Origin of the sequence: Delftia sp. RIT313 (genome assembly GCF_000632165.1) — a bacterium.
Taxonomy (GTDB): domain Bacteria; phylum Pseudomonadota; class Gammaproteobacteria; order Burkholderiales; family Burkholderiaceae_C; genus Comamonas; species Comamonas acidovorans.
Map to the genome: position 1 here is coordinate 168,902 of NZ_JFYT01000046.1, position 115,343 is coordinate 284,244.

98 protein-coding genes and 1 tRNA gene (2 of these 99 running past the window's edge) are annotated in these 115,343 nt (G+C 64.8%); 75 read left to right on the top strand and 24 right to left on the bottom strand.

Annotation, left to right across the window (positions count from 1 at the left end; genetic code table 11):
* The 6 genes from BW39_RS13265 to BW39_RS13290 all read left to right on the top strand — a co-directional run.
* Nucleotides 1-318, top strand: the end of a protein-coding gene (locus tag BW39_RS13265) for an AraC family transcriptional regulator (protein ID WP_016450966.1). It extends 615 nt beyond the left edge of the window; the window shows 318 of its 933 coding nt (coding positions 616-933); the start codon falls outside the window, past its left edge; its stop codon occupies nt 316-318.
* 276 nt (nt 319-594) lie between these two features.
* The gene (locus BW39_RS13270) at nt 595-1,245 is read left to right on the top strand and encodes a c-type cytochrome (RefSeq protein WP_034397008.1); all 651 of its coding nucleotides are present in this window, start codon (nt 595-597) and stop codon (nt 1,243-1,245) included.
* 139 nt (nt 1,246-1,384) lie between these two features.
* Nucleotides 1,385-3,568, top strand: coding sequence for a cytochrome c biogenesis protein ResB (locus BW39_RS13275; protein WP_043822215.1), 2,184 nt, complete (start codon nt 1,385-1,387; stop codon nt 3,566-3,568).
* Entirely contained in the window at nt 3,565-4,905 is a 1,341-nt protein-coding gene (ccsB, locus tag BW39_RS13280; protein ID WP_043822216.1) for a c-type cytochrome biogenesis protein CcsB, read from the top strand. Before BW39_RS13275 ends, ccsB begins: the two co-directional genes overlap by 4 nt.
* 182 nt (nt 4,906-5,087) lie before the next feature.
* Nucleotides 5,088-6,068 carry a protein-methionine-sulfoxide reductase catalytic subunit MsrP gene (gene msrP / locus BW39_RS13285; protein ID WP_043822218.1) on the top strand — a complete coding sequence of 327 codons (981 nt, stop codon included), beginning with the start codon at nt 5,088-5,090 and terminating at the stop codon, nt 6,066-6,068.
* A gap of 13 nt (nt 6,069-6,081) precedes the next feature.
* On the top strand, nt 6,082-6,702 hold the full coding sequence (locus BW39_RS13290) for a sulfite oxidase heme-binding subunit YedZ (protein ID WP_043822220.1): 621 nt from the start codon (nt 6,082-6,084) through the stop codon (nt 6,700-6,702).
* Here BW39_RS13290 and BW39_RS13295 read toward each other — a convergent pair.
* Complete coding sequence (locus tag BW39_RS13295; RefSeq protein WP_043822222.1) at nt 6,699-7,526, bottom strand: MBL fold metallo-hydrolase; 828 nt, start codon at nt 7,524-7,526, stop codon at nt 6,699-6,701. The genes BW39_RS13290 and BW39_RS13295 overlap by 4 nt on opposite strands.
* A gap of 91 nt (nt 7,527-7,617) precedes the next feature.
* Nucleotides 7,618-7,899 (bottom strand): LPS translocon maturation chaperone LptM, encoded by a 282-nt coding sequence (gene lptM, locus BW39_RS13300; protein ID WP_080518227.1) that lies wholly within the window; start codon nt 7,897-7,899, stop codon nt 7,618-7,620.
* 12 nt (nt 7,900-7,911) lie between these two features.
* Here lptM and cyaY point away from each other — a divergent pair, with 12 nt between their 5' ends.
* Nucleotides 7,912-8,250 (top strand): iron donor protein CyaY, encoded by a 339-nt coding sequence (cyaY, locus tag BW39_RS13305; RefSeq protein WP_012207381.1) that lies wholly within the window; start codon nt 7,912-7,914, stop codon nt 8,248-8,250.
* A 78-nt stretch (nt 8,251-8,328) separates the two neighbouring features.
* On the opposite strand, the gene BW39_RS13310 is transcribed toward cyaY, so the two are convergent.
* Nucleotides 8,329-10,653, bottom strand: coding sequence for a penicillin-binding protein 1A (locus tag BW39_RS13310; RefSeq protein WP_013800758.1), 2,325 nt, complete (start codon nt 10,651-10,653; stop codon nt 8,329-8,331).
* Between the two features lie 371 nt (nt 10,654-11,024).
* Between BW39_RS13310 and BW39_RS13315 the strand changes: the two genes are divergently transcribed.
* The 11 genes from BW39_RS13315 (at nt 11,025) to BW39_RS13365 (ending at nt 22,281) form a co-directional block, all read left to right on the top strand.
* Complete coding sequence (locus tag BW39_RS13315) at nt 11,025-12,104, top strand: pilus assembly protein PilM (protein WP_034347621.1); 1,080 nt, start codon at nt 11,025-11,027, stop codon at nt 12,102-12,104.
* Nucleotides 12,101-12,712 (top strand): PilN domain-containing protein, encoded by a 612-nt coding sequence (locus tag BW39_RS13320; protein ID WP_043822225.1) that lies wholly within the window; start codon nt 12,101-12,103, stop codon nt 12,710-12,712. Before BW39_RS13315 ends, BW39_RS13320 begins: the two co-directional genes overlap by 4 nt.
* The gene (locus BW39_RS13325) at nt 12,712-13,389 is read left to right on the top strand and encodes a type 4a pilus biogenesis protein PilO (protein WP_034397004.1); all 678 of its coding nucleotides are present in this window, start codon (nt 12,712-12,714) and stop codon (nt 13,387-13,389) included. The genes BW39_RS13320 and BW39_RS13325 overlap by 1 nt, the downstream gene beginning before the upstream one ends.
* A complete protein-coding gene (locus BW39_RS13330; protein ID WP_043822226.1) occupies nt 13,389-13,937 on the top strand; it encodes a pilus assembly protein PilP in 549 nt (182 codons plus the stop codon). Before BW39_RS13325 ends, BW39_RS13330 begins: the two co-directional genes overlap by 1 nt.
* Nucleotides 13,934-16,081, top strand: coding sequence for a type IV pilus secretin PilQ (gene pilQ, locus BW39_RS13335; RefSeq protein WP_081816201.1), 2,148 nt, complete (start codon nt 13,934-13,936; stop codon nt 16,079-16,081). The genes BW39_RS13330 and pilQ overlap by 4 nt, the downstream gene beginning before the upstream one ends.
* A 23-nt stretch (nt 16,082-16,104) precedes the next feature.
* Nucleotides 16,105-17,634, top strand: a complete 1,530-nt coding sequence (locus BW39_RS13340; RefSeq protein ID WP_141441561.1) for an Ig-like domain-containing protein — start codon at nt 16,105-16,107, stop codon at nt 17,632-17,634.
* The gene (locus BW39_RS13345; RefSeq protein WP_052155332.1) at nt 17,583-18,152 is read left to right on the top strand and encodes a shikimate kinase; all 570 of its coding nucleotides are present in this window, start codon (nt 17,583-17,585) and stop codon (nt 18,150-18,152) included. Before BW39_RS13340 ends, BW39_RS13345 begins: the two co-directional genes overlap by 52 nt.
* Nucleotides 18,153-18,282: 130 nt before the next feature.
* On the top strand, nt 18,283-19,401 hold the full coding sequence (gene aroB, locus BW39_RS13350) for a 3-dehydroquinate synthase (protein ID WP_043822230.1): 1,119 nt from the start codon (nt 18,283-18,285) through the stop codon (nt 19,399-19,401).
* 64 nt (nt 19,402-19,465) lie between these two features.
* Nucleotides 19,466-20,644, top strand: coding sequence for a deoxyguanosinetriphosphate triphosphohydrolase (locus BW39_RS13355; RefSeq protein ID WP_043822232.1), 1,179 nt, complete (start codon nt 19,466-19,468; stop codon nt 20,642-20,644).
* Nucleotides 20,645-20,782: 138 nt separating this feature from the next.
* On the top strand, nt 20,783-21,403 hold the full coding sequence (locus BW39_RS13360) for a DUF1415 domain-containing protein (RefSeq protein ID WP_012207370.1): 621 nt from the start codon (nt 20,783-20,785) through the stop codon (nt 21,401-21,403).
* Nucleotides 21,400-22,281 carry a class I SAM-dependent methyltransferase gene (locus BW39_RS13365; RefSeq protein WP_043822234.1) on the top strand — a complete coding sequence of 294 codons (882 nt, stop codon included), beginning with the start codon at nt 21,400-21,402 and terminating at the stop codon, nt 22,279-22,281. Before BW39_RS13360 ends, BW39_RS13365 begins: the two co-directional genes overlap by 4 nt.
* Before the next feature lie 20 nt (nt 22,282-22,301).
* On the opposite strand, the gene BW39_RS13370 is transcribed toward BW39_RS13365, so the two are convergent.
* On the bottom strand, nt 22,302-23,399 hold the full coding sequence (locus tag BW39_RS13370; RefSeq protein WP_043822236.1) for an MBL fold metallo-hydrolase: 1,098 nt from the start codon (nt 23,397-23,399) through the stop codon (nt 22,302-22,304).
* Between the two features lie 192 nt (nt 23,400-23,591).
* Here BW39_RS13370 and BW39_RS13375 point away from each other — a divergent pair, with 192 nt between their 5' ends.
* The 3 genes from BW39_RS13375 to BW39_RS13385 all read left to right on the top strand — a co-directional run bounded on the left by BW39_RS13375 (nt 23,592) and on the right by BW39_RS13385 (nt 27,453).
* Nucleotides 23,592-25,004 carry an alkaline phosphatase gene (locus tag BW39_RS13375; RefSeq protein WP_043822237.1) on the top strand — a complete coding sequence of 471 codons (1,413 nt, stop codon included), beginning with the start codon at nt 23,592-23,594 and terminating at the stop codon, nt 25,002-25,004.
* A 38-nt stretch (nt 25,005-25,042) separates the two neighbouring features.
* Nucleotides 25,043-26,560: an alkaline phosphatase gene (locus BW39_RS13380; RefSeq protein WP_043822351.1), complete on the top strand. Its 1,518-nt coding sequence runs from the start codon at nt 25,043-25,045 to the stop codon at nt 26,558-26,560.
* A gap of 95 nt (nt 26,561-26,655) precedes the next feature.
* Nucleotides 26,656-27,453: a hypothetical protein gene (locus BW39_RS13385; RefSeq protein WP_043822239.1), complete on the top strand. Its 798-nt coding sequence runs from the start codon at nt 26,656-26,658 to the stop codon at nt 27,451-27,453.
* 159 nt (nt 27,454-27,612) lie between these two features.
* Here the strand turns inward: BW39_RS13385 and BW39_RS13390 are convergent, their stop codons facing one another.
* From BW39_RS13390 to BW39_RS13410, 5 genes are all read right to left on the bottom strand, one after another.
* Complete coding sequence (locus tag BW39_RS13390; protein WP_043822241.1) at nt 27,613-28,620, bottom strand: Bug family tripartite tricarboxylate transporter substrate binding protein; 1,008 nt, start codon at nt 28,618-28,620, stop codon at nt 27,613-27,615.
* A 151-nt stretch (nt 28,621-28,771) separates the two neighbouring features.
* On the bottom strand, nt 28,772-29,512 hold the full coding sequence (locus BW39_RS13395) for an SDR family NAD(P)-dependent oxidoreductase (RefSeq protein WP_043822242.1): 741 nt from the start codon (nt 29,510-29,512) through the stop codon (nt 28,772-28,774).
* A 7-nt stretch (nt 29,513-29,519) separates the two neighbouring features.
* Nucleotides 29,520-30,731, bottom strand: a complete 1,212-nt coding sequence (gene pcaF / locus BW39_RS13400; RefSeq protein ID WP_043822244.1) for a 3-oxoadipyl-CoA thiolase — start codon at nt 30,729-30,731, stop codon at nt 29,520-29,522.
* Nucleotides 30,732-30,805: 74 nt separating this feature from the next.
* Nucleotides 30,806-31,465 (bottom strand): 3-oxoacid CoA-transferase subunit B, encoded by a 660-nt coding sequence (locus BW39_RS13405; RefSeq protein ID WP_026062883.1) that lies wholly within the window; start codon nt 31,463-31,465, stop codon nt 30,806-30,808.
* Between the two features lie 26 nt (nt 31,466-31,491).
* Entirely contained in the window at nt 31,492-32,193 is a 702-nt protein-coding gene (locus BW39_RS13410; protein WP_012207359.1) for a 3-oxoacid CoA-transferase subunit A, read from the bottom strand.
* An 86-nt stretch (nt 32,194-32,279) separates the two neighbouring features.
* Between BW39_RS13410 and BW39_RS13415 the strand changes: the two genes are divergently transcribed.
* From BW39_RS13415 to BW39_RS13430, 4 genes are all read left to right on the top strand, one after another.
* Nucleotides 32,280-33,119: an IclR family transcriptional regulator domain-containing protein gene (locus tag BW39_RS13415; protein WP_043822246.1), complete on the top strand. Its 840-nt coding sequence runs from the start codon at nt 32,280-32,282 to the stop codon at nt 33,117-33,119.
* A gap of 55 nt (nt 33,120-33,174) precedes the next feature.
* Nucleotides 33,175-33,885, top strand: a complete 711-nt coding sequence (locus BW39_RS13420; RefSeq protein ID WP_043822249.1) for a transposase — start codon at nt 33,175-33,177, stop codon at nt 33,883-33,885.
* A 188-nt stretch (nt 33,886-34,073) separates the two neighbouring features.
* A complete protein-coding gene (locus BW39_RS13425) occupies nt 34,074-38,804 on the top strand; it encodes a glutamate synthase-related protein (protein WP_013800777.1) in 4,731 nt (1,576 codons plus the stop codon).
* A gap of 69 nt (nt 38,805-38,873) precedes the next feature.
* Nucleotides 38,874-40,349 (top strand): glutamate synthase subunit beta, encoded by a 1,476-nt coding sequence (locus tag BW39_RS13430; protein ID WP_043822251.1) that lies wholly within the window; start codon nt 38,874-38,876, stop codon nt 40,347-40,349.
* Between the two features lie 210 nt (nt 40,350-40,559).
* Here BW39_RS13430 and tatC read toward each other — a convergent pair whose 3' ends face one another.
* The 10 genes from tatC to galE form a co-directional block, all read right to left on the bottom strand.
* On the bottom strand, nt 40,560-41,384 hold the full coding sequence (gene tatC / locus BW39_RS13435) for a twin-arginine translocase subunit TatC (protein WP_013800779.1): 825 nt from the start codon (nt 41,382-41,384) through the stop codon (nt 40,560-40,562).
* Between the two features lie 150 nt (nt 41,385-41,534).
* Nucleotides 41,535-42,032 carry a Sec-independent protein translocase protein TatB gene (tatB, locus tag BW39_RS13440; protein WP_012207353.1) on the bottom strand — a complete coding sequence of 166 codons (498 nt, stop codon included), beginning with the start codon at nt 42,030-42,032 and terminating at the stop codon, nt 41,535-41,537.
* Nucleotides 42,033-42,053: 21 nt separating this feature from the next.
* Entirely contained in the window at nt 42,054-42,293 is a 240-nt protein-coding gene (tatA, locus tag BW39_RS13445) for a Sec-independent protein translocase subunit TatA (RefSeq protein WP_013800780.1), read from the bottom strand.
* A 193-nt stretch (nt 42,294-42,486) separates the two neighbouring features.
* Entirely contained in the window at nt 42,487-42,849 is a 363-nt protein-coding gene (locus BW39_RS13450) for a histidine triad nucleotide-binding protein (protein WP_012207351.1), read from the bottom strand.
* 41 nt (nt 42,850-42,890) lie between these two features.
* Nucleotides 42,891-43,922, bottom strand: a complete 1,032-nt coding sequence (locus BW39_RS13455) for a patatin-like phospholipase family protein (protein WP_043822254.1) — start codon at nt 43,920-43,922, stop codon at nt 42,891-42,893.
* 19 nt (nt 43,923-43,941) lie between these two features.
* The gene (locus BW39_RS13460) at nt 43,942-44,334 is read right to left on the bottom strand and encodes a DUF4870 family protein (protein WP_013800783.1); all 393 of its coding nucleotides are present in this window, start codon (nt 44,332-44,334) and stop codon (nt 43,942-43,944) included.
* Nucleotides 44,331-44,744 (bottom strand): phosphoribosyl-ATP diphosphatase, encoded by a 414-nt coding sequence (locus BW39_RS13465; protein WP_043822256.1) that lies wholly within the window; start codon nt 44,742-44,744, stop codon nt 44,331-44,333. Before BW39_RS13465 ends, BW39_RS13460 begins: the two co-directional genes overlap by 4 nt.
* Nucleotides 44,741-45,139 (bottom strand): phosphoribosyl-AMP cyclohydrolase, encoded by a 399-nt coding sequence (gene hisI, locus BW39_RS13470; protein WP_013800785.1) that lies wholly within the window; start codon nt 45,137-45,139, stop codon nt 44,741-44,743. The genes BW39_RS13465 and hisI overlap by 4 nt, the downstream gene beginning before the upstream one ends.
* 244 nt (nt 45,140-45,383) lie before the next feature.
* Complete coding sequence (hisF, locus tag BW39_RS13475; protein WP_043822258.1) at nt 45,384-46,184, bottom strand: imidazole glycerol phosphate synthase subunit HisF; 801 nt, start codon at nt 46,182-46,184, stop codon at nt 45,384-45,386.
* Between the two features lie 76 nt (nt 46,185-46,260).
* Nucleotides 46,261-47,271, bottom strand: coding sequence for a UDP-glucose 4-epimerase GalE (galE, locus tag BW39_RS13480; protein WP_043822260.1), 1,011 nt, complete (start codon nt 47,269-47,271; stop codon nt 46,261-46,263).
* Nucleotides 47,272-47,506: 235 nt separating this feature from the next.
* On the opposite strand from galE, the gene BW39_RS13485 reads away from it, so the two are divergent.
* The 29 genes from BW39_RS13485 to hisA all read left to right on the top strand — a co-directional run bounded on the left by BW39_RS13485 (nt 47,507) and on the right by hisA (nt 77,138).
* Nucleotides 47,507-50,335, top strand: a complete 2,829-nt coding sequence (locus tag BW39_RS13485) for a bifunctional glycoside hydrolase 114/ polysaccharide deacetylase family protein (protein ID WP_043822261.1) — start codon at nt 47,507-47,509, stop codon at nt 50,333-50,335.
* Entirely contained in the window at nt 50,301-54,140 is a 3,840-nt protein-coding gene (locus BW39_RS13490; RefSeq protein ID WP_043822263.1) for a tetratricopeptide repeat protein, read from the top strand. Before BW39_RS13485 ends, BW39_RS13490 begins: the two co-directional genes overlap by 35 nt.
* A 25-nt stretch (nt 54,141-54,165) precedes the next feature.
* Nucleotides 54,166-54,717: a transporter gene (locus BW39_RS13495; RefSeq protein WP_043822266.1), complete on the top strand. Its 552-nt coding sequence runs from the start codon at nt 54,166-54,168 to the stop codon at nt 54,715-54,717.
* A gap of 23 nt (nt 54,718-54,740) precedes the next feature.
* On the top strand, nt 54,741-56,120 hold the full coding sequence (locus BW39_RS13500; RefSeq protein WP_012207341.1) for a PelD GGDEF domain-containing protein: 1,380 nt from the start codon (nt 54,741-54,743) through the stop codon (nt 56,118-56,120).
* On the top strand, nt 56,113-57,135 hold the full coding sequence (locus BW39_RS13505) for a hypothetical protein (RefSeq protein ID WP_043822268.1): 1,023 nt from the start codon (nt 56,113-56,115) through the stop codon (nt 57,133-57,135). Before BW39_RS13500 ends, BW39_RS13505 begins: the two co-directional genes overlap by 8 nt.
* Nucleotides 57,132-58,688 (top strand): GT4 family glycosyltransferase PelF, encoded by a 1,557-nt coding sequence (pelF, locus tag BW39_RS13510; RefSeq protein WP_043822270.1) that lies wholly within the window; start codon nt 57,132-57,134, stop codon nt 58,686-58,688. Before BW39_RS13505 ends, pelF begins: the two co-directional genes overlap by 4 nt.
* Complete coding sequence (gene pelG / locus BW39_RS13515) at nt 58,688-60,061, top strand: exopolysaccharide Pel transporter PelG (RefSeq protein WP_012207338.1); 1,374 nt, start codon at nt 58,688-58,690, stop codon at nt 60,059-60,061. The genes pelF and pelG overlap by 1 nt, the downstream gene beginning before the upstream one ends.
* 208 nt (nt 60,062-60,269) lie before the next feature.
* Complete coding sequence (locus BW39_RS13520) at nt 60,270-61,076, top strand: amino acid ABC transporter substrate-binding protein (RefSeq protein WP_043822271.1); 807 nt, start codon at nt 60,270-60,272, stop codon at nt 61,074-61,076.
* A 131-nt stretch (nt 61,077-61,207) separates the two neighbouring features.
* Nucleotides 61,208-61,861, top strand: coding sequence for an amino acid ABC transporter permease (locus tag BW39_RS13525; RefSeq protein WP_012207336.1), 654 nt, complete (start codon nt 61,208-61,210; stop codon nt 61,859-61,861).
* On the top strand, nt 61,842-62,630 hold the full coding sequence (locus tag BW39_RS13530; RefSeq protein WP_373681080.1) for an amino acid ABC transporter ATP-binding protein: 789 nt from the start codon (nt 61,842-61,844) through the stop codon (nt 62,628-62,630). The genes BW39_RS13525 and BW39_RS13530 overlap by 20 nt, the downstream gene beginning before the upstream one ends.
* Before the next feature lie 218 nt (nt 62,631-62,848).
* A complete protein-coding gene (locus BW39_RS13535; protein WP_043822273.1) occupies nt 62,849-63,688 on the top strand; it encodes an ABC transporter ATP-binding protein in 840 nt (279 codons plus the stop codon).
* Entirely contained in the window at nt 63,685-64,467 is a 783-nt protein-coding gene (mlaE, locus tag BW39_RS13540; RefSeq protein ID WP_012207333.1) for a lipid asymmetry maintenance ABC transporter permease subunit MlaE, read from the top strand. Before BW39_RS13535 ends, mlaE begins: the two co-directional genes overlap by 4 nt.
* Nucleotides 64,468-64,511: 44 nt before the next feature.
* Entirely contained in the window at nt 64,512-64,997 is a 486-nt protein-coding gene (gene mlaD, locus BW39_RS13545) for an outer membrane lipid asymmetry maintenance protein MlaD (RefSeq protein WP_012207332.1), read from the top strand.
* On the top strand, nt 64,994-65,797 hold the full coding sequence (locus BW39_RS13550; RefSeq protein WP_043822275.1) for an MlaA family lipoprotein: 804 nt from the start codon (nt 64,994-64,996) through the stop codon (nt 65,795-65,797). The genes mlaD and BW39_RS13550 overlap by 4 nt, the downstream gene beginning before the upstream one ends.
* Before the next feature lie 116 nt (nt 65,798-65,913).
* Nucleotides 65,914-66,555 carry an MlaC/ttg2D family ABC transporter substrate-binding protein gene (locus tag BW39_RS13555; protein ID WP_043822277.1) on the top strand — a complete coding sequence of 214 codons (642 nt, stop codon included), beginning with the start codon at nt 65,914-65,916 and terminating at the stop codon, nt 66,553-66,555.
* A gap of 20 nt (nt 66,556-66,575) precedes the next feature.
* On the top strand, nt 66,576-66,857 hold the full coding sequence (locus tag BW39_RS13560; RefSeq protein ID WP_043822279.1) for an STAS domain-containing protein: 282 nt from the start codon (nt 66,576-66,578) through the stop codon (nt 66,855-66,857).
* 73 nt (nt 66,858-66,930) lie between these two features.
* Nucleotides 66,931-67,860 carry an ABC transporter ATP-binding protein gene (locus tag BW39_RS13565; RefSeq protein WP_013800798.1) on the top strand — a complete coding sequence of 310 codons (930 nt, stop codon included), beginning with the start codon at nt 66,931-66,933 and terminating at the stop codon, nt 67,858-67,860.
* The gene (locus tag BW39_RS13570; protein ID WP_012207327.1) at nt 67,857-68,612 is read left to right on the top strand and encodes an ABC transporter permease; all 756 of its coding nucleotides are present in this window, start codon (nt 67,857-67,859) and stop codon (nt 68,610-68,612) included. Before BW39_RS13565 ends, BW39_RS13570 begins: the two co-directional genes overlap by 4 nt.
* Nucleotides 68,613-68,739: 127 nt before the next feature.
* Nucleotides 68,740-68,988: a BolA family protein gene (locus BW39_RS13575; RefSeq protein ID WP_012207326.1), complete on the top strand. Its 249-nt coding sequence runs from the start codon at nt 68,740-68,742 to the stop codon at nt 68,986-68,988.
* Between the two features lie 96 nt (nt 68,989-69,084).
* On the top strand, nt 69,085-70,353 hold the full coding sequence (gene murA, locus BW39_RS13580; RefSeq protein ID WP_012207325.1) for a UDP-N-acetylglucosamine 1-carboxyvinyltransferase: 1,269 nt from the start codon (nt 69,085-69,087) through the stop codon (nt 70,351-70,353).
* Entirely contained in the window at nt 70,350-71,000 is a 651-nt protein-coding gene (hisG, locus tag BW39_RS13585) for an ATP phosphoribosyltransferase (RefSeq protein WP_012207324.1), read from the top strand. Before murA ends, hisG begins: the two co-directional genes overlap by 4 nt.
* The gene (locus BW39_RS13590) at nt 70,984-71,655 is read left to right on the top strand and encodes a DUF6348 family protein (RefSeq protein WP_043822282.1); all 672 of its coding nucleotides are present in this window, start codon (nt 70,984-70,986) and stop codon (nt 71,653-71,655) included. The genes hisG and BW39_RS13590 overlap by 17 nt, the downstream gene beginning before the upstream one ends.
* 17 nt (nt 71,656-71,672) lie before the next feature.
* Nucleotides 71,673-72,989 carry a histidinol dehydrogenase gene (hisD, locus tag BW39_RS13595; protein WP_013800800.1) on the top strand — a complete coding sequence of 439 codons (1,317 nt, stop codon included), beginning with the start codon at nt 71,673-71,675 and terminating at the stop codon, nt 72,987-72,989.
* Between the two features lie 134 nt (nt 72,990-73,123).
* The gene (locus tag BW39_RS13600) at nt 73,124-73,372 is read left to right on the top strand and encodes a DUF6364 family protein (protein WP_043782827.1); all 249 of its coding nucleotides are present in this window, start codon (nt 73,124-73,126) and stop codon (nt 73,370-73,372) included.
* Nucleotides 73,369-73,806: a PIN domain-containing protein gene (locus BW39_RS13605; protein WP_012207320.1), complete on the top strand. Its 438-nt coding sequence runs from the start codon at nt 73,369-73,371 to the stop codon at nt 73,804-73,806. The genes BW39_RS13600 and BW39_RS13605 overlap by 4 nt, the downstream gene beginning before the upstream one ends.
* Nucleotides 73,807-73,859: 53 nt before the next feature.
* Nucleotides 73,860-74,984, top strand: coding sequence for a histidinol-phosphate transaminase (gene hisC / locus BW39_RS13610; RefSeq protein WP_043822285.1), 1,125 nt, complete (start codon nt 73,860-73,862; stop codon nt 74,982-74,984).
* Entirely contained in the window at nt 74,981-75,586 is a 606-nt protein-coding gene (gene hisB / locus BW39_RS13615) for an imidazoleglycerol-phosphate dehydratase HisB (RefSeq protein WP_043822288.1), read from the top strand. The genes hisC and hisB overlap by 4 nt, the downstream gene beginning before the upstream one ends.
* Before the next feature lie 81 nt (nt 75,587-75,667).
* The gene (hisH, locus tag BW39_RS13620) at nt 75,668-76,336 is read left to right on the top strand and encodes an imidazole glycerol phosphate synthase subunit HisH (protein ID WP_013800802.1); all 669 of its coding nucleotides are present in this window, start codon (nt 75,668-75,670) and stop codon (nt 76,334-76,336) included.
* Between the two features lie 61 nt (nt 76,337-76,397).
* On the top strand, nt 76,398-77,138 hold the full coding sequence (gene hisA, locus BW39_RS13625; RefSeq protein WP_012207316.1) for a 1-(5-phosphoribosyl)-5-[(5-phosphoribosylamino)methylideneamino]imidazole-4-carboxamide isomerase: 741 nt from the start codon (nt 76,398-76,400) through the stop codon (nt 77,136-77,138).
* Between the two features lie 85 nt (nt 77,139-77,223).
* Here the strand turns inward: hisA and BW39_RS13630 are convergent, their stop codons facing one another.
* The gene (locus BW39_RS13630) at nt 77,224-78,414 is read right to left on the bottom strand and encodes a spherulation-specific family 4 protein (protein WP_043822289.1); all 1,191 of its coding nucleotides are present in this window, start codon (nt 78,412-78,414) and stop codon (nt 77,224-77,226) included.
* Nucleotides 78,415-78,499: 85 nt separating this feature from the next.
* On the opposite strand from BW39_RS13630, the gene BW39_RS13635 reads away from it, so the two are divergent.
* The gene (locus BW39_RS13635; RefSeq protein WP_043822296.1) at nt 78,500-79,402 is read left to right on the top strand and encodes a D-hexose-6-phosphate mutarotase; all 903 of its coding nucleotides are present in this window, start codon (nt 78,500-78,502) and stop codon (nt 79,400-79,402) included.
* A 70-nt stretch (nt 79,403-79,472) separates the two neighbouring features.
* On the opposite strand, the gene BW39_RS13640 is transcribed toward BW39_RS13635, so the two are convergent.
* Complete coding sequence (locus BW39_RS13640; protein ID WP_013800805.1) at nt 79,473-80,624, bottom strand: S1C family serine protease; 1,152 nt, start codon at nt 80,622-80,624, stop codon at nt 79,473-79,475.
* Nucleotides 80,625-80,984: 360 nt separating this feature from the next.
* On the opposite strand from BW39_RS13640, the gene BW39_RS13645 reads away from it, so the two are divergent.
* From BW39_RS13645 to BW39_RS31530, 7 genes are all read left to right on the top strand, one after another.
* The gene (locus tag BW39_RS13645) at nt 80,985-85,457 is read left to right on the top strand and encodes an IPTL-CTERM sorting domain-containing protein (RefSeq protein WP_161786987.1); all 4,473 of its coding nucleotides are present in this window, start codon (nt 80,985-80,987) and stop codon (nt 85,455-85,457) included.
* A complete protein-coding gene (locus BW39_RS13650) occupies nt 85,454-86,398 on the top strand; it encodes a hypothetical protein (protein ID WP_152547232.1) in 945 nt (314 codons plus the stop codon). Before BW39_RS13645 ends, BW39_RS13650 begins: the two co-directional genes overlap by 4 nt.
* Nucleotides 86,399-86,522: 124 nt before the next feature.
* Nucleotides 86,523-90,242: a carboxypeptidase-like regulatory domain-containing protein gene (locus BW39_RS13655; protein ID WP_152547233.1), complete on the top strand. Its 3,720-nt coding sequence runs from the start codon at nt 86,523-86,525 to the stop codon at nt 90,240-90,242.
* A 130-nt stretch (nt 90,243-90,372) separates the two neighbouring features.
* A complete protein-coding gene (locus BW39_RS31025; protein ID WP_052155333.1) occupies nt 90,373-94,800 on the top strand; it encodes an Ig-like domain-containing protein in 4,428 nt (1,475 codons plus the stop codon).
* Between the two features lie 108 nt (nt 94,801-94,908).
* Nucleotides 94,909-98,967 carry an RHS repeat-associated core domain-containing protein gene (locus BW39_RS13665; protein ID WP_043822304.1) on the top strand — a complete coding sequence of 1,353 codons (4,059 nt, stop codon included), beginning with the start codon at nt 94,909-94,911 and terminating at the stop codon, nt 98,965-98,967.
* A 46-nt stretch (nt 98,968-99,013) separates the two neighbouring features.
* Entirely contained in the window at nt 99,014-99,472 is a 459-nt protein-coding gene (locus tag BW39_RS30380; RefSeq protein ID WP_081816203.1) for a tetratricopeptide repeat protein, read from the top strand.
* Between the two features lie 710 nt (nt 99,473-100,182).
* The gene (locus tag BW39_RS31530; protein ID WP_161786988.1) at nt 100,183-100,332 is read left to right on the top strand and encodes a hypothetical protein; all 150 of its coding nucleotides are present in this window, start codon (nt 100,183-100,185) and stop codon (nt 100,330-100,332) included.
* A gap of 33 nt (nt 100,333-100,365) precedes the next feature.
* On the opposite strand, the gene BW39_RS31030 is transcribed toward BW39_RS31530, so the two are convergent.
* The gene (locus BW39_RS31030) at nt 100,366-100,602 is read right to left on the bottom strand and encodes a hypothetical protein (protein WP_152547235.1); all 237 of its coding nucleotides are present in this window, start codon (nt 100,600-100,602) and stop codon (nt 100,366-100,368) included.
* A 241-nt stretch (nt 100,603-100,843) separates the two neighbouring features.
* On the opposite strand from BW39_RS31030, the gene BW39_RS13670 reads away from it, so the two are divergent.
* The 3 genes from BW39_RS13670 to pdxA all read left to right on the top strand — a co-directional run bounded on the left by BW39_RS13670 (nt 100,844) and on the right by pdxA (nt 104,168).
* Nucleotides 100,844-102,169, top strand: a complete 1,326-nt coding sequence (locus BW39_RS13670; RefSeq protein WP_043822305.1) for an MFS transporter — start codon at nt 100,844-100,846, stop codon at nt 102,167-102,169.
* A gap of 74 nt (nt 102,170-102,243) precedes the next feature.
* The gene (locus BW39_RS13675) at nt 102,244-103,005 is read left to right on the top strand and encodes a Nif3-like dinuclear metal center hexameric protein (protein ID WP_043822306.1); all 762 of its coding nucleotides are present in this window, start codon (nt 102,244-102,246) and stop codon (nt 103,003-103,005) included.
* A gap of 101 nt (nt 103,006-103,106) precedes the next feature.
* Nucleotides 103,107-104,168: a 4-hydroxythreonine-4-phosphate dehydrogenase PdxA gene (pdxA, locus tag BW39_RS13680; protein ID WP_043822308.1), complete on the top strand. Its 1,062-nt coding sequence runs from the start codon at nt 103,107-103,109 to the stop codon at nt 104,166-104,168.
* 92 nt (nt 104,169-104,260) lie between these two features.
* Here pdxA and mscL read toward each other — a convergent pair whose 3' ends face one another.
* Nucleotides 104,261-104,689, bottom strand: coding sequence for a large conductance mechanosensitive channel protein MscL (gene mscL, locus BW39_RS13685; protein ID WP_012207302.1), 429 nt, complete (start codon nt 104,687-104,689; stop codon nt 104,261-104,263).
* A gap of 149 nt (nt 104,690-104,838) precedes the next feature.
* On the opposite strand from mscL, the gene petA reads away from it, so the two are divergent.
* From petA to BW39_RS13715, 6 genes are all read left to right on the top strand, one after another.
* Nucleotides 104,839-105,435 (top strand): ubiquinol-cytochrome c reductase iron-sulfur subunit, encoded by a 597-nt coding sequence (gene petA / locus BW39_RS13690; RefSeq protein WP_012207301.1) that lies wholly within the window; start codon nt 104,839-104,841, stop codon nt 105,433-105,435.
* A 14-nt stretch (nt 105,436-105,449) separates the two neighbouring features.
* Entirely contained in the window at nt 105,450-106,865 is a 1,416-nt protein-coding gene (locus tag BW39_RS13695; protein ID WP_013800811.1) for a cytochrome b, read from the top strand.
* Nucleotides 106,866-106,882: 17 nt separating this feature from the next.
* A complete protein-coding gene (locus tag BW39_RS13700) occupies nt 106,883-107,638 on the top strand; it encodes a cytochrome c1 (protein WP_012207299.1) in 756 nt (251 codons plus the stop codon).
* Nucleotides 107,639-107,741: 103 nt separating this feature from the next.
* Nucleotides 107,742-108,353, top strand: a complete 612-nt coding sequence (locus tag BW39_RS13705) for a glutathione S-transferase N-terminal domain-containing protein (RefSeq protein ID WP_012207298.1) — start codon at nt 107,742-107,744, stop codon at nt 108,351-108,353.
* 103 nt (nt 108,354-108,456) lie between these two features.
* Nucleotides 108,457-108,987, top strand: a complete 531-nt coding sequence (locus tag BW39_RS13710; RefSeq protein WP_043822309.1) for a ClpXP protease specificity-enhancing factor — start codon at nt 108,457-108,459, stop codon at nt 108,985-108,987.
* Between the two features lie 98 nt (nt 108,988-109,085).
* Nucleotides 109,086-109,161, top strand: a tRNA-Thr gene (locus BW39_RS13715).
* A 69-nt stretch (nt 109,162-109,230) separates the two neighbouring features.
* Here the strand turns inward: BW39_RS13715 and BW39_RS13720 are convergent.
* Nucleotides 109,231-109,536, bottom strand: coding sequence for a hypothetical protein (locus BW39_RS13720; RefSeq protein ID WP_034396930.1), 306 nt, complete (start codon nt 109,534-109,536; stop codon nt 109,231-109,233).
* A gap of 311 nt (nt 109,537-109,847) precedes the next feature.
* Between BW39_RS13720 and secA the strand changes: the two genes are divergently transcribed.
* The 4 genes from secA to BW39_RS13740 form a co-directional block, all read left to right on the top strand.
* Nucleotides 109,848-112,595, top strand: a complete 2,748-nt coding sequence (gene secA / locus BW39_RS13725; protein ID WP_013800813.1) for a preprotein translocase subunit SecA — start codon at nt 109,848-109,850, stop codon at nt 112,593-112,595.
* Between the two features lie 150 nt (nt 112,596-112,745).
* Nucleotides 112,746-113,978 (top strand): bifunctional glutamate N-acetyltransferase/amino-acid acetyltransferase ArgJ, encoded by a 1,233-nt coding sequence (gene argJ, locus BW39_RS13730; RefSeq protein ID WP_043822311.1) that lies wholly within the window; start codon nt 112,746-112,748, stop codon nt 113,976-113,978.
* Between the two features lie 165 nt (nt 113,979-114,143).
* Nucleotides 114,144-115,100 carry an ATP-binding protein gene (locus BW39_RS13735; RefSeq protein ID WP_043822313.1) on the top strand — a complete coding sequence of 319 codons (957 nt, stop codon included), beginning with the start codon at nt 114,144-114,146 and terminating at the stop codon, nt 115,098-115,100.
* Nucleotides 115,101-115,150: 50 nt separating this feature from the next.
* Nucleotides 115,151-115,343, top strand: the 5' end (the start) of a protein-coding gene (locus tag BW39_RS13740; RefSeq protein WP_043822315.1) for a (deoxy)nucleoside triphosphate pyrophosphohydrolase. The gene runs 326 nt beyond the window's last position; the window shows 193 of its 519 coding nt (coding positions 1-193); it begins with the start codon at nt 115,151-115,153; its stop codon lies off the right edge, out of view.

Sequence of the window (115,343 nt, forward strand, 5' to 3'; positions counted from 1 at the left end):
GTGGTCAACCGCATCATGGCGCGCGTGAGCGAGCCGCTGAGCCTGGCCGACGTGGCGGCCGAGCTGGGCATGAGCGAGAGCCGCTTCAGCCGCTTCTTCCGCCGGGCCACGGGCAACAGCTTCACCGACTTCGTCAGCCGGGTACGCATCAACAGCGCATGCCACCTGCTCATGCAGACCGACAGCTTCATCGCCGACATCTGCTACCAGGTGGGCTTCAACAACGTGGCCAACTTCAACAGGCGCTTCCTGGAGATCAAGGGCATGACACCCTCGGAGTTCCGCCGCCAGGCGGACAGCCGCTTCGGCGCGGGTTGAAGCGACGGGGAAGCGGAATCTGGGGCGCAAGGGTGTGGTATTGCGCGCCACATGGGTAGAGCCCTTATTGCCGCGCTGGCACAGATCGATATGCTGGGCTGCGAAAAACATATGTTCAGTACCGAATCCGTGGCCAGTTTGTGACCACGATCAAGGAATATGTTTTCCTCTGTGCGCAGGGGCGAAACCAGGGTTCCTGACGATATCAATCACAGGGGACCCCATTGTAGAATCCGCCGAATTTTGCGCTTTCAACAACAGAACCACGCCCTCGATATGAAGTTGCTTGCCTCTTTGCTGACGGCTGCCATTCTTGCTGCAGCCCCCGCCTTTCCCGCTTTCTCCGCTGGCGAGGCACCTGCTGCCTCGGCACAGCCGAAGGCGGCCAAGGCCGACCTGGCGAAGGGCGAGGCCAGCTACACGGCTGTCTGCGCGGCATGCCATGCGGCCGACGGCAATTCCACCATCCCGCTGCAGCCCAAGCTGGCCGGCCAGCATCCCGAGTACCTGGTCAAGCAGTTGCTGGAGTTCAAGGGCGACAAGCGCAAGGACCCCGTGATGAAGGGCTTTGCCAGCATGCTCAGCGAGCCTGACATGAAGAACATCGCCGCCTGGCTGCACACGCAAAAGCCCAAGGACGGCTTTGCCAAGGACAAGGACCTGGTGGCCATGGGCGAGCGCATCTACCGCGGCGGCATCCAGGAGCGCAACATTGCTGCCTGCGCGGGCTGCCACAGCCCCAACGGCGCCGGCATTCCAGCCCAGTACCCGCGCCTGGCGGGCCAGCATGCCGACTACACCACGACCCAGCTCACCGCCTTCCGTGACGGCAAGCGCGGCAATAGCATTCAGATGACGCAGGTTGCTGCCAAGCTTAACGATCGCGAAATCAAGGCCGTGGCAGACTACATCGCTGGCCTGCGTTGATGCGATCCCGGGGCCGACGCGGTTCCCAGGGTAATCACCGGGAACCTATTGCTTTATAGACACCCCAAGCCAGGCGGGTCCATCGCATGAATGCAGATGGTCCCGCTTTTTTCATTCGGGTTTTGGCTTTTCGTTCTTCATGTCAGACAACTCTTCCGGTGCCGCTCTTGCTCCCTCCCGCCCGCAGGCCGCGCGCGCGACCCTGGAGCTGCTGGCATCGATGCGCTTCGCGATCTCGCTGCTGACGGTCATCTGCATTGCCTCGGTGATCGGCACCGTGCTCAAGCAGCATGAGCCGGTGGGCAACTACGTCAACCAGTTCGGGCCTTTCTGGGCCCAACTGTTCCTCGCGCTCAAGCTCAATGCGGTCTACAGCGCCTGGTGGTTCCTGCTGATCCTGGCCTTTCTGGTGATCAGCACCTCGCTGTGCGTGGCACGCCATGCGCCCAAGTATCTGGCCGATCTGCGCAGCTACAAGGAAAACGTTCGCGAACAAAGCCTCAAGGCCTTCGGCCACCGTGCGCAGAACGTGGTGCCCGGCAGCACCGAAGAGGCCGCCAGGCGCCTGGGCCAGCAGCTGGTATCGGGCGGCTGGAAGGTGCGGCTGCAACAGCGCGACACGGCGGCCGGTCCCGGCACGGGCTGGATGCTGGCGGCCAAGGCGGGCGCGGCCCACAAGCTGGGCTATATCGCGGCCCACAGCGCCATCGTGCTGATCTGCCTGGGGGGGCTGTTCGATGGCGACCTCATCGTGCGCGCGCAGATGTGGCTGGGAGGCAAAACACCTTATACCGGCGGTGGCCTGATCTCCGAGGTGTCCGAGCAGCACCGGCTGAGCGAGCGCAACCCCACCTTCCGAGGCAACCTGCTGGTGACCGAGGGCGGCACGGCAGGCACGGCCATCCTGTCGCAGTCCGACGGCGTGCTGCTGCAGGAGCTGCCCTTTGCGGTGGAACTCAAGAAATTCATCGTGGAGTACTACTCCACGGGCATGCCCAAGCTGTTCGCCAGCGAGGTCGTCATCCACGACAAGGCCACGGGCGAGAAGCTGGAAAAGCGCATCGAGGTCAACCACCCGGCCAGCTACCGTGGCATCGAGATCTACCAGTCCAGTTTTGACGACGGCGGCTCGTCGGTGAAGCTGCGCGCCGTGCCGCTGGAGGCGGGAGCCAAGCCCTTTGATGTCGAGGGCGTGATCGGCGGATCGGATCAGTTCGTGCGCAAGCTCCCGGACGGCAAGGACGAGACAGTGACGCTGGAGTTTGCCGAACTGCGCACCATCAACGTGGAGAACTTCGGCGGTGGCGGCGGGGCCAATGGCAGCGGCACCGATGTGCGCAAGGTGGACCTGAAGCAGGCCATCGACGAGCGCCTGGGCGCGGCCCACAAGACCGTGACCAAGAAGGAGCTGCGCAACATCGGCCCCAGCATCCGCTACAAGCTGCGCGATGCCTCGGGCCAGGCGCGCGAGTTCCAGAACTACATGCTGCCCGTGGACACGGGCGACGGCCAGCGCGTGTTCCTGCTGGGCGTGCGCGACAACCAGGCCGATGCCATGCGCTACCTGCGCATTCCCGCCGATCCCGAAAGCGAGATGGACACCTTCCTGCGTCTGCGCAGCGCGCTGCAGGACCCCCGGCTGCGCGAGCAGGCTGCCAAGGCCTATGTGGCCAAGGCCATCGATTCCTCGCGTGCCGAACTCAGTGGCGCGCTGGCGCAGTCGGCCACCAAGGCGCTGGAATTGTTCGCGGGCCAGACCGACAAGAAGGGGCCGGACGGCAAGCCGCTGGGCGGGCTGCAGGCCATCTCGGACTTCATGGAAAGCAATGTGCCTGCGGCCGAGCGCGAACGCGCGGGCGAGGTGCTGGTGCGCATTCTCAACGGCGTGCTGTTCGAGCTGGCCCAGATCGTGCGCACGCAGGCGGGCCAGGCGCCCCTGGAGCCCAGCGAGCAGACGCAGTCCTTCATGACCCAGGCCGTGTTCTCGCTCAGCGATGCGCAGTTCTACCCCATGCCCATGGTCTTCATGCTGCAGGACTTCAAGCAGGTGCAGGCCAGCGTCTTCCAGGTGGCGCGCGCCCCGGGCAAGAACGTGGTGTATCTGGGCTGCCTGTTCCTCATCATCGGCGTGTTCTGCATGCTGTACGTGCGCGACCGCCGCCTCTGGATCTGGCTCACGCCCCGCGATGGGGAAAGCCATGCCGAAATGGCCTTGTCCACCAATCGCAAGACACTCGATGGTGATAGAGAATTCGCCATGCTGGCCGGCAAGCTGATAGGCGCCGAGCCGATCCACAAGAAATCCCCCGGAGGTTCCGCATGAACACCGCCACTACCACGACGACTTTGACGCTCAACGAGGGCTTCTTCGCCCGCCGCAACTGGTTCGACTGGGTGTTCGCGGCCCTGGTGGGGGCGGGACTGCTGTATGCGCTGCAGCGCTATGGCGAGTACATGGATGTCTACGAAAAGTGCATCCTGGTCGGCACCATTCCCTCGGCCATATGGCTGGGCTGGTTCTGGCGCCCGCTGCGCGGGCTGATGCTGGTGGTGGCCGGGCTGTCGCTGCTGGCCATCGGGCTCTACCAGGGGCCTGAAGGGGCGCAACTGGCGCGCTCGGACACGGTGTTCGGCCTCAAGTACTTCCTGTCCAGCCAGTCGGCCATTCTCTGGATGAGCATGGTGTTCTTCATGAGCACCATCTTCTACTGGATCGGCATGTTTGCGCGGGGCGAGGGCACGGCGCTGTCGCTGCTGGGCTCGGGCCTGGCGTGGCTGGCCGTGACGCTGGCGCTGGTGGGCACCATGGTGCGCTGGTACGAGAGCTACCTGATCGGCCCCGATGTAGGCCACATCCCGGTCAGCAATCTCTATGAAGTGTTCGTCATGTTCTGCTGGATGACGGCGCTTTTCTATCTCTATTACGAACAGCACTACGACACGCGCGCCCTGGGTGGCTTCGTGATGCTGGTGGTCAGCGCGGCCGTGGGCTTTTTGCTGTGGTACACGCTGGTGCGCGAGGCGCACGAGATCCAGCCGCTGGTGCCGGCGCTCAAGAGCTGGTGGATGAAGCTGCACGTGCCGGCCAACTTCATCGGCTACGGCACCTTTGCGCTGGCAGCCATGGTCTCCTTTGCCTACCTGATCAAGCAGCAGGCGACAGAGACCCGCTGGTACAAGCTCGCGCCGCTGTGGATGCTGGGTGTGGTGCTGTGCTTCGAGCCCATCGTCTTCCGCCAGGGCGCAACCCAGAACGGCGGCAGCTACTGGATGGTCTACTTCGGCATCTCGGCGCTGATCGTGGCCGGCATCCTGCTGGCGCGCAAGCGCATCGCCGAGCGCCTGCCCAGCTTCGAGCTGCTTGACGATGTGATGTACAAATCCATCGCCGTGGGCTTTGCCTTCTTCACCATCGCCACCGTGCTGGGTGCGCTGTGGGCGGCCGAGGCCTGGGGCGGCTACTGGAGCTGGGACCCCAAGGAAACCTGGGCGCTGATCGTCTGGCTCAACTACGCGGCCTGGCTGCACATGCGCCTGGTCAAGGGCCTGCGCGGCACGGTGTCCGCCTGGTGGGCGCTGGGTGGACTGGCCATCACCACCTTCGCCTTCCTGGGGGTGAACATGTTCCTGTCGGGGCTGCACAGCTACGGCGAGCTTTGAGCCACGACAGTGGCAGAGTGACAGTGGCAAGATAAGGGCAGCGGCATGCGTTCAGGCGCATGCCGCTTTTTCGTGCACCATCGCATCGGTGCCGCAGGGAACTTGCGCGCGCCTGCGAGGCTCCCAATCGCCATATCGCCAGCAATAGCGCCCCGTGCCTGCCGGCACACCAGGAGATTCCCATGCTGATCCGCTCCCACGACAACGGCTTCCAACACCCGCAAGGCAGCGAGATCACGCCCCGGGCCGGCTACCTCAAGCGCCGTGCCTGGCTGCAGTACCTGGCCGCAGGCTCGGCGGGCGCGGCCTTGCCCGGCTGGGCGGCGGGCGTGCAGCGCCCCGGCAAGCTGGCGGCGCTGGCCTCCGTGCCTTCCCAGGTAGTGGGCGCAAACACCATGGACCGTGTCACGGCCTATGCCGATGTGTCCCAGTACAACAACTTCTACGAATTCGGGCTGGACAAGGACGATCCCGCCAAGAACGCCCACACGCTCAAGACCCGCCCCTGGACGGTGAAGATCGAGGGCCTGGTCCAGCAGCCGCAGACGCTGGACCTGGATGCGCTGCTCAAGCTCGCTCCACAGGAAGAGCGCGTCTACCGGCTGCGCTGCGTGGAGGGCTGGTCCATGGTGATTCCCTGGGTGGGCTATTCCCTGGCCGAGCTGCTGCGCAAGGTGCAGCCGCTGGGCAGTGCCAAGTACGTGGAATTCGTGACCCTGGCCGACAAGGCGCAGATGCCGGGCCTGCGCAGCGGCGTGCTGGACTGGCCTTACACCGAGGGGCTGCGCCTTGATGAAGCCATGCACCCGCTGACGCTGCTGGCCTTTGGCATGTATGGCGAGGTGCTGCCCAACCAGAATGGCGCGCCCGTGCGGCTGGTCGTGCCGTGGAAGTACGGCTTCAAGAGCGCCAAGAGCATCGTCGCCATCCGCCTGACCGACAAGGAGCCGGGCACGGCCTGGAACAAGGCGGCGCGCAACGAGTACGGCTTTTATTCCAATGTGAACCCCGACGTGCCGCACCCGCGCTGGAGCCAGGCCACGGAGCGGCGCATTGGCGAAGACGGCCTGTTCGCCAAGAAGCGCAAGACGCAGCTGTTCAATGGCTACGAAGCCCAGGTGGGCCAGCTCTACGCCGGCATGGACCTCAAGAAGTTCTATTGATGTGGCCCATGCAATGACGGCGGTGCAGCGTCTTTTGCTGCACCGGACGGCCAAGCCGCTGGTGTTCCTTGTGTGCCTGCTGCCTTTTGCGTGGCTGCTGGCTGGAGCCATCCTGAACACGCTTGGCGCCAATCCGGCCGAGGCCTTGCTGCGCTCCACCGGCGACTGGACCTTGCGCTTTCTGTGCGTGGTGCTGGCCGTGACACCGCTGCGCCAGGCGCTGGGACTGACGGCACTGGCGCGCTTCAGGCGCATGCTGGGTCTGTATGTGTTCTTCTACGCGCTGCTGCACCTGCTGTGCTATGCATGGTTCGACATGGGGCTGGACTGGGGCGAGATCGTGCTCGACATCCCGAAGCGCCCATTCATTCTGGTGGGCTTTGCGGCCCTGCTCTTGCTGACCGCTCTGGCGGTGACTTCACCGCACCGTGTCATGCGCGCCATGGGCGGCAGGCGCTGGCAGTGGCTGCACCGCTGTATCTATGCGGTCGCGGCGCTGGCCCTGTTGCATTTCTTCTGGATGCGCGCAGGCAAGAACAACTTCGCCGAGGTCGGCGTGTACGCCGCCATTCTTGCGCTGCTGCTGGCCTGGCGCGTGGTCCATGCACTGCGCCGCCGGCGCGCCAGGCGCTAGCCGGCCACGGCGCGCAGGGCAGGGCGCAGCTGGCGGGTCACGGGGTCGATGTCCGCCAAGGGCAACTGGTAGTTGCGCTGGTCGAACAGGTCGATGCCGCACTGCAGTCCTTCGAGCCAGTTGAACAGGTCGGCAATCGCCTTGGCGCCCATGATGGGCGCGCCGTGCTGGGGCACGATCATGTCGATGGGCAGCTGGCGCGCCATCTGCACCCACAGCCGCAGGATCTTGTTGGAGACCATGTATCGGCGGTGAAAACCTTCCATGCGCGCGATGTGCGGCACGAGGTCGGTCACGGGCACCTGCGCCTCGATGCCGTTCATCAGGGACACGCCCAGATCGCCCGTGAAGAGGATGCGGCTGACTGGGTCGTAGAAGTGGAAGTTGCCTTCGGCATGCAGGAAGTGGGCGGGCAGCAGGTGCAGCTCATGGCGGCCCAGCGGCAGCCGGCCACCGGCGTCCGGCACGCCGATCACGCGGTTTTCGGTCTTGCCGACCTTGGTGAAGTGGGGCGCGAAGCGCTCCCAGATGCGCGAGATCACCAGCTGTGCCTTGGTGCTGGTCATCCAGCGGTCCAGCGAGGCAATGATGTCTGGATCGGCGTGGGAAGCGATCAGATAGGACAGCTTGTGCGGCGCGAAATGCCGCGACATGCCCATGAACAGCTCGTTGAATGCGAGATTGCCGCCCGGGTCGATGATGGCGCCCGTGTCGTCATCGACGATGAGGAACTGATTGGCCTGTATGGCCTGTCCATCTTCCTCGATGAGGTCGGTGAACATCAGGCACGCGTGGTTTTTGTCTCGGTAGAGCTCTACGGGCATGGCGGGTTGTCGAGGGACAAGAGAAAGTCACTCTAAGCGCCATGCTTGGCAGCGGTGTTGATGTGCATCAAGCCGCAGCGCGGCTGCCGACTCAGTCGGCCTGCTGCTTGCGGGAGTCCGTGGTGCCGGTGGGGGTTGAGCTTTCTTCGACGGCGGCACTTGACGGGCCAGCGGGCAAGGTGGTGGGTGCAGGTGCGGGCGTTGCACGCTCGGCCGGGCTGGAAATGCCCAGGGTCTGCGGCAGTGTGGCGCGGTGGCTGGCCGCAGGCGAGCTGGGCAGAAACAGCGGGCCTTTCTGGCCGCAGGCGGCCAGGGACGCCGCACAGGCGCCAAGGGCAATGCACCTGACTAGAATTTGCGAGGCTTTCAACATAAGCGAATTGTAATGACCGACCAAGAATTTCTGGACCTTGCCGAACGACTGCTGTTGGCGGTGGAGCAAGACTGCGATCGCATCAACGATGAAACCGATGCCGACCTCGATGCCCAGCGCGTGGGTGGCATGGTGACCCTGGTCTTTGCCAACCGCAGCCAGATCGTGATCAACCAGCAAAAACCGCTGCACGAAATCTGGCTGGCGGCCAAGGCCGGCGGCTTTCACTACCGCTACGACGCGGCGCAGGGCGCCTGGCTCGATACCAAGGGCGCGGGCGAGTTCTTCGCCAACCTGAGCCGCTACGCCACCGAGCAGTCGGGCCTGGCGCTGCAGTTCTCGGCACGCTGATCCACTGTTATCGGCAGGCTCCATGAAGAAAGCCCGGCATGGCCGGGCTTTCTTGCGTGGTCAACCGCTTGTTGGCGGTCAGTTGCGGAAGAGGTCGAGGATGCGGTTGCGCTCCTCGGTGGCGGGCGGGGGCGTGGCGCCTGCAGCGCCGCCCGTGGAGGCGCTGTCCATGCCCAGGCTGCTGACGCCGCCGTTGCGCGCGTTTTCCTCGTAATACCACTCGCCGCCCATGTTCACGACGCCAGGGGGCACAGGCATCTCTGCCACCGGCACGCCCTTGAGGGCATGCTGCATGAAGCCGATCCAGATGGGCAGGCTCAGGCCGCCGCCCGTCTCGCGGCTGCCCAGGTTGCGCGGCGTGTCGTAGCCGATCCAGGACACGGCGGCCAGCGTGGGCTGGAAGCCTGCGAACCAGGCATCCACCGAGTCGTTGGTCGTGCCCGTCTTGCCGTACAGGTCGGGACGCTTGAGCGTGGACTGCGCGCGTGCTGCCGTGCCCACGCGCGCCACGTCCTGCAGCAGGCTGTCCATGATGAAGGCGTTGCGCGCGTCGATGGCCTGGGGCAGTTCCTGCACCGGGGGCGGCGTGAATTCGGACAGGATGCGGCCCTTGTGATCGGTGACACGGGCAATCAGCCAGGGGTTGACGCGGTGGCCGCCATTGGCGAACACGGAGTAGCCGGCAGCCAACTGCAGCGGCGTGACCGCTCCGGCACCCAGCGCCATGGTCAGGTAGGCCGGATGCTTGGCGGCGTCAAAGCCGAAGCGCGTGACCCACTCCTGTCCCTGCTTGGGTCCCACGGCCTGCAGCAGGCGGATGGAGATCATGTTCTTGGACTTGTTCAAGCCCGTGCGCATGGTCATCGGCCCGTCGTAGCGGCTGTCATAGTTCTTGGGCTCCCATGGCTGGCCACCCGTCACGCCGGCGCTGAAGAACAGCGGCGCGTCATTGATCATGGTGGAAGGCGAGAAGCCTTTTTCCAGTGCCGCAGAGTAGATGAAGGGCTTGAAGGCCGAGCCGGGCTGGCGCCAGGCCTGGGTCACGTGGTTGAACTTGTTCTTCTGGAAGTCGAAGCCGCCGATCAGGGCGCGCAAGGCGCCTGTCTGGGGGACCAGGGCCACGAAGGCGCCTTCCACTTCGGGCAGCTGCGTGATTTCCCAGGTGTTCTTGGGCGTCTTGACCACGCGGATCACGGCGCCGGGACGGATCTTGATGTTGGGCGGTGCCTTGGGGTTCAGGCCCGATTCGGCGGGCTTGAGGCCTTCACCCGTGATCTCGATCTGTTCGCCGTCGGCGCGTGCCGCCAGGATCTTGCGCGGATTGGCATCCAGCACCACGGCGGCGAGCACATCACCGTTGTCGGGGTGGTTGGCCAGGGTGTCGTCAATGGCGTCTTCACGGTCCTCGGCGTCGGCCGGCAGGGCCACGAACTTCTCGGGGCCGCGGTACTTCTGGCGGCGCTCGTAGTCCATGATGCCGCGGCGCAGCGAGGCGTAGGCGGCTTCCTGTTCGCCGGCATTGATGGTGGTGTAGACGTTCAGGCCGCGCGTATAGGCTTCGTTGCCGTACTGGGCAAAGATCAGCTGGCGTGCCATCTCGGCCACGTATTCGGCATGTACGCGGGTGTTGAAGGAGCCCGTGCGGATCTTCAGCGGCTCGGCCTTGGCTTCAGTGGCCTGGGCGGAGGTGATGAAGCCGTTTTCCTCCATGCGCTCGATGATGTAGAGCTGGCGCGAGCGGGCGCGCTTGGGGTTGCTGATCGGGTTGTAGGCCGAGGGTGCCTTGGGCAGGCCTGCCAGCATGGCCGCCTCGGCCACCGTGATGTCCTTCAGTGGCTTGCCGAAATAGGCTTCACAGGCGGCAGCAAAGCCATAGGCCCGATTTCCCAGATAAATCTGGTTCATGTAGATCTCGAGAATCTGGTTTTTGCTCAACAGATGCTCTAGCTTGAAAGTCAGTAAGACTTCGTAAATTTTGCGTGTAAAGGTTTTCTCGGAGGACAGATAGACGTTGCGCGCTACCTGCATGGTGATAGTCGATGCGCCCTGGCTTTTCACGCGGCCCAGATTGGCCAGCGCGGCGCGGGCCATTCCCTTGTAGTCCACGCCGCCATGCTCGAAAAAGCGCGTGTCTTCAATGGCCAGCACGGCGTCGGTCATCACCTTGGGGATGTCCTGGATGGGAGTCAGCGTGCGCCGCTCCTCGCCGAATTCACCCAGCAGGGCGCCTTCGCTGGAGTACACGCGCAGCGGCAGCTTGGGCCGGTAGTCGGCCAGCTCGGACACGTCGGGCAGGTTGGGGTAGGCCATGGCCAGGGCCACGGCCACGGTCAGCATCAAGGCCAGCGCGCCGGCGACGGCGATGCCCGCCAGCCATAGCAAGGCCTTGGGAAACCAGTGCATGGGCTTGGATGGGGCGGAGCGAGGCTTTGCAGCCTGGGGTTCTCGGGAGTCTGAAGACGGCATGTCGCAGGGAGTGCTGAGGAGTGCCGCATTATAAAAATGCGTGCCCCAGAAGGACGGTAGGAGACGGCTGCACACGGTTGCCAGCATGGCCGCAAGCCACGCATCCTAAGCCAGGCGTGCAGGCCGACATGCAAGCAGGGGTGCATTCATGTCGCATTTGATGGCCCGCAATAATGTCTGTTTTTGGCCACTACCGCCAAGCGTGCTCCGGCTGGCATGGTGAGATGCGCGCAGTCTTGCTGATAGCATTCAACCTATATGTGAAGGTTTGTTGCGTTCTTTACATACACAAGAAGAGGGAGGGCAAGTTGATTGCTATGGGATCCTTATTCAGTCGCCAGCCCGCACCTTTGCTAGGCATCGACATCAGTTCTTCGAGCGCCAAGCTCGTTGAGTTGTCTCGTGCCAAGTCGGGCGAACTGTTGCTGGAGCGCTGTGCCATCGAACCGCTGGAGCGGGGATGGATCACGGACGGCAACATCGAAAAGTTCGATGAAGTGGCAGAGGCTGTACGGCGACTGGTCAAAAAAAGCGGCACGCGGACCAAAAACGTGGCCATGGCCTTGCCGGCCTCGGCCGTGATCACCAAGAAGATTTCGCTGCCGGACGGCATGAGCGAGCAGGAACTGGAGGTCCAGGTCGAATCCGAGGCCAATCAGTACATTCCTTTCTCGCTCGATGAAGTGAGTCTGGACTTCTGTGTCATAGGCCCGTCATCGAATTCACCCGGCGACGTGGACGTGCTCATTGCCGCATCGCGCCGCGAGAAGGTGCAGGACCGCCAGGGCCTGGCCGAGGCGGCCGGCCTCAAGCCCATGGTCATCGACATCGAGCCCCACGCCTCCCGCATGGCGGCTGCACGGCTGATCGAGCGCCTGCCCAATCAGGGCAACAACGCCCTTGTGGCCTTGTTCGAGTTGGGCGCCATGACAACCAGCATGCAGATCCTGCGCGACGACGAGGTGCTGTATGACCGGGACCAGGCTTTTGGCGGCGCACAGCTGACGCAACTGATAGCGCGCCAATATGGTTTCTCGCTCGAAGAGGCCGAGTCCAAGAAGCGCAGCGGCGAACTTCCGGAGGACTACGCGTCCGCCGTGCTCAAGCCCTTTGTGCAAAGCATGACGCAGGAAGTGTCGCGCGCACTGCAGTTCTTTTTCACCAGTACGCCCCACAACCGCATAGACCACATCCTGCTGGCAGGCGGCTCGGCCCCACTTTCCGGCCTGTCCGAGGCCATCACGCAGCAGACCGGATTTGCCTGCAGCCTTGCCAATCCCTTTGATGGAATGGAAGTCGGCAGCGGCGTACGCCTCAAGCGCATGTCGCGCGAGGCCCCCGCCTACCTGACCGCCTGCGGACTGGCCATGCGGAGGTTTGTCTCGTGATTCTGATCAATCTGCTTCCTCACAGAGAAGCAACACGAAAGCGCCGCAAGGAAGCATTCCAGGCCACCATGGTTCTTTCGGCCCTGATAGGGCTTTTGATCATTGGTGCGGTGTACTGGTGGTACCAGATGATGATCGAGGACCAGCAGGCAAAGAACAGCATGCTGCGCGCCGAGATTACCGTGCTGGAGTCCCAGATCAAAGAAATTGCCGGGCTGGAGGATGAGATCACGGCCCTGCGTGCACGTCAGAAGGCCGTGGAGGATCTGCAGTCCGACCGCAATCTTCCGGTGCATATGCTCAACGAGCTGGTGGCGCAGTTGCCCGATGGCGTCTACATCACCAGCATCAGGCAGGAAGGTCTGTCTGTGACTATGCAGGGTACGGCGCAGTCCAATGAGCGGGTTTCCGAAATGCTGCGCAATCTGTCCGAAGGAACGCCCTGGATCTCCAAGCCTGATCTGGTGGAGATCGTGGCCAGGACGGTCAATGTCACGCCCAAGGACCAGCGCCGCGCTGCTGCGTTCAATCTGCGCTTTCAACTGACGCGCGCCAGTGTGGCGGAAAAGAGCCTTTCGACGCCGGCCAACCCAGGAAAGCTCCAGTGATGGCCAAGAAGAAAAAGAAAGACATCGACTTCTCCGCACTGCAGGAGAACATCCAGCGCCAGTTCCGTGGTCTTGATCCCAATGACCCGTCGCGGTGGCCTGTGTTGCCGCGGGCGCTTTTGTGTGTGGCCATCGCGCTGGCTGTGGCCGCCGTGCTCTGGTATGTGCTGATCAAGGACTACGAAGACACCCTGGAGCAGGAGCGCAATACCGAAGTCACGCTGCGCCAGGACTTCAGCCAGAAGCTGTCCAAGGCTGTCAGCCTGGATGGCCTGAAGAAGCAGCGTGAACAGGTACAGCAGTATGTGACGCAACTGGAAAAGCAATTGCCCAGCAAGGCGGAAATGGCGGCGCTGCTCTCGGATATCAATCAGGCAGGGCTGGGCCGCAGCCTGCAGTTTGAAACCTTCCGGCCTGGTGCGATGGTGGTCAAGGAATACTACGCTGAGCTGCCTATTGCTTTGAAGGTGACTGGTCGCTTTCACGACATCGGATCATTCGCCTCCGATGTGGCCTACCTGTCGCGCATCGTGACCTTGAACAATCTCTCGATCGTCCCCGTGGGCAAGGAAGGCAGCGAAGTCTTGAGCATGGAGGCGACGGCACGGACCTTCCGCTACCTGGATGCCGACGAGGTGCAGGCGCAACGCGCGGCTGCAGGGAAGGGCAAGAAATAATGAGACACATGCGTTTCAGCGGCTGGCTCACGCTGGCAGCCTGCTTGGCCGTCTCAGGCTGCTCTTCTTCTGATCAGGAGGAGCTGCAGACCTGGATGGCCCAGGAAAGAGCCAATGCCAGGCCCCGTGTCAAGCCTTTGGAGGAGCCCAAGATCTTCACGCCCCAGGCCTATCTTGGTTCTGATGGCATGGATCCTTTCAATCCCATGAAGCTGATGCAGGTGCTGCGCAGGGAGTCTGCACAGACTAGCGCCAATACCACCCTGATTGCTTCCGAGCTCAATCGCCGCAAGGAACCACTGGAGGCCGAGCCTCTGGATGCAATGACCATGGTCGGCAGTCTGGACAAAAAAGGCGTGCCTACGGCGCTTGTCAGGGTGGGGGCTTTGCTGTACCAGGTTCGGGCAGGAAATTACCTGGGGCAGAACTACGGCAAGGTTACCCGGATCACCGAGACGTCCATCCAGTTGCGGGAAATCGTCCAGGACGGCAGCGGCGACTGGATAGAGAGAAATAGCACACTGGAGTTGCAGGAGGGAAGAAAATGATGGGCACACATCGAAGCATGTTGCACAAGGCTCGCTGGGGAATCGCTGTAGGCGGTTGGCTGCTTGGCTCCTTGGCATGGGCGCAGTCCACGATAGAGTCGGTCTCCGGCTCGATTCAAGGGGGCACTGAGGTGGTGCGCATCGAGCTTTCCGAAGCGCTGGCTGCGGACCCGACCGGATTTGCAATCCAGTCGCCTGCACGAATCGCACTGGATTTCCCTGGCGCAACCAATGCCACGGGTAAATCGATGGTCGAGCTCAACCAGGGTAACCTGCGCTCCATCAATATCGTGGAGGCATCCGGCCGCTCCCGCCTAGTGCTGAATCTGAAGTCTGCGACGTCCTACCGCACTGAACGCCAAGGCAAGGCGCTGCTGATCCTGTTGGATCCGGTGGCAACGTCTGCCACAGTAAAGCCTTCTACGCAGCAGGGCGTGTTTGAAGCCAAGACAGCTGTTGGCAGTGATGTCCAACCCATTCGGGATGTTGATTTCCGTCGTGGCAGTGATGGTTCTGGCCGCATCGTCGTGGGGCTGAGCAATAGCCAGGTCGGCGTGGATCTGCGCCGCGAAGGCAAGGAGCTGGTGGTCGATTTTCTGCGCTCCTCCCTGCCTGAAGGATTGCGTCGTAAGCTGGATGTTGCGGATTTCGGAACGCCGGTGCAGACAATCTCTTCGGTGCAGCAGGGTGAGTCGGTGCGCATGCGCATTGCCCCCACAGGTGACTGGGAGCACAGTGCCTATCAAAGTGACAGCCAGTTTGTGATTGAAGTTCGCCAGAAAAAGGTGGACGTGAGCAAACTGACTCAGGGTCCTGGCTACAGCGGTGAGAAACTCTCCCTGAACTTCCAGAATATCGAAGTGCGATCCCTGCTTCAGGTGATTGCCGATTTCACGAACTTCAATATCGTGACTTCGGACACGGTTTCCGGGGCACTGACCCTGCGCCTGAAGGATGTTCCCTGGGATCAGGCGCTGCAAATCATCATGGATGCCAAGGGCCTGGGCATGCGCAAGTCGGGCTCGGTGCTCTGGATTGCGCCCAAGGATGAGATCGATGCGCGTACCAAGCGTGACTATGAAGCCGCGATGGAAATCCAGAAACTGGAGCCGCTGCGCACCCAGGGCTTTCAGCTGAACTATGCGAAGGCGGCCGATATTCTGTTGCAAATCACGACGAACACCAGTAGTGCGGGTGCTGCTGGAACTGCCACGAGATTTCTGTCCGAGCGTGGTTCTGCAATCTCCGAGCCTCGAACCAACCAACTCTTTGTGACGGACACCCCTGCCAAGCTTGAGGCCATGAAGGCATTGCTGGCGACGCTGGATGTGCCAGTGCGGCAAGTGCTCATTGAAGCGCGTATTGTGGAAGCCCGTGACACGTTCGGTCGTGCGCTGGGGGTGCGCCTCGGCGGCGGGGACTTGCGTGCCCAGCGTGGTGGTGATGGCGGCTATAGCATCGGCGGTGACAATCGTGTTGTGTTCGGTACGGGGTTCGATAACGCAAATGCTTCTGCGGGTGCTGGAGGTACGGTCAACACTTCGGGCAGCTTCGTGAATCTTCCTGCCTCCGTGGCAGGTGTTGCAGGGTCTGGCACGTTTGCCATGTCCATCTTCAATGCTGCAGCCAATCGCTTCCTTACGCTGGAGCTTTCGGCAATGGAGGCCGATGGGCAAGGCAAGATCATTTCAAGCCCTCGTCTCATGACCGCTGACCAGACCAAGGCGCTGATCGAGCAGGGTACTGAATACCCATATTCAGTCACTGCACCTAACGGAGCGACCACCATAGCCTTCAAGAAGGCAGTGTTGAAGCTGGAAGTGACGCCGCAAATAACTCCTGAAGGCGATATCATCCTGGATCTGGATATCAACAAGGATTCTCGCGGTGAAACAACGACCCAAGGTGTAGCTATTGATACCAAGCATATCAAGACGCAGATCCTGGTGCAAAACGGCGGCACCGTGGTGATTGGTGGCATCTTTGAACTGGAAGAAACCAGTCAGGAGAACAAGATTCCGTTGTTGGGTGATGTGCCTGTACTGGGTAATCTTTTCAAGAGCCGCTCCAGGGCCTCTTCCAAGAGAGAAATGCTGGTATTCATTACACCAAAAATGATTTCTGATAGCGCTGCAAAACGCTGAGTGAAAATTTAGGGAGATTTCTGATGAAAAAGTTGTGGCTGGCCGCTTTGACGGCCTTTACGCTGGTCGCATGTGGTGGCGGAGGGGGAAATCCGGGCACCGGTGGTGGCACGGGAGGAGGAACCGAAACTCCGGCAGGAACCATGACGATTCAGGTGATCACTGGCGCGTCCTCCAGCGCGCAAGGTGTCATTTCGATCACCGCCTCTGAGAGCACCGCCAGGGCGCGTGCGACCTTGCTGGATGCCAAAGGCGCTGCAGTTGCCAATGAAATCGTGACGTTTTCGGAAGATGGCGGGAGTTTGTTGAAATTCAGCCCTGAATCCAGGACTGCACTGACGGACAGCAAGGGCGTGGCTGAAGTGGAAATCTCAGCGGCCACCGCAACCTCGATCGGCGCGACCCGAGTCAAGGCCTCTGCCACAATTGCAACCAAGGAAGTGTCCGGCGGCCAGAATCTGGCCATTACGAGCGCACCTCCCACGGGCGATCCTCAGGCCTTGGTCCAGGCCATCAATTTCCTGGATGTGGTTCCGTCTGACAAATCCATCGTTATCAAAGGATCGGGTGGTAATGGGCGCTCTGAGACCGCCATCCTCCGTTTCAAGGTGGTTGATTCCAGCGGCAGCCCGATCAAAGACGTGGTTGTGGATTTCATGGAAGCCACAGGGGGTGTCCAGGTCAATATTGCCCAGGCTCGCTCGAACAATGATGGCATCGTGACCACGTCGGTATCATCCAAAAGCGCTCCCACTTCCGTTGTTGTGAGGGCAACGGTGAATGGTCGGAACGTGACGTCGCAATCAGATCTTTTGACCGTGACCACCGGTATTTCCACGCAGCGCGGCTTCGATCTTTCTGCCTCCAAGTTCAACCTGGACCTGGACCTTTCCGGTGATACATCCACACTGCGCATTGGCATTGTGGACAGCAATGGTAATCCGGTATCCGATGGCGTGCCTGTGGTCGCAACAGTGGACTTCGGCCGCGTTGGCTCTTCCAATCGTGGTGGCTGCCAGACAGTCAACGGACTGTGCACGGTGGACTACCAGGTGCAGAATCCGCGTCCTGCCGACGGTCAACTGATCAACGTGGCCATTTCGACTGTGCTGGGCACGGGCCAAGTCATCAGCGACAGCCTGTTCCTGAGGGCTACTTCGGTGGGCTGGCTGAGCCTGTACCAAAGCGGTGCGTTGGTCAATAAATTGACGGTGAGCAAGCTGGATGCGACTTGTAATGCGATCTGGACGGGTGAACTAGGAACTCCTAAGGGCTTTCCTGCACCGGCCGGGACGACCATCGAGGCCAAATCCCTGGACACTAATGTGACGGTTTCCGTGTTCAACGGATCCCCGGTGCTTGATCGTGTCTCAGGCCGCAGCGGAGTTGCTTTCCAGGTGACTTCGAAGATTGGTACTCCTGCGGGCTCGACTCAAGTGCAGTTCACCTTCAAATCCAATAATAATGTGAGCACCTTGACCCTGCCCGTGGACTATCCGGCATGCGCGACAGCCACCACTCCGACAACCCCCACCACTCCGACAGCCCCTTGACAGGTCAAAGGCCGATCGCCCTGATCGGCCTGCCCGGCTCCGGCAAATCGACCATAGGGCGCCAGCTGGCGCGCCTGTGGTCGATGCGTTTTGTGGATGCGGATCATGTGGTCGAGCAGCGCCTGGGCTGCAGCATCCGGGAGTTTTTCGAGCGCGAGGGCGAGCAGGCTTTTCGAGACATGGAGTCGCAGGTCATTGATGAGCTGTCGGCCTCCACATCCAGCCTGCTGCTGTCCACGGGAGGCGGCGTGGTGCTGCGCGAGCAAAACCGCCGCCATCTGCATGCGCGCACCCAGGTCTTCTATCTGGATTGCACGCCAGAGGCCATCGCCGCGCGGCTGCGCAACGATGTGACGCGGCCCTTGCTGCAGGTGGAAGACCCGGCGCTGCGCCTGCGGGAGCTGCTGCTGCAACGCGAGCCGCTTTATCTGGAGACGGCTCACTTCGTGATCCAGACATCCGGCCTGTCTGTGGCACAGGCTGCGCAGCGCATACGCATGCAGGCGGAACTGGCCTGAGCGGCAGCCCGCTGGAACACCAAAGGCCTCGGCACTTGCCGGGGCCTTTTTCTTTAAGATCGGCGGTTGCCGGGCGCGCTGCCGTGTCGCGCAATTCCTTTCACTCTTTCTGCCTTGGAGCGACACCATCTTGCCCACCGCTTCCTCCTTGCCTGCCGCCCAGGTCGTGACCATCGACCTGGGTGACCGTTCCTATCCGATCACCATCGGCACCGGCCTGCTGGACCAGGCCGCGACCTATGCCGCCCTGCCTTCTGCGGCCCAGGCCGTGATCGTCAGCAATGATGTGGTCGCGCCGCTCTACGAGCCCGCACTGCGTCGCGTGCTGGAACAACGCTACCGCAGCGTGCGTACCGTGGTGCTGCCCGATGGCGAGGCCCACAAGGACTGGCAGACGCTGAACCTGATCTTTGACGACCTGCTGTCCGGCGGCTGCGATCGCAAGACCGTGCTGTTCGCCCTGGGTGGCGGCGTCATCGGCGACATGACCGGCTTTGCCGCTGCCAGCTACATGCGTGGCGTGCCGTTCGTGCAGGTGCCCACCACGCTGCTGTCGCAGGTGGATTCGTCGGTGGGTGGCAAGACCGCCATCAACCATCCGCTGGGCAAGAACATGATCGGCGCCTTCTACCAGCCGCAGCTGGTGGTTTGCGACCTGGCCTCGCTGGACACGCTGCCCGTGCGCGAGCTGAGCGCCGGCCTGGCCGAGGTCATCAAGTACGGGCCGATCGCCGACATGGACTTCCTGGCCTGGCTGGAGGAGAACATGGATGCCTTGCTCGCCCGCGACCGCACTGCACTGGCACACGCGATCAAGCGCAGCGTGGAGATCAAGGCCTGGGTCGTGGGGCAGGACGAGAAAGAGGCTGGGCTGCGCGCCATTCTCAATTTCGGCCATACCTTCGGGCATGCGATCGAGGCCGGCATGGGCTATGGCAACTGGCTGCACGGCGAAGGCGTGGGCGCCGGCATGGTCATGGCGGCCGAGCTGTCGCAGCGCCTTGGCCTGGTGGATGCCGCCTTTGTGCAAAGGCTGCGCGTGCTGATCGAACGTGCGGGCCTGCCGGTGCGTGGCGCCGTACTGGATGCGCGTGACAACGCTGGCCGCTATCTGGAGCTGATGCGCGTGGACAAGAAGTCCGAGGCGGGCGAGATCCGCTTCGTGCTCATCGACGGCCCCGGCAAGGCCATCATGCGTTCGGCCCCCGACGCAATGGTGCGCGAGGTCATCAACGCCTGCTGCGCCTGACGCGCGGCGCTGGGGGCAAGCCGGAACTGCTAGAGTGCCCTTGTCAGCATGATGAGGCGATCGAATGCAGAAACAGGCCCTGGCCCCCTATGCCTGCAACCCGGCGTTCAGCCGTGGGCGGCGTTTCCCGGAGGCGCCTGCGCCCACGCGCAGCGATTACCAGCGCGACCGGGACCGCATTGTCCATTCCTCGGCGTTCCGGCGACTGGTCTACAAGACCCAGGTCTTCGTCAACCATGAAGGCGACCTGTTCCGCACACGGCTGACGCACTCGCTGGAGGTGGCACAACTGGGCCGCTCGGTCGCCCGGTCGCTGCAACTGGACGAGGATCTGGTCGAAGCCATCTGCCTGGCCCACGATCTGGGCCACACCCCCTTCGGCCATGCGGGCCAGGACGCGCTCAATGCCTGCATGCAGCCGCACGGCGGCTTTGAGCACAACCTGCAAAGCCTGCGCGTGGTGGACCGGCTGGAGGAGCGCTATCCGGCCTTTGACGGGCTCAACCTGAGCTTCGAGACGCGCGAGGGCATTCTCAAGCACTGTTCGCGCACCAATGCCGAGCACCTGGAAGCGCGGGAGCCCGGTGGCGTGGCCCACCGCTTTTTGCTGGGCCGGCAGCCTTCGCTGGAGGCCCAGCTGTGCAATCTGGCCGATGCCATTGCCTACAACGCCCATGACGTGGACGATGGCGTGCGCTCCGGCCTGATCACCATGGCCCAGCTGCGCGAGGCCGTTCCTTTGTTCGCGCGCTATCACGATGCAACGCTGGCCGAGCATCCCCAGCTGGGCATGCCTTTGGCCGAGCGGCGCCTGCTGTACGAAAGCATCCGCCGCATGCTCAGCGACCAGGTCTATGACGTGATCGCCGCCACGCAGCAACGCATTGCACAGGCACGGCCCTGTTCGGTCGATGAGGTGCGCGCACAGGCTGGCCCCCTGGTGGGCTTCAGCGATACCATGAGGCAGCAGTCGCTGCAGCTCAAGCAGTTCCTGTTCCGCAATCTCTATCGCCATGAACAGGTGATGAAGACCATGGACGGCGCGCAGCAGGTGGTGGCCGAGCTGTTTGCGGCCTACATGGTGGAGCCCGATCGCATGAAGCCGCGTTTCGTGCAGCGGGCCATGCTGGCCGAGGACGTATCGGCGCGTGCGCGGGTGGTGGCCGACTTCATCGCCGGGATGACGGATCGCTACGCGGCCCGGGAGCATGAGCTGCTGACAGGCCTGCGCCTGCTGGGCTGAGAAATCCGAGCACCGGCATCGCCCGGGCGGCGCGGCTAGAATGCGGACCCTGCGTGACAGGGCAGGGAAGGGTTCCTGGACGGTTTCGCAATGTCTGGGGGCGCAGTGCCCCCGTTCGCATTTTTGAAGGGCACAGCCATGACCGATACCAACCACGAGATTCGCGCGGCCGAGTTTCCGCCTGTCACCGTGATCGAGGATACGGTGCACTGGCTCGAAAAGGCCGTGATCGGCCTGAACCTGTGCCCCTTCGCCAAGGGCGTGCACATCAAGGGCCAGATCCACTACACGGTCAGCCAGGCCACCGACGCCGAGGGCGTGGCGGCGGATCTGCACCGCGAGCTGGAAGCGCTGGCCGAGGCCTCGCCCGAGAAGCGCGACACCACGCTGCTGATCCTGCCCCATGCGCTGCAGGAGTTCCTGGACTTCAACGACTTCCTCGAAGTGGCCGACGCCATGGTCGAGGAGCTGGACCTGGGAGGCATCCTGCAGGTGGCCTCGTTCCATCCGCAGTTCCAGTTCGAGGGCACCGAAGCCGACGACGTCACCAACTGCACCAACCGCTCGCCCTATCCCACGCTGCACCTGCTGCGCGAGGACAGCATAGACAAGGCGGTCGAAGCATTCCCCGAGGCGGAGTCCATCTACGAGCGCAACATGGAGACGCTGGAGAAGATCGGCATCGAAGGCTGGCTGGACATGGGCGTGGGCGCGCGCTGCCCCGTGGCGCATGCAGCCAAGCCGGGCGCAGCCGAATGAAGGCGCGCCAAGGCAAGCCTGCCGCGAAACCCGAGCAGGATGTGACCGAGCAGCTGGGCCTCAAGCCCGGCCAGTCCATCGAACTGCTCAAGGCGCTGCACATCCTCACGCGCGAAGGCAAGATCAACCAGGACTCGCGGCGCAAGCTCAAGCAGGTCTACCACCTGTACCAGTTCATCGCCCCCATCCTCGAAGAACTGTCGGCCGACGACCATGCGGTCACCCTGGCCGACCACGGTGCCGGCAAGTCCTACCTGGGCTTCATCCTCTACGACCTGTATTTCAAACCGCTGGGGCGCGGCCACATCTACGGCATAGAGACGCGCGCGCCGCTGGTGGAAGCCTCGCAGAAGCTGGCCGCCGAGCTGGGCTTCGACCGCATGGGCTTCCTCAACATGTCGGTGGCCGAATCCACGCATGCCGACTTCATGCCTGCGCAATTCGACGTGGTCACGGCCCTGCACGCCTGCGACACCGCCACCGACGATGCCATCGCCTTCGGCCTGGAGAAAAAGGCCAAGGCCATGGTGCTGGTGCCCTGCTGCCAGGCCGAGGTCGCTGCCTGCCTGCGCCAGACCAAGGCGCTGAGCCTGACGCGCACGCCGCTGGCCGAACTGTGGCGCCATCCCATACACACGCGCGAAATGGGCAGCCAGCTCACCAACGTGCTGCGCTGCCTGTACCTGGAAGCCTGCGGCTACCAGGTCACCGTGACCGAGCTGGTGGGCTGGGAGCACAGCATGAAGAACGAGCTGATCATTGCGCGTTACACGGGGCAGAAAAAGCGCAGTGCGGTCGAGCGCATGCGCGCCATCCTGGCGGAGTTCGGCCTGCAGGATGTGATGGCACAGCGCTATCCGCTGCTGCAGGCAGCCTGAGCCGGCTGCCTGCAGCAGTCTCAGGCCCCCGCCACGGCGTGGTACCAGGCGATGCCATCGGCATCGATGCTGCGCTCCACCTGCCCTGCATGCATCAGGTGGTTGAGGCAGGCCAGGCTCTCGCCCGTGGCCATGCCCAGCAGGGCGGGGCTGGATTCGCTGATGGGGCGTGAGAACAGGGCGCCGAAGACATCGACGGCGCGACGCGGTTCGGCCAGTGCGGCCAGCAAGCGGGCGTTGGCGCGTTCCTGGCCTGCGGCCAGTGAATCGATCCGTGCATGCAGTCCGCGAAAGCAATCGCCATGCGCGGGCAGTACGAGCACATCGTCGGGCACTTCGCGCCTGACCTTTTCCAGAGAATCCATCCAGTCGGCCATGGGGTTGGCGTCTGGCTCCATGGCATGGACCGAGACGTTGGACGAGATGCGCGGCAGCACCTGGTCGCCCGAGATCAGCAGCTTGAGATCGGGACAGTAGAGGCTGGCGTGCTCGGGCGAGTGGCCGCTGCCGACCACCACGCGCCACAGGTGCTTTCCTATGCGCAGTTCCTCGCCGTCGTGCAGGCGGCGGTAGCTGTCGGGCAGGGCGTGGATGTGCTTGCCGAAGTTGCCGAAGCGGGCGCGGTAGGACTCCAGGGCGCTGTCGCTCCAGCCTGCGCGGCGGTAGAAGGCGATGGCGTCGGGCGGCGCCTCACGGCTGCAGTCTGAGACCACGACGCGGCAGTTCAGATATTCCAGGCGCGTCATGTACAGCGGCACATGGAACTTGCGCGTCAGCCAGCCGGCCAGGCCCACATGGTCGGGGTGCATGTGGGTGACCAGCACGCGCGTCAGCGAGCGGCCGTCAGTGGATTGGGAGAACAGCGCGCGCCAGGTGGCCACGCCTTCGTCGGTGCGCGCACCGGTGTCGACGATGGCCCAGCCCTGGCCATCATCGATGGCCCAGAGATTGATGTGATCCAACGCATAGGGCAGGGGCATGCGTATCCAGAGCACGCCGGGTGCGACCTCCAGCGTCTGCCCGCGCTGCGGTGGCGCCTCGAACGGGTAGTCGAGCACCGGCTTGGGCGGCGCATCCGTGGCGTGCGAGGCGTTCGGGGCTTGGGCTTTCTGGTCCATGGGGTTCCTTGTTCAGTCGCGGGGGTGGCCGGGTGCTCCCCGGCTGGCAGCGCATCCCCGCAACGATACGCCTGCCGCTGCTGCCTTGCTGTCACGGGCTCGTCACAGGCCGCTCCTACAGTGCACGGGTCAATCAACAGGGGGAGGGCGCGGCCGTGCTGCGGGGTCCCCTGCCTACAGAGGGATATCCGCATGAAATTGAAGATGTTGTGCAGCGCGCTGGCTGGTGCCTCGCTGCTGTTGAGCGCCTGTGGCGGCAGCGACGGTTCGTCCGCAGCCGCTCCGACCAAGAACGTGCTGTTCTTCCTGGGCGATGGCATGGGCATCACCACCATGACCGCCGCACGCATCTACAGCGTGGGCGAAGACGGTGAGCTGACCATGGACAAGCTGCCCGAGACGGCCTTCGTCCACACCTTCTCGAACGATGCCCAGGTGACGGACAGCGCGCCCTCGATGGCCGCCTACATGACCGGCGTGAAGATGAACAACGAAGTCATCTCCATGACGCCCGACACCAAGGCCACGGACGCTGCGGGCAAGGCCTATCACACCAACTACGACAGCACCTGCCCCAGCGGCAACGGCCAGGCCGTTCCCACGCTGCTCGAGCAGATGAAGTCCGCCGGCTACGGCACGGGCGTGGTCTCCACCGCGCGCATCACGCATGCCACGCCGGCAACCACCTATTCGCACGTCTGCCACCGCGATGCGGAAAACACCATCGCCGCGGCCCTGGTGCCCGGCGGCTCCGGCTACAACAGCAAGCTCGGTGACGGCGTGGACGTGATCCTGGGTGGCGGCTCCTACTACTTCACGCCCAAGGCCGACGGCGGCCGCCGCAACGACAGCCGCAACCTGGTCGCCGAGTTCAAGACGCAGAAGTACAGCTACGCCGCCAACAAGAGCGAGTTCGACAAGCTGCCCGTGGACGGCAGCAAGATCGCCGGCCTGTTCACCAAGGACCACATGGCCTATGACCTGGACCGCGATGCGACCAAGGAACCGAGCCTGGCCGAGATGACGGGCAAGGCCATCGACGCACTGTCGGCCAAGAAGAAGGGCTTCTTCCTGATGGTGGAAGGCGGCCGCATCGACCATGCGCTGCACGCCACCAACGCGCGTCGCGCGCTGCAGGACACCGTGGCCTTCGACAACGCCATCCAGACCGCGCTGGACAAGATGGCCAAGCTCGATCCGGGCCTGAAGAACACGCTGATCGTCGTCACCGCCGACCATGACCACACGCTGCACCTGAACGGTTATGCCGCGCGCACCGGCAAGACCGAGGCCGGCAAGCCCGGCGTGCTGGGCCTGGTCAAGAACTACGTGGACGGCAAGGCCTCCACCGATGTGGATGGCAATCCCTACACCATCCTGGGCTTCGGTAACGGTCCCAAGCGTCTGGCCACGCGGGGTCCCATCGACGCGGCCTCGCTGGAAAGCCCCGACTACCTGCAGGAGGCCGTGGTGCCCCTGGCCTCCGAAACCCACGGCGGCGGCGACGTGTTCCTGGGCGCGCAAGGCATGGGTGCCGATACGTTCTCGGGCGTGATCGACAACACCACCGTCTTCACGCTGATCAAGAAGAGCATCGGCTTGTGATGCCGCACGCTGCAATCAAGGCACTCAAGGAATTCCACATGCATCCGATCCTCCAAAAGACCTCCCTCGCCCTGGCTGCGGCCGGCGCGCTGGCGCTGCTGGCACCGGCCGCCCATGCGGCTGGCGAGGCCAAGAACGTCATCTTCTTCCTCGGCGACGGCATGGGCCCGGTCACCGTGACCGCCGCGCGCATCTACAAGGGTGAGAAGCAGCTGGCTGCCAATCCCACGGCACTGACCAGCAGCGAGCGCGCCACGCTGACCATGCAGTCCCTGCCTTACGCCAGCCGCGTCAAGACCTTCTCGCGCGATGGCCAGACCACGGACAGCGCGCCTTCGATGGCGGCCTACATGACCGGCGTGAAGATGAACAATGAAGTCATCTCCATGTCGGCCGATACTCTGGCCTATGCGGCCAACGGACAGCAGTACATCAACGGCGAGGACACCACCTGCCCGGCCGGCAACGGCCAGCCCGCGCAGACCCTGCTGGAACTGTCCAAGGCCAAGGGCCGTGCCGTGGGCGCCATCTCCACCACGCGCGTGGGCCATGCGACGCCTGCGGCCACCTACGCCCACATCTGCAACCGCAATGGCTACAACAGCATTGCCGAGCAGTCCGTGCCCGGCCATGCCAACTACAACGCCAAGCTGGGCGACGGCATCGACGTGCTCATGGGCGGTGGCCAGCGCAACTACCTGCCCAAGTCGGTCAACCCCAGCAGCAAGCGCACGGACACGGCCAACCTCGTGGACATGATGAAGGCCAAGGGCTACGCCTATGTCGCCAAGGGCAGCGAGCTGTCGGCCCTGGACGCGACCAAGGCCCCCAAGCTGCTGGGCCTGTTCACGCAAAGCGAAATGGCCTACGAGCTGGACCGCGTCAAGCAGAAGCTGGACGAGCCCAGCCTGGCCGACATGACCGGCAAGGCGCTGGACGTGCTCAGCCGCAATGACAAGGGCTTCTTCCTGATGGTGGAAGGCGGCCGCATCGACCACGCACTGCACGGCACCAATGCCAAGCGCGCGCTGGAAGACACGCTGGCCTTCGACCGCGCGATCGAGACCGCCATGGCCTACATGGAAAAGAAGGACCCGGGCCTGAAGAACACGCTGATCGTGGTCACGGCCGATCACGACCACAACATGGTGTTCAACGGCTACTCCAAGATCGGCAACCCCATCCTGGGCAAGGTGCAGGACTACCAGACTGGCCAGATGGCCAAGGCCCAGGACGGCAAGCCCTACACCACGCTGGCCTTCGGCAACGGCGGACGTCCCAACGCCACGGCCTCCAGCCAGGTCAATGCCGAAGATGGCAACAAGCCCTGGATCGCTCCCACGCGCGGCGCCTCGCGCGACGACGTGACGGCCGTGGACACCACGGACGACAACTACCTGCAGGAAGTCGGCCTGAACCTGGGCACGCCGGGCTCCGAGACCCATGGCGGCGGCGACGTGATGCTGTTCGCCGGCGGCGCCGGAGCCAAGATCTTCAAGGGCACGATGGACAACACCAAGGTGTTCTCCAAGGTCCGCGAAGCCGCTGGCCTGTAATTGTTTCTTCCTTCGTTGGCTGCTTGCCAACCCCTGGCCGGAGCCGTGGCACATGCGTGTGCCCGGCCCCGGTTTTTTCGCATTGGCTGGATTCCATGACGCTTTCCCTTCCGGCGCCGCGTGCGGCGCGCCACATCTACGCGGCCGCGCTGCTGGCCTGTTCCGTCTCCGCTGCATGGGCCGCCGAGCCGGCCAAGGCGGCGGCATCCGCACCCACGGCCGCAGTCCCTGCGGATTCCGTGGCCCGCACCACGGCCGCCGTGCAGGCCACGCCCGAAGCCGACCTACGCATCACCTACGAAGCCATGAGCGTGGGCAGCGACGGCGTGCAGCGCAGCAGCGTCTATACCAACCGCGTCTACCGCCGCAAGGCCCAGCTGTGGATAGAGCGGGAAATGCCCTCCGCCCTGCGCCAGAGCCAGGACCACGGCCATGACCATGCCCACGGCCCGCACGCCGGCCACGCCCATGACGAAGCCCGCGCCGCACCCCTGTCCATCCGCCGCGCCGATGACGGCAAGGTCGGCGTGGAAGTCATCCTGGCCAAGCTGCGCCGCGTCATCAGCGTGGACCTGGCCCACCACGGCAACGTCGGCTACGGCGGCTCCTTCGACAACGTGTACTGGATCGTGCCTCCCACCGCGCTGCAGGGCATGGAACGCGTGGGCAAGCCGCACAACGGCGTGCAGCGCTACCGCGGCACGGCAGGCGAGCAGACCACCGTCATCGACTGGGACGTGGCCAACCAGTTCGCCCGCCGCGTGGAACGCAGCGACTCCCACGGCACCGAGCGCATCGTGGTCACCGCCACCAAGCTGCCCGCCCCGCTGGCCCAGCCCTGGAAGGCCATCGAAGGCTATGACAAGGGCGACTACTCCGACTTGCTGGATTGAGCACCTGACACCCCAATGCAAAGAGCTGCCCGGAGGCAGCTCTTTTTTATTCCCCATTTCAATGCTCAAACGCATGGCGCTGGAAACCGGCGCAGCCTAACACCAGGGGCGCCGTCCCCCTTCAAGGGGAAGCCGCGCAGCGGCTCAGGGGGAGGCCAGTTACACCTGCGCTCCAGAGTCTTTTACGACCTTGCTCCACTTCGTCGATTCGGCCTTGATGTAGGCGAGGAATTCGGCCGGCGTGTCGATCACGACATCACCTCCCTGGTCGTTGATCTTCTTGACCACGGCCGGGTCCTTGAGCACCTTGGCAATGGCCGTGTACAGGCGCTGCTGCACGGCGGCGGGTGTCTTGGCCTGGGTCCACAGGCCGAACCACGAAGTGGCCTCGTAGCCGGGCACGCCGGATTCGGCCACGGTGGGCACATCGGGCAGTTCGGGCGAGCGCTTGGCCGTGGTCACGGCGATGGGACGCAGCTTGCCCGAGCGCACATGCTGGATGGCCGAGGGCATGTTGTCGAACATGATGGCGATCTGGTTGCCCAGCAGGTCGGTGATGGCCGGGGCGCTGCCCTTGTAGGGCACGTGCACCATGTCCAGGCCCGTCATGGAGCGGAACAGCTCGCCCGACAGGTGGATGGAGCTGCCGCTGCCCGAGGAGCCGTAGTTCAGCTTGCCGGGATTGGCGCGCGCGTAGGCGATCATTTCCTTGACGGTCTTGAACGGCTGGCTGGGGTGGGCCACCAGCAGGTTGGGCACGTTGGCCACGCGCGTCAGGGGCGAGAAGTCCTTGATGGGGTCGAAGCCGGGCTTGGCGTAGAGCGCGGCATTGATGGCATGCGTGCCCACGGTGCCCATGAACAGCGTGTAGCCGTCGGCCGGTGCACGTGCGGCGGCCACGGCGCCGATGTTGCCGCCAGCGCCGGGCTTGTTGTCCACGATCACGGTCTGGCCCAGCTCCTGCTGCAGCGCCTGGGCGACGATGCGCGCCAGGATGTCGGTGGTGCCGCCAGCGGCAAAGGGCACGAGGATGGTGATGGGCTTGCTGGGGAAGCCTTCCTGGGCCAGGGCGGCGGTGCCGGACAGGGCGCCGAGGGCGGTCAGGGATGCGGCGGCCAGCGCCTGCAGGCCACGGCGGCGGGTGAAGTGGGTGGTTTGATCGGACATCGAGAGGTCTCCTGATTCGGCAATAAGGTGGATGGCCGGGCCCGGCAAGGTCGGGCTGGGCCAGGGCAGGGCCCTGTGTGGCGCCCGCCTGTGCAGGCGGGCGCTTCCAGTGGTTCTTCTTGAAGGGTGTTGTGCCTGGGAAGGCGCTCGGTCAGACGGGCGCCACGCCCAGCGTGGTGCCGCCGCAGATGTAGAGCACCTGGCCGGTGACGAAGCCGTTGTCGGGCGACAGGAAGAACAGCGCGGCACGGGCCACGTCTTCCGGTGTGCCCATGCGGCCCACGGCAATGCTGTTGAGGATGCGCTGGGTCTGCGGCGCGCCTTCGGGGTTGCTCTTGGTGAACAGCTCGGTGGCGATGGGGCCGGGGCCCAGGGCGTTGACCGTGATGCGGTCGCGGCCCAGTTCCATGGCCAGGGTGCGCGTCAGGCCGATCAGGCCCGCCTTGGTCGCCGAGTAGACGATGCGGTCGGGCTTGCCCAGCGCGGCGCGCGAGGACATGTTCACGATGCGCCCCTCGCCGCAGGCACGCAGTGTGGCCAGGAAGGCCTGCACCAGCAGCATGGGCGCGCGCAGGTGCAGTCCCACCACGTCGTCGAGATGCTGGGTGCTGGCGTTGTCGATGGTGCCGGGGCGCGTGGCGCCCGCGTTGTTGACCAGGGCCACCACGTTGTGCGCGGCGGCAATGCGGGCTGCCGCCTCGGCGGTGGCCTGCTCGCTGGTCAGGTCGGCCTGGTAGCTCACCAGCAGAGGGTGGCTCCATTCGGGCAGCACGTAGTCGAGGTTGACCACGGCGCGGCCCTGGGCCAGCAGGGCATCGGCGATGGCACGGCCGATGCCGTTGCTGGCGCCGCTGACCACGGTGACGGGTGTCTTGTTATCCACGGTGCTCATCGCAGTCTCAGACCTTTTCCAGGATCACGGCAATGCCCTGGCCCACGCCGATGCACATGGTGCACAGCGCGTAGCGGCCGCCCAGCGTGTGCAGTTGGTTCACGGCGGTGGTGGCCAGGCGCGCGCCGGAGGCGCCCAGCGGATGGCCCAGCGCAATGGCGCCGCCCCATTGGTTGACGCGGCGGTCGTCGTCGGCAATGCCCAGATCGCGCAGCACGGCCAGGCCCTGCGCGGCGAAGGCTTCGTTCAGCTCGATCACGTCCATCTGCTCCAGCGTCAGGCCGGTCAGGGCCAGCACCTTGCGCACGGCGGGCGCGGGGCCGAAGCCCATGATGCGCGGCGCCACGCCGGCCACGGCCATGCCGACCACGCGGGCGCGGGGCACCAGGTTGTATTGCTGGGCGGCTTCCTTGTTGGCCAGCAGCAGGGCGCAGGCGCCGTCGTTCACGCCGCTGGCATTGCCGGCCGTCACCGTGCCATCCGGGCGCACCACGCCCTTGAGCTTGGCCAGCGCCTCGATCGTGGTGGCGCGCGGATGCTCGTCCTGGCTCACCACGATGGCGTCGCCCTTTTTCTGGGCAATGGACACGGACACGATTTCCTTGGCCAGGTAGCCGGCCGCGATGGCGGCGGCGGCCTTTTGCTGGCTGGCCAGGGCCATGCGGTCCTGGGCTTCGCGCTCGATCTTGAAGTCGTCGGCCACGTTCTCTGCCGTCTCGGGCATGGAGTCCACGCCGTACTGCTGCTTCATCAGCTTGTTGACGAAGCGCCAGCCGATGGTGGTGTCGTACACGGCGTTGCTGCGGCTGAAGGCGCTTTCGGCCTTGGGCATGACGAAGGGCGCACGGCTCATGCTTTCCACGCCGCCTGCGATCATCAGGCGGGCCTCGCCCGCCTTGATGGCGCGCGCGGCCGTGCCCACGGCGTCCAGGCCCGAACCGCACAGGCGGTTGATGGTGGCGCCCGGAACATCGATGGGCAGGCCTGCCAGCAGGGCGGACATGCGCGCCACGTTGCGGTTGTCTTCGCCGGCCTGGTTGGCGCAGCCGTAGAGCACGTCGGCCACGGCCGTCCAGTCCACGCCGGGGTTGCGCTCCATCAGCGCCTTGATCGGCACGGCGCCGAGGTCATCGGCACGCACCGGGGACAGGGCGCCGCCGTAGCGGCCGAAGGGGGTGCGGATGGCGTCGCAGATGAAGGCCTGGTTGGACTGGCTCATGGTGTCTCCTGGAAAAAGAATGAAGAGGTGCCGGGGTGCGCCGCAGCGCACCCACTGGGTGGGGAGCTGAGGGATCAGGCCGTGGCCGTCGCGTCCTTGATGGGCAGGCCCACGATGGACTGCAGCTCGGCGTGCGAGAGGCCGGGCACGGTGTCGATCAGGCGCAGGCCCTCGGGCGTGCATTCCAGCGTGCACAGGTCGGTGTAGATGCGCTTGACGCAGGACAGGCCCGTGAGCGGATAGCTGCAGGCCTCGACGACCTTGCATTCGCCGGTCTTGGTCAGCAGGTCCATCATCACCCAGGTCTGGCGTGCACCCACGGCCAGGTCCATGGCGCCGCCCACGGCGGGAATGGCACCGGCCTCGCCCGTGCTCCAGTTGGCCAGGTCGCCCGTGGCCGAGACCTGGAAGGCGCCCAGCACGCAGATGTCCAGGTGGCCGCCGCGCATCATGGCGAAGCTGTCGGCATGGTGGAAATAGCAGCCGCCCGGCAGCAGGGTGACGGGCTGCTTGCCGGCATTGGTCAGGTCATAGTCCTCCTGGCCTTCGGCGGGCGCCGGGCCCATGCCCAGGATGCCGTTCTCGCTTTGCAGGATGACCTCGCGGCCGGCCGGGATGTGGTTGGCCACCTGGGTGGGCATGCCGATGCCCAGGTTGACGTAGGCGCCGTCGAAGATGTCTTCGGCCACGCGCCGGGCCAGCTCTTGCTTGCTGCGTTTCTGGTAGCTGCTCATGCTCTTGCTTTCGGCGGTTGGGGCGCTCATGCGGTTTTCTTGAAGCCGCCGGCCTGGGTGGCCACGCGGTCGATCTTCACGATCTGGCTCACGTAGATGCCGGGCGTGACCACGGCCTCGGGGTCCAGCGCGCCCAGCTCCACGATCTCGTGCACGGTGGCGATCGTGTGCTTGGCCGCCGTGGCCATCACGGGCCCGAAGTTGCGGGCCGACATGCGGTAGGTGAGGTTGCCCCAGCGGTCGCCCTTCTCGGCCTTGACCAGTGCCACGTCGCCGTGGATGGGATGCTCCAGCACATAGTGCTTGCCGTTGATCTCGCGCGTTTCCTTGCCGTTGGCCAGCTCCGTGCCATAGGCCGTGGGGCAGAAGAAGCCGCCGATGCCGGCGCCGGCGGCGCGCAGGCGCTCGGCCAGATTGCCCTGGGGCACGAGTTCCAGCTCGATCTTGCCGCTGCGGTACAGGTCGTCGAACACCCAGCTGTCCACCTGGCGGGGGAAGCTGCAGATGATCTTGCGCACCTGGCCGCTCTTGAGCAGGGCGGCTAGGCCCTGGTCTCCGTTGCCCGCGTTGTTGTTGACCACGGTCAGCTCGCGTGCGCCCTGGGCGATCAGGCCGTCGATGAGTTCGGTGGGATTGCCTGAGGTGCCGAAGCCCCCGATCAGCACGGTGGAGCCGTCCTGGACGCCCGACAACGCCTCGGCGATGGTGTCGGTGATTTTGTTGATCACTTGCTTGTCTCCGGTATGCAGGCCGCTGGCGCTGCGCTAAAATGTTCGTATGTAGAACAAAAGTTCGCAGAAAGAATTATAGAGCCATGGAAAAAAATGCCGCTTCCGTAATTTCCACAGGTGGGGTTGAAGAAGAGGGCGGCACGCCGCGCCCCGGCGACAGCTATGTGCAGTCCTTCGCGCGCGGCCTGGGCGTGATCCGCTCGTTCAGCGCCGAGGCGCCTGCGCAGACGCTCAGCGAGGTGGCGGCGCGCACGGGGCTCACGCGTGCCGGGGCTCGGCGCATCCTGCTGACGCTGCAGACGCTGGGCTATGTGAAGAGCGACGGCAAGCTGTTCCAGCTCACGCCGCGCATCATGGAACTGGGCTTTGCCTACCTCAGCTCCACCCCGGTCTGGAACCTGGCCGAGCCCGTGATGGAAAACCTGGTCGACGAGGTCAAGGAGTCCTGCTCGGCCGCCGTGCTCGATGGGGGCGACATCGTCTATGTGCTGCGCGTGCACACCCACAAGATCATGAGCACCAACCTCGGCGTTGGCTCGCGCCTGCCGGCCTGCTGGACCTCGATGGGTCGCGTGCTGCTGGCCGGCGAGAGCGATGAATCCCTGCAGGCCCTGCTGGATGCGCGCGAGCGCCGGCAGTTCACGGCCCTGACCGAGCAGGATGATGACCGCCTTCGCCAGCGCATTCTGGAGGTGCGCGCCCAGGGCTGGGCCCTGGTGGACCAGGAACTGGCCGAAGGCCTGATCTCCATCGCGGCGCCCGTGAAGAACGCGGCCGGGCGCACCGTGGCTGCGCTCAACATCAGTGGCCAGGCCAACCGCAACAGCGCCGAGATGATGCGCGGGCAACTGCTGCCCCGGCTGCTGGCCGCCACGCAGCTGGTGAGCCAGCTGCTGCGGGCCTCATCGCGGCTTTCCCTGTAGGGCGGCGGGCGGCGCAGCGCTCCATAATTGCCGATCCACGCCCCGCACTCGCACCATGGCCCGCCTGCCCCGACTCACCCTTGCGGATCTGCCGCACCACATCATCCAGCTCGGCAACAACGGCGGGGACATCTTCATCGATGCCCAGGACCGGGAAACCATGCTGGGGCTGCTGCGCGAGATGGCGCGCAGCTGCGAGCTGGCCGTGCATGCCTACGTGCTGCTGCCCAGCCAGTTCCACCTGCTGGCCACGCCCCGCACCAGCGATGGCCTGCCCAAGTTCATGCAGGCCGTGGGCCGGCGCTATGTGCGCTACTTCAACGACCGACACGGCCGCAGCGGCACGCTGTGGGAAGGCCGCTATCGCGGCACGGTGCTGCAGCCCAGCTGGCTGCTGCCCACCATGGTCTTCATGGACGACAGCCCCGTGCGCGCCGGCCTGGTCCAGCGGCCGGCCGACTGGCCCTGGTCCAGCTACGCGCACAACGCCGGCCTGCGCAGCGACGCGCTGATCCAGCCGCATGCCGTGTTCTGGGAGCTGGGCAACACCCCGTTTGCGCGGGATGCAGCCTATGTGGAAGCCGTGGAAGAGGGGGTTGGCGCCGACGACGCCGAACGCATCAGCCAGTCGGCGCTGCGAGGCTGGGCGCTGGGCGATGAGCAATTCATTGCCGATTTACAACAGCGCACCGAGCGCCGTGTGACCCGCCAGCGCGCCGGCCGTCCGCCCGGACGGACCAATGAGCGCACCACAACAGTGCGTTAGTACCCACTGATAGCTTGCAAGTGCTTGATTCCTCACTGCAGGCCTTTGTGAAATAAATATGTCCCTTATTAATTTCCGATTTTTTTGTTCTGGAATTAATTGGGATCTGACCCTTATATAAATTTATTGCATGAGGTGATGCCTTGCCTTAATCTTGCGTTCCCTGCGAAAAATTTGAGGATTCCGCCATGACGACGGCTGCCGAGATCAAGCATCTCCAAGACCACGGTCTGTACTCCAAGAGCAACGAGCACGACGCCTGCGGCCTCGGCTTTGTTGCACATATCAAGGGCGTCAAGCGCCATGACATCGTCACCGGCGCGCTCAAGATCCTCGAAAACATCGACCATCGCGGCGCCGTGGGTGCCGACAAGCTCATGGGCGATGGCGCGGGCATTCTGATCCAGATTCCCGACCAGCTCTACCGCGAAGAGATGGCAAAGCAGGGCGTGGCCCTGCCGCCCGCGGGCGAGTACGGCGTGGGCATGATCTTCCTGCCCAAGGAGCATGCCTCGCGCCTGGCCTGCGAGCAGGAGATGGAGCGCGCCATCAAGGCCGAAGGCCAGGTCCTGCTGGGCTGGCGCGATGTGCCCGTGAACCGCGATATGCCCATGTCGCCCACGGTCCAGGAAAAGGAACCCATCCTGCGCCAGGTCTTCATCGGCCGCGGCGCGGACGTGATCGTGCAGGACGCGCTGGAGCGCAAGCTGTACGTGATCCGCAAGACGGCCAGCGCCGCCATCCAGAACCTCAAGCTCAAGCACAGCAAGGAATACTACGTTCCCAGCATGAGCAGCCGCACCGTGGTCTACAAGGGCCTGCTGCTGGCCGACCAGGTGGGCGTGTACTACAACGACCTGTCCGACGAGCGCTGCGTCTCGGCCATCGGCCTGGTGCACCAGCGCTTCTCGACCAACACCTTCCCCGAGTGGCCGCTGGCCCACCCCTACCGCTACGTGGCCCACAACGGTGAAATCAACACCGTGCGCGGCAACTACAACTGGATGCTGGCCCGCGAGGGCGTGATGGCCTCGCCCGTGCTGGCCGAGGACCTCAAGAAGCTCTATCCCATCAGCTTCGCTGGCCAGTCCGACACGGCAACGTTCGACAACTGCCTGGAACTGCTGACCATGGCCGGCTACCCCATCAGCCAGGCCGTGATGATGATGATTCCCGAGCCCTGGGAACAGCACGAGTCCATGGACGAGCGCCGCCGCGCCTTCTATGAATACCACGCCGCCATGATGGAGCCCTGGGACGGCCCGGCCTCCATCGTGTTCACCGACGGCCGCCAGATCGGCGCCACGCTGGACCGCAACGGCCTGCGCCCCTCGCGCTACGTGATCACCGATGACGACCTGGTCATCCTGGCGTCCGAGGCCGGCGTGCTGCCCGTGCCCGACAGCTCCATCGTGCGCAAGTGGCGCCTGCAGCCCGGCAAGATGCTGCTGATCGACCTGGAGCAGGGCCGCCTGATCGAGGACGACGAGCTCAAGGCCAACATCGTCAACACCAAGCCCTACAAGCAGTGGATCGAGAACCTGCGCATCAAGCTGGGCAGCGTGGGCGGTGACACCCATGCCGGCCCTGAGGCCGCCAGCCTGCCGCTGCTCGAGCGCCAGCAGGCCTTCGGCTTCACGCAGGAAGACATCAAGTTCCTGCTGGCCCCCATGGCCAAGAACGGCGAGGAAGGCATCGGCTCCATGGGCAACGACAGCCCGCTGGCCGTGCTGTCGGACAAGAACAAGCCGCTGTACAACTACTTCCGCCAGATGTTCGCGCAGGTGACCAACCCGCCGATCGACCCCATCCGCGAAGCCATCGTGATGTCGCTGGTGTCCTTCATCGGACCCAAGCCCAACTTGCTGGACATCAACCAGGTCAACCCGCCCATGCGTCTCGAAGTGCACCAGCCCGTGCTGGACTTCGCCGACATGGCCAAGCTGCGCGACATCGAACGCCACACGCAGGGCAAGTTCAAGAGCGCAACGATCGACATCACCTACCCGCTGTCCTGGGGCAAGCAGGGCGTGGAAGCCAAGCTGGCATCGCTGTGCGCGCAGGCCGTGGACGCCATCAAGGGCGGCGCCAACATCCTGATCATCAGCGACCGCCATGTGAGCGCCACCCAGGTGGCCATCCCCGCGCTGCTGGCGCTGTCGGCCATCCACCAGCACCTGGTGCGCGAGGGCCTGCGCACCACGGCCGGCCTGGTCGTGGAAACGGGCACGGCGCGCGAGGTGCACCACTTCGCCGTGCTGGCAGGCTACGGCGCCGAGGCCGTGCATCCCTACCTGGCCATGGAAACCCTGGCCGACATGCACAAGGAGCTGGGCGGCGACCTGTCGGCCGACAAGGCCATCTACAACTACGTCAAGGCCATCGGCAAGGGCCTGTCCAAGATCATGTCCAAGATGGGCGTGTCCACCTACATGTCCTATTGCGGCGCCCAGCTGTTCGAGGTGATCGGCCTGAACAGCGACACCGTGGACAAGTACTTCACGGGCACGGCCAGCCGCGTCGAGGGCATCGGCGTCTTCGAGATCGCCGAGGAAACCATCCGCAACCACCGCGCGGCCTTCGGTGACGATCCCGTGCTGGAGACCATGCTGGACGCCGGCGGCGAATACGCCTGGCGCGCCCGTGGCGAAGAGCACATGTGGTCGCCCGACGCCATCGCCAAGCTGCAGCATTCCACGCGCTCCAACAACTGGAGCACGTACAAGGAATACGCCCAGCTGATCAACGACCAGAGCAAGCGCCACATGACGCTGCGCGGCCTGTTCGAGTTCAAGTTCGACCCGGCCAAGGCCATTGCGCTGGACCAGGTCGAGTCGGCCAAGGACATCGTCAAGCGCTTTGCCACGGGCGCCATGTCGCTGGGCTCGATCAGCACCGAGGCCCATGCCACGCTGGCCGTGGCCATGAACCGCATCGGCGGCAAGAGCAACACCGGCGAAGGCGGGGAAGATCCCCAGCGCTACCGCAACGAGCTCAAGGGCATCCCGATCAAGAAGGGCGAGACCCTGGGCTCCATCATCGGCGCCGACAAGGTCGAGGCCGACATCGAGCTGCAGGACGGCGACTCGCTGCGCTCCAGGATCAAGCAGGTGGCATCGGGCCGCTTCGGCGTCACGGCCGAATACCTGTCGTCCTCGGACCAGGTGCAGATCAAGATGGCCCAGGGCGCCAAGCCCGGCGAAGGCGGCCAGCTGCCCGGCGGCAAGGTGTCCGACTACATCGGCAAGCTGCGCCACTCCGTGCCCGGCGTCGGCCTGATCTCGCCCCCGCCCCACCACGACATCTACTCCATCGAGGATCTGGCCCAGCTGATCCACGACCTGAAGAACGTGGCACCGCATGCCGACATCTCGGTCAAGCTCGTGTCCGAAGTGGGCGTGGGCACCATCGCGGCCGGCGTGGCCAAGTGCAAGAGCGACCACGTGGTCATCGCAGGCCATGACGGCGGCACGGGCGCATCGCCCTGGTCGTCCATCAAGCATGCGGGCTCGCCCTGGGAAATCGGCCTGGCCGAGACCCAGCAGACCCTGGTGCTCAACCGCCTGCGCGGCCGTATCCGCGTTCAGGCCGACGGCCAGATGAAGACCGGCCGTGACGTCGTCATCGGCGCGCTGCTGGGCGCCGACGAGTTCGGCTTCGCCACGGCGCCCCTGGTCGTCGAGGGCTGCATCATGATGCGCAAGTGCCACCTGAACACCTGCCCCGTGGGCGTGGCCACGCAGGACCCGGTGCTGCGCGCCAAGTTCTCGGGCAAGCCCGAGCATGTGGTGAACTACTTCTTCTTCATCGCCGAGGAAGTGCGCCAGATCATGGCCCAGCTGGGCGTTGCCAAGTTCGACGACCTGATCGGCCGTGCCGACCTGCTGGACACCCGCAAGGGCCTGCAGCACTGGAAGGCCCAGGGCCTGGACTTCTCGCGCCTGTTCGCCCAGCCCGAAGTGCCCGCCGACGTGGCGCGCTTCCATGTCGAAAAGCAGGACCACCTGCTGGACAAGGCGCTGGACGTGAAGCTCATCGAGCGCTGCAAGCCCGCCATCGAGAACGGCGAGCGCGTGCGCATCATGGAAGTGGCGCGCAACGTGAACCGCTCCGTGGGCGCCATGCTCTCCGGTGCCGTGACGCGCGTGCATCCCGAAGGCCTGCCGGATGACACCATCCGCATCCACTTCGAGGGAACGGGCGGCCAGTCCTTCGGCGCCTTCCTGTGCAACGGCATCACGCTGAACCTGCGCGGCGATGCCAACGACTACACGGGCAAGGGCCTGTCCGGCGGCCGCGTGGTGGTGCATGCCAGCCATGAATTCCGCGGCGACACGACGACCAACACCATCGTCGGCAACACCGTGATGTTCGGCGCCACCAGCGGCGAGGCCTTCTTCGGCGGCGTGGCCGGCGAGCGTTTCGCAGTGCGCCTGTCGGGCGCCACGGCCGTGGTCGAGGGCGTTGGCGACCACGGCTGCGAATACATGACCGGCGGCACGGTGGTGGTGCTGGGCAAGACGGGCCGCAACTTCGCGGCTGGCATGAGCGGCGGCGTGGCCTATGTGTATGACGAGGATGGCCGTTTCGCCGAGCGCTGCAACAAGGCGTCCGTCTCGCTGGACCAGGTGCTGCCCCACGACGAGCACCTGGCCCAGGTCTCGCCCGCCGTCTGGCACCGCCGCGAAACCGACGAACGCCAGCTGCGCGCACTGATCGAGGCGCACAGCCGCTGGACCGGCTCCAAGCGCGCCCGCGACCTGCTGGACAACTGGGCAGCGGCACGCTCCAAGTTCGTCAAGGTCTTCCCCAGCGAGTACAAGCGCGCCCTGTCCGAGATGTACGAGCGCCAGGTGATGGAAGAGCCCGCCACGCCCGAGGTCGAGGAACACGCCAAGGAAGCCGTGGCCGCCAAATAACAAGGAAGCGAAGGATGCGGGCAGCGGCCCGCATCCATCCCTGCACCCCACACATCAGGACAACGAATCATGGGAAAGACCACCGGCTTCATGGAATATGAGCGCCTCGAGGAGGGCTACGCGCCCGTCGTCGAGCGCGTGAAGCACTACAAGGAATTCGTCATCGGCCTCGATGACAGCCAGGCCAAGATCCAGGGCGCGCGCTGCATGGACTGCGGCACGCCGTTCTGCAACAGCGGCTGCCCGGTCAACAACATCATTCCGGACTTCAACGACCTGGTCTTCCACGGCGGCTGGAAGAGCGCCAGCGCCGTGCTGCACAGCACCAACAACTTCCCCGAGTTCACGGGCCGCATCTGCCCCGCGCCCTGCGAGGCCGCCTGCACGCTGAACATCAACGACGACGCCGTGGGCATCAAGTCCATCGAGCACGCCATCATCGACCGTGCCTGGGCCGAAGGCTGGGTCAAGCCCCTGCCCAGCAGCCGCAAGACCGGCAAGAAGGTCGCCGTGGTCGGCGCAGGCCCCGCAGGCCTGGCCGCATCGCAGCAACTGGCGCGCGCCGGCCACGATGTCACGCTGTTCGAGAAGAACGACCGCGTGGGCGGCCTGCTGCGCTACGGCATTCCCGACTTCAAGATGGAGAAGTCGCACATCGACCGCCGCGTCGAGCAGCTCGTGGCCGAAGGCGTCAAGATCCGCACCGGCGTGCTGGTGGCGGGCAAGGACGGCCTGGGCGAAGACTCCAAGGTCACCAACTGGGCCAAGGAAACCGTCAGCCCCGAGCAGCTCATGGCCGAGTTCGACGCCGTGCTGCTGACCGGTGGTGCCGAGCAGTCGCGCGACCTGCCCGTGCCGGGGCGCGAACTCAAGGGCATCCATTTCGCCATGGAGTTCCTGCCGCAGCAAAACAAGGTCAACGCCGGCGACAAGCTCAAGGGCCAGCTGCGGGCCGATGGCAAGCACGTCATCGTCATCGGTGGCGGCGACACCGGCTCCGACTGCGTGGGCACCAGCAACCGCCATGGCGCCGTCAGCGTGACCCAGTTCGAGCTGATGCCCATGCCGCCCGAGCAGGAGAACAAGCCCCTGGTCTGGCCCTACTGGCCGATCAAGCTGCGCACCAGCTCCAGCCACGAGGAAGGCTGCGAGCGCGAGTTCGCCATCGCCACCAAGGAATTCATCGGCGAGAAGGGCCAGGTCACGGCCGTCAAGACCGTGCGCATCGAGATGAAGGACGGCAAGATGGTCGAGGTGCCCGGCAGCGAGCAGGTGCTCAAGGCCGACCTGGTGCTGCTGGCCATGGGCTTCGTCAGCCCCGTGCAGGCTGTGCTCGACGCCTTTGGCGTGGACAAGGACACCCGCGGCAACGCCAAGGCCACCACCGACTTCACGGGCGGCTACGCCACCAGCGTGCCCAAGCTCTTCGCCGCCGGCGACGTGCGCCGCGGCCAGTCCCTGGTGGTCTGGGCCATCCGCGAAGGCCGCCAGGCCGCTCGCTCCATCGATGAATTCTTGATGGGCGCGTCCGACCTGCCTCGGTGAGATGCCAACCCCGGAAGGGGCTTGGCCATAGACAAAGAAAAAGCCCTTGGTGATGAACCAAGGGCTTTTTATTACAGATTCCTCGTGTTTCAGCATAGGCCCTTGAAACTGGCGCGCCCTAAAGCGAGGGACACCGAGGAAGGGCCTGGGCCGGCCGCGCCGCCCCGCACCGAGGGTGTCGTCCCCCTCTGGGGGAAGGCGCGAAGCGACTCAGGGGGAGGGCTTATCCTCTGCGGGCTTGTCCACTGCGGTGCCGGGTTCGGCTTCTTCTTCCGGCGCCTTGGAGACGCGGCTGAACCAGCCGGCGCCCAGGATGCCTATTTCGTAAAGAATGCACATCGGAATGGCCAGGGCCAGTTGGGAGATCACGTCGGGCGGCGTGACCACGGCGGCGATGATGAAGGCCACCACGATGAAGTAGCCGCGGAAGGACTTGAGCTTGGCGATGTCCACCAGGCCGAAGCGCACCAGCAGCATGACCACGATGGGCACCTGGAAGGCCAGGCCAAAGGCTAGGTACAGCGACAGGATGGCCTCTACATACGAGGCGATGTCCGGCGTGGCCGCCACGCTGTCCGGGGTGAAGCCCTGGATGAAGGCGAACATCTTGTCGAGCACGAAGAACTGCACGAAGGCGATGCCGATATAGGCCAGTAGGCTGCCGAAGATGATCAGCGGCAGCGCAAAGCGCTTTTCATGGCTGTACAGGCCGGGCGCCACGAAGGCCCACATCTGGTACATGATCCAGGGCAGCACGGCCAGCACGCCCACCATCATCAGCACCTTGAGCGGTACGAAGAAGGGCGTGAACACGCCCACCGCGATGAGCTTGGCATCGGGCGGCATGTGGGCCTTGATCGGGTGGGCGATGAAGTCGATCAGCCCGTTGGGGCCGGGCCACACGGCCAGCACGGCGATCGCCAGACCGATGCCGTAGATGCAATAGAGCAGGCGGTCGCGCAGCTCCATCAGGTGCTGGACGAAAGGCTGCTCGGTGCCTGCCAGCTCGTCGTCTTTAGGTGGAATGTCGGACATGGTGCGAAACCGCGGCGGGCCGCAAGGGCATCCACGGACCTGGGGTGAAAAGCAGAAAGCCCGACGGATCGGGCAGGATTCGGCAATGGCGGGTGCCCGGGTGGCAGAGGCTGGGCTGGTTGCCTCGTGGCCCGCGGCGCGCCGGCATCTTCAGCGGGACTTCTGGGGGCGAAAGCGCGCCACGCGCGCCGCGCCCGACTGCGCCTTGGTGCGCACGCCGGCGCGGGCCTTGTACCACTGGGGCACGGCGGCACGCTTGAGGCGCCAGTTCTTGCCCGGGTGGCGGTAGGCCGGCGCCACGGCGCTGTACGTATCGCTGTCGGAGCCGTAGGAAGAGGAGTCGTACGAGGAAGACGTGCCGTTGAGCGATGCCGTGGACTCGTTCCAGTCCTTCTCGAAGTTGGCGGCCGAAGTGTGGATGGATTGCTCGACGTCTCGCGCCGCACCCTCCACGGTGTCCTTCATCTTGCGCAACTCGTCGAGTTCCATCGAACGGTTGACCTCGGCCTTCACATCGGAGACATAGCGCTGGGCCTTGCCCAGCAGGGTGCCGACGGTACGCGCCACGCGCGGCAGCTTCTCGGGACCGATGACCACGAGGGCCACGGCACCGATGAGCGCCATCTTGGAAAGGCCAATATCAAACATGGAAGCTTGGCGTGCGGGCCATCAGCTCTTTTGCTTGGCTTCGACGTCGATGGTGGTCTTGTCGGCAGCCGTCTGGCCGGCGACCTGGCCGGGAGCGGCTGCGGGAGTGTCGGTGGAGGTCGAGCCGTCCTTCACGCCGTCCTTGAAGCCCTTGACGGCGCCGCCGAGGTCGGAACCGATGTTCTTCAACTTCTTGGTGCCGAACACCAGAACCACGATGGCCAGGACGATCAGCCAATGCCAGATGGAAAACGAGCCCATGAGAATCTCTCCTAAGAATTGCAGGTCATTTTAGACGCCGGGCCATGGCGGCAGTTCGCAAGGCCCCACAAAAGCCGTTTGGCCGACGCAAGAAACAGGGGGTGCCTCAAGCAAGAGACGGGCCACCTTGTGCCGGGCGTCAGCCGTCTGCCGCAGGCAGCATGGCCGCTGCGGCGTTTTCAGCCCTTGAGTTTCAGCCCTTGAGCCAGGGGCGGGGGCCGCCCATGACGTGGATGTGCAGGTGGTGGACTTCCTGGCCGCCTTCGGTGCCCGTGTTGACCACCAGGCGAAAGCCGCCGTCGGGATACGGGTTGCAGCCTTGCTCGGCGGCCAGGCGGGGCGCCAGCGCCATCAGGCGGCCCAGCAGCGGGGCGTCCTCGGCCTGGACCTGGGCCATGGAGGGGATGTGCTTCTTGGGCACCATCAGGAAGTGGATGGGCGCGCCGGGATGGATGTCGTGGAAGGCGAAGACGTCCTCGTCCTCATAGACCTTGCGGGAAGGGATCTCGCCCTTGGTGATGCGGCAAAACAGGCAGTTCGGGTCGTGGTCGTGCATGGCGCTACAGGAATCCTGGGAAGCTGGCGGTAGGTTGGAAATCAGGCCGGATTGTCGTTGATGCGCAGCGTCTGGCGCACGCCGACGTCGCTGCGGTGCTGCTGGAGCCACTGCTGGCCCTGCTCGCGTCCGAGCTCGAACAGCTCGCGCACGAAGCGCATGTCGGAGCGCGTCTTGGTCGAGGCGCCATAGCCCTTGAGCACGGAGCCGCCGTCCACGCGGTGCAGCAGCACCTTTTTGTAGCGTGTCGGGTCCAGCTTGCCCTGCTCGAGCAGGCGCTTGACGAACTCAATGGCGCGCAACTCGGCCAGCAGGCCGGCGTTGAAGGTGACCTCGTTCATGCGGTCCATGATGTCGGCCGCCGTGTTGGGCAGATCGGTGTGCTCGATGGGGTTGATCTGCACCAGCAGGATGTCGCTGGACGCAGTGCCGTAGATCAGCGGATACAGCGCCGGGTTGCCCGAAAAGCCGCCATCCCAGTACGGCTCGCCATCGATTTCCACGGCCTTGAACAGCTGCGGCAGGCAGGCCGAGGCCATGACCGCGTCGGCACTGAGTTTTCTGCCCGAAAAGATGCAGCCTCGGCCCGTGCGCACATTGGTGGCGCAGACAAAGACCTTGGGCACCACGCCTTCCACGGGAGGATGCGTCAGCGCCTCGAAATCCACGACCCGTTCGAGCAGCTTGCGCAGCGGGTTGATGTCCAGCGGGTTGGTCTGGTAGGGCGAGAAGAACTGGTTGAGCACGCCCATGAAGGGGCTGCCCGGCAGGGGCGCGCCCCACATCAGGCTGCCCATCGTGCCCACGCCTTCCCAGAGCTCGGTCAGCGTGGCGCGGGCCAGCTCGGCCCCCAGCGCCTGGGCGGCCGCCGGATCGCTTTCCTGGCGTGCAGCCTTGGCAAAGCCCTGGGCCAGCGCCACTGCATTCATGGCGCCGGCGCTGGTGCCGCTGATGCCGTCGAAGACAAGGCTGCCGTCTTCCAGCAGCGCATCGAGCACGCCCCAGGTCAAGGCGCCGTGCGAGCCCCCGCCCTGCAGGGCGAGGTTGATCTTGCAGGTCGGGGTCGGAGTCATGGCGGTGTGCCCGGGACCTTCAGCGGTCCACGGCCTGGTTGCGGTTCATGGCGACCATGCCGCGCACGATGCGGTAGAGGAACCAGATGGAGATGACGGTCCAGGCGATCCAGCCGGGCACGAAAAACAGCAGCCACAGCGGCGCCGTGACCAGGTACAGGATGCCGGCCCAGATCACGCTGCGGATGCGCCACGAGAAGTGGTTGGCCATCCAGCTGCCTTCGGCGTCGCCGCGCTTGACCAGATCGATGATCAGGGCGATCACCAGCAGCGCAATGCTGGGCTGTGCGCCCGGCACGACGGCGGCCACGGCCACCACCAGGTGCAGCAGGTAGCTGACCCAGCCCCAGGCCTTGAGGCCTTCGATGCGGGACTGGTCCAGGGCACGGACTTCGATGTAATCGTCATTCATGGCAGCGGTCCTTTCTCGTTCACATCACGTTCCTGGGCCTTGCGCAGCGCCTTTTCCTCGATGCCGCTGGTGCCTTCGCGGCGCTCCAGCTCGGCAACGACCTGGGCGGGCGTCAGGCCATAGTGGGCCAGGGCGATCATGCTATGGAACCACAGATCGGCCACTTCGTAGAGGATTTTGCCGGCGTCTCCGCCATGGTCTGCGTCCTTGGCGGCCATGACCACTTCGGTGGCCTCTTCGCCGATCTTCTTCAGAAAGGCATCCGGGCCCTTGTGCAGCAGGCGGGCGACGTAGCTCTTGTCGGGGTCGCCGCCGTTGGCGGGCTTGCGGCTTTCGATGACGGCGGCCAGGCGCGCCAGGGCGTCCAGCGAGGAAGTGCTTGCGGTGTCGTTCATGTTCGTGGAATTCATTTGTAGATCGATTCGGGGTCTTTCAAGACCGGATCGACGGCCTGCCACTGGCCGTTCTGCAGCACGCTGTAGAAGCAGCTGTGGCGCCCCGTGTGGCAGGCAATGCCGGGCTCGTGGCCGGTCTGGGTGATCTTGAGCAGGACCACGTCGTTGTCGCAGTCGATGCGCACCTCGTGCACGGTCTGCACGTGGCCCGATTCCTCGCCCTTGAACCACAGCTTGTTGCGCGAGCGGCTGAAGTAGACGGCGCGGCCGAGCTCGGCCGTCTTGGCCAGGGCCTCGCGGTTCATCCAGGCGAACATCATCACGTCGCCCGTGTCCTTTTCCTGCGCAATCACGGGCACCAGGCCCTGCGCATCCCATTTGACTTGATCTAGCCAGTTCATTGCCTGCATTGTGAATATCCTGGGTGGGCATCCCTGTGACAGGATTGTCAGGAATTGCCTGGATTGAAAATACACCCCCTGAGTCGCTTCGCGCCTTCCCCCTCTCTCGCTGCGCGGGAGGGAGACGACAGCCTTGCTGCGGGGCGGCCCTTGCTCGCTGTCCCTGGTCCCTTGGGCCGCGCCGGTTTCATGGGTTGTGGGTGGCGCGAGCGCCATGGAAAACTGAAATGAAGGAGTCCGCCGACGCGCCGTATCAGAGGCGCACGGGCACGCCGCGCTCGGCCATGCGCCGCTTGGCCTGGCCCACGGTGAATTCACCGTAGTGGAAGATGCTGGCGGCCAGCACAGCGTCGGCGCCGCCCAGCGTCACGCCATCGGCCAGGTCGTCCAGCGAGCCCACGCCGCCCGAGGCGATCACGGGCACGGGCACGGCGTCGCTGACGGCCCGCGTGAGCTTCAGGTCGAACCCGGACTTGGTGCCGTCGCGGTCCATGCTGGTCAGCAGGATCTCGCCCGCGCCGCGGCGCGCCATTTCGGCGGCCCACTGCACGGCGTCCAGGCCGGTGTTCTTGCGTCCGCCGTGGCTGTACACGTCCCAGCCGGGGCCGGCAGCGCGGCCATCGGCGCCGATGCGCTGCTCGTCCTCGGCGGTGCGCCGCTTGGCATCGATGGCCACGACGATGCATTGCGCGCCGTACTTGTCCGAGGCCGCATTGATCACATCGGGATTGGCGATGGCGGCCGAGTTGAAGCTGGTCTTGTCGGCGCCCGCGTTGAGCAGGCGGCGCACGTCCTCGACGGTGCGCACACCGCCGCCCACGGTCAGGGGAATGAAGACCTGGCTGGCCACGGATTCGATGATGGGCAGGATCAGGTCGCGCCCGTCGCTGGTGGCCGTGATGTCCAGGAAGGTCAGCTCGTCCGCGCCCTGGGCGTTGTAGCGCGCGGCGATCTCCACCGGGTCGCCCGCATCGCGCAGTTCCACGAAGTTCACGCCTTTGACGACGCGCCCTCCCGTGACGTCAAGACAGGGGATGATGCGTTTGGCAAGCATGGGCAGACTCGTGGCTAGGGCGTGAAACAAGGGCGAAAAGATACCACGCCCTCGGCGCCCGCAGGCGCTGCGGGGTTCAGCGCTTGAGGCCTGCGGCCTGGCTTTGCCAGCGCCATGCGTCTTCGCACATGCGATCGATATCCAGCGCAGCCTTCCAGCCCAGCAGGCGCTCGGCCTCGGCGGGGTCGGCCCAGCACTGGGCCACGTCGCCGGGACGGCGCGCCACGATCTGGTAGGGCACGGGGCGGCCGCTGGCGCGCTCGAAGGCCTTGACCATCTCCAGCACCGAGACTGGGCGCCCCGTGCCCAGGTTCACGGTCAGCAGGCCCTGCTGCTCGCGCAGATAGCGCAGCGCCGCCAGGTGGCCGCGCGCCAGGTCGGTGACGTGGATGTAGTCGCGCACGCCCGTGCCGTCCGGCGTCGCATAGTCATCGCCATAGACACTGAGCTGCTGGCGCTGGCCGATGGCGACCTGCGACACATAGGGCATGAGGTTGTTGGGGATGTCGCGCGGGTCCTCGCCGATCAGGCCGCTTTCATGGGCGCCCACGGGGTTGAAGTAGCGCAGCCGTGCCAGGCTCCACTGGCCGGGCTCGGCGCGGTCCAGGTCGGCCAGCATTTCCTCGATCCACAGCTTGCTGCGGCCGTAGGGGTTGGTGGCGGACAGCGGAAAGTCTTCGCGGATCGGCAGGCTGGCCGGATCGCCGTAGACCGTGGCCGAGGAGGAGAACACCAGGCTGCGCACGCCCGCCGTCCGCATGGCCTGCAGCAGGGCCACCGTGCCGCCCACGTTGTGTTCGTAGTAGCGCAGCGGCTGGGCCACGGACTCGCCCACGGCCTTGAGCGCGGCGAAGTGGATCACCTCGCGGATGGAGTGCTCGGCAAACAGCCGCTCCAGCGCGGCGCGGTCGCGCACGTCGCCCTCGACGCACAGCGGGCGCCGGCCCGTGATGCGTTCCATGCGTTCGAGCACATCGGGGCTGCTGTTGCTGAAGTTGTCGTAGATCAGGTAGGGCTCGCCCGCAGCGGCGAGTTCCACGCAGGTATGCGAGCCGATGAAGCCGGCGCCGCCTGTGACCAGAATCATGAATACCTTTCATTGGTGATTTTTCTGCCTGCCTAGTATCGCCATAACCCAGCTTCCCCCGTGCTTCAAGGGCGCCGAGCACAAAAGTAGGGAGAAGACACGTTTGCAGACAAAAACCGGTATGCTCGCGCCCGCATTTCGTCGGACTGACGATAGCTTTTATCAAATCGACTAGAAATTTGATGTACAAAAACTATGAATTGACCGTGCGTGGCCACACCCCGAGGAGAAGGCCGTGAACGCTTTCCTGCGAACCTGCCTGTTTTGCTGGGGGGTGCTGTGCGGCTGGGCGGTGCAGGCCGCCGAGCCTGCGGTTGCCGTCTATTACGGGAACAAGGCCTCGCTCAGTGAACTGAGCCTCTACGACATCGCTGTCGTGGAGCCGGGCCACGGCTACGACCCCGTTCAATTCCGCAAGCAGGCTCCGGGCAGCGAACTCTACGCATATGCCTCCGTGGCCGAGGTGCTGCCCGAGCGCGCCTACTTCAGCAAGATTCCCGAGGCCTGGAAGATGGCGCGCAACGGCGCCTGGCAGTCCATCGTCCTGGACCAGACGCCTGCGCAGTGGCCCGCCTTCTTTGCCGACGAGGTGATCGCGCCGCTGTGGAAGCAGGGTTTTCGGGGCTTCTTCCTGGACACGCTGGACTCCTACCGCCTGGCCGCGAATTTCGACGAAAAGGCCCAGCAGGACGGCCTGGTGCGCGTCATCGAGACGCTGCACCAGCGCTATCCCGGCATCCGCCTGATCCTGAACCGGGGTTTCGAGATCGTGCCGCGCGTGAGGGACAAGGTACAGATGGTGGCGGCGGAGTCGCTGTTGCGGGGCTGGGATGCCAGCCTCAAGCGCTATGTGAACGTGCCCGAGAAAGACCGCGAATGGCTGCTGCAGCAACTGCAGACCATCCGTGAGCGTGACCGCCTGCCGGTGCTGTCCATCGACTACGTGGCTCCGCACGACCGCGATGCCACGCGCGAGACGGCCCGCCGCATTGCGCAGCTGGGCGTCATTCCGTGGGTTTCCGATGCCGGGCTGCAGACCCTGGGCATAGGCCAGGTGGAGGCAGTGGCGCGCAGGGTGTTGATTCTCTACAACGGTGCCGACTATCCGTCCATCAACGGCGCATCGGCGCACCGCTTTCTGGAAATGCCCATCAACTACATGGGCTATGTCGCCGACTACGCCGATGTGCGCGAGCCCCTGCCCGAAGGCGTGGCGCGCGACCGCTATGCCGGCGTGGTGAGCTGGTTCGGCGGCGCGGTGCCCGAGATGCGGGCCAAAAGCGTGCGGCAGTGGCTGGCCAACCAGGTGCAGCAGGGCATGCCGCTGCTGGTGCTCAATACGCTGGGCCTGTCCCAGGACCGCACCATGTCGGCCGCCCTGGGCACGCGCAGCACGGAAGCGGCACCCGTGTTCCCGCTGCGGCGCGCCGAGCAGGCGCCGCTCATGGGTTTCGAGATACAGCCGGCCGAGCCAGCGCACGATTACGAAGGCTGGGAGTTCACTCCACAGATGGCCAGGGGCAGCCGTGAGCTGCTGTCCTTCGATGACAAGCGGGGGCGCCGCTTCGTCTCTGCCGCCATCACGCCCTGGGGCGGCTTTGCGCTCATGCCCTATGTGGTGGTGAGCATGCCGGGCACCGACCAGTCGCGCTGGGTGATCGATCCCTTCGCGCTGCTGCGCGAGGCGCTGCGCCTGAAGGATTTCCCCGCGCCCGATGTCTCCACGGAGAACGGCCGCCGCCTGTTGCTGGCCCATGTGGATGGTGACGGCTTTCCCTCCAAGGCCGAGCTGCCGGGAACGCCCTTCGCGGGCGAAGTGCTGCGCCGCGAGATCCTGGAGCGCTACAAGATCCCGCACACCATCTCGGTCATCGAGGCCGAGGTCTCGCCGCAGGGCCTGTATCCGCAGTGGGCCGAGCAGCTGGAGGGCATTGCCAAGCGCATCTTCGCCATGCCCCATGTCGAGATCGCCAGCCATTCCTACTCGCACCCCTTCTTCTGGGAGCCCGGGGCAGCGCCCGACGGGGATGACAGCAAGGAGGTGAATCTCAACCTCCACATCCCCGGCTACCAGATGGACATGAACCGGGAGATCAATGGCTCGGTCGACTACATCCGCAAGCGCCTGGCGCCGCCCGGCAAGCCGGTGGACGTGTTCCTGTGGACCGGCAACACGGCGCCCAGCGCCGAGGCCCTGGCCATCTCCGACGCGGCGGGACTGCTCAACATGAATGGCGGCGACACGGCCATCACGCGCAGCAATCCCTCGCTCACCGAGGTGCGCAGCTGGGGTCTGCGCAAGGGCGGCCACCTGCAGATCTATGCGCCTGTCACCAACGAGAACATCTACACCAACCTCTGGCACGGGCCGTTCTACGGCTTCGAGCGCGTCATCGAGACCTTCGAGATGACCGAGGCTCCCCGGCGCCTGAAGGCCGTGGACATCTACTACCACTCCTACTCCGCCAGCAAGCAGGCCAGCATCAAAGCGCTGCACAGGATCTACCAGTGGGCGCTGGCGCAGCGGCTGAACCCGGTCTACAGCTCCGAGTACATCCGCAAGGTGCAGGATTTCTACGAATTCGCCATCGGCCGCGACGCGCAGGGCTGGCGCCTGCGGGGTCCGGGCCAGCTGCGCACGCTGCGCATGCCGCCCGGCATGGCCCTGCCTTCCATGGCTGCCAGCAGCGGCATTGCCGGCTATGCCAAGGGGGCAGACGGCAGCTACCTGCATCTGGCCGGCAGCGCCGGATACCTGGTGCAACAGACGCAACAGGACGCCGCAGGCGCGGCCGCCCACGCGGCGCGCCCCTATCTGGTGGATGCCAATGCCCGGCTCACGCAATGGCAGCCCCAGGCCGACGGCGGCGTGCGCTTCGCCCTGCAGGGCCATGTGCCGCTGGAGCTGCGCATGTACCTGCCTGCCGGCTGTTCGCTGAGTTCTGCGAACGCCGCCACGCCCCTCCTTGCCGTGGCGGGTGCCGATACCGGCAACGCCAACCTCCGTTCCTTCAGAAGTACCCAAAACAGTGTCGAACTCCAAGCGCAATGCCGGGGGCTCTGAGCGCCCCATCACGGTTCCCTTCTGGCTGATCGCGCTGCTGGCGGTACTGATCGGTGGCGCCCTGTGGATGCTGTTTCCCAAGCAGGATCTGGAGCGCCGGCTCTCCGTTACCGGAGATGACTCCGAGCTGTCCTACAACTACCTGAGCAACCTGCTCAAGAGCGATCCCGGCAACGAGAACCTGCGCGCCCTGCTCAAGGCCAAGGAAGAGCGCCTGCAGGCCATCAAGCTGGCGCGGGAAGAGGCGGCCAAGCAGGCACTGCCCAGCGCAGCCGTCCAGGCCTGGGACCACTGGCAGGCCGCCTACCAGGGCTATCTGGAGGCGCAAAAGCAGGACCACCGCGCGGGCGGCCAGGCCGAGGCGCTGGCGCCGCAGGTGATGCAGGCGTTGAAGGACGTGCCGCTGCAGGGGCTGACCCAGGAGCAGGCGCTGTACCTGGCCTCGTCGGCGCTGGTGCTCAAGGACGCACCGCTGGCCCTGGACATCTACGACGACGTGGCAGGTCGCCAGGCCGATCCCGCGCGCAAGGCGCAGGTCTATGAATCCGCAGCGCGGCAGGCGCTGGGCATGTCCCTGTACGAGGAATCGGCCCGGCTGCTGCGCCAGGCCAGCGCCACGACCGAAGACGTCCAGCAGTCGCGCGCCTACCTCTGGCAGGCCCTGCAGGTGCTGCAGTCAGGCAACCGTGCCAACGAAGCGCTGGCGCTGGCGCGCCAGCAGGAAGAGCTGCTGGGCAGCGACCCCGAGACGCTGCGAAAGCTCATCGGCCTGGCGCGTGCGGCCGGCAACCGGGCCGAGGCCGAGCGCTATGCCAAGCGGCTGCTGCAGCTGTCCCTGCTGCAGCAGTGGCAGACGCAGGTGGCCGGGGCTTCGGGCGCCGCTCCGGACCCGGTTGCCGACGACGGCGCCTGGGCGCTGCAGCCCGTGGGCTGGACCGCGCCAGGCTGGCGCATGCTGCGCACCGCCGATCCCGTGCGCAAGCCGCCGCCGGGCCTGCCCTTTGACGACAAGACCTACCTGCTGGGCTACGAGGTATTCCTCGAAAACCGCAACCTGGAAGATGCCTGGCGCGTGGCCACGGCTGCCGTGCGCCAGGCGCCGCAGGACATGGCCTGGCGCGAACGCCTGGCCCAGGTGTCCGAATGGATGGGACAGCAGCAGCAGGCCCTGGACAGCTGGCTGGTCATTGCGCAGAACACGGGGCGCGAGGATGCCTGGAAGACGGTGATGCGCCTGGCGCCGGGCCTGTTCGACGACCGCGCCCTGATTGCCGGCCTGCGCCACCAGTTGAGCCGCCGTCCCCAGGATGCCGCGCTGCAGCAGGCGCTGGTCCAGGCCTACGAGCGCCAGGCCGAGCCAGGCGAGGCCATCGACTATCTGCAAAAGCACGGCAGCACGCCGCAGTCGCAGATTCTGCTGGCCCAGCTGGCCGAGCGCGCAGGCCGTTCGCCGCTGGCGCTGCAGGCATGGAAACGCGTGCTCAGCGATCCCGAGCAGCGCACGCCGGCCCATGCCATGCCCGCTGCTGTGCTCGCGCTGCTGCAGGGCGAGCCGGCCCTGGGCCTGCGCTGGCTGGAGGATGCGCAGACGCGCATTCCCGCCGGCATGCAGGACGAGGGCGAGTACTGGCGCCTGCTGGGCGATCTGGCCCAGGACCAGCGCCAGGAAGCACTGACGCTGAAGGCCTACCGCCGCCTGCTGCAGACGCCGCACGCCGGCATCAGCGACTACGACGAGGTGATACGCCTGCTGCAGCGCGCCGACCGGCGCGAGGCGGCCCGGATGTCCCTGCACGCCTGGGAGCAGTTCCATGACGTGCGCCATCTGACGCAGGCCTTCTACCTGCTGGAGGACCTGGAGGACTGGACCCAGATCGGCAGCCAGGTCGAACGCATCTTGGCCGACCCGGCCCTGGTCAAGCGCCTGCAGGGCCAGCCCACCTTCTTCCAGATACTGGGCGCCTACTACCAGCGCACGGCGCAATCGAAAAAGGCCATGGAGGCCTTCGAGAAGGGCCTGGCGCTGGACCCCGGCTCCACGCCGCTGCGCCAGGGCCTGATGTGGCTGCTGATCGACACGCAGAATGCGGCGGCCCTCAAGCTGCTGCTGGCGGCGGCCGAGCCTGTCTGGGCGCGCGATGCCGACATGCACGGCGCCCTGGCGGCGGCCTACATGACGCTGTCGCGTCCGGCCGTTGCGCTGGAACGCTATCTGAAGCCGCACCGCGCCGAGCATGCCGACGACTTCCTGTGGATGATGCAGTACGCCGACGCGCTGGAGCAGAACCAGCAGGCCGATCGGGCCTGGAGCCTGAGGCAGCAGCTGTGGACGCGCGAGAAGGTGCGGGCACGCGCCCAGGACGGCGCAGCGGCCCTGGCCGCCCGCAAATGGCTGACGGCCGAGGGGCTGGACGAGGTTCAGCGCCAGGCCCGCAGCCGGCTCATGCTCTTTCACACGCAGGGCGATGCCGAATTCGCCCTGATGCGCGAGCTGCTGCGCATGGACCTGGAAGGCGGGCGCCGCGAGCATTCCGCCGCTGCGGCCGAGCTGGCCATTGCCTGGCTGCAGGAGCGCGGCGAGTACCAGGCCGAGCGTGGCTACCTGTGGCAGCAGTACGCGCGCAGCCGCAGCAAGAGCACCAGCTCGCCGCTGTGGGCCGAGATCACGGTGGCCCTGGCGGAAAAGGATGTGGCCCAGGCCGGGCAGCTGCTGCAGCGCCATGACGAGGCGCTGCCGCGCTATGACCGCATCAACGCGGCGGCCATGGTCGGCGATGTGCGGCTGGCGCAGACGGCGGCCTTCGAGAACATGGCCGACCAGCCCGACGACGATCCCCTGCACCTGGCGCTGACCGAGCAGCTGCTGGCCTTCAGTGACTACGGCGGCCTGCAACTGCGCAACCGCCGCATGGACGCCATCGACGAGCAGGTCTCCCGGCTGCGCTGGCATGTGGGCCTGAACCCCCGCTGGGCGCTGGACCTGGATGCCGAGGACGTGCGCCGCACGGTCAACAAAAACACCCTGGTGCGCGGCCCCTCGCAGGAGCGGGGCATCGGCCTGCGCCTGACGCGCAAGACGCAGTCGGCCTCCAGCGAATTCATGCTGGGCCGGCGCGAAAGCCTGGAGGGCTACACGCCCATGCAGTTCACGCAGACCTACAACGTGGACAGCCGCTGGAGCCTGCAGGCATCACTGGGCCGGCACCTGGCCACGCAGGAAACGCTGGCCATGCGCATGGGCGGCATGAAGGACCGCGTGTCGCTGGGCAGCAGCTACCAGCTCTCGCGTCTGGACCAGATCACGCTGGAGCTGGCATCGGAGCGCTACCGCGTGCAAAGCGGCGCACGCGTGGGCTCCGGCAACCATGCGACGCTGCAATACCTGCACACCTACCGCAGCGAGGCGCCCACCCTGCAGTTCGGCGCCTTCACCTCCTGGCACCGCTACAGCCGCAGCGACCCGGCGCTGCTGCAGGGCCGGGATGCGGCCATCCTGGGTTACCTGCCGCCGTTCAACGATCCCACCATCGACTATCTGCTGCCGCGCAGTTTCCGCTTCTCGGGCCTGCAGATGATGTTCAACACGGGCTACGAGCAGCAGTACACGCGCGCGCTGCGGCCCTACGCCAGCCTGGCCCTGACGCACCACAGCGTCAACGGCGCGGGCTACGAGCTGGGCATGGGCCTGGCCACCAGCCTGTTCGGCGCGGACCACCTCGCGCTGGGCCTGAATCTGTCCAAGTCGGGCATCAACACCGTGGGCAATACCCGCGAGCTGTTGCTGACCTACCGCCTCCACTACTGATCCGAAGACTTCAAGGAGCCTCTCCATGACACACCGCACCACTTTCGCCTCCCGCCTTCGCGTGCTCACGGGTATTGCCCTTGTCGGCCTGCTGTCTGCCTGCTCGACCATCGACCGGGGCACGGCGCCCGCGCTGGAGACGAATGCCAGCTGGGCGGTGCTGCCCTTCGAGAACCACACCGAAACGCCCATGGCTGGCAACCGCGCCGCCGCCATTGCCACGGCGCTGATCAATGCGCGTGGCGTGGGCCAGGTCAAGCGCTACACGGGCGATGCACTGCAGGAAACCCTGTTCGACGGCCGCGAAGCCAAGCGCCGCGACGACGCCCTGGCCTGGGCGCGCGGCGAAGGCGTGCGCTATGCGCTGACGGGCGCGGTGGACGAATGGCGCTACAAGGTGGGCGTGGACGGCGAGCCGGCCGTGGGCGTGACCTTGGAGATCGTGGACGTGGGCACCGGCGCCACCGTGTGGAGCGGCGCGGGCGCGCAAAGCGGCTGGAGCCGCGAGGCCCTGGCCGCCGTGGGGCAGAAGCTGATCCGCAACCTGCTGGGCACAGGCCTGGCCAACGCCCGATAAGCGCATCCAGGGAACGACTCTTCATGCCAGACCAAGCCAGCACGCCCAAGGCGGCACCGCATTCCGCCGCACCGCGCCGCGCCGGCATTGCCGCGGAATTCAGAGGCTCGCCGCTGGGCCTGCTTGTGCAGACGAGCGCCAAGCCCTGGGTGGTGGTGGGCGAGACGCTGCTGCTGCCGGTGCTGGCCCTTTTGATCGGCATGTGGGCCAACCCGGACAATCCCCTGTGGGTGGAGTCCGAGTTCCCCTGGGCCTGGCTGGCGCCCGTGGTGGTGGCCCTGCGCTACGGGCCGGTGGCCGGCCTGTCGGCGGCCGGCGTGCTGCTGCTGGCCTGGCTGGGCGTCAACCAGCGCGATCTGTCGCTGTTCCCGGAACAGTACTTTCTGGGCGGCCTGATCCTGGTCATGGTCGTGGGCGAGATCTCCAGCCTCTGGCGCGCACGCATACGCCGCGCGCGCACGGCGCAGAACTACATGGACCAGCGCACCGAGCAGCTGATCCGCCAGCATTACCTGCTGCGCCTGTCGCATGACCGGCTGGAGCAGGAGCTCATAGGCCGCCCCGTGTCCATGCGCGATGCCATCAACGTACTCAGCGGCCTCAGTGGCGCCGAGGGCGATGCGCAAAGCCTGCTCAACCTGCTGTCGCGCTTCAGCCAGATCAGCGTGGCCAGCCTGGTGCCCGTGCGCAATGAGGTGCTGGACCCCACGCCCATTGCCCAGCTGGGGGGCGAGCGGCCCATCCATGTCCACGATCCGCTGGTGCGCCAGGCGCTGGACAGCCATGTGCTGTGCCATGTCTCGCAAAGCATGGCGGAGGGCCAGCAGACGCAGTACATCGTCGTGGCGCCCATGCTGGACCTGGAGGGCGAGATCTACGGCCTGCTGCTGGTCGAGGAAATGCCTTTCTTCGCATTGCAGGAAGAGGCGCTGCAGACCATCAACCTGCTGCTGGGCTACTACACGGACAGCGTGGCCGCCAACAGCCTGGCTGCGCCGCTGCTGCAGGCCTATCCCGATTGCCCGCCGCATTTCGCGTTCGAGCTGCAGCGCATGGAGCATGTGAACCGCAGCGCGCGCCTGAGCAGCGTGGTGGTGGCGCTGGAGCTGTCGCCCTCGGCTGTGCAGGCCCAGATGGCCCAGCAGATCATGCGGCTGGAGCGCATGCTGGACCGCTCCTGGCTGCAGGAAAGCGATGGCCGGCAGCTGCTGGCCATCTTCATGCCGTTGGGCACCAACGCCACGGCCGAGGGCTACCTGAACCGCATCGAGGGCTGGCTGGCCCAGCGCGGCGTGGCCTCGCTGGCCGATGCGGGCATCTTCCCGCGCACCATCTTGCTGGACCGCTGCTCGGCCAGCAGCGTGCTGGAGCGGCTCCATCAGATGGGGCAGGGCCATGCTTAACCTCAAGCTGGCATTGGGCGCGCTGGCCGCGGAAATCGCCTCATGGAGCAGCCTGTGGCTGCTGCGCAGCCAGTCGGACGCGGCCCTGCTGGGCTATCTCACGGCCCACGGGCTGGCCAGCGGCCTGCTGGCGCTGTGCCTGGCGCCCTTCCTGGCCACCTCGGCCAAGTCGGTGCGCCAGCGGCTGGCGTTGGTGGTGCTGATGGGTTTGTTTGCCTATGCCGTGCCGGTGGCCGGCATTTTGGGCGCCGTGGTCGCCACCATTGCGCTGCACACCCAGCGCGGCCCGCGCGGCGGCCCGCGTTTCCCGGTGATGCCCCTGCCTGATTTCGACCCGCACCAGCAGGCCAGCACCAGCCGCCGCCAGGCGGGCCTGCAGTCCTTCCTGGCCAATCCCAATGTGCCGGTCGCCTCGCGCATGCGGGCGATGGTGGCGCTGGGCAGCGTGCCGGGGCGCATTGCCTCGCCCATGCTGCGCACGGCGCTGGGCGATTCCAGCGAAGACCTGCGCCTGCTGGCCTACAGCATGCTGGACGCCAAGGAGCGCGAGATCAGCAAGACCATCCACCAGGAGCTGCAGCTGTTCGAGCATGCCCGCCAGTCCGAGGGCGATGAGCCCTACGGGCCGCGTGGCCTGCAGGCGGCGCGGGCGCTGACCGACCTCTACGCGGAGCTGGTCTACCAGGGCGTGGCGCAGGGCGATGTGCGCGACCACGCCATCAAGCAATCCCTGCACTACTGCGACCTGGTGCTCGCACAGCGGCCCGACAACGCCTTGCTGCTGCTGCGCCGTGGCCGGCTGCTGCACATGCAGGGCAGGGCGGTGGAGTCGCTGGCCTGCTATGAGCGCTCGCTGGCGCTGGGCATGGAGCCGGCACGCGTCGTGCCCTACCAGGCCGAGCTGCTGTTCGATCGGCGCGAATTCGCCAAGGCGCAGGCCCTGATGCGTTCGCTGGACTTGGAGCAAGCCCTGCCGCGCCTGAAGCCCAGCATCCGCTACTGGAGTGCCTCATGAGCCGTGCGAGCCAGTTCCCCACGGCGGCCAATGCGGACATCGCGCTGCTGCTGGAAGGCACTTTTCCCTATGTCAGCGGGGGTGTGTCCAGCTGGGTCAACCAGATCCTGCAGGCCTATCCCGAGCACCGCTTTGCCATCGTCTTCCTGGGCAGCCGGCGCGAGGACTATGGCGATTTCCGCTACGCACTGCCGCCCAACGTGGTGCACTTCGAGCAGCACTACCTGTTTGACGCGCTGCACTCCAATATCCAGCCCGCCCCTTCGCGCGGCCATCCCGAAGCCCTGGCCAAGGCCCAGGAATTCCTGGGCGCCCTGGAGGCGCATGACGGCAGTGCCGAAAGCCGGGCCAAGGTGCTGGCGGCCATGCGCTCCATTGCGCTGGAGCTGCAGCCCGGCGGCAGCCTGCCGCTGGAGGATTTCCTGCACAGCGAATTCGCCTGGGACCTGATCCGCGACAGCTACCGGCGCCACTGCACCGACCCGTCGTTCGTGGACTTCTTCTGGACCGTGCGCATCATGCTGCAGCCGCTGTGGCTGATGGCGCGCATCGCCCATGGGCTGATCCCGGTGCGCGTGCTGCATACCGTCTCGACCGGCTATGCGGGATTTCTGGGCGGCCTGCTGCACCATGCACGCGGCCTGCCGCTGGTGCTGTCCGAGCATGGCATCTACACGAAAGAGCGCCAGATCGACCTGCTGCAAAGCTCCTGGATCCGCGACAACCGCAACATCTTCCAGCGCGACCCCATGGAGGTGTCGTTCTTCCGGCAGATGTGGATACGGTTTTTCGACTGGATGGGGCGCTTTTGCTATGGCGCGGCCGATCCCATCATTGCGCTGTACGAGAACAACCGCCTGCGCCAGGTGGCCGATGGCGCGGCCGCCGAGCGCACGGTCAGCATCCCCAACGGCATCCGCATAGAACGCTTTGCGCCGCTGCGCACCCAGCGGCCCGCCGAGGTGCCGCCCGTGCTGTGCCTGATCGGTCGCGTGGTGCCCATCAAGGACATCAAGACCTTCATCCGCGCCATGCGCCGCGTGGTCAACCGGATGCCCCAGGCCCAGGCCTGGGTGGCCGGCCCCACGGCCGAGGACCCGGCCTATGCCGAGGAATGCCAGAACCTCGTGGACAGCCTGGGCCTGCAGGCCAACATCCGCTTTCTGGGCATGCAGAAGGTGGAGGAGCTGCTGCCCAAGGTGGGCGTGGTCGTGCTGTCTTCCATCAGCGAGGCGCTGCCCCTGGTGATTCTCGAAGCCCAGGCCGCAGGCGTGCCCGTGGTCAGCACCGACGTGGGCTCGTGCCGCCAGCTCATCGACGGGCTGGAGCCGCAAGACCAGGCCCTGGGCTCGTGCGGGCGCGTGGTCGGCATTGCCAACCCCGAGGCGCTGGCCGACGCCTGCCTGGAGCTGCTGAGCTCGCCCGCGCAGTGGCAGGCCGCCAGCGCGGCCGGGATTGCGCGCGTGGAGCGCTACTACTCCGACCGGCTGCTGTTCGAGCGCTACAGGCAGGTCTACGACAGGGCGCTGCAACAGTCCGAGGAAAAACACTGATGGCCGGCATTGGATTCGAACTGCGCCACCTGCTGCGCAAGAACACGCTGACCAGCGTGCTCCAGGCCTACGCCTATGCGGGCGTCATCGGCTCGGGGCCGTGGGTGTTCTCCATCATCGGCATCCTGCTGGTGGGGGTGTTCAGCGTCAGCGTGGTGGCGCCGCCGCTGCTGGTCACGCAGTTCCAGACCTCGGTGACCTATCTGGTGGCCAGCAGCCTGATCCTGACCGGGGCGGCGCAACTGGCCTTCACGCGCTTTGTGTCGGACCAACTGTTCCTCAAGAAGGACGAGAGCATCCTGCCCAACCTGCATGGCCTGCTGCTGGTGGTCGTGGCCACGGCCAGCGCGCTGGGCACGCTGGCGCTGTTCGTGGTGCTGCCGGGCCAGGGCCTGCTGTACCGCGTGCTGATGCTGGCCGGCTTCACGCTGATGTGCGTGGTCTGGGTCATGACCGTGCTGCTGTCGGGCCTCAAGCACTACCGGGCCATTGCCGGGCTGTTCGGCGCCACCTACCTGCTCATCGTGCTGCTGGCGCTGCCGCTGCGCTACTGGGGGCTGGAAGGGCTGCTGGCCAGCTTCGTGATCGGCCATGTGCTGCTGCTGGCCGGCATGTGGATGATCGTGCTGCGCAGCTTTCCGCTGCAGCAGCGCTGGATCGCCTTCGACTTCACGCAGCGCTCGCTGATCTTTCCGGCGCTGATCGGCATCGGCGTGCTCTACAACCTGGGCATCTGGATCGACAAGTTCATGTTCTGGTACTACCCGCCGACCTCGCAGCAGATCATCGGCGGACTCAGGGCCTCGCTGATCTACGACCTGCCGGTGTTCCTGTCGTACCTGTCCATCATTCCGGGCATGGCGGTCTTCCTGGTGCGCATCGAGACCGACTTCGTCGAGTACTACGACAAGTTCTTCGACGCCGTGCGCGGCGGTGGATCGCTGGAATACATCGAGTCCATGCGCAACGAGATGGTCTACGCCATCCAGGCGGGCCTGGGCGAGATCGCCAAGGTGCAGACGCTGGCCGTCCTCGTCACCCTGGTGGCCGGGCCGGCCATCCTGCAGTTGCTGGGCATCTCCCAGCTGTACCTGCCGCTGCTGCACGTGCAGGTGGTGGGCGCCGGCTTGCAGGTGGGTGTGATGGCCGTGCTCAACGTGTTCTTCTACCTGGACGAGCGGCGCATCGTGTTCATGCTCTGCCTGCTGCTGGTGGCGCTGAACATCGCCTTCACGGGCATCTCGCTGGCGCTGGGCGCCGCGTTCTATGGCTACGGCTTTTGCCTGGCCATGCTGGTGACGCTGTGCGTGGGGCTGTACCTGCTCTCGCGCGAGCTCAACCGGCTCGAATACAAGACCTTCATGCTGCAGTGACCGGCAGGCATCTCTCGCCATTTGCCGATTTGCACGGTCTTGATCCAGCGTGTTGGCGGGGGGCGCCGGTCTGCGCGACAATACGGGATTCGGCGCCGGCACCCAACCGAGACAAAGGTTCCGCCAAGGAACCATTCATTACAACGATTGCGCACCTTGCGTGCAGCGGCCGCCGCCTTTCGCTTTTTCCACTCCAAAGCTTTAAGCCATGAAAAAACGCACCCTCTTGGCCATGGTGGCCCTGTCTGCACTGCTGGCAGCCTGCGGCAAGAACGAGTCCGCATCGACCGCCACCGCGCCGGTTGCCGCCCCCGTGCCGGCAGCCATGACCAAGTTGGTGATCGGCCTGGACGACAACTTCCCGCCCATGGGCTTTCGTGACGACAAGAACGAGATCGTCGGCTTCGACATCGACATGGCGCGTGAAGCCGCCAAGCGCATGAACGTGGAAGTGGACTTCAAGCCCATCGACTGGAGCGCCAAGGAAGCCGAGCTGGTCGGCAAGCGCGTCGACGCGCTGTGGAACGGCCTGACCATCACCGAAGAGCGCAAGAAGAACATCGCCTTCACCGCGCCCTACATGGAGAACCACCAGATCATCATCGTGCGCGCCAACTCCGACATCAAGGACAAGGCCGGCCTTGCAGGCAAGGTCGTGGGCGCGCAGGATGGCAGCTCGGCCGTGGACGCCATCAAGAAGGACGCCGCCGTGGCCGCCAGCTTCAAGGACCTGAAGACCTTCGGCGACAACATCACCGCGCTGATGGACCTGTCGGCCGGCCGCCTGGACGCCGTCGTGGTCGACGAGGTCGTGGGCCGCTTCCACGTGGCCAAGAAGGCTGGCGAGTACCTGGTGCTCGAGGACAACTTCGGCACCGAGGACTACGGCGTGGGCCTGCGCAAGGAAGACACCGAAGTTCTGGGCAAGCTCGAAGCCGCGCTGGCCGAGATGAAGAAGGACGGCAAGGCCGCCGAAATCGCCTCCAAGTGGTTCGGCAAGGACATCATCAAGTAAATCCGGCACACCATGCGACCGGCAAGGCCAGCCTGGCATTGCCGGTCTTTTGCGTTCTGGGACGCACGCGCCCGTGGCTGCCCGGATCCTGCCGATGCCGGCGGGGCCGCGCACCGCACTGAGGCCATTCGATGGAATATGTAATCTCGCTCATGGGGCCGCTGTCCGCCGGCGCCCTGGTCACCCTCAAGCTCTTCGTCATCACCCTGGCGCTGTCCATCCCCCTGGGACTGTCGCTGGCGCTGATGCGCATCTCCCGCTTTCCCGCCCTGAGCCGGCTGGTAGGCGGCTACATCTGGCTGATGCGCGGCACGCCGCTGATGCTGCAGATGCTGTTCATCTACTTCGCGCTGCCCTTCGTGCCCGTGATCGGCGTGCGCCTGCCCGATTTCCCTGCAGCCGTCGTCGCCTTCGCGCTGAACTACGCCGCCTACTTCGCCGAAATCTTCCGCGCGGGCATCCAGTCCGTGGACCGCGGCCAGTACGAGGGTGCCAAGGTGCTGGGCATGAGCTACGGCCAGACCATGCGCCGCATCATCCTGCCGCAGATGTGGGCGCGCATCATCCCGCCTGTGAGCAACGAGACCATCACCCTGGTCAAGGACACCTCGCTCATCTACGTGCTGGCCCTGAACGACCTGCTGCGCGCCGCGCGCGGCATCGTGCAGCGCGACTTCACCATCACGCCCTTCGTGGTGGCCGCAGGCTTCTATCTGGTCATGACTCTCGTGTTGACCTGGATCTTTCAATACCTAGAAAAACGCCATGCCAAATACGACGCGTGATAACGCGCCCGAGACCATGATCTCGGCGCAGAACATCTGCAAGGGCTTTGGCGGCGTGCCGGTGCTGCGCGGCGTTTCGCTGGAGCTGGCGCGCGGCGAGGTGGTGGCCGTCATCGGTCCTTCGGGATCGGGCAAAAGCACGTTCCTGCGCTGCCTCAACCACCTGGAAACCATTGACAGCGGCCGTGTCGCCGTCGAGGGCGAGGTGCTGGTGGACAGCGGCGCGGACGGCCGCGCCCACTACGTGCCCGAGGCGCAGATCCGCCAGATCGGCCGCAAGATGGGCATGGTGTTCCAGTCCTTCAACCTGTTCCCGCACCTCACGGTGCTGGAGAACATCATCGAGGCGCCGATCGTCGTCAAGGGCCTCAAGCGCGAGCAGATCGTGCCCAAGGCCGAGGCGCTGCTCCACAAGGTGGGCCTGCTGGAAAAGCGCGATGCCTATCCCAACCGCCTGTCGGGCGGGCAAAAGCAGCGCGTGGCCATCGCCCGGGCACTGGCCATGGAGCCGGACATCCTGCTGTTCGACGAGCCCACCTCCGCGTTGGACCCGGAGCTGACCGGCGAAGTGCTGCGCACCATGCGCGAGCTGGCCCAGGAGCACATGACCATGCTGGTCGTGACCCACGAGATGGGCTTTGCCCGCGAGGTGGCCAATCGCGTGATCTTCATGGACAAGGGCGAGATCGTCGAGCAAGGCCCGGCGGAAGCCTTTTTTGCAGCGCCGCAGCACGCCCGGACCCAGGCATTTCTGCAGAACATGTTGTAAAAAAACATCTGTCCAGTCCGGACTTTCCCCAGGTCCAGAGGGCGTGCAACGCTTGTGTAGCAAGCGAAGCATGCTCTTTTTTTTATGGCGTTTTCTGCCATGACTTTTTGAGAAACATACACGGATGTATGTTTATCTCGGGGGGTGATGAGCAGGCATCGGCACCTGTCTGCACAATAGCGGGCTTGCCTGCGAACATTTATCGACCGCACCACAGCATGATCCCAACCGCCTCTTTCGTGGAGTTGCGCAACGTCACCTTCGGCTATGGCGAACGTGTGATCCTGCGCGACCTGTCGCTGCAGGTGCCGCGCGGCAAGGTCACGGCCCTGATGGGGGCATCGGGCGGCGGCAAGACCACGGTGCTTCGCCTGATCGGCGGCCAGCAGCATGCCCAGCAGGGGCAGGTATTGTTCGATGGCAAGGACGTCACCACCATGGACGCCGCAGGCCTGTACGCCGCGCGCCGGCGCATGGGCATGCTGTTCCAGTTCGGAGCGCTGTTCACCGACATGAGCGTGTTCGACAACGTGGCCTTCCCGCTGCGCGAGCACACCGATCTCCCCGACGAACTGGTCCGCGACATCGTGCTCATGAAGCTGCATGCCGTGGGCCTGCGCGGTGCGCGCGACCTCATGCCCAGCGAGATCTCTGGCGGCATGGCCCGCCGCGTGGCGCTGGCGCGGGCCATTGCGCTGGACCCCGAACTGATCATGTACGACGAGCCCTTCGCCGGGCTGGACCCCATCTCCCTGGGCACGGCCGCCCAGCTGATCCGCGAACTCAACGACGCCATGGGCCTGACTTCCATCCTGGTGTCCCATGACGTGGAGGAAACCTTCCACGTGGCCGACCATGTGGTCATCCTGGGCAACGGCGGCGTCGCCGCCCAGGGCTCGCCAGATGAGGTGCGGGCCAATCCCGACCCGCTGGTGCAGCAGTTCATCCACGCACGGGCCACCGGTCCCGTGCCTTTCCACTACCCCGGCGTGAGCGCCGAGGAAGATTTCGGCAACCCCGCAAGCTCCGGCAAGAGCCACGGCAGGAGGCACGCATGAACCGGCTGCATCCCGCACGCATTGGCGCGGCGGTACGCCAACAGCTGACGCAGCTGGGCATGGGCACGCGCCTGTTCGGCCGCCTGCTCGCCCTCATGGGGCCTGCGCTGGGCCGCCCGCGGCTGATCGGCGACCAGATCCATTTCCTGGGCAACTATTCGCTGGCCATCATTGGCGTGTCCGGCCTGTTCGTCGGTTTCGTGCTGGGCCTGCAGGGCTACTACACGCTGCAGCGCTATGGCTCGGCCGAGGCGCTGGGCCTGCTGGTGGCGCTGTCGCTGGTGCGCGAACTCGGCCCCGTCGTCACGGCGCTGCTGTTTGCCGGGCGTGCCGGCACGGCGCTGACGGCCGAGATCGGCTTGATGAAGGCCGGCGAGCAGTTGTCGGCCATGGAGATGATGGCCGTGGACCCGGTGCGCCGCATCCTGGCGCCGCGCTTCGTGGCGGGCCTGATCGCCATGCCGCTGCTGGCGGCCGTTTTCAGTGCCGTCGGCGTGATCGGCGGCTGGCTGGTGGGCGTGGTCATGATCGGCGTCGATGGCGGCGCCTTCTGGGGCCAGATGCAAAACGGCGTGGACTGGTGGTATGACCTGGGCAACGGTGTTCTCAAGAGCCTGGTGTTCGGCGTGGCGGTGACCTTCATCGCGCTGCTGCAGGGCTATGCAGCCAAGCCCACGCCCGAAGGCGTGTCCCGCGCGACCACGCGCACGGTGGTGATGGCCTCGCTGGCCGTGCTGGGGCTGGACTTCCTGCTCACGGCAACGATGTTCAGCCTTTGACCCGGCACCGGTGCCACCTCTCGCAAATCAAGGAAAAACAAACCATGCAGCAATCCAAGAGTGATGTCTGGGTCGGACTGTTCGTGCTGATCGGCGCTGCGGCGCTGGTGTTCCTGGCGCTGCAGTCGGCCAACCTGCTGAGCCTGAACTTCCAGAAGACCTATACGCTGACCGCGCGCTTCGACAACATCGGCGGACTCAAGCCCAAGGCAGCCGTGCGCAGCGCGGGCGTTGTCGTGGGCCGCGTGGAATCCATCACCTTCGACGACAAGGTCTTTCAGGCCAGCGTGACCATGGCCCTGGAAAACCGCTATGCGTTTCCCAAGGACAGCTCCCTGAAGATCCTGACCAGCGGCCTGCTCGGCGACCAGTACATCGGCATCGAAGCCGGTGCAGATGACCACAATCTCAAGGATGGCGACCGCGTCGTCGCAACCCAGTCGGCCGTTGTGCTGGAAAATCTGATCGGACAGTTCCTCTACGGCAAGGCCGAGCAGGGTGGCAGCTCCGGTGCAGGAGGCAAAGAATGACAACCAACCACCATGAACAGGCGACCGCGGGTCGCCCTGCCGCCCAGGCAGCCTCCTGGCAGCGCGCCGCCATGCTCGGCACGCTGGCCGCCGCTTCGCTGCTCGCCGGCTGCGCCACCGCCCCGGGCGAGGCACGCAACCCCCAGGATCCGTTCGAGCCGTTCAACCGCAGCATGTACTCGTTCAATGACGGGCTGGACCGCGCCGTCCTGAAGCCGGTGGCCACGGCCTACCGCGATGTCACGCCGCGCCTGGCGCGCGATGGGGTGAGCAACTTCTTCTCCAACCTGAGCGATGCCTGGTCGTTCGTGAACAACGCGCTGCAGGGCCAGGCCGAAGGCGCCTACAACTCCGTCGTGCGGTTCTCGGTCAATACGGTCTTCGGCCTGGGCGGCTTGCTCGACATCGCCAGCGAGGCCGGCATCGAGCGCCAAAAGCAGGACTTCGGCCAGACCCTGGGTCGCTGGGGCGTGCCCACCGGGCCGTACCTGGTGCTGCCGCTGCTCGGCCCGTCCACGGTGCGTGACACGGCTGCTCTGCCTGTGGATGCCTGGGGCAACCCCCTGACGGCGATCAACGACATCCCCGTGCGCAACAGCCTGTATGTGCTGCGACTGGTGGATACGCGTGCACGCCTGCTCAATGCCTCGGACACGCTGGACTCCGTCGCCCTTGACCGCTATAGCCTGACGCGTGACGTCTACCTGAACCTGCGGCGTGGCAAGTCCGGCGATGACGGCCGCATCGAGGACTACGACGAAGATGCCGGCAAACTGCCGCCCGAAGACGGCGCAAAGTAAGCAGTTCGTAACATCCCGAGATGAAAAACGGTCCGCGCCTGACACGGCGCGGCCGGAAAAATGTGCAATATCAACCCGGTCCGGGGCATTGAGGCCCTGCTGGGAAAGGAAAAGTGATGATCAATCGACGTGCCTGGAGCGCTGCTGCGGCAGCCGTGCTGGCCATGGGAACCTGGGGCGCTGCGCTGCCCGTCCACGCGGCCGACGAAACCCCTGATGCGCTGATCAAGCGTGTCTCCACCGACGTGCTGGAAACCATCAAGAAGGACCCCTCGCTGCGCGAGGGCGATGTCTCCAAGGTCAATGCGCTGGTCAATGACAAGGTCATGCCTTATGTGAATTTCCGCCGCATGACCTCGGCTTCGGTGGGCCCGGCCTGGCGCCAGGCCACGCCTGCACAGCGCGAGAAGCTGGAGACCGAGTTCAAGGCCCTGCTGATCCGCACCTATTCGGGCGCGCTGACCCAGGTCAGCAACCAGACCATCAATGTCAAGCCGGTGCGTGCTGCGCCCGGCGACATCGATGTGCTGGTACGCACCGAAGTGCTGGGCCGCGGCGAGCCCGTGCAGCTGGACTACCGCCTTGAAAAGTCCGGCGACGGCTGGAAGATCTACAACCTGAACGTGCTGGGCGTGTGGCTGGTGGAAACCTACCGCAACCAGTTCAGCCAGGAAATCAATGCCCGTGGCATCGACGGCCTGATCGAGACCCTTGCCACGCGCGGCAAGATGCCTGCCACGCCGCCCTCCAAGGGCTGACAGCCGCTGACGCACGCGCCATGTTGCAGCTCCCCCGTGAACTGACCTACCGCCAGGCGCGCAGCTGCCTTGTGCAGCTGCAGCCCCAGGTGCAGGCCTTCGATGGCGCCCAGGTGCGCGTCGATGCCAGTGGCATCGAGGTCTTCGACTCGGCCGCCCTGGCCGTGCTGCTGGCCTGCCGCCGCACCGCGAAGGCGGCCGACAAGCAATTGGTGGTCGTGGGCCTGCCGCAGGGCCTGCAGTCCATGGCGGCGCTGTACGGCGTCGACGGGCTGCTGACCGACGCATCCTCCCCCTCCTGAGCCGGCGCAGCGCGCCGCTGCAAAGAGCCCTGCAAGGCAGGTTTGGCTGCAAGGGCCTAGAATCGCGCCTCGCATGTCTGCCGTCTCATTCCAATCCATCTCCAAGACCTACCAGACCCCCAAGGGGGCCTTCCAGGCGCTCAACCACGTGAGTCTGGACATCGAGGAGGGCGAGTTCTTCGGCCTGCTCGGTCCCAATGGCGCTGGCAAGACCACGATGATCAGCATCCTGGCCGGCCTGTCGCGCGCCACCAGCGGCCGCGTGCTGGTCCAGGGCAGCGACGTGCATGCCGACTACTCGGCTGCCCGGCGCAAGCTGGGCATCGTGCCGCAGGAGCTGGTCTTCGATCCCTTCTTCAACGTGCGCGAGGCGCTGCGCTTTCAGTCCGGCTATTTCGGTGTCAGGAACAATGACGACTGGATCGACGAGCTGCTGCACAGCCTGGGGCTGACCGACAAGGCCAACTCCAACATGCGCCAGCTGTCCGGCGGCATGAAGCGCCGCGTGCTGGTGGCCCAGGCCCTGGTGCACAAGCCGCCCATCATCGTGCTGGACGAGCCCACGGCCGGCGTGGACGTGGAGCTGCGCCAGACGCTGTGGCATTTCATCGCGCGCCTGAACCGCGAAGGCCATACCGTGCTGCTCACCACCCATTACCTGGAAGAGGCCGAGGCGCTGTGCAGCCGCGTGGCCATGCTCAAGCAGGGCAACATCGTCAAGCTCTCGACCATGTCGGATCTGCTCAAGTCCGCCTCCTCCAACGTGCTGCAGTTCAAGACCGATACCGCCTTGCCGCCGGCCCTGGCCGCGCGGGCACGTGTGACCGGCCGCATCGTGCAGATACCTGCCAACGACGCCAGCGATGTGGAGCGCCTGCTCGCCGCACTGCGCGAGGGCTCCGTCGTCCCCGAGGACGTGGAAATCCGCCGTGCCGATCTGGAGGATGTCTTCATCCACGTGATGAACGAGCAAGGCCAGACCTCGCAGGGAGCTTCGGCATGAACGGCTGGCAGACCCTGCTCAAGAAGGAAGTGCTGCGTTTCTGGAAGGTCAGCTTCCAGACCGTGGCCGCACCCGTGCTCACGGCTGTGCTCTATCTGCTGATCTTCGGCCATGTGCTCGAAGGCCGGGTGCTGGTCTACGACCGCATCAGCTACACGGCCTTCCTGATCCCCGGCCTGGTGATGATGAGCGTGTTGCAGAACGCCTTCGCCAACAGCTCATCGAGCCTGGTGCAGAGCAAGATCATGGGCTCCATGGTCTTCGTGCTGCTCACGCCGCTGTCGCACTGGGCGTGGTTTGGCGCCTACGTGGGCGCTTCGGTGCTGCGCGGGCTGCTGGTGGGCGTGGGCGTTTTCATCGTCACGCTGTACTTCGCCATTCCCGAATTCACGGCGCCGCTGTGGATTCTGGTCTTCGGCCTGCTGGGCGCGGCGCTGCTGGGCACGTTGGGCGTGATCGCCGGCCTGTGGGCGGACAAGTTCGACCAGATGGCGGCCTTCCAGAACTTCCTGATCATGCCCATGACGTTCCTGTCGGGCGTGTTCTATTCCATCCAGTCGCTGCCGCCTTTTTGGCAAAAAGTCAGCCATCTGAACCCGTTTTTCTACATGATTGACGGCTTTCGCTACGGCTTCTTCGGCCAGAGCGACGTGTCGCCCTGGGTCAGCCTGGCCATCGTCGGCTCGGCCTGGCTGGCGGTGAGCGCCCTGGCCGTGCACCTGCTGCGCATCGGCTACAAGATCCGCGGCTGAGGTTTTTCCACAGGCTGCGGCGGGCGCTGTGCCCGCATTGTTGAATCCACCCATGAACAGGCGGCCGGCGCCCGGCGCCGCCGCCAACCAAGGCCATGCCACGATGCATGGCAGGAAAGCTTCCCCCATGACTGCAGACCAACTCAAGGAACTGATCGCCACCGGCCTGCCTTGCGAACACATTGCGCTGGAAGGTGATGGACGGCACTGGTTTGCCACCATCGTCTCGGCCCAATTCGAGGGCCAGCGACTGCTGCAGCGCCAGCGCCTGGTCTACGCCACGCTGGGCCAGCGCATGCACACCGACGAGGTCCACGCTCTGTCCATGAAGACCTATACGCCCGCCGAGTGGGCTGCCCAGGCCGGCCAGGCCTGAGCCGGCGGTCAGGCACTTCAGACTCCTGCTGCACCGGTCGCCACGGCCCGTGCAGCATCTTCTTTTCCCCGATTTCCAGATTCAAGGCTGTCAGCCATGGACAAACTCCTGATTCGCGGTGGCCGAGCGCTGCATGGCGAGGTGACGGTCTCCGGCGCCAAGAATGCCGCCTTGCCCGAGCTGTGCGCCGCGCTGCTGTCGTCCGAGCCCGTCACCCTGCGCAACGTGCCGCGCCTGCAGGACGTGGCCACCATGCTCAAGCTCATCCGCAACATGGGTGTCAGCGCCGAGCACGATGACAGCGGCACCGTGCGCATCAACGCCGGCTCTCTGTCCAACCCCGAGGCACCCTACGAACTGGTCAAGACCATGCGCGCCTCGGTCCTGGCCCTGGGCCCGCTGCTGGCACGATTCGGCCAGGCCCGCGTGTCGTTGCCCGGCGGTTGCGCCATCGGTTCGCGGCCCGTGGACCAGCACATCAAGGGCCTGCAGGCCATGGGCGCCGAGATCGTGGTCGAGAACGGCTACATGAACGCGTGCCTGCCCGGGCATCTCAAGCGCCTGCAGGGCGCCCGCATCACCACCGACATGGTGACCGTCACGGGCACCGAGAACTTCCTGATGGCCGCCGTGCTGGCCGAAGGCGAGACCGTGCTGGAAAACGCCGCCATGGAGCCAGAGATCGGCGACCTGGCCGAAATGCTCATCAAGATGGGCGCAAGAATCGAAGGCCATGGCACCGGCCGCATCGTCATCCAGGGCGTGGAACGCCTGGGCGGCTGCGAGCACCAGGTGGTGGCCGACCGCATCGAGGCCGGCACCTTTTTGTGCGCCGTGGCCGCAACGGGCGGCAATGCGCTGCTGCGCAATGGCCGCGCCGACCATCTGGGCGCCGTCATCGACAAGCTCAAGGATGCGGGCGCCGAGGTGTCCGCCGAGGACGGCGGCATCCGTGTGCGCGCGGCCGGCAAGCTCAAGGCCCAGAGTTTTCGCACCACCGAATACCCGGGCTTTCCCACCGACATGCAGGCGCAGTTCATGGCGCTGAACCTGGTGGCCGAAGGCTGCAGCATGGTCACCGAGACCATCTTCGAGAACCGCTTCATGCACGTGGACGAAATGCTGCGCCTGGGCGCGCAGATCACCACCGACGGGCGCGTTGCCACCATCACCGGCAGCCAGTCGCTGTCGGGCGCGGCCGTCATGGCCACCGACCTGCGCGCTTCGGCCAGCCTGGTCATCGCCGGCCTCGTGGCCAAGGGCGAGACCCTGGTCGATCGCATCTATCATCTGGACCGCGGCTACGATCGCATGGAAGACAAGCTGCGCGGCCTGGGTGCCGACATCGAAAGAGTTTCCCAATGACCATCACGATTGCCCTGTCCAAGGGCCGCATCTACGACGAAACCGTGCCGCTGCTGGCCGCTGCTGGCATCTCGGTCAGCGAAGACATTGAAAAGTCGCGCAAGCTGATCTTCGAGACCAACAAAAGCGACGTGCGCGTGGTGCTGGTGCGCGCCTCCGACGTGCCGGTCTATGTGCAGTACGGCGGCGCCGATCTCGGCGTGGCCGGCCTGGACTCGCTGATCGAGCATGGCGCCCAGGGCCTGTACCAGCCCCTGGACCTGAAGATCGCGCGTTGCCGCGTCAGCGTGGCCGTGCGCAACGGCTTCGACTATGCGCTGGCCGTCAAGCAGGGCGCCCGCCTGCGCATCGCCACCAAGTACCCCGAGATCGCGCGCAACTTCTTTGCCACCAAGGGCGTGCACGTGGACATGGTCAAGCTCTACGGCTCCATGGAACTGGCCCCGCTGACCGGCATGGCCGATGCCATCGTCGACTTGGTGTCCACCGGCAACACGCTCAAGGCCAATGACCTGGTCGAGGTCGAGCCCATCATGGAGATCAGCTCGCGCCTGGTGGTCAACCAGGCGGCGCTCAAGCTCAAGCGCGAGCCGCTGCGCCACATCATCGATGCCTTCGCCGAGGCGGTAAATGGCCCCAGGGGCTGAGCCCGGAGATCCGGCGAAGGAGGCGCTTGCGCTGTGTTTCGCCGCGCATGGCCTGCCCTGCGAGGAATACAACGGCTGGCTGCTGCCTGGCGGCCAGGCACCAGGCGTGCTGGCCGATTGGCGCGGTGCCTACCCCAGCCATCCCCTGGTCGGTTCCCTGGCCGTGGTGGTTCGCCTGCCGGACCGGCGCGAGATCATCGAGAATTTCACTGGCCTGGGTGAAGGCCTGCAGGGAATGCACGACGCATTCGGCCACTTCGCTGTCAGCGACCTGCATGTGATGCTCTCCGCCCTGTGGACGGCGCGCGATGAGGATGCCGTGCCAGCCGAGGCCTGGCAGGCCCATGGCCGACAATGGCAGGCCTATCCGGGCCCTTGGCATCTTCGCAACGATGCCCCGCTGCCCGAAGGCATCACTGAGCGCCTGCGCGCCTTGATCGAGGCCGAGGCGCTGGACAAGGACGAGGACCTGCACTGGTTTCGCTTCTTTGTCGGGCAGAACAATGGTGATTTCACCATTGAAGCGCTCAAGGACAATCAGAAGTGGCCCAGCGCTGAGGCCCTGCTGCGCGACCAGGACTGGCCCCTGCGCGACGGCTACTACGGCGCGCGCCTGTTCTTGATACTGAAGCACGGCTGCGAGACGGCCTGCTAGACCCCAAGGAAACCACAATGGAATATGTAGCTGCCCCTGCCCGCCTGTCGACTGCGGACGCCAACTTCGAACACGATTTTGCGCAGCGCCTGCATTGGTCGGCAGACACGGACGCGGCCATTGAGCAGCGCGTGGCCGACATCCTGGCCGATGTGCAAAAGCGTGGCGATGCGGCCGTGCTGGAGTACACGGCGCGTTTTGACGGATTGCAGGTGGACGGCATGGCAGCGCTGGAGCTGACGCAGGCCGAGCTCAAGGCCGCCTTCGACAGCCTGGGCGACGAGCAGCGCGATGCGCTGACGGCAGCCGCCCAGCGTGTGCGCACCTACCACGAGGCACAAAAGCGCGCCAGCGGCGAGAGCTGGAGCTACCGCGACGCCGATGGCACCCTGCTGGGCCAGAAGGTCACGCCGCTGGATCGCGTGGGCATTTATGTGCCCGGTGGCAAGGCCGCCTATCCGTCCAGCGTGCTGATGAATGCCATTCCCGCCCACGTGGCTGGCGTGCAGGAAATCATCATGGTCGTGCCCACGCCACGCGGCGAGAAGAACGCCCTGGTGCTGGCTGCCGCCTATGTGGCGGGCGTCACGCGCGGCTTCACCATCGGCGGTGCCCAGGCCGTGGCGGCCCTGGCCTACGGCACGGCCACCATCCCGAAGGTGGACAAGATCACCGGCCCCGGCAATGCCTATGTGGCCAGCGCCAAGAAGCGTGTGTTCGGTACCGTGGGCATCGACATGATTGCCGGCCCCAGCGAAATCCTGGTGCTGGCCGACGGCAGCACGCCGCCCGACTGGGTGGCCATGGACCTGTTCAGCCAGGCCGAGCATGACGAGCTGGCGCAAAGCATCCTGCTGTGCCCGGATGCCGACTACATCGCCGCCGTTCAGCGCGAGATCGATCGCCTGCTGCCCGAGATGCCGCGGCGCGCCATCATCGCCAAGAGCCTGAGCGACCGGGGTGCCCTCATCCTCACGCGCGACATGCAGGAGGCCTGCGCCATCAGCAACCGCATCGCGCCCGAGCACCTGGAAGTCTCCAGCAACGATCCCCACCAGTGGGAGCCGCTGCTGCGCCATGCAGGCGCCATCTTCCTGGGGGCCTACACCAGCGAGAGCCTGGGCGACTACTGCGCCGGCCCCAACCATGTGCTGCCCACCAGCGGCACGGCGCGCTTTTCCTCGCCGCTGGGGGTCTATGACTTCCAGAAGCGGTCCAGCCTCATCGAGGTCAGCGAGCAGGGTGCCCAGACCCTGGGCCGCATCGCCTCGGTGCTGGCGCATGGCGAAGGCCTGCAAGGCCATGCGCGTGCGGCTGAAATGCGTTTGAAGTAGACGCTCGCTTCCTGTTGGACGAAGGCGCCGTCACCGAAAGGGGCGGCGCTTTTTGCTGCCTGAACGCTGGAGCAAGCGTGTCAAGAATTGACACGAAATCAGTGGAGCACGAATTTCGTGTAGACTTGCGCCCTGTGAAGAACCTCACCATCACCGTCGAAGACAGCGTGCTCGAATGGGCCCGCATCGAGGCCGCGCGCCGCGGCACCAGCGTCTCGCGCATGGTGGGCGACTTCATGGCAGAGATGCAGCGCCGCGAGGACGCCTACGAGCGCGCCTACCTGGCCTGGCGCACCGACGAGCGCGGCTGGGACGGCGGCCAGCCGTCATCCGCACAGCCCGCCCAGCGCAGTGCCGCGCTGCGCCGCGAGGGCCAGGCATGAACACCGTCTTCGTCGATACCTCCGTGCTGGTCGCTGCCGAAGACACGGGGCAGGGCGCCTTGCATGCCGCCGTGCTGCAGTGGCTGGACCTGCTGTGGCGCACGCGCAGCGGGCGCACCGGCAGCCAGTCGCTGTGCGAGTTCTATGAACAGGTCACCACGGCCGCCCAGCCTTTGCCGCAGGGCGATGCGCGCGCCGCCATCCGCCGCTACCAGACCTGGACGCCCTGGAAGACCGATGCCGCCACGCTGGAGACCGCCTGGGCCGTGCAATCTCGCCACCAACTGGCTTTTGGCGACTGCCTGGCCGTGGCCTGCGCCCAGCACAGCGGCTGCGAGCAGATGCTGACCCTGCACCTGCCGCACGGCACCCAGTTTGGCGGCGTCGCCATGGTGCACCCGCTGCACCAGGCGCCGCCGCAGCAGCAGGCCTGAGCGGCTTCGTTGATGGATTTCTTCCCCCACTGACTCGTGAAAGTGTGCATGCCATGACAGCTTCCATTCCGCAGGTTCAGGCCCTGGCCCTGGAGCGCATCCGCGCCGATGTCCGCTCCATGCATGCCTACCATGTGCAGCCCTCGCAAGGCCTGCTCAAGATGGACACGATGGAGAACCCCTTCCGCCTGCCCCCTGAATTGCAGGCCGCGCTGGGCGAGCGCCTGGGCCGGCTGGAGATCAACCGCTACCCTGGCGAGCGCCAGGAAGTGCTCAAGGACATGCTGGCCCGCTACGCGCAGGCGCCGGCCGGCAGCGCCGTGCTGCTGGGCAATGGCTCGGACGAGATCATCACGCTGCTGGCCCTGGCCTGTGCCCAGCCCCACGCCGAGGGCCGCGCCACCATGCTGGCGCCCATGCCGGGCTTCGTCATGTACCCCATGAGCGCCAGGCTGCAGGGCCTGGACTTTGTGGGCGTCAATCTGACGGCCGACTTCGAGCTGGACGTGCCCGCCATGCGCGCCGCCATTGCCGAGCACCGCCCCGCCATCACCTATATCGCCTACCCCAACAATCCCACGGCCACGCTCTGGGCCGAGGCCGATGTGCAGGCCGTGATCGACGCGGTCGGAGCCATCGGCGGCCTGGTCGTCATGGACGAGGCCTACCAGCCCTTCGCCCGCCGCAGCTGGGCAGAGAACATGCGCGCCGACCCGGCCCGCAACGCCCATGTGCTGCTGATGCGCACGCTCAGCAAGTTCGGCCTGGCAGGCGCGCGCCTGGGCTACCTGATCGGCCCGGCCGCCATCGTCGGCGAGATCGACAAGGTGCGCCCGCCCTACAACATCAGCGTGCTCAACTGCGAGACGGCCATCTTCGCGCTGGAGCACGAGGCGCTGTATGCGCAGCAGGCCGTGGCCATCCGCGCCGAGCGCCAGCCGCTGATCGATGCGCTGGCCACGCTGCCGGGTGTGGAAAAGATCTGGCCGTCCGAGGCCAACATGGTCTTGCTGCGCGTGCGCGATGCCGCGCGCGCCCAGGCCGAGATGAAGGCCCGGGGCGTGCTGGTGAAGAATGTCTCTGCCATGCACCCGCTGCTGGCCAACTGCCTGCGACTGACCGTGGGCACCCACGAAGAAAACGCCCAGATGCTGGCGGCCCTGAAGGAATCCCTATGAGCAATGCAGTTCCCGCACGCACCGCCGAAGTGCAGCGCAATACCGCCGAGACCCGGATCAAGGTCGCCATCAACCTGGACGGCACGGGCAAGGCCAGCCTGCGCTCGGGCATCGGTTTTCTGGACCACATGCTCGACCAGATCGCGCGCCATGGCCTGATCGACCTCGATATCGACTGCGAGGGTGACCTGCACATCGACGGCCACCACACGGTGGAGGACATCGGCATCACCCTGGGCCAGGCCTTTGCCAAGGCCGTGGGCGACAAGAAGGGCATCCGCCGCTACGGCCATGCCTATGTGCCGCTGGACGAGGCCCTGAGCCGCGTGGTCATCGATTTCTCGGGCCGCCCGGGCCTGCACATGGACGTGAAATTCACGGCCGGCAGCATCGGCCAGCTCGACACCCAGCTGGTCTACGAGTTCTTCCAGGGCTTCGTCAACCACGCGGGCGTGACCATGCACATCGACAATCTCAAGGGCTTCAACGCCCACCACCAGTGCGAGACCATCTTCAAGGCCTTCGCACGCGCCCTGCGCTTTGCGCTGGAGCATGACGAGCGCATGGCCGGTGTCATCCCCTCGACCAAGGGCGCTCTGTAAAGAGAAGCGATTGACTCCGGTCAAAGCTTGATCTGACCGGGCAATCCCGCCGAAAATCCGACAGAACACGCGCCACACGCTATGAGTTTGACTGACAACACCGTCGCCGTCGTCGATTACGGCATGGGCAATCTGCGCTCGGTTTCCCAGGCCGTGCGCACGGCCGCCGCCGACTCCGGCTGGCAGGTCGTGGTGACCGCCGATCCCGAGGTGGTGCTGGCCGCCAACCGGGTCGTGCTGCCGGGCCAGGGTGCCATGCCCGACTGCATGCGCGAACTGCGCGAATCCGGCCTGCAGGACGCCGTGCTGCATGCCGCTGCCAACAAGCCCCTGTTCGGCGTCTGCGTGGGCATGCAGATGCTGCTGGACCACAGCGACGAGGGCGATGTGCCTGGCCTGGGCCTGATCCCCGGCAATGTGCGCAAGTTCGATCTGGCGGGCCGCGTCCAGGCCGACGGCAGCCGCTTCAAGGTGCCGCAAATGGGCTGGAACCGCGTGCACCGCAAGCACAATGCCGGGCAGTCCCACCCGCTGTGGCGTGGAATTCCCGAAGACAGCTTCTACTACTTCGTGCACAGTTTCTACGCCGTGGTGCAGCAGCCCCAGCATTGCGCTGCAGAGGCCGACTACGGCGGGCGCTTTGCCTGCGCCATCGCACGCGATAATATTTTCGCCACCCAGTTTCACCCCGAAAAGAGCGCGGACCAGGGCCTGGCCCTGTTCCGCAACTTTCTGGGCTGGAAGCCCTGAACCCTCTTTCCTTCCCCGCACCGGCCGCTGCATCCCAGGCCTTCATTGCTCGCAAACCATCATGCTGCTCATTCCTGCCATCGACCTCAAGGACGGCCACTGCGTACGCCTCATCCAGGGTGATATGGACCAGTCGACCACGTTCGGCGAAGACCCGGCCATCATCGCCCGCCGCTGGCTCGACGCCGGCGCACGCCGCCTGCATCTGGTGGACCTCAATGGCGCGTTTGCGGGCCAGCCCAAGAACCTGGTGGCCATCAAGGCCATCCTCAAAGAGGTGGATGGCCGGATTCCGGTGCAGCTCGGCGGCGGCATCCGTGACCTGGACACCATCGAGAAATACATAGACGCCGGCATCAGCTACGTGATCATCGGCACCGCTGCCGTGAAGAACCCCGGCTTTCTGCAGGACGCCTGCAGCGCCTTCGGCGGCCATGTGATCGTCGGGCTCGATGCCAAGGACGGCAAGGTGGCCATCGACGGCTGGAGCAAGCTCACGGGCCAGGACGTGCACTCGGTGGCCAAGCGCTTCGAGGACTGGGGCGTGGAGTCCATCATCTACACCGACATCGGCCGCGACGGCATGCTCACGGGCATCAACATCGACGCCACCGTCAATCTCGCGCAATCGCTGAAGATTCCCGTCATCGCCTCGGGCGGCCTGGCGGGCATGGCCGACATCGAAGCGCTGTGCAAGGTCGAGGACGAAGGCATCGAAGGCGTGATCTGCGGCCGCGCCATCTACTCGGGCGACCTTGACTTCGCCGCGGCGCAGGCCCGCGCCGACGAGCTCAGGGCCTGAACGGCCTGCGCCTTCCCTGTATTCGCGGGCGCCTGTGCTTCACAGGCGCCCGCGCTGCATTCAGCGCCAGGGATTTAGGCTTTCTTTACGAGCAGGCGGGCATGGCCTGCCCGGCATTGGTGGCGCGCACGGTCTGCACAAAGGCATCCCAGTAATTCGGCAGCCCGGCCCAGGGGTTGCCCACGCCGGTGCTGGGCTCGAACTCCAGCTGGGTCACATAGATCCATCCCGCCTGGTAGCGGGCCGAGGCGGCCGACTGCACAGCCGTCTGCATGGCCGCGCAGCCCGACACGTTGTGCACCAGCGAGGCCTGGTGGCTGTTGGGCAGCCCGTACAGCCAGTCAAAACTCGTCGTGCGCGGATCGTAGGTGGCGTAGGTGGAGCCCTTGCCCTCGAACGTGGTCAGCACATCGGCCACATCGGCATAACCGGCCACGGGAACGAGGCCCGGGTTGCCGATCACGATCAGGTTGGGATTCTTGGCCTTGATGTACTGGTAGATGGTGCGGTAGAAGTCCAGCCGGTTGGTGGTGGCCGCCATCTCGTCAATGAAGAAGCCCTTGACCAGGCCCGCGCCGTAGTGCGTGAAATAGTTGTCGATATTGGCTTGGATGCTGGCCAGCGATCGCGTGCCCGTGCCATAGCTGGAGCTCACATAGCCCACCAGCTGCCCGCCCGCGTTGGCAAAAGCGGTGGCGGCGCGCGTGATGTTCGCGTCTGGGCCACTGAAAATGCCGTTGGCCGGATTCAGGATGGCCGTCATCTGCACGGTCGGATTCGCCTGTGCGCTGGCCGTCAGCGCATTCCAGGCCGTGGCTCCCGAGCCGGTGGGATAGAAATACGTGGGCACCAGCACCCGCAGCGGTGCAGGTGCAGGACGCAGATAGAAGGTCTGGGAAGCGCTGCCCGTGCGGCCTGCCACGGTGGCGCTGGCCTGAACCTGCTGGCGGCCCGGCGTGGCGCCGGTCAGCGAAGCCGTTGCCACGCCGGAGCTGGTCAGCGCCGAGGTGCTGACGCCTGTGGCTGCGCTGAAGCTCACCACGGTTCCATCGGCGGCATTCACGCCATCGGCCAGAACACCTGCGCGCAGGGTCAGTGCCGAGCCTGCAGTCACCACATCCCTGGCGGCCGGGGCCGTCCATTGCACGGTGACCGAGGTCACTCCGGGCTGGCCGGTGCCGCCGTCACCCCCATTACCGCCATTGCCACCGCCAGCGTTGCTGTCACCACCGCCGCCTCCGCCGCAGGAGGCCACCGAGGCGGCCAGGGCGAGCATGCCGAGTCGCAGGACAAGAGGAGAGGGAGCGGGGGAGCGTTGCATGACAGAGGAGGGCTGAGCGGGGAAAAGGCTATATTCAAGCATGAAAGTTACATCTTCCTTTCCCGCAGTAACAGCTTTACCTGCGGCCGCGCAAGCTCCCGACGCCTGTGCTGATGCATGGCAGGGCCTGCCCGCCATCCGCCTGCGCCTGGCGTGCGGCGATACCGCCCTGGTGGCCTTGCAGGGTGCGCAGTTGCTGTCCTGGCAGGCCGGTGGCGAGGAGCAACTGTTCCTGAGCCCTCATGCCGCCCATGACGGCCACACACCCATACGCGGCGGTATTCCGGTCTGCTTTCCCCAATTCAACCAACGCGGCCCGCTGGTCAAGCACGGCTTTGCGCGCACCCTGACGTGGCAGGCCGATGCAGCACAGGCCGAGGTTCTTGCCGGCGATGGCTTGTTCCTGCGGCTCAAGCTTGCCGATACGCCGCAGACGCGCGCCGTCTGGCCGCATTCCTTCGAGACCTGGCTGGAGGTGACGCTGTTGCCCGGCCGGCTTGACGTGGAGCTGGTGGTGCACAACCGGGGCGACACGCCTTTGGCCTTCACTGCCGCATTGCACAGCTACCTGCGTGTGGCGGACGTGGAGCAATGCCGGCTGCAAGGCCTTGACGGCCTGCCCTACTGGGATGCCGTGGCCGACACCCATCCCATGCAGCAAGGCGACGTGCGCTTTGGCGAAGAGCTCGATCGCGTCTACCCCCGGCCCGGGAAGACCATGGAGCTGGCCGCTCCTGCCGGAGGCTTGCGCATCTCGCAGGATGCCGCCTGGAGCGAGACCGTGGTCTGGAACCCAGGCCCCGCGCTGTGTGCCCGCCTGGCCGACATGCCGCCACAAGGGTGGCGGCAGATGCTGTGCGTGGAGGCCGCCGCCATCGATGCGCCCGTGCATGTGGCGCCCGGCGCGCATTGGCGCGCCGCGCAGCGCCTGCACAAGCTGTAGTTCAGCGCCGGCCCTGCAATAGAAAAAGCGCCTGTGAACAGGCGCTTTTTTCGTTGGGGCGGGAGCCGGGTCAGCGGCGCTGCATGCGTTGTGCCGACTGCGCAGGGCGCAGGCCCGGGGTGATCTGCAGCTCCACGGGACCTTCGCCACGGCGCACATCGAATTTCGCAGCCTCGCCGGGCTTGAGCGCGGCCACCGCGGTCAGCAGTTCCGACACATTGCGGATGGGCTTGTCGCCCACCTGCACGATCACATCGCCCGGGCGCATGCCGGCCTGGGCAGCGGGGCCTGCCTGCAGCACGCCGGTGATGATCACGCCGGAGTCGGCCTTCACGCCAAAGGTCTCGGCCAGTTCCGGTGACAGTTCATTGGGCTCCACGCCGATCCAGCCGCGCACCACGCGGCCGTCCTTGACGATGCCGTCCAGCACCAGCTTGGCCGTGGATACGGGAATCGCAAAGCCGATGCCCATGCTGCCGCCCGAGCGCGAATAGATGGCGGTATTGATGCCCAGCAGATTGCCGCTGGCATCCACCAGTGCGCCGCCCGAATTGCCAGGGTTGATGGCGGCGTCGGTCTGGATGAAGTTCTCGAAGGTATTGATGCCCAGCTGACTGCGGCCCAGTGCGCTGACGATGCCGCTGGTCACCGTCTGGCCCACGCCGAAGGGGTTGCCGATGGCCAGCACGCGGTCGCCCACATCGATCTGGTCGGAATTGCCCAGAACGATGACGGGCAGCTTGTCCAGGGCGATCTTGAGCACGGCCAGGTCGGTCTCGGGATCGGTGCCGATCACCTGGGCCTTGGCCTGGCGGCTGTCGGTCAGCGTGACCTCGATGTCGTCCGCACCCTCGACCACGTGGTTGTTGGTCAGGATGTAGCCGTCGGTGCTGATGATCACGCCGCTGCCCAGGCCTGCCTGCTCCTGCGTGCCCTGGTCGCCGAAGAAGAACTGGAACCACGGATCGTTGCTGCGCGGATGGCGCACTGCCTTGCTGGTGTTGATGCTCACCACGGCCGGCGCTGCCTTCTTGGCCGCAGGTGCAAAGCTGCCGGGGCTGACCTCTCCGACGGGCGTGGCCGGCGCCTCCAGCAACGCGATGCCGGCATTGCTGCGCACGGCTCCACGGCGCAGCCAGTCCGGCTGCAGGGTGGCGACGACAAAGTAGGCAGCCACCAAGATGGTGACCACCTGCGAAAACAGCAGCCAGGTGCGTTTCATGAAGTGTGGTGTTCTGTGCGGGAGTACAAGGCCTCATTGTGAGGCATGTCGTACACAGGGCGGTGGTGGGCGCGTTCGCTGGGGCGCTGGGTGATCGATGAATCACCGGACAACCGACATTGCTATATCGGGATGTGCCGATTTTTGCCTTTTTCTGAAGCGCTGAAGAACGAGTCATTTTTTTTTGTTGCGCCATTTGAAATGGGACAAGTCTTATTTAAATTGGCTTGCTAATTATTTTTTCAAGTCACGATTTGATACGGAAGAGGAATTTCAATACAATCGCGGCCCAATGAATAGAGTGGGGACGGAGGGGCTATGGAGTGGAAAGACTCGGGGAGGATTGCGCCCAGATGGCTGATGCTATTGGTTGGCGCGGTGTTTGCCATTGCAGGAACCATCGGCATTGCCTTTGCACAGGCCGCCGATGCGGTATGTGCCGAAGTCAAGATTGTCATAGAGCAAAAACTCTCGCTGGAGCGCCAGGCATTTGACGCCAGGATGGTGATCACCAATGGCCTGGCGGACCAAAAGCTGGAGAACGTCAGCATCACGCTGCAGTTCCTGGATGCGAACAACCAGACGGTGATCGCCACCACGGATCCCGCAGCCTCCGGAGCCCGCTTTTTCTACCGCACGGATGGGGTCGAGGGCATCACTTCCCTGCAGGGCGGCACGATTGCTCCCAAGGCCGTCGCCAATGTCCGATGGCTGATCATTCCCGCAGCCGGCACGGGCGGCCGCGATCCCCAGGGTGCGGTCTACTACATAGGCGCCAAGGTCACCTACACGCTGGATGGCAAGACCGACACCGTGGAGGTGGCGCCAGAGTCCATCGTCGTGCGGCCCCAGCCTGAACTGGTGCTTGACTACTTCCTGCCCCGTGACGTTCCGGGTGACGATGCCTTCACCCCCGAGGTCGAGCCTTCCGACCCCTTCACGCTGGGCGTGCGCATCAAGAACAGTGGTGGCGGCACTTCGTACAAGACAAAGATCGATACCGCGCAGCCCCGCATTGTCGAAAACCGGCAAGGGCTGCTTGTCAATTTCCAGATTCTGAGCGGCTATGTCAACGATGCGCCAGCAGGCAAAAGCCTGCTGCTCGACTTTGGCGACATCACGCCGGGATCGTCCCTGCATGGGCGCTGGAACATGGTGTCCAGCCTGGCCGGCAAATTTGTCGAATTCACGGCCGGATTCACCCATACGGATTCGCTGGGCGGTGCCCTGACGTCCCTGATCAAGACCGTCAATACCCATCAATTGGTCCAGGATGTGCGTGTCGATCTTCCAGGACGCGACAAGGTCCGCGATTTTCTGGCCCTGGATGGAGATGTCTACCGCGTCTATGAATCCGATGGCGTGGATACCGAGGTCAGCGATCAAAGCCGATCCGCCCAATTCATGCCCTCCGGTGCCACCGCCAGCCTGCAGTTCAATCCCGTGGCCAATGGCATGGCCTATGCGCGCGTGCCCGATCCCTCCAGGGGCACCCGTCTTCCCCTGCAGGTGGTCCGCTCCGACGGCTACGTCGTTCCTGGCGAAAACGTCTGGCTGTCCAGGCAGCGCAACGAGGACCTGAGCTGGAGCTATTACCTGAACCTGTTCGACGTGAACACCACGGGCCGCTACACCATCGGCCTGGTCGCTGGCGAGGCACAGGCCAGCATTGCCGGCGCGGCCTTCGAGGACCGCAATGCCAACGGGCTGCGCGATGCAGGCGAGCCCGCCATCCCCGTGCTCGAAATCAAGCTCACCGGCACGCGGGCAGGCACCGGGGAGTCGGTGCTGGCCACTGCCCACACCGATGCCCAGGGCCAATTCCGATTCGATGGACTGCTGCAGGGCAGCTATGCGCTGTCGGCTGCCGTCAGCGAGGGGCTGGTCGATGGCGCTGCGCTTGCGGGCACGGCGGGCGGCCAGTCCACGCCGGGACGCATATCGGGCATTGATCTGGCCACCGGTACGGCGGCTGCGGGCTATCTGTTTGCAAAGCGCTCCGCCAAGGTGACCGGGCCAGATCCCGAACCGGAAGCGGACATTGGCATCAGCGTGACGGCAGCACCGGCCACCATGGCGCGCGACGGTGGCTCCACGGTCACCATCACGGCACGCAATGCCGGGCCGGCCATGGCAGCGGCCACCGTCGTCCATGTGGACCTGCCCCAGGGGCTGGAGATCGCCAGCCAGTCGGCATCGGTGGGCAGCTATTCACAGGGCCGCTGGACCCTGGGCGACATGGCCAAGGACTCCGCCCCCACCCTGGTGCTGCAGGTGCGTCCTGCAGCAGGCTCCACGGCCAGGGAATTCCTGCTGGCCGCACGCATCGGCGCGGCCACCCGCGACCCCGTCACCGGCAACAACGCGGCCAGTACCCTGCTCAGGCGCGAGCAGGAGGCCTCCGTGGCCGCTTCGCAGACCCTGGACCAGGGCCTGCGTGTGCTGGCCTATGCCGCATGCGGCGCCGATACCGCTTGCACGGACGGCAAGCGCCAGGCCCTGCAGGATCTGCTCGCGCAGGCCGATGGCTCGGTGCAGCTGGCGGTCACCCCAAGTGAGCTCCGCAAGGCCTTGCGTGCCGGCGACTTCAGCGCGCTCTGGCTCCATGGCTCGGTGGATGACCTGGCCGCTTCCCAGATGGAGGAAGTGCGGGCCGCCGTCTACCGCGGTGCCTCGCTGGTCATCGATGGCGCACCAGGCGCGTTGCCGGACACCTTGGCCGACGTCTGGGGCGGCAGCCGTTCAGGCCAGCCACTGCCTGCGGGCGTCTCTGTGCACCTGGGCGATGCAGGCTTGGGCGATGCGGCGCTGGCGCTGCAAGGCCGGGCGTGGGCGTTGCAGAATGAGGGTGCAGGCTCGGAACTGGCCCGCTATGGCACAGGGCAGACTGCTGCGTTGGGCGTGGCCCACGGCAAGGGCCAGGTGCTGGTGATCGGCTTCGATGCCCTGGCGCAAGGCGCGGTTGCGGCTTCGTGGAAAGACTGGACCAAGACGCGCTTCACTGCCCTGGTTCCGCCTGTGTCCGAGCCCATGCTGGCGCAATCTGCCGTGCGCGTCAGAACCAGCATCGCCAACCGCAGCACGCAAGCCATTGCGCTGGAGCAGGCCATGACCCTGGCCAGTGGCATGAAGCTGCGTTCCTCCTCGCCGCAGGCCGTTGTCGACGGTGATCGGGTCAGGTGGACCCTGGAGCCCGCCTCCCAGGCCGAATTGCAGGTGCAGGCCTGGCTGGACCTGCCCGGCACCTCGCTGGCCACCACGGTCGAGACGCAGTTGCGCAAGGCCGGCGACAAGTCGCTGGTGGACAGCTGGTCGCAGCCGGTCACCGTCATCGCAGAACCTCAAGCCACCGCTAACACCCGGGCCGCAGTGGCTGTGCTGGCGCAGGCCACGGCAGACCAGCGGCAGGCCGTCGAGGCATTGCTGGGCCAGGCCCGGGTTGCCATGGAGCAGCAAAAGCCGGCCCAGGCCCTCTCGGCCCTGGTGCAGGCCCAGCCCCTGTTGAGGGCGCTGCCATCCCACGGTACCCGGAATGTGGCTCTGCAATCGCTGGCGCAGTGGATAGGCCTTGTCGCCGCCCAGTGGCAGGAGGAGCCCGCTCGGGATTGGACGCTTTCCATCGTGTCCGGCGACTTGCAGTCCGCCAGGCTGGAGCAGCCGTTTGCGCTGCCGCTGCAGGTGCGCCTGCAGACGGCTGGTGGCAACCCGGTGGCAGGGCAGGAGGTCACGTTCGACGCGCCTGCCAGCGGGGCCTCCGCGCGCTTTGCCGACGGCAGCCGCCAGGCGCGCGTGCTCACCGATGCACAGGGCCTGGCACGCAGCCCGGTCATGACAGCCACTGGCGCTGCGGGCAGCTTCACCGTATCCGCCGGCGTCGAGGCCTTGCCCGGCGGCGTGCGCTTCACGCTGGGCAACCTGGATGGCACGGCGCCCGTGCTGCGCATTGTCAAGTTGACAGGGGATGGGCAGACGGCCACCGTGGGGACGGCCTATGCGGCACCTGTACGTGTCAAGGTCACCGATGCGCAGGGCGCCGCCGTGGCCGGCCACGCCGTGGTCTTTGCGCTGCCGGATAGCGGAGCGAGCGCCGTGTTTGATGGTGGCACGCTCGCAGCGCAGGCCGTCACCGATGCGGCCGGCGTTGCCGCTTCGCCCGGGCTTCGTGCCAATGGACTGGTGGGCGCATTCGAGATGCGCGTGACAGCGGCCGGTGTGGGCGAAGCCTTGCGCGTATCCCTGCAAAACCAGGCCGCGCCTGTGGGCGGCAAGGATGTGGCCTTGCCCACACCCAGCGGCTCCGGCACGCTGAAAGCCTCGGTGGCGGGCGGCGGCGCCAACTGCCGCTTCAACCCGGACAAGACAGCCGTACGCAAGCCCGAGGGCTGGCTGCCGCTGTTCAACGTGCTGCTCTTCCCGCATGGCGTGTTCGACTACGAACTCACCGGCTGCGACGTCGGAAGCACGGTCACCGTTACCACCGAGTGGCCCAACCTGTTCGGCATCAGCAGCTACCTGAAGTTCGGGCCCACGCCCTATTCGAAGGGCCGCAGCATCTGGTACGCGCCCAGGAACCTGTCGATCAACGGCAACCGCATCAGCTACACCATCACCGATGGCCAGTTGGGCGACGATGACCTGCAGGCCAATGGCGTCATCAAGGACCCGGGCGGCCCCGTCATACAGTCCGGGCCGCTGCCTGAGGATCAGTTGACGGCGGTGCCTGGCCTGGAGGCGGCGGGCCTGGCCCTGTTGTCCGCCCTCATGGCCTTGGGCGCCTGCCTGCAGCACCGGCGCCGACGCGCCGCACGTGCAGGCGCGGGGATGGATGCATGAGCCCGCGTCGTTTTTGTGGCTTGGCGCATGCAGTGGCGGTGTGCGCAGCCGTCCTGGTGGCTGCACCATTGCGGGCGCAGACCGATGCCGAGCCGCAGTCCTGTCGGGCAGACGCGCATGCCGTACGGGACGCAAGGGCCGCCGAGTCCCCTGTGACGTGGCCCCGTCAGGTGCCGCCTCTGGCGTTGACCCCTTCCTGCTGGATGAGTCCGGCGGAGTGGCGGCAGCGCCTTGTTTCCCCTGGCGCACAGGCGGCCATGCTCGTTGACGTTCGGCCGGCGCAGCACAGGCGCGCTACCCCCGTCGCGCAGGCCCTGCAGATGGATTTGCCGCAGCTGCAAGGCAAGCGCTTTCTGATGCAGGAGGAAGTCATCCTGCTGGGCACCGGGCTGGACCATGCGGACCTTGACGCGGCATGCCGGCAATTGCGCAGCCAGGGCTTTGGCCGTGTGAAGGCTTTGCTGGGCGGCGCGGCGGTGGCCCTGCATCCCACGGCATCGGCCAGGCTGCAGGACCTGTCTGCCAGCGACTGGATCGCCAGCCTGGGACAAGGCATTGAATGGACGGTGCTTTCCCTCAGCAAGGCCCTGGATGCGGCGCCGGCTGTGCAGTCACCCGTTGACGAACAACAAACGCACCGGCTGGTCGCCACGCACGATCTGGCCATCCAACTGACCGCCATGGCCGGCGGCAAGGCACGCGGCGACCAGCCAGGAGGCCCCGCATCCCGGGCTTTGGTGGTCATAGCCGACGCTTCGACGGAGCCTGAGTTGCGTGCCCGATTGGCTGCGCAACGGGCCTCTTTGGGTGAGCGGCCTGACGCAATACCCGTGTACTGGCTGCAGGGCGGCTGGCAGGCCTATCAGTCACAGGTGGCGAGCATGCAGGCCATCGGAACAACGGCAGGCCACCGGCTTCAGGCGGCATGCGGGCGGTTTTGAGCGAGCACAACGATTGAACGAGTCAAGTATTGGGGGAGAAGTGGTGATGCAGTACAGCGTGCGAACGGATGGGTCTGTGGGTGTGTGCAGAAGGGCGAATCCTGTGCGTTGGCAGGTCCTGGCCGTGACCGCGCTGGCCCGCATGGCAGACGTGGGGAAGGCATGGCTGGCTGCCTGTCTTGCGCTGGCATTGCTGCTGGTCTCTCCCGCCTGGGCCCAGACCACGTTGAGCGGCACCATCTCCAGCCAAACGGTGTTGCGTGCCAGCCAGTCGCCTTACCTGATGCAGGGCGACGTGGTGCTCGATGGCGATGCAACGCTCACCATCGAGCCGGGTGTGACCCTGCGCATGGCCCCTGGCGCCAGTTTCCTGCTCAGGAAAGGTGCGCTGCAAGCCGTGGGCACGCCGGACAAGCCCATCCTCATCACCTCGGCGGCCACAACCCCTGCGCCCGGGGATTGGCGGCAATGGCGCATGACGGCCGGCACGCGCAGCGCCCAGACGCTGCTGGACCACGTCACCATCGAATACGGCAGCGGCGTGGTCATCGAGAACGCTGCCCCTTCCATCAACAACACGGCCTTCAATCACCACAGCGGCCCGGCCATCGGCATTGATCTTGCGTCCTCGCCGGCCGGCAAAGGCAACTCAGCCAAGGGCAATTCGCTGAACGCGATAACAGTCCCTTCGGGCACCATCCGCTCCCAAGTCATTTGGGGCATGGTCGGCATTCCCTACCTGGTGCAGCAGGGCCTCATCCAGATAGGTCAGGCGCCCTTGTCCATCGAGCCCGCCAGGCTCCGGCTCAGTCCCGGCGTGGTCGCCATGCTGAGGGTCTCGCTCGACGCGCCTGCACCTGCACAAGGCGTGGTAGTGGACATCGCCAGCAGTGTGCCCTCGGTGGCATCTGCCGTGTCGCGGGTCACCGTGGCGCCGGGGCAGACCAGCGTGGACCTGGAGGTACAGGCCAGCACCCTGGGCGCCACCCGCATCACCGCAAGCCATGCCACGCTGGGCTTTGCCGAAACGCAGATCGAAGTCGTCAATCTGCCCTCGCTGGGCCTTGTCCCTGGCAGCCCCACGGTTGGTGTCAACCGGCCGTATCCCATGACTGTGTCGTTGCCTGTGCCGGCACCCGTCGGTGGTGTGAACGTGCAGTTGGGCAATTCCGACGCCAACGTGCTCTCTGTCCCATCGTCCGTGCTGGTCCCGGCCGGTCAACAAGGCGCCAGCTTCGAGGTGACGGGCCTTGCTGATGGCAGCAGCCGGCTGACAGCCCAGGCCGAAGGCCATGCCAGTGCGCTGGCCACGGTCTCCGTGCGTGGCAAGGCACTGGTGCTGCCGGCCAGCGTCATCGTGGCGCCTGGTGCGCAGGCCAGCGTGACCATCGAAACCACTGAGCCAGCTCCCTCGGCAGGGCTGGTCGTCAGCCTCGTAGTGGAGCAGTCAGGGTTGGCGCAGGTGCCTGCGTCCGTGCAGATCCCTGCGGGGCAGAGCAAGGCAGCCTTCACGGTGGCAGGCCAGACCCTGGGCACGACCCGCATCACAGCCACTGCTGCCGGCTATCAGCCGGCGCAGGCCGCGTTGCGCGTGGATGCCATCAGCATCGACACGGATCCAGCCGCCGACCTGGTGATGAATGAGGAACTGACCAGGGTCCTGCGTGTGCAGTTGAGCAAGGCGGCTCCGCAAGGCGGCGTCACGGTGTCTGTGATCAGCCGTGATCCAGTGGTTGCCGGCGTGAACCCTGCCGAGGTGTTCATTCCCCAGGGACAGATCTATGGGACGACGCCGATCACCGTTAAGGCGCTGACCGTAGGGCAGACCGTGCTGGATATCGCATCGCCTGGGTTGATTTCCAAGGCGATGAAGGTGGAGGTGCGCGAGAAGCTCTTGCTGGGCTTGAAAGTAGGCCGCTACGACGGAGCCAGCAGGCTGCTTGTCGGCAAGGGCCTGTACAGCCACTACAACGAAATGTATGTGGAGCGCCTGATCAACGGTGTGGTCAGCGGCGGCGCGGATGCCGTGACGGTGAACCTGCGGTGTGTGGCACAGGAGGTGTGCACGGTACCCGCGACGGTGACGATTCCCGCGGGCCAGAGCCGGGCGTACGCCAATGTGGCAGGCGTGGAACTGGGGACCACCCAGATCGAGGCCACTGCCGAAGGAATGCAGGCGGCAACGCCGCTGGCGGTGGAGGTTATCAGGCCGCAGGTGGATTTCCATTACCTGGATGGATCGCGTTCGACAGCAAGTGTTTGGGACGATTTCTATGTGCAACTGAGGGTGCCGGGTGCCTACTGGTCGACAGCGCAGTCGGCCATTGATGCCCTTGCTGTCAATGTGAGCCTGACGGACCAGGAGCCGGCGGGTGTGGTCAATGGAATTTCTGCAGGAGGCAGCAGCCTGGTAAGCCAGCTCACGATTGGCAAGGGCGGCCAGTACACGAACACAGGCTATGTGGCGCAGCCGGCAACGGCGGGCACCTATCGTGTTACCGCTGAGATCCCGGGAGTGACGAGCGGCAAGTCGGATGTGCAGACCGTGGTTGCAGCGCAGCAGAGCCTGAGGGTGGGCCGCTACGACGGAGCCAGCAGGCTGCTTGTCGGCAAGGGCCTGTACAGCCACTACAACGAAATGTATGTGGAGCGCCTGATCAACGGTGTGGTCAGCGGCGGCGCGGATGCCGTGACGGTGAACCTGCGGTGTGTGGCACAGGAGGTGTGCACGGTACCCGCGACGGTGACGATTCCCGCGGGCCAGAGCCGGGCGTACGCCAATGTGGCAGGCGTGGAACTGGGGACCACCCAGATCGAGGCCACTGCCGAAGGAATGCAGGCGGCAACGCCGCTGGCGGTGGAGGTTATCAGGCCGCAGGTGGATTTCCATTACCTGGATGGATCGCGTTCGACAGCAAGTGTTTGGGACGATTTCTATGTGCAACTGAGGGTGCCGGGTGCCTACTGGTCGACAGCGCAGTCGGCCATTGATGCCCTTGCTGTCAATGTGAGCCTGACGGACCAGGAGCCGGCGGGTGTGGTCAATGGAATTTCTGCAGGAGGCAGCAGCCTGGTAAGCCAGCTCACGATTGGCAAGGGCGGCCAGTACACGAACACAGGCTATGTGGCGCAGCCGGCAACGGCGGGCACCTATCGTGTTACCGCTGAGATCCCGGGAGTGACGAGCGGCAAGTCGGATGTGCAGACCGTGGTTGCAGCGCAGCAGAGCCTGAGGGTGGGCCGCTACGACGGAGCCAGCAGGCTGCTTGTCGGCAAGGGCCTGTACAGCCACTACAACGAACTGTACGTGGAGCGCCTGATCAACGGTGTGGTCAGCGGCGGCGCGGATGCCGTGACGGTGAACCTGCGGTGTGTGGCACAGGAGGTGTGCACGGTACCTGCGACGGTGACGATTCCTGCGGGCCAGAGCCGGACGTACGCCAATGTGGCGGGCGTGGAACTGGGCTCCACACAGATTGAAGCTACGGCCGTTGCCCTTGATCCAGCCTACTTCAATGTGGAAACCGTCGCCGCTTCTCTCCGCCTTCAATATGTTCCATCGGAATTGAGTGCAGGCGGGACAGCTGGCTCCATTTATGTCACGCCGGAAGTACCGGGGGCCTACTGGTCAACAAGCCAATACCCTGCTGCTCCCCTGACCATCACCTTCACCAGCTCCGTCCCCTCCGTAGGCACGATCACCGACAGCGTCACCTGGAATGCCAACTCGGGCAACTCGGGCTACGCCACCTTCACTGCGGTCGCCCCCGGAACCACCCAGATCACGGCCAGCTCCCCCGGCTTCACGCCGGCGACTAGCGGCCCGATCACGGTGAACCCATAAGAAAGAGATGAGCATGCAACGCTCCCCATTTTTCCAGTGCGCACGCTTTACGCTTTCCGTGGCCGCATGGCACAAACCGCTGTCAGCGCTTCGGCGTCGTTCCGTTGCGGCCCTGGCCATCGCATTGGGCATGAGCACGGCCATTGCCGCCGACACGGCGCAACTGACCATTACCGATGGCGTGATCGTCAAATTCGGCCAGGGCGCCGGCATCAGCGTGCGCAGCGGCCTGCAAACGGGATCTTCCGTGGTGCTGACCAGCAGCCACGACGACGCGCAACTGGGCCCGGTGCAGGCGCAGGGGCCACAGTCCCGGGCGCCGCAGGCCGGCGATTGGCTGGGTGTGCTGGTGGCGCCTGAAGCCGCTCCCGCCAGCCTGAAACTGGACGGCCTGGCCATTCGCTATGCCGGAGGCGCGGAGGGCCTGCCCGGCCACATGGCAGGTGGTGCCGCTCTGGTACTGGCAGGTGCAGGCTACGGTTTCGAGCGGCTGCAGCTCACGGACAACGCCGTGGGAATCCGGGTGGTCGGCAGCGGCAGTCCCCGCATCACGCGTTCGCGCATCGCTGGCAACGGCGTGGGATTGCTGGCAGAGCAGGGCGCCACGCCGGCCGTTGGTGAATCAGATATCTCGGGCAACAGCCAGTTCGGCATACGCAACACCAGCCCGGCCAGCATCGTCCAGGCCCAGGGCAACTGGTGGGGCCACGCCAGTGGTCCGCGCGATGCCGTGGGCAATCCGGCGGGGCAGGGCAATGCGGTCAGCACGGGCGTGGACTATGGCTCCTACCTGACGGCCGAGCCCGTACTGGCCTGCACCATCGCGCCCACGCAAGGCTATGCCACGCGCGTGCGTGCCGTGCAGTTGCGCCTTGACTGCCCGCAGGCCGCGCAGTTCCGCCTGCAGGAAAGCGATCAGTTCGACAGTGCTGCATGGCAGAGCATGACGGGCCACCCCATGCTGGCAAGCTACACGCTGTCCATGGGGGCGGGGGACAAGATGATCCATGTGCAGTTCCGCACGGCACAGGGTGGCATCAACCAGTTCTCGCTGCCACAACCCATTGCATACGCACCTGAAGGTCCTCTGGTGCAGTTCGCCCAGCCGGCCGCTGGTGCCGTGCTGGAGCAGGACACGACCATCGCCATCAGCGTGGCCGACCCTGAAGGCGTGCAGCAGGTGGAGATCCTGGTCGATGGTCAGCGGCTCGCCCTGCTGACCGAAGCACCCTTCCAGACCACCTGGGCACTGGCCGCCGTGCGCAACGGCAGCTATACCCTGCAGGCCAGGGCCACGAACGGCATCGGCCTGAGCAACACTGCAACGCGTCCGGTACAGGTGCAGAAAAAGGCCGGACAAGGCCCGGCCCTCACCGCTACCTTTGCAGGCGCGGCGCTCGCGCCCAATGCGACCATCTCCGCGCCGGGCGAACTGGTCGTGTCCGCACAAAGCCCCATCGGCATTGCCAACGTCAAGGCCACCATCAACGGCCTGCAGATCTTCGAGCGCAGCGGCGACGCCAGCAGTTCCTTCAGCCACAACCAGTTCATCGACTTTGCGCAACTGCCCAACGGCACGCACAGGTTCGGCATCACGGCCACCGACGTGGACGGGGGCGCAGCGGTACTGGACATTCCGTTCACGCTCAGCCTCAGCGCGCCGCCGGCTCCCGTCATCGCGCAGCCGGCCCACAACGCGCAGGTGTCCACGCCGCAGATTGCCGTCTCCGGCACGGCCATGGCGGGCTCGCAAGTGCAGCTGTATCTGGGCGGGCAGGCCGCTGGCACGCCGATGGCCGTGCCAGCCAATGGCAGCTTCTCCGGCAGCCTGACCCTGCCAGCCGAAGGCGCGCACCGCATCGAGGCCACGGCCAGCAATGCGCGCGGCACCAGCCCCAGGAGCGCGGCGGTTGCCGTGACCTATGCCATCGCGGCCCCGACGGTGAACTTCACCATGCCCGGCCAGGATGTCACCGTGGTCGGCAGCACGGCCGTAGGTGTCGCCGCCTCGGCACCGGACGGCATTGCCAAGGTCGATTTCTTCGCCAACGGCAGCCTGATCGGCTCGGCCACCCAGGCTCCGTACAGCATGCAGTGGGATACGTCGGGCGTGGCCAACGGTGCCTTCACGCTCAGGGTCGTGGCCACCAGCAAGGCAGGCAAGACTGGTGAAGCCACGCGCGCCGTCACCGTGAACAACAAGCCGCCCGAGCCCGAGCTGCCCAAGACGCCCTATACGGGCACGGTCAGCTCCGTCAGCCCGGCGGTCTCGTACGGCGCGCAACGCGTCGTCATAGCCGGTGCCGCCGTGTCACGCGCCAGCGGACAGCCCATGCCCAATGCAGCATTGCGCATGGTGCTGGACATCTCGGGCTTCAAGCGGCGCATAGGCATCGCCACCGACGACAGCGGCCAGTACCGCTACGAATTCGTGCCCACGGCCAATGACAACGGCACCTACATCGTCTCCGTCATCCATCCGGAAGAGACCACCACCACCGAGCAGGGGCGCTTCACCATCAACCGGCTGAGCTTCGACCTGGCCAGCTACCAGCTCACCGCGCCGCGCGGCTTTGCCGCCAGCATCACGGTCAACGCGCGTGCCAGCGCCGGCACGGGCGCCACCGGCGTGCGCTGGGCCGTGGTTCCGGCACAGCAGCCCAGCGGCAGCCTGCCGCCGGGCATCAGCGTGGAGCCGGGTGCGCCGGTCAACGTGGCCGCAGGCGCCTCGGTGCCCATGGTCATCCGCTTCACGGGCAGTGCATCGGCCGGGGAGACGGGCACCGTCGTGCTCACGGCCTACGCCAGCGAGACAGGGGACACGCCCCGGGGCAGCTTCACCATCCACTACCGGCTGGTGCAGGCCCTGCCCGAGCTGTTTGCCAATCCCACCTACATAGAAACCGGGGTACAGCAGGAAAAGACTGTCACCGAGAGCATCACCATCGGCAACCGTGGCCTGGTGGCAGCCCAGGACGTGAAGGTCCAGCTGGTGGACAAGGATGGCCGGGCCGCGCCTTCCTGGATCTTCCTGTCCAGCGCCAGCCACATCGGCGCCGTGGACGTGGGCGCCCAGGTGCCCATCCAGGTCACGGCAAGCCCCGGCAAGGACGTGGCCGACGGCATCTACAACTACCGACTGCAGATCACGGCCAGCAACCAGGGCACGGGCACCATACCCGTCTCGGTGGCCGTCACGCAAAGCGGGCAGGGCGGGCTGAGCTTCCATGCCACCGACCTGTTCACGGAAACGCTGGACGCGGGCGGCAAGCCCATACCGGGCGTGGCCAACGTGCGCATACGCCTGCAAAACGATGCCGTGCTCACCTATCTGCGCACCCTCACTACGGACGCGCAGGGCAAGGCCGTGCTCACCGACCTGCCGCCCGGCACCTACACCTACCGCGCCAGCGGCCCGCGCCATGCCGACAGGTCGGGCCGCATCTTCGTGCGCCCGGGCGTCACCACTTCGGAGCGCGTGCACCTGCAGTACCAGACCATCAGCATCGACTTCAGCGTGACGGAAACCACCATCAAGGACGAGTACCAGATCACTCTGGAAGCCACCTTCCAGACCCAGGTGCCGGCACCCGTGGTGCTGCTGGAGCCCCTGTCCATCAACCTGCCCGAGCTGCAGGTGGGCGAGGAATTCACGGGCGAGCTGACGCTGACCAACTACGGCCTGATCCAGGCCGACAAGGTTGTCTTCACACCGCCGCAGTCCGACGAGTACTACCGCTACGAATTCTTGGCAGACATCCCCAAGACCCTGGCCGCCAAGCAGCGCGTGGTCATTCCCTACCGCATCACGGCCGTCAAGCTGCACCCGCGCAGCATGGGCTTCAGGCAGGCACGTTCGGCGGAGATGGGTGCCGTGCAGAGCATCGTGGTGAATGCGCGCAATGCGGGCAGCTGCGCTGCCTATGCCATGTGGGCCATGGTGGAGTTGGCGTGGATCTGCGCGAATGGGGAAGAGGAATCGCGCTCGCTCTCTGCCACGTTCAATCGGCTTGTTGGTGGCGCGTGCGGGAACACCGGCATCGGGGGGATTGGCGGGACCGGAGGCCACGGCGTGGGCGGTGGCATTGGTGGCTGGGGCAGTGGCGGTACTGGTGGTGGCGGAACACCCATCGGCTTGACGCAGGGCTGCACGCCCTGGTGCCTTGGGGGTGGCTGTAGCTCTGAAGGCGGTGGCCCTGGAGGAGGGCGGGGTGGCAGTGGAGGCAGTTCAGGTGCTGGCGGCCAAGGCGGTGGGATGGGCGGCGGCCCCTTGCTGGGTGGCCATGGCGGCGGATTCGGCGGTGGCAGTGGCTCGGGCGGCAGTGGATCGAGTGGCAGCGGTGGCGGCGCGGGGGGCGGTGGGTCCGGTGGTAACGGGCCTGGTGGCGAAGGTCCTGGCGGCGCCGGGCCAGGAGGAGACGGGCCAGGAGGAGACGGGCCAGGAGGAGACGGGCCAGGAGGAGACGGGCCAGGAGGAGACGGGCCAGGAGGAGATGGACCCAATGCGCCGGGAGACGACGGACCCGGGGCGGACGGCCCTCCCTCGTGTGGGAGTTGAGATAGGCCGGCCTGTCATCCGGCAGGCCGGTCCAAGGGCGCAGCCATCAAGACGCTGCGCAAGGGATTGGAGAGGGGACCCATCAGCGGTCCACAGGGAAGCGCAAAAATGATCCAGGCACTGAAACATCTGATTGAACTGGCCCAATATCCAGGCAAGCGAGCCGCAGCACGGCGGGCCTTGTCCTGGACTTTCAGGCACATCCTTGCCTGGGCGTTTGCCCTGCTGAGCCTGGCAGTTCTGCAGGCACAGGCAAGCGAGTATCCGTACATCAAGTGGCCCAACGGAGAATACCGGGAGGTCAACACCGATCTGCAGGTCAAGGTACTGGGCGGAAGCATTGACATTGCCCGCACCTGGACGCTCGGACGCTGGTGGCTCAACCCCGCATGGGCGCCGCTGGACTTCGAGCTGGATCCGCTGGGCAGGGATGCTAAGACCATCCAGCGCGCCGGCACGCTTTATGAAAGAAGCGGCCAGTCTGGCCTGTTCATCGCCAAGGACCGAGTGGATGCGCCCACCTTCATCCGGCAGGTCAGCCGCAATGGTCAGGATGGCTGGCAGTGGTATGACCGCCGTGGCAATACCATCGACTATGACGCGCAGGGGCGCATTCAGGGCTATACGGATTTCAATGGCATCCAGGTCCGGTTCAGCTACGACAGCACGTCCAGCATCCGCATTCTTGACCACCATGGGCAGGTCGCTTTCAAGCTCACCTTGGCCGATGGCCTTGTCACCAGCATCGAAGACCGTGCAGGCAGTACCGTCCGATATACCTGGGCTGGATCGGGCAGCGCCAGGCGCCTGACCGAAGTCCTGGATGCGAGGGGCAACCGCTGGACATACACCTATGACGGCAACGGCCAACTCACCAGCCGCACGGACCCGCTGGGGGGTAAGGTCACGGCCCAATACAGCGCCAGTGCGCCAGCACCCGCTGCCCAGTTCACGCTGGGCAACCTGGGCATCACCCTGGATCCCACGGGAACCAGTGGCACCACGCAGAAACTGCAGACCAACTGGGGAGGCGGGCGTGTCGGCAGTTTCAGTGACCGCCGGGGCACCACAACGGGTTCGGTGCAGTACCTCAGGGAATCACGAAAATTCATTGCCACACTGACGGATCCACGCGGCAATCGTCTGGTCGTTCACTATGACAAGGACGGCTTGGAGTCGAGCCGCAGCCTGAATGACAAACCCATTCGACAAAGAAGCTGGGATGGCAACTACACCGACAGGCTGGTGGACGAGCGCGGCAACACCCGCACCACCTATTGGGACTACAACCGGCGTCCGTTGAGGATTCGCCACTCTGATGGCAGCGAGGAAAGCTACACCTACGATCCCGTGCATGGCGAAACCACCAGCCATACCAATGAACTGGGTACCGTCACCGCCTGGCGGCATGACAGCAAGGGGCGTGCGTTACAGCGCATCGAAGCCCAGGGCACTGCGCTGGAGCGCATCACGGCATGGGAGTACGACGAGCTGGGGCAATTCGTCCGGCAGACCCTGGGCACAGGTGCTCAGGCCAGCGTCACCACCTATACCTACGACAGCAACGGTAACCGCCAAACAGCCACGGATGCCGAAGGCGGAACATGGCGCTACACACACACCGTCACCGGGCAAATCGCCAGCATCACCAACCCCCTGGGCCACACCACACGCCATGAATACGACAGCCATGGCAATCGCATCAAGACCATCTATCCCTCGGGCCTGACATCCTCGGCCCGCTTCGATGCACTAGGCAACGAAACCCAGAGCATGGATGGCGAGGGCCATGCCACCGTCGCTGCCTATGACAGCCAAAGCCGCCTGGTCACCGCCACCAACGCCTTGGGCCACGCCTACCGTTATGAATACAATACCTATGGCGACATCGTTTCGCAGAACACGCCTACCGGTAATCGTCACGAACTGGGCTATGACAGCCTGGGCCGCGTCGCCAGCTACAAGAACCCTGCAGGCGACAGCTCCCAGTACGAATACGGCGCACTGGGCACTCCGCAGGCCAACCTGCTGCAAGCCATCAACTACCCAGGCGGCCTTGCCGAGCTGGGCCAGTATGACCAGCGGGGGCGTCGCACCTCCATCATCCGCAAGGCACGCAACGGCGAAAGCCTGACCCTGCACTACAGCCTTGACAGTGCAGGACAGACAGCCGCCATCACCAGCCCGGGCGGCAAGACAACCATCTATGAGCACGACGCACTGGGCCGCGTCGCTAAGTCCATCGACGCGAACGGCCAGGCCACCCAGATGGCCTACAACCTGCTGCATCAGATCACCCGCGTCACCGATGCCAACGGCAACGTGCATACCCGGCAATACGACCGGTTGGGCCGCCTGACCGAGGAAATGCGCCCGGAAGGTGGCAAAACCACCTATGCATACGATGCCGCGGGCTTTCTGATCAAAAAAACCAACGCGGCAGGAGATGTCAGCAACTACACCTACAACAGCGATGGCCTGTTGACCCTGCTCACCCGCACGAGCCCGCAGGCCGGGCAACCGGGCTTGAGCAGCAGCATCACCTACCGTTATGACAAGGCCGGCCGCCTTGCCGGCTACGAACAAAAGGATGGCAGTGGCAAGCTCATCAGCCAGGCCGACTACAGCCGTGACGCCCTGGGCCGCATCAGCCAGGAGCAACTGATCTACGGTGACGGCGCTAACCGCGTCACCGCCACCCTGGCCCAGGGCTGGGATGCCGATGGCCGCAAAACCAGCCAGGGCTACCCTGACAGCAGTGCCGCCGTCTTCAGCTACGACAAGGGCTATCTCAAGGAGGCCGCCCAACCCGGCAGCACCGACAAGATCACATGGACCGACTACCAGTGGGTGCTGCCCACCAAGGTCCAGTACCCGGGCGCCAGCAGGAGCATTGCCTACGACGGTTTCTACAGAATCCAGGGCATCCAAGTCCAGGGAGCCTCCAACGCCAACCTCCTGACGCTGGGCTACCAATACGACGCTGACAGCAGCGTCACACGCAAGACGCTGCAACTGGGCAGCGATGTCAACGGCAGCGTGGATTACGCTTACGATGCGCTGGACCGCCTGACGCAGGTGCGCCCCAGCGCCGGTCTGGCTGACCTGGGCCTGCCTCAGGAGCAATACGGCTACGACGCCGTTCACAATCGCATCAGCAGCCTGCACCAACCCGGCGAATGGCAATACGGCAGCGGCAATCGGCTGGTGCAGCGAGGCCTGGGCAAGGATCTGGAGCGCTATGACTACACCGCCACAGGTCATATCCAGAGCGCCACGCGCAACGGCAGCGTCACCACCAACGTATATGACGCCAACGATCGAAGGGTTGCCGTGGAGCAGGACGGGCAGCTCATCGCGCGCTATCAGTACGACCCGTTCGGGCGGCGTATAAGCAAGACGGTGGGAGCGCGTACGACGTGGCTTATGTACAGCAAAGAAGGACTGTTGGCAGAGGTAGATGCCCAGGGAAAGACTGTGAAAGCTTATGGTTGGCAGCCTGATACGGACTGGGGTGCGGAGCCCCTGTGGCAAGCGGATCACGTCAACGATCAGACGGGAACTAGCAAGATTTACCACTATCTGCACAGTGACCATTTGAGCACTCCGCAGGTTGCCAGCGACGTGACAGGGCGCTCAACGTGGCAGGCCTTGAGCGAGAGCTTTGGTCAAACCCTTGAACGCAACGGAAACCGAACGCGGATGAATCTGCGGTTTGCTGGACAGTATTTTGATGAAGAGGTGGGGACGCATTACAACTACTACCGTGACTATCAGCCAAAGTTGGGGAGGTATATAGAAAGTGATCCATTTGGATTGAGTGGTGGCTTGAATTTGTTCGTATATGCGGAGCAAAGTCCGCTAGATGTTTATGACAATAATGGATTGGCTCCTAAATATGTAAAGCCTGATAATCCAAACAAGAGAAAACCGCCTGATCATAGAATTCCAAGTGGGGAAAGAGAGCGTAATGTTGGACATGAAAATGCAGAAGAGCATTCTAGACAATCAAAAAAACAGCGAGGCTCTGGTGTGAAGGGGTCGCGCGGAGCGAGAGGCGTCGGAGGGTTGCTTATTTGGGATATTGTTAATGACATATGTAATGAAAATCCAAGTGTTGGTGGTTGTGGTGTTATAAAGCCGCCGCCTCCCATAGATCCTTGTTAAGTAGGGGTTAAATTTGAAAGAAAAATCTTTTGACGAAGTGAATTCCATGCTTCTGAATGGAGAGGAGCGCAAGGTAAGGGGAATGTTGGTTGACCCTGATACTGGAAGAATCAAACGAGAGTATGCCTGGGATAAGAATCATGCTTGGTATTGTGTTGGTGATGCAGATTTTAAAATGGGAAAATACAAAGATGCTATAAAATCTTTTAGAAAAGCATATGGTTATGATTCGGACGATGTTCAATGCTTGCTGGCAATTGGAAACTGCTTTGATGTAATGAAAGAGCCAAAGAAGGCTGAAAATATTTTAAAAAAAGCTCTTGATATTGGTTTGAAGGGAAAAGTCAGGTCCGCCGTTATTTTTAATTTGGGAAATGCGTTGTTTGATCAAGAGAGGTTTGATGAGGCTATTGCTTATTATTTGGATGTAAAAAATAGGCGCGACGAAATTGGAAAAAAAGCTCGTAAAAATATCAAACTTATTCTTGATGACAAGAATGATTGAGTATTTCATACATAGATAAAAAATCTACCATCAAAACTAGGCCGCGTTGCGCAGGATGGCTGCGATGCAAGATGAGCAGATAATAATTTAACCTGTACCGTAGGTGGCCAGCAAAGCGACGGGCCGTTCATTCTGGCAAGCCTTGAGCGAGAGTTTCGGGCACACGCTTGAGCGAAGCGGCAATCGCACATGGATAAACCTGCGGTTTGCAATGCAGTATTTTGATGAAGAGGGGGGCCTCATTACAACCAGCGGCGGGACTATGCTCCAGACTGAGGATGCTTGATGCAGCTGATCCGATCGGGCTTGTGTCTCTGCTGCTTGCGCCTTGTGTCACGTCTGCTTATAGACCCTATGCGTGTGCAGCACTGACGTGTTCATGAAGTTGAAGCATTGGTCAATGCCAAGACGATTACTGCATCTAGAGTGTGAGTAGGAAATTTTGCAAAAGGAGATGTGGGCGCAAGAAATTCCAAAGGATGTATTCCTTGGGTTGAGCGCGATCCCTGATTCAACGGATTGCGAGAATTTGTATTCGGCCATTGAGTCAGGTGAGCTGACAAGAGATTTTTTTGGAAGATTCTGCTCTGCCCATGAATTGCCGGATAACTTGCCAAACGCGGGCATTTTGTCATTGATCCAGAGAGTGGGATGGTTGTGGGCTGAGTTTTGGGTCAGTAATATTGTTCTTTGAATCAGGGGCTGCATTCATGAAGTATTTTCTGCTGCCGAAGAAATGGATGGGTATCGATAAGGAAAATTGGATTGACGCATCTGGTGTTTCTCTGGGTGGATATTTTATGATTATTTTTTTGCAGAGAATCTGGCGAGGTGGCTGGAGTCAGATATTGGGTGGATGACATGGATGGAATTGATCAGCATCCCGCCTGGAGTCACTTCTTGGACGATTCGCGTGTCATGTTCATCCGCACATCAAATTGCATCGACATGGTTTTTGACGATGCTGACGTCATTTTTTTTTGGATGAGAAATTGAATGTCATGACCATGCAGGACTTTGGGGGAGACGGTGTGGTGAGTTCTGGTACTGGTCTGGGAGCGGTGTTTGTGTTGCCAGACAGTTTCCAGAGCTTTTGATTGCTGCGCATCGCTGGCAGCCAGGGTCGGCATGCGGCAAGCACGGCTTGCTGCCCCCAAAGCCGCGCTCCCCACACAGCTACAGTACAAACCCTAGAATCCCACGACGACTGCGCCACGCCGCGTTCGCTGTTGCGTCGGCCCACAAGCCGGCCCCAAGAGAGAGCCAAGTCCTCCGATCCCGAAGTCTTGCAGAACGATCTGCCGCTGCACGCTCATCCGTTGCCGTGGCATCCACCGCGCCGTCCTGCTGTTCGATCCCTGGAAAAAAACCATGACTACGCTTGACCAAGCGCAGCCGGGCATGGCCCCTGCTGTTGCGACCGCACGTCCTCTCAACCGACAGGACTACAAGACCCTGGGCCTGTCGGCCCTGGGCGGCACCCTGGAGTTCTACGACTTCGTCGTTTTCGTTTTCTTCGCCAATGTCATCGGCAAGCTGTTCTTCCCGGCCGAGATGCCGGACTGGCTGCGCCAGCTGCAGACGCTGGGCATTTTTGCGGCGGGCTACCTGGCCCGGCCCATCGGCGGCATTCTGATTGCGCACTTTGGCGACATCCTGGGCCGCAAGAAGATGTTCACGCTGTCCATCTTCCTGATGGCCGTGCCCACGCTGGTGATCGGTCTGCTGCCCACCTATGCCTCCATCGGCATTGCCGCGCCGATTTTGCTGCTGGCCATGCGCGTGCTGCAGGGCGCGGCCATTGGTGGCGAGATGCCGGGCGCCTGGGTCTTCGTGGCCGAGCATGCGCCGGCGCGCCACTATGGCTTTGCCATCGGCTCGCTGACTTCGGGCATCACGGGTGGCATTTTCCTGGGCTCCATCATCGGCGTCTGGCTCAACAGCACCTACAGCGCCGAAGAGATCCATGACTGGGCCTGGCGCATGCCCTTCATCCTGGGCGGCGTGTTCGGCCTGGTGTCGGTCTACCTGCGCAAGTTCCTGCACGAAACACCCGTCTTCCAGGAACTGATGGCACGCAAGCAGGCCGACCGCGAACTGCCGCTCAAGACCATAGTGCGCGACCACCGCCAGGCCTGCGTGCTGGTGGCGCTGATGACCTGGGTGCTGTCCACGGCCATCGTGGTGGTGGTGCTGTTCACGCCGGCCTATCTGCAGAAGGTCTTCCACATCGACGCGGCCCTGGCCATGAAGGCCAATGCCGTGGCCACGGTGACGCTGACGCTGGGCTGCGTGTTCTGGGGCTGGCTGTCCGACAAGATGGGCACGCGTGTGGCCATGGTCACGGGCTGGCTGGGCATGACGGTGACGGCCTATGCGTTCTATCTGAACCTGCCGGGCACGGCGTCCTCGCTGGTGTGGAGCTATGCGCTGGTGGGCTTTTTTGTGGGCAGCATTGCGCTGCTGCCGGTGGTGGGCGTGCGCGCTTTCCCGGCCGAGGTGCGTTTCACGGGCCTGTCCTTTGCCTACAACATGGCCTATGCGGTGTTCGGCGGCATGACGCCCATGCTGGTGTCCGTGTGGCAGCAGGTGGATGTGATGGCGCCGGCCCACTATGTGGCGGCCATGGGCATCCTGGGCGCGGCCATCGGCTTCTGGCCTCTGGCCTGCCGTGGTTGGCAACCCAAGCGCGGCTGAGCTTGGCAGTGGAATGAAGGGCAGCATGGCTGCCCTTTTTGTTGGGCGCCGCATGGATCGCTGACAATCCTTTCATGAGCACCACGCGACAAGAACTCCTGGCCCACTTCGACGGTTTGCTGCAGCCCGAGCGCTTCAAGGACTATGGTCCCAACGGCCTGCAGGTGGAGGGGCGCGGCGAGATCCGCCGCATCGTCAGCGGGGTGACGGCCAGCCGCGCGCTGATCGAGGCGGCCATCGAGGCGCAGGCCGATGCCATCTTCGTGCACCACGGCCTGTTCTGGCGCGGCATGGATGGCCGCATCACGGGCTGGCTCAAGGAGCGCATCCGCCTGCTGCTGGCCCATGACATCAATCTCTTTGCCTACCACCTGCCGCTGGATGCCCATCCTCAGTGGGGCAACAACGCGCAGCTGGGTGTGCAGTTGGGGCTTGAGGGCCAGGCAACGTTTGGCGAGCAGAACCTCGGCTGGATGGCTGCGGCGGAGTTTGCCGACGCGGCGGCGCTGGGCAGGCATGTGGAGCAGGCGCTGGGGCGCACGCCTGTCTGCGTGGGGGGAGAGCGCTTGCCACCCATTCGCCCCATTCGCCGCATTGCCTGGTGCACGGGCGGCGCGCAAGGTTTCTTCGAGGCTGCGATTGCCGCTGGGGCCGATGCCTTCATCACGGGCGAGATTTCCGAGCCGCAGGCGCATCTGGCGCGCGAGACGGGCGTGGCCTTCCTGGCTGCCGGCCACCATGCGACCGAGCGCTATGGTGCGCCGGCCCTGGCGGGGCAGGTGGCATTGGAGCTGGGGCTGGAGCACCGTTTCATCGAGATCGACAATCCGGCCTGATGCTGGCCTGTTAGTGGCCCACTATTGGCCCGCCCAGGGGGCGAGGCCTTTTGCTGCAAGCGCGGTGCGAATGACCGGCTTGCCTGATCCGGATACCGAAAATGCCTGATTCCACACACCCCCAAGCCGCGATTGCCATCACCCAGGGCGACTCTGCAGGCGTAGGGCCCGAGACCATCGCCAAGGCATTCATGGAAGTGCCCGAGGTCATGCGCGGCTGCTTCGTCGTCGGCGAGTTGCAGACGCTGCGCCGGGCAGCCGCCGTGGCGGCGCGTGCGCGCGATGGCGACAACGCCATTCCCCTGCCCGTGGCCGTCATCGAGTCGGCTGAGCAACTGTGGCAGGTGCCGCGCCACTGCATCCCTTTGCTGGAGCTGCCCGGGCTGCCCGGTCCTGCGCCCTGGGGCCAGGTGAGTGCCAGCGCCGGTGACGCGGCTGCGCGCTGCGTGGTCTGGGCCGCGCGAGCTGCCTTGCGCGGCGAGATCGCGGCGCTGGTCACGGCGCCCCTGCACAAGGAGGCGCTGCATGCTGCGGGCGTGGACTTTCCTGGTCATACCGAGCTGCTGCAGTTCGAGGCTGCGCAGCATGCGGGTGTGGGCCTGGACCGCATGCCGGTGCGCATGATGCTGGCCAATGATGAGTTGCGGACGGTGCTGGTCAGCATCCATACCTCGCTGCGCAAGGCGATCGATGCGGTAACGAAGGACAACCTGCTGCAGACCTTGCGCATCACGCATGAGGCCCTGTCGCGCAGCCTGGGCCGCCCGCCGCGGATCGGTGTGGCAGGGCTGAACCCGCATGCGGGCGAGGGCGGCCTGTTCGGCAGCGAGGAGGTCGAGATCATCGCCCCGGCCATCGCCCAGGCGCGTGTTGAGGGCCTGGACGCCCACGGACCTTTTGCGCCCGATACGGTGTTCATGCGCGCCCGCAATGCGCCCGGCCACCCCGGCGAGTTCGACGTGGTGCTGGCCATGTACCACGACCAGGGACTGATTCCCGTGAAGTACCTGGGCGTGGAAAAGGGCGTGAATGTCACATTGGGGCTGCCGCTGGTGCGCACCAGCCCGGACCACGGCACGGCTTTTGATATTGCAGGGCAGGGTCTTGCAGAGGCGAGCAGTCTGATTGAGTCCGTGCGAATGGCGCGCAAATTGGCGGCTTGAATGGCTAGCCCAAGCATCGGGAGTCTGCAGTAATGGAAAACGCCCGTGGCAACCATGCCACGGGCGTTTTGATTTGCGTCAAAACACGAATTTCAGCGCTTGAGGCTGTCGCGAATCTCGCGCAGCAGCACGATGTCTTCAGGTGTGACGGGGGCCGGCGCGGGGGCGGCCGGGGCCTCGCGGCGCAGGCGGTTGATCTGCTTGACCATCATGAAAATGATGAAGGCCAGGATGATGAAATTCACCGCCACCGTGATGAAGTTCCCATAGGCAAATACGGGGACGCCGGCCTTCTTGAGGGCATCGAGCGTCATCGCTGTTCCGGGGGGCACGCTGCCCAGCACAACGAACAGATTGGAGAAGTCCAGCTTGCCGAAAACCAGGCCAACGACCGGCATGATCAGGTCGTTTACCACGGAATCGACGATTTTGCCAAACGCTCCGCCGATGATGACGCCCACGGCGAGATCTACCACGTTTCCCTTAACTGCGAACTCACGAAATTCCTGCATCATGCCCATGGCTGGCTCCATCTGGAAAGAGTTTGAGATAGCGCAGTATTGCGCGGCTTTGGAGCCTGTCAATGTCGGAGTCGGTATGGAATAACCATACTCGCCCCGCTACAATTTATTGTTGACCCCAACTCAAGCGACGTAGTTCGAGGAACCCCATGAGTGACACTCCAATCGACTCCAGCAAGCGGACGTGGATCATCACGTCGGCGTGTGCTGGCGCGGTGGGCGGCGTGGCGACAGCCGTCCCGTTCGTGAGCACCTTCCAGCCATCCGAGAAGGCCAAGGCCGCCGGGGCTGCAGTGGAGGTCGATATCTCCGCACTCAAGGACGGCGAGAAGCTCACGGTCGAGTGGCGCGGCAAGCCAGTCTGGATCATCAAGCGCACGCCGGAACAGATCAAGGAACTGCCCGAGCTGGACAGCCAGCTGGCCGATCCCCAGTCCAAGCGCCACCCTGAAGAGTTCACGCCGCCCTACGCGATGAATGAAGCCCGCTCGATCAAGCCCGAAGTGCTGGTCGTCGTCGGCATCTGCACGCACCTGGGCTGCTCGCCTTCCGACAAGTTCCAGCCCGGCGCGCAGCCTTCGCTGCCCAATGACTGGAAGGGCGGCTTCCTGTGCCCCTGCCATGGTTCGACCTTTGACATGGCTGGCCGTGTCTTCAAGAACAAGCCGGCCCCCGACAACCTGCAGGTGCCACCGCACATGTACCTGTCGGAGACCAAGCTCCTCATCGGTGAAGACAAGGCTTGAGGGAGACAAGAACAATGGCCCACGAATTCAAGGACATCGATCCGAACGCGCCTGCGGGCGCCAAGCTCACGAACTGGTTCGAGAACCGTTTTCCAACGGCTTTCGACGCCTACCGTGTGCACATGTCGGAGTACTACGCTCCGAAGAACTTCAACTTCTGGTACATCTTCGGCTCGCTGGCACTGCTGGTGCTGGTGATCCAGATCGTCACCGGCATCTTCCTGGTGATGCATTACAAGCCGGACGCCGAGAAGGCGTTCGCCTCGGTCGAGTACATCATGCGCGATGTGCCCTGGGGCTGGCTGATCCGCTACATGCACTCCACGGGCGCGTCCGCCTTCTTCGTCGTCGTCTATCTGCACATGTTCCGCGGCCTTCTGTACGGTTCGTACCGCAAGCCGCGCGAACTGGTCTGGATCTTCGGCTGCGCCATCTTCCTGGTGCTGATGGCCGAGGCCTTCATGGGCTACCTGCTGCCCTGGGGCCAGATGTCGTACTGGGGCGCCCAGGTGATCGTGAACCTGTTCTCGGCGATCCCCTTCATCGGCCCGGACCTGGCGCTGCTGATCCGTGGTGACTATGTGGTGGGCGATGCCACGCTCAACCGCTTCTTCAGCTTCCACGTGATCGCCGTGCCCCTGGTGCTGCTGGGCTTGGTCGTGGCCCACTTGCTGGCGCTGCACGACGTGGGCTCCAACAATCCGGACGGCATCGAGATCAAGGGCCCCAACGCGCCCAAGGACGCCAAGGGCCATCCGCTGGACGGCATCCCCTTCCATCCCTACTACACGGTGCACGACATCTTCGGCGTGACGGTGTTCCTGTTCCTGTTCTCGGCCGTGGTGTTCTTCGCTCCCGAGTTCGGTGGCTACTTCCTGGAGTACAACAACTTCATCCCGGCCGACCCGCTGAAGACGCCTTCGCACATTGCGCCGGTCTGGTACTTCACGCCGTTCTACTCGATGCTGCGTGCCATCACCAGCGAGATGATGTATGTGCTGATCGCCTGCGTGTTGCTGGGTGCGGGCTTTGGCGTGCTCAAGTCGCGCCTGCCGGCCGCCGTCAAGGGCGTGGTCGCCATCGTGGCCCTGGGCGTCATCGCCATGATGCTGTCCATCGACGCCAAGTTCTGGGGCGTGCTGGTGATGGGTGGCGCCGTGATCATCCTGTTCGCGCTGCCCTGGCTCGATTGCAGCCCGGTCAAGTCCATCCGCTACCGTCCGAGCTGGCACAAGTACCTCTATGGCATCTTCGTGATTAACTTCGTGATCCTGGCCTATCTCGGTGTGCAGCCGCCTTCGCCCATCGGTGAGCGCGTGTCCCAGGTCGGAACGCTGTTCTACTTCGGCTTCTTCCTGCTGATGCCCTGGTGGAGCCGCCTGGGCAAGACCAAACCCGTTCCCGATCGTGTGACGTTCAAGCCGCACTGAAGCTGGAGAGAACAACAATGAAGAAACTGATTCTCACGTTGATCGCGGCCCTGGGCATCATGACCGGTGCACAGGCTTCCGAAGGCGGCATCGCCTGGGACAAGGCCCCGGGCAAGACCAATGACACGGCATCGCTGCAAAACGGCGCCAAGCTGTTCGTCAACTACTGCCTGAGCTGCCACTCGGCCGCATTCATGCGCTTCAACCGGCTGCAGGACATCGGGCTGACCGAGCAGGAAATCAAGGACAACCTGCTGTTCACCACCGACAAGGTGGGCGAGACCATGAAGGCGGCCATCAACCCGAAGGAAGCCAAGGAGTGGTTCGGAGCCAATCCGCCGGATCTGACGGTGATCGCGCGCTCGCGCGCAGGCCACAACGGCACGGGCGCCGACTACCTCTACACCTTCCTGCGCACCTTCTACCGCGATGACACCAAGGCCACGGGCTGGAACAACCTGGCCTTCCCCAGCGTGGGCATGCCCCATGCACTGTGGCAACTGCAGGGCGAGCGCCGTGCCATCTTCGAAGAAGCCGAAGAGCACGGCGTGAAGACCCAGGTTTTCAAGGGGTGGGAGCAGGTCTCTCCCGGCTCCATGAGCCCAGTGCAGTACGATCAGGCAGTTGGCGATCTGGTGAACTACCTGCAATGGATGGGTGAGCCGGCACAGAACAGCCGCATCCGCATTGGCGTGGGCGTGCTGCTTTTCCTGGCGGTCTTCATCTTCATTGCATGGCGCCTCAACGCCGCGTTCTGGAAAGACGTCAAATAAAACCGTGACTGCAGAAGGTCGTGCAAGCGATTGCGCGGCTGAACTGTGTGCAGAGTGGGCGCCGCGAGCGACCCACTCTTTTTGATTTTTAGGAGCCTCCACCATGATGGTGCTTTATTCGGGAACGACCTGCCCCTTTTCACACCGTTGCCGTTTCGTCCTGTTCGAAAAAGGCATGGACTTCGAGATCCGCGATGTGGACCTGTTCAGCAAGCCTGAAGACATCAGCGTGATGAACCCGTACGGCCAGGTGCCCATCCTGGTCGAGCGCGACCTGATCCTGTACGAATCGAACATCATCAACGAGTACATCGACGAGCGCTTCCCGCATCCCCAGCTGATGCCCGGCGACCCGGTGGACCGCGCCCGCGTGCGCCTGTTCCTGCTGAACTTCGAGAAGGAACTGTTCGTGCACGTGAGCACGCTCGAGGAGCGCAACGTCAAGGGCAACGAAAAGGCCATCGAAAAGGCGCGCGCCCACATCCGCGACCGCCTGACGCAACTGGCTCCCGTGTTCCTCAAGAACAAGTACATGCTGGGCGAGAACTTCTCCATGCTGGACGTGGCCATTGCCCCGCTGCTGTGGCGCCTGGACTACTACGGCATCGAGGTGTCCAAGAACGCCGCCCCGCTGCTCAAGTACGCCGAGCGCATCTTCTCGCGCCCTGCCTACATCGAAGCGCTGACGCCTTCCGAGAAGGTGATGCGCAAGTAATTCGCATCGGTTGACGACTGATTGCGCGGGCAGGGAAGGCGGTCAACCGGTCGCCATATCCTGCCCGTTTTCGTATTACGACCACTCTTTTCCTGGGATCGTCATGACTGCCCCCGAAGCAACTTCCACCCGCCCCTACCTGATCCGGGCCCTGTACGAGTGGTGCACCGACAACGGCTTCACACCCCACATCGCAGTGCGCGTGGACCGCAACGTGCAGGTGCCGCGCGAGTTTGTGCGCGACGGCGAGATCGTGCTCAACGTCAGCTACGACGCCACCAGCGGCCTGCAGATGGGCAATGACTTCATCAGCTTCACGGCCCGCTTTGGCGGCAAGCCACGCGAAATCATGGTGCCTGTCGAGCAGGTGATGGCCATCTACGCACGGGAGACCGGCCAAGGCATGGCTTTCCCGGCGCCGGAGTCGGATGCCGACGCCGACAACGAAGTTTCGGTCGAGCAGGAATCCGATGAGCCTGTGTCGCAGGACGCAGTTGCCGAAGTGCCGGCCGAGCCAGCTGCCGACGAACGCGTGGTGCAGCTGGTGAGTATCCAGAACGAGGGTGATGATGAAGAGCCCCCGCGCACGCCGCCGCCCTCAGGCACGCGGCCCTCGCTGAAGCTGGTGAAGTAGGTTTTTCGTATCCCGGGCCTGCGATCACGCGCGCAAGCGTGTTCGCAGACGCCGGGAACGGCTGAAGCGGTCTTTTTCTGCGCTAGAATTCGTGCTTCGCCGGTTTAGCTCAGTTGGTAGAGCACCCGCCTTGTAAGCGGTAGGTCGTCAGTTCGAATCCGACAACCGGCACCAAAAGGTCTCCTTCGGAGGCCTTTTTTCATTGCTTTCTTCATTTTTGGCCGCGTTTGTTTCAGCGGCCGATCAGGCCTGCACTTTGAGCCGGATCTCGGTCACATCCCATCCCTTGGTGCGCAGGTGGGCGGCCATGGCGGGAAGCAACTGGCGGATCTTGGCGGCTGCCGCATTGTTTCGCACCAGCAGGCACCAGGTGCTGCCCTCGATGGGGCCCGCCTGCAGGCTGGCGCGCAGCAGCGGCGGTACCAGGGGCAGGATGGCCGTCAGGCGATTGCTGGAGTCCCGGGTGAGCTGTGCGAGCCGCGCCAGCGTGGGCGAGTTCTCGACGGCGTGCAGGGCGGTGACGGCGTGGTGGCGGCGTGTGAAGGTCATGGGCTTGAAGGGCTGGACTGGCAGCGTTGGCATGCGCCGGCCCGGAGGGTCGTTATAGCAGCATCTGCGGGGTGGCGCGGGTCCGGGGATTCGGGTTCGGGGCTGTGCGGCTGCATGCGTCGGCCTGCCTGAAAGAGGGTTGGACAGAGGCAGTTAGAATCAATTGTTCGGTTCTCGCTTCGGCCCGGCCGCATGTGTTCTTCAGAAGAGCACTTGCAGGCAGGTGGAGCGGCCCCATCTGAAATCCAACAATCTAGGGATTCCAGGCACACCGCAGTCCGCTTCAGCGGGCGGCGGTGTGTCTTTTTCGCATGGCCACCAACTTCCTCACCAAACTATTCGGCAGCCGAAACGATCGGCTTCTCAAGCAATACCGCAAGACGGTTGTTCGCATCAATGCGATGGAGCCCGACTACGAGAAGCTCAGCGACGAGGCTCTGCGTGCAAAGACGCAGGAGTTCAAGGAACGTGTGGCCAAGGGCGAGTCGCTGGACGACCTGCTGCCCGAAGCCTTCGCCGTGGTGCGCGAGGGCTCCAAGCGCGTCATGAAGATGCGCCACTTCGACGTTCAGCTGCTGGGCGGCATGGCGCTGCACTACGGCAAGATCGCCGAAATGCGCACCGGCGAAGGCAAGACGCTGACCGCCACGCTGCCGGTCTACCTGAACGCACTGTCGGGCAATGGCGTGCACGTGGTGACCGTGAACGACTATCTGGCCAATCGCGATGCGACCTGGATGGCCAAGCTGTACAACTTCCTCGGACTGTCGGTGGGCATCAACCTGCCCAACATGCCGCGCGAGGAAAAGCAGGCTGCCTACAACAGCGACATCACCTACGGCACGAACAACGAATACGGCTTCGACTACCTGCGCGACAACATGGTCTACGAGTCGGGCGACCGCGTTCAGCGCGTGCTCAACTACGCCATCGTCGACGAGGTGGACTCCATCCTGATCGATGAGGCCCGCACGCCGCTGATCATCAGCGGCCAGGCCGAAGACCACACGGCCATGTACGTGGCCATGAACAAGATCGTTCCCAACCTGGTGCGCCAGGAAGGCGAGGCCGACCCGCGCACCGGCGAAGGCGTGACCAAGCCTGGCGACTTCACCGTGGACGAGAAGAGCCACCAGGTGTTCCTGACCGACCAGGGCTACGAGGCCGCAGAGCGCCTGCTGGGCCACGCCGGCATGATTGCCGAGGGTGCCTCGCTGTACGACCCGGCCAACATCACCCTGGTCCACCATCTCTACGCGGCGCTGCGTGCCAACAACCTCTACCACCGTGACCAGCACTATGTGGTGCAGAACGGTGAGATCGTCATCGTTGACGAGTTCACGGGCCGCCTGATGGCAGGCCGGCGCTGGAGCGACGGCCTGCACCAGGCGGTCGAGGCCAAGGAAGGCGTGACCATCCAGGCCGAGAACCAGACCATGGCCTCGATCACCTTCCAGAACTACTTCCGTCTCTACGGCAAGCTGGCTGGCATGACGGGCACGGCCGATACCGAGGCCTACGAATTCCAGGAAATCTATGGTCTCGAGACCATGGTGATTCCGCCCAACCGTCCCAGCAAGCGCGACGACCAGCTCGACCGTGTCTACAAGACCACGCGCGAGAAGTACGAGGCGGCGATCCGCGATATCCGTGAATGCCATGAGCGCGGCCAGCCCGTGCTGGTGGGCACGACTTCGATTGAGAACTCCGAAATCATCGACGAGCTGCTCAACAAGGAAAACCTGCCCCACCAGGTGCTCAACGCCAAGCAGCACGAGCGCGAGGCCGACATCGTGGCCCAGGCCGGTCGTCCCGGCATGATCACCATCGCCACCAACATGGCCGGCCGCGGTACCGACATCGTGCTGGGCGGCAACATCGAAAAGCAGGTGGCTGCTGTCGAGGCCGATGAATCCCTGTCCGAAGCCGAACGCCAGCAGCGCATCGAACAAATGCGCGCCGACTGGAAGATCGAGCACGACAAGGTCTCGGCCCTGGGTGGCCTGCGCATCATCGCCACCGAGCGCCATGAATCGCGCCGTATCGACAACCAGCTGCGTGGCCGTTCGGGCCGCCAGGGCGATCCCGGCTCCTCGCGCTTTTACCTGAGCCTGGACGATGCGCTGATGCGCATCTTCGCGGGCGACCGTGTGCGCGCCATCATGGACCGCCTGAAGATGCCCGATGGCGAAGCCATCGAAGCCGGCATCGTGACCCGCTCCATCGAAGGCGCTCAGCGCAAGGTCGAGGCCCGCAACTTCGACATCCGCAAGCAGCTGCTCGAATACGACGACGTGTCCAACGACCAGCGCAAGGTGATCTACCAGCAGCGCAACGAGATCCTCGACGCCTCGGACCTGTACGAGATGATCACGGTGATGCGCGACGACGTGGTGTCCGATCTGGTGCGCCAGTACGTTCCTGCCGAGTCCATGGAAGAGCAGTGGGACCTGGCCGGTCTGGAAAAGGCGCTGGAAAGCGAATGGCGCATCCAGCTGCCGCTGCAGTCGCAGGTGCAGTCCGCGCACGCCATCACCGACGAGGAAATCCTCGAAAAGGTGCTGCAGGCCGCCCGCGAAGTGTTCGATGCCAAGGTCGAGCTGATCGGCCGCGAGAACTTCACGCAATTCCAGCGCGCCGTTCTGCTGCAAAGCTTCGACACCAACTGGCGTGACCACCTGTCTGCACTCGACTATCTGCGCCAGGGCATCCACCTGCGCGGCTATGCGCAAAAGCAGCCCAAGCAGGAATACAAGCGCGAGGCCTTCGAGCTGTTCCGCCAGCTCATCGACCAGGTCAAGACCGAAGTCACGCGCGTGCTGATGACCGTGCAGGTGCAGTCGCGCGAACAGGTGGAGCAGGCCACCGAGGCCCTGGAGCAGCGCAGCGCCCACAGCCTGGAGCACATGACCTATGGCGCTCCGTCGGATGGCGATATCGGTGGCTCCGTCGAAGACGAGCCGCTGGAGCTGCCCGAAGGCGCTCGCGTGGGCCGCAATGATCCCTGCCCCTGCGGCAGCGGCAAGAAGTACAAGCAGTGCCACGGCAAGCTGTCGTGATGCGGCGGGCGTCGTAAGACACCGCAAGACACGGAAAACGGCACGGATGCACTCCGTGCCGTTTTCTTTTTTAAGGTCGATGAAATACGTGCCGCTCCGGTTTGTTCCGATAATGGAGCGCGTTTTTCTTTCACTGTAGGAAGCCCCTCAATGCCTGTGAATCTCTCCGCTCCCGTGCACGCCGACCTGTTGGCGATCGACGGCGTTCGCATCGGCGTCACCGAAGCCGGTGTGCGCAAGGCCAACCGCAAGGACCTGTCCGTGTTCCTGCTCGACGAGGGCGCTTCGGTGGCTGGCGTGTTCACACAGAACCGTTTCTGCGCAGCGCCTGTGCAGGTCAGCCGCGAGCATCTGGTTCAGACAGCGGGCGCCATCCGTGCCATGGTCATCAACACAGGCAATGCCAATGCAGGCACTGGCGCCGACGGCCTGGCACGTGCGCGCCGTACCTGCGCAGATCTGGCAGCGCTGCTGCAGCTCAAGCCAGAGCAGATCCTGCCGTTCTCCACTGGCGTGATCATGGAAGAGCTGCCTGTGGACCGCATTGCAGCCGGCCTGCCGGCCGCCATTGCCGCAGCCAAGGCCGACAACTGGGGCACGGCTGCCGAGGGCATCATGACCACCGACACCCTGCCCAAGGCCTTCAGCCGGGCCGTGGACATTGGCGGCAAGCGTGTGAGCATCACCGGCATCAGCAAGGGCGCGGGCATGATCCGCCCCAACATGGCGACCATGCTGGGCTTTCTGGCCACCGATGCGGCCATCGCTCCCGAGCTGCTGCAGCCCCTGGTCAAGGAACTGGCCGACGGCTCGTTCAACCGTGTGACCATCGACGGCGACACGTCGACCAACGATTCCTTTGTGCTGGTGGCCACGCACAAGGCCGGCAATGCGCCGATCACTTCGCTGACCAGCGCCGAAGGCCAGGCTCTGAAGACTGCATTGCTGGATGTGTCGCGTTTGCTGGCCCAGGCCATCGTGCGCGATGGCGAAGGTGCCACCAAGTTCATCACCGTCAAGGTGGAAGGTGGCAAGACCGAGGCCGAGTGCCGCCTGGTGGCCTACTCCATCGCGCATTCGCCCCTGGTCAAGACGGCGTTCTTTGCCAGCGACCCTAACCTGGGCCGCATCCTCGCGGCGGTTGGCTATGCTAGCATCGACGATCTGGACCAGACCAAGATCGACCTGTACCTGAACGATGTGCATGTCGCAGTCAATGGCGGCCGCAACCCTGCCTATCAGGAGGAAGACGGCCAGCGCGTGATGAAGCAGCAGGAGATCATCGTGCGCGTGCTACTGGGCCGAGGGGAGGCCGAGCAGACCGTGTGGACCTGCGATCTGAGCCACGACTACGTGAGCATCAACGCCGACTACCGCTCCTGACTCTCCACCCACCGTGCCGCCGGCAGCCGCAGGCTTTGTGCCTGGCTGCTGCCAGCTTTCAATGGCGGCCGGCGCGCAAAAGCTCTGGCGTTGGCATGAGATCCATCTCGATTCCCGGGCATATCCAGCGTCGGTGGCCGTGAGATCCGTATTCGAGAGACATCCATGACATTGCCCACAGAAGCCGTCGCCGCCCCCTTGCTGCAACTCGTGCAGCGCGCCGAGCAGCTGATGCAGCGCATCGAGGCCATCCTGCCCCAGCCGCTGCAATCCCCCGCAGACTGGAATACCGCCATCGCCTGGCGCTATCGCAAGCGCGCCAACGGCTGCGGCCTGCTGGAGCCCGTGCGCCACGTCGGCGCCATGCAACTGTCCGACCTGCAGAACATCGATGTGCAAAAGGACAAGATTGCGCGCAACACCGAGCAGTTCGTGACCGGCCGCACGGCCAACAACGTGCTGCTCACCGGCGCGCGCGGCACGGGAAAATCCTCGCTGATCCGTGCCTGCCTGCATGCCTTTGCTGCGCAGGGGCTGCGCCTGATTGAGGTGGACAAGGCCGATCTGACCGACCTGCCCGACATCGTCGATGTGGTGGCCGGCCGGCCCGAGAAGTTCATCATCTATTGCGATGATCTGAGCTTTGAGGAAGGCGAGCCTGGCTACAAGGCCCTGAAGTCCATTCTGGATGGATCGGTCAGCGCTGCCAGCCCGAACGTGCTGCTCTATGCGACCAGCAATCGCCGCCATCTGCTGCCGGAGTACCAGTCCGAGAATCTGACCTACCAGCGCGGCGAGGATGGGGAGCTGCATCCCGGCGAGGTGATTGAGGAAAAGATCTCCCTGTCCGAGCGCTTCGGCCTGTGGGTGAGCTTCTATCCCTTCAGCCAAGACGAGTACCTGCGCGTGGTGGCGCAATGGCTGGAGGCCCTGGGACTGGACCAGGCCACGATCGAGGCCGCGCGTCCTGAGGCCCTGGTCTGGGCGCTGGAGCGTGGCTCACGCAGCGGCCGTGTGGCCCATCAGTTCGCCCGTGACTATGCGGGCCGCGCCGAGCGCCCGAACCAGCGCCAGACCGGCATCGCCGATGTCCATGGGCTGGCCGAAGAGGCCGAGCTCTGACAAGCCTGCTGCCCGGCCTTGGGGCCGGGCGGTTTTTTGCGAAAGATCAAGTGACTGAAAAAGAAATCTCCCTGAACACCGGCGCCGATGCTGCCCAGTCTCAACCGCCGTCTCAAGCGCCGGCCCAGCGCAAGCACACCGAAGTCGCCGTTGGCGTGCTCCTGCGCGAGTCCGATGGCGCGCTGCTGATCACCAGCCGGCCGCCTGGCAAGCCCTATGCCGGCTATTGGGAGTTCCCTGGTG

What these genes read in the sequence shown, in the direction of transcription:
- BW39_RS13270 (WP_034397008.1), top strand. Translation starts at nt 595, where the DNA reads ATGAAGTTGCTTGCCTCTTTGCTGACGGCTGCCATTCTTGCTGCAGCC.
- BW39_RS13275 (WP_043822215.1), top strand. Translation starts at nt 1,385, where the DNA reads ATGTCAGACAACTCTTCCGGTGCCGCTCTTGCTCCCTCCCGCCCGCAG.
- ccsB (WP_043822216.1), top strand. Translation starts at nt 3,565, where the DNA reads ATGAACACCGCCACTACCACGACGACTTTGACGCTCAACGAGGGCTTC.
- msrP (WP_043822218.1), top strand. Translation starts at nt 5,088, where the DNA reads ATGCTGATCCGCTCCCACGACAACGGCTTCCAACACCCGCAAGGCAGC.
- BW39_RS13290 (WP_043822220.1), top strand. Translation starts at nt 6,082, where the DNA reads ATGACGGCGGTGCAGCGTCTTTTGCTGCACCGGACGGCCAAGCCGCTG.
- BW39_RS13295 (WP_043822222.1), bottom strand. Translation starts at nt 7,526, where the DNA reads ATGCCCGTAGAGCTCTACCGAGACAAAAACCACGCGTGCCTGATGTTC.
- lptM (WP_080518227.1), bottom strand. Translation starts at nt 7,899, where the DNA reads ATGTTGAAAGCCTCGCAAATTCTAGTCAGGTGCATTGCCCTTGGCGCC.
- cyaY (WP_012207381.1), top strand. Translation starts at nt 7,912, where the DNA reads ATGACCGACCAAGAATTTCTGGACCTTGCCGAACGACTGCTGTTGGCG.
- BW39_RS13310 (WP_013800758.1), bottom strand. Translation starts at nt 10,653, where the DNA reads ATGCACTGGTTTCCCAAGGCCTTGCTATGGCTGGCGGGCATCGCCGTC.
- BW39_RS13325 (WP_034397004.1), top strand. Translation starts at nt 12,712, where the DNA reads ATGGCCAAGAAGAAAAAGAAAGACATCGACTTCTCCGCACTGCAGGAG.
- BW39_RS13330 (WP_043822226.1), top strand. Translation starts at nt 13,389, where the DNA reads ATGAGACACATGCGTTTCAGCGGCTGGCTCACGCTGGCAGCCTGCTTG.
- pilQ (WP_081816201.1), top strand. Translation starts at nt 13,934, where the DNA reads ATGATGGGCACACATCGAAGCATGTTGCACAAGGCTCGCTGGGGAATC.
- BW39_RS13340 (WP_141441561.1), top strand. Translation starts at nt 16,105, where the DNA reads ATGAAAAAGTTGTGGCTGGCCGCTTTGACGGCCTTTACGCTGGTCGCA.
- BW39_RS13345 (WP_052155332.1), top strand. Translation starts at nt 17,583, where the DNA reads ATGCGCGACAGCCACCACTCCGACAACCCCCACCACTCCGACAGCCCC.
- BW39_RS13355 (WP_043822232.1), top strand. Translation starts at nt 19,466, where the DNA reads ATGCAGAAACAGGCCCTGGCCCCCTATGCCTGCAACCCGGCGTTCAGC.
- BW39_RS13360 (WP_012207370.1), top strand. Translation starts at nt 20,783, where the DNA reads ATGACCGATACCAACCACGAGATTCGCGCGGCCGAGTTTCCGCCTGTC.
- BW39_RS13365 (WP_043822234.1), top strand. Translation starts at nt 21,400, where the DNA reads ATGAAGGCGCGCCAAGGCAAGCCTGCCGCGAAACCCGAGCAGGATGTG.
- BW39_RS13370 (WP_043822236.1), bottom strand. Translation starts at nt 23,399, where the DNA reads ATGGACCAGAAAGCCCAAGCCCCGAACGCCTCGCACGCCACGGATGCG.
- BW39_RS13375 (WP_043822237.1), top strand. Translation starts at nt 23,592, where the DNA reads ATGAAATTGAAGATGTTGTGCAGCGCGCTGGCTGGTGCCTCGCTGCTG.
- BW39_RS13380 (WP_043822351.1), top strand. Translation starts at nt 25,043, where the DNA reads ATGCATCCGATCCTCCAAAAGACCTCCCTCGCCCTGGCTGCGGCCGGC.
- BW39_RS13385 (WP_043822239.1), top strand. Translation starts at nt 26,656, where the DNA reads ATGACGCTTTCCCTTCCGGCGCCGCGTGCGGCGCGCCACATCTACGCG.
- BW39_RS13390 (WP_043822241.1), bottom strand. Translation starts at nt 28,620, where the DNA reads ATGTCCGATCAAACCACCCACTTCACCCGCCGCCGTGGCCTGCAGGCG.
- BW39_RS13395 (WP_043822242.1), bottom strand. Translation starts at nt 29,512, where the DNA reads ATGAGCACCGTGGATAACAAGACACCCGTCACCGTGGTCAGCGGCGCC.
- pcaF (WP_043822244.1), bottom strand. Translation starts at nt 30,731, where the DNA reads ATGAGCCAGTCCAACCAGGCCTTCATCTGCGACGCCATCCGCACCCCC.
- BW39_RS13405 (WP_026062883.1), bottom strand. Translation starts at nt 31,465, where the DNA reads ATGAGCAGCTACCAGAAACGCAGCAAGCAAGAGCTGGCCCGGCGCGTG.
- BW39_RS13415 (WP_043822246.1), top strand. Translation starts at nt 32,280, where the DNA reads ATGGAAAAAAATGCCGCTTCCGTAATTTCCACAGGTGGGGTTGAAGAA.
- BW39_RS13420 (WP_043822249.1), top strand. Translation starts at nt 33,175, where the DNA reads ATGGCCCGCCTGCCCCGACTCACCCTTGCGGATCTGCCGCACCACATC.
- BW39_RS13425 (WP_013800777.1), top strand. Translation starts at nt 34,074, where the DNA reads ATGACGACGGCTGCCGAGATCAAGCATCTCCAAGACCACGGTCTGTAC.
- BW39_RS13430 (WP_043822251.1), top strand. Translation starts at nt 38,874, where the DNA reads ATGGGAAAGACCACCGGCTTCATGGAATATGAGCGCCTCGAGGAGGGC.
- tatC (WP_013800779.1), bottom strand. Translation starts at nt 41,384, where the DNA reads ATGTCCGACATTCCACCTAAAGACGACGAGCTGGCAGGCACCGAGCAG.
- tatB (WP_012207353.1), bottom strand. Translation starts at nt 42,032, where the DNA reads ATGTTTGATATTGGCCTTTCCAAGATGGCGCTCATCGGTGCCGTGGCC.
- tatA (WP_013800780.1), bottom strand. Translation starts at nt 42,293, where the DNA reads ATGGGCTCGTTTTCCATCTGGCATTGGCTGATCGTCCTGGCCATCGTG.
- BW39_RS13450 (WP_012207351.1), bottom strand. Translation starts at nt 42,849, where the DNA reads ATGCACGACCACGACCCGAACTGCCTGTTTTGCCGCATCACCAAGGGC.
- BW39_RS13455 (WP_043822254.1), bottom strand. Translation starts at nt 43,922, where the DNA reads ATGACTCCGACCCCGACCTGCAAGATCAACCTCGCCCTGCAGGGCGGG.
- BW39_RS13460 (WP_013800783.1), bottom strand. Translation starts at nt 44,334, where the DNA reads ATGAATGACGATTACATCGAAGTCCGTGCCCTGGACCAGTCCCGCATC.
- BW39_RS13465 (WP_043822256.1), bottom strand. Translation starts at nt 44,744, where the DNA reads ATGAATTCCACGAACATGAACGACACCGCAAGCACTTCCTCGCTGGAC.
- hisI (WP_013800785.1), bottom strand. Translation starts at nt 45,139, where the DNA reads ATGCAGGCAATGAACTGGCTAGATCAAGTCAAATGGGATGCGCAGGGC.
- hisF (WP_043822258.1), bottom strand. Translation starts at nt 46,184, where the DNA reads ATGCTTGCCAAACGCATCATCCCCTGTCTTGACGTCACGGGAGGGCGC.
- galE (WP_043822260.1), bottom strand. Translation starts at nt 47,271, where the DNA reads ATGATTCTGGTCACAGGCGGCGCCGGCTTCATCGGCTCGCATACCTGC.
- BW39_RS13495 (WP_043822266.1), top strand. Translation starts at nt 54,166, where the DNA reads ATGACACACCGCACCACTTTCGCCTCCCGCCTTCGCGTGCTCACGGGT.
- BW39_RS13500 (WP_012207341.1), top strand. Translation starts at nt 54,741, where the DNA reads ATGCCAGACCAAGCCAGCACGCCCAAGGCGGCACCGCATTCCGCCGCA.
- BW39_RS13505 (WP_043822268.1), top strand. Translation starts at nt 56,113, where the DNA reads ATGCTTAACCTCAAGCTGGCATTGGGCGCGCTGGCCGCGGAAATCGCC.
- pelF (WP_043822270.1), top strand. Translation starts at nt 57,132, where the DNA reads ATGAGCCGTGCGAGCCAGTTCCCCACGGCGGCCAATGCGGACATCGCG.
- pelG (WP_012207338.1), top strand. Translation starts at nt 58,688, where the DNA reads ATGGCCGGCATTGGATTCGAACTGCGCCACCTGCTGCGCAAGAACACG.
- BW39_RS13520 (WP_043822271.1), top strand. Translation starts at nt 60,270, where the DNA reads ATGAAAAAACGCACCCTCTTGGCCATGGTGGCCCTGTCTGCACTGCTG.
- BW39_RS13525 (WP_012207336.1), top strand. Translation starts at nt 61,208, where the DNA reads ATGGAATATGTAATCTCGCTCATGGGGCCGCTGTCCGCCGGCGCCCTG.
- BW39_RS13530 (WP_373681080.1), top strand. Translation starts at nt 61,842, where the DNA reads ATGCCAAATACGACGCGTGATAACGCGCCCGAGACCATGATCTCGGCG.
- BW39_RS13535 (WP_043822273.1), top strand. Translation starts at nt 62,849, where the DNA reads ATGATCCCAACCGCCTCTTTCGTGGAGTTGCGCAACGTCACCTTCGGC.
- mlaE (WP_012207333.1), top strand. Translation starts at nt 63,685, where the DNA reads ATGAACCGGCTGCATCCCGCACGCATTGGCGCGGCGGTACGCCAACAG.
- mlaD (WP_012207332.1), top strand. Translation starts at nt 64,512, where the DNA reads ATGCAGCAATCCAAGAGTGATGTCTGGGTCGGACTGTTCGTGCTGATC.
- BW39_RS13550 (WP_043822275.1), top strand. Translation starts at nt 64,994, where the DNA reads ATGACAACCAACCACCATGAACAGGCGACCGCGGGTCGCCCTGCCGCC.
- BW39_RS13555 (WP_043822277.1), top strand. Translation starts at nt 65,914, where the DNA reads ATGATCAATCGACGTGCCTGGAGCGCTGCTGCGGCAGCCGTGCTGGCC.
- BW39_RS13560 (WP_043822279.1), top strand. Translation starts at nt 66,576, where the DNA reads ATGTTGCAGCTCCCCCGTGAACTGACCTACCGCCAGGCGCGCAGCTGC.
- BW39_RS13565 (WP_013800798.1), top strand. Translation starts at nt 66,931, where the DNA reads ATGTCTGCCGTCTCATTCCAATCCATCTCCAAGACCTACCAGACCCCC.
- BW39_RS13570 (WP_012207327.1), top strand. Translation starts at nt 67,857, where the DNA reads ATGAACGGCTGGCAGACCCTGCTCAAGAAGGAAGTGCTGCGTTTCTGG.
- BW39_RS13575 (WP_012207326.1), top strand. Translation starts at nt 68,740, where the DNA reads ATGACTGCAGACCAACTCAAGGAACTGATCGCCACCGGCCTGCCTTGC.
- murA (WP_012207325.1), top strand. Translation starts at nt 69,085, where the DNA reads ATGGACAAACTCCTGATTCGCGGTGGCCGAGCGCTGCATGGCGAGGTG.
- hisG (WP_012207324.1), top strand. Translation starts at nt 70,350, where the DNA reads ATGACCATCACGATTGCCCTGTCCAAGGGCCGCATCTACGACGAAACC.
- BW39_RS13590 (WP_043822282.1), top strand. Translation starts at nt 70,984, where the DNA reads ATGGCCCCAGGGGCTGAGCCCGGAGATCCGGCGAAGGAGGCGCTTGCG.
- hisD (WP_013800800.1), top strand. Translation starts at nt 71,673, where the DNA reads ATGGAATATGTAGCTGCCCCTGCCCGCCTGTCGACTGCGGACGCCAAC.
- BW39_RS13605 (WP_012207320.1), top strand. Translation starts at nt 73,369, where the DNA reads ATGAACACCGTCTTCGTCGATACCTCCGTGCTGGTCGCTGCCGAAGAC.
- hisC (WP_043822285.1), top strand. Translation starts at nt 73,860, where the DNA reads ATGACAGCTTCCATTCCGCAGGTTCAGGCCCTGGCCCTGGAGCGCATC.
- hisB (WP_043822288.1), top strand. Translation starts at nt 74,981, where the DNA reads ATGAGCAATGCAGTTCCCGCACGCACCGCCGAAGTGCAGCGCAATACC.
- hisH (WP_013800802.1), top strand. Translation starts at nt 75,668, where the DNA reads ATGAGTTTGACTGACAACACCGTCGCCGTCGTCGATTACGGCATGGGC.
- hisA (WP_012207316.1), top strand. Translation starts at nt 76,398, where the DNA reads ATGCTGCTCATTCCTGCCATCGACCTCAAGGACGGCCACTGCGTACGC.
- BW39_RS13630 (WP_043822289.1), bottom strand. Translation starts at nt 78,414, where the DNA reads ATGCTCGCCCTGGCCGCCTCGGTGGCCTCCTGCGGCGGAGGCGGCGGT.
- BW39_RS13635 (WP_043822296.1), top strand. Translation starts at nt 78,500, where the DNA reads ATGAAAGTTACATCTTCCTTTCCCGCAGTAACAGCTTTACCTGCGGCC.
- BW39_RS13640 (WP_013800805.1), bottom strand. Translation starts at nt 80,624, where the DNA reads ATGAAACGCACCTGGCTGCTGTTTTCGCAGGTGGTCACCATCTTGGTG.
- BW39_RS13645 (WP_161786987.1), top strand. Translation starts at nt 80,985, where the DNA reads ATGCTATTGGTTGGCGCGGTGTTTGCCATTGCAGGAACCATCGGCATT.
- BW39_RS13650 (WP_152547232.1), top strand. Translation starts at nt 85,454, where the DNA reads ATGAGCCCGCGTCGTTTTTGTGGCTTGGCGCATGCAGTGGCGGTGTGC.
- BW39_RS31025 (WP_052155333.1), top strand. Translation starts at nt 90,373, where the DNA reads ATGAGCACGGCCATTGCCGCCGACACGGCGCAACTGACCATTACCGAT.
- BW39_RS13665 (WP_043822304.1), top strand. Translation starts at nt 94,909, where the DNA reads ATGATCCAGGCACTGAAACATCTGATTGAACTGGCCCAATATCCAGGC.
- BW39_RS30380 (WP_081816203.1), top strand. Translation starts at nt 99,014, where the DNA reads ATGCTTCTGAATGGAGAGGAGCGCAAGGTAAGGGGAATGTTGGTTGAC.
- BW39_RS31530 (WP_161786988.1), top strand. Translation starts at nt 100,183, where the DNA reads ATGAAGTATTTTCTGCTGCCGAAGAAATGGATGGGTATCGATAAGGAA.
- BW39_RS31030 (WP_152547235.1), bottom strand. Translation starts at nt 100,602, where the DNA reads ATGCCGACCCTGGCTGCCAGCGATGCGCAGCAATCAAAAGCTCTGGAA.
- BW39_RS13670 (WP_043822305.1), top strand. Translation starts at nt 100,844, where the DNA reads ATGACTACGCTTGACCAAGCGCAGCCGGGCATGGCCCCTGCTGTTGCG.
- BW39_RS13675 (WP_043822306.1), top strand. Translation starts at nt 102,244, where the DNA reads ATGAGCACCACGCGACAAGAACTCCTGGCCCACTTCGACGGTTTGCTG.
- pdxA (WP_043822308.1), top strand. Translation starts at nt 103,107, where the DNA reads ATGCCTGATTCCACACACCCCCAAGCCGCGATTGCCATCACCCAGGGC.
- mscL (WP_012207302.1), bottom strand. Translation starts at nt 104,689, where the DNA reads ATGGGCATGATGCAGGAATTTCGTGAGTTCGCAGTTAAGGGAAACGTG.
- petA (WP_012207301.1), top strand. Translation starts at nt 104,839, where the DNA reads ATGAGTGACACTCCAATCGACTCCAGCAAGCGGACGTGGATCATCACG.
- BW39_RS13695 (WP_013800811.1), top strand. Translation starts at nt 105,450, where the DNA reads ATGGCCCACGAATTCAAGGACATCGATCCGAACGCGCCTGCGGGCGCC.
- BW39_RS13700 (WP_012207299.1), top strand. Translation starts at nt 106,883, where the DNA reads ATGAAGAAACTGATTCTCACGTTGATCGCGGCCCTGGGCATCATGACC.
- BW39_RS13705 (WP_012207298.1), top strand. Translation starts at nt 107,742, where the DNA reads ATGATGGTGCTTTATTCGGGAACGACCTGCCCCTTTTCACACCGTTGC.
- BW39_RS13710 (WP_043822309.1), top strand. Translation starts at nt 108,457, where the DNA reads ATGACTGCCCCCGAAGCAACTTCCACCCGCCCCTACCTGATCCGGGCC.
- BW39_RS13720 (WP_034396930.1), bottom strand. Translation starts at nt 109,536, where the DNA reads ATGACCTTCACACGCCGCCACCACGCCGTCACCGCCCTGCACGCCGTC.
- secA (WP_013800813.1), top strand. Translation starts at nt 109,848, where the DNA reads ATGGCCACCAACTTCCTCACCAAACTATTCGGCAGCCGAAACGATCGG.
- argJ (WP_043822311.1), top strand. Translation starts at nt 112,746, where the DNA reads ATGCCTGTGAATCTCTCCGCTCCCGTGCACGCCGACCTGTTGGCGATC.
- BW39_RS13735 (WP_043822313.1), top strand. Translation starts at nt 114,144, where the DNA reads ATGACATTGCCCACAGAAGCCGTCGCCGCCCCCTTGCTGCAACTCGTG.